This window comes from Nocardia sp. XZ_19_231 (genome assembly GCF_015355705.1).
In the GTDB taxonomy this organism is placed as follows: domain Bacteria; phylum Actinomycetota; class Actinomycetes; order Mycobacteriales; family Mycobacteriaceae; genus Nocardia; species Nocardia salmonicida.
The window spans coordinates 397,640-509,683 of record NZ_JACUZI010000005.1 but is presented as its reverse complement, the minus strand read 5'-3'; the positions used below and the strand labels follow the sequence as shown (position 1 = coordinate 509,683).

The 112,044-nt window shown below is 66.6% G+C and carries 109 protein-coding genes and 1 pseudogene (2 of these 110 only partly in view); 45 read left to right on the top strand and 65 right to left on the bottom strand.

Features of this window, described 5'->3' with window-relative positions; translation table 11 throughout:
• Positions 1 to 1,202, bottom strand: partial view of a non-ribosomal peptide synthetase gene (locus IBJ82_RS24405; protein ID WP_194828289.1) — the 5' end (the start) only. 15,109 nt of this gene lie to the left of the window's left edge; only the first 1,202 of its 16,311 coding nucleotides appear in the window; the start codon lies at positions 1,200 to 1,202; the stop codon falls past the left edge of the window.
• A 251-nt stretch (positions 1,203 to 1,453) separates the two neighbouring features.
• Between IBJ82_RS24405 and IBJ82_RS24400 the strand changes: the two genes are divergently transcribed.
• Positions 1,454 to 2,692, top strand: coding sequence for a CdaR family transcriptional regulator (locus IBJ82_RS24400; RefSeq protein ID WP_194828288.1), 1,239 nt, complete (start codon positions 1,454 to 1,456; stop codon positions 2,690 to 2,692).
• A 127-nt stretch (positions 2,693 to 2,819) separates the two neighbouring features.
• Here IBJ82_RS24400 and IBJ82_RS24395 read toward each other — a convergent pair whose 3' ends face one another.
• Positions 2,820 to 3,401, bottom strand: a complete 582-nt coding sequence (locus IBJ82_RS24395; RefSeq protein WP_194828287.1) for an ABATE domain-containing protein — start codon at positions 3,399 to 3,401, stop codon at positions 2,820 to 2,822.
• A 102-nt stretch (positions 3,402 to 3,503) separates the two neighbouring features.
• On the opposite strand from IBJ82_RS24395, the pseudogene IBJ82_RS24390 reads away from it, so the two are divergent.
• Positions 3,504 to 4,677 (top strand): annotated as a pseudogene (locus IBJ82_RS24390) (epoxide hydrolase family protein).
• A gap of 468 nt (positions 4,678 to 5,145) precedes the next feature.
• Here IBJ82_RS24390 and IBJ82_RS24385 read toward each other — a convergent pair.
• The 3 genes from IBJ82_RS24385 to IBJ82_RS24375 all read right to left on the bottom strand — a co-directional run bounded on the left by IBJ82_RS24385 (position 5,146) and on the right by IBJ82_RS24375 (position 9,566).
• Entirely contained in the window at positions 5,146 to 6,303 is a 1,158-nt protein-coding gene (locus IBJ82_RS24385; protein WP_194828286.1) for an acyl-CoA desaturase, read from the bottom strand.
• Positions 6,304 to 6,446: 143 nt separating this feature from the next.
• A complete protein-coding gene (locus IBJ82_RS24380) occupies positions 6,447 to 8,240 on the bottom strand; it encodes a long-chain fatty acid--CoA ligase (protein ID WP_194828285.1) in 1,794 nt (597 codons plus the stop codon).
• Between the two features lie 30 nt (positions 8,241 to 8,270).
• Positions 8,271 to 9,566, bottom strand: coding sequence for a DUF3533 domain-containing protein (locus IBJ82_RS24375; RefSeq protein WP_228537574.1), 1,296 nt, complete (start codon positions 9,564 to 9,566; stop codon positions 8,271 to 8,273).
• A gap of 78 nt (positions 9,567 to 9,644) precedes the next feature.
• Here IBJ82_RS24375 and IBJ82_RS24370 point away from each other — a divergent pair, with 78 nt between their 5' ends.
• The gene (locus IBJ82_RS24370) at positions 9,645 to 10,244 is read left to right on the top strand and encodes a TetR/AcrR family transcriptional regulator (RefSeq protein ID WP_194828284.1); all 600 of its coding nucleotides are present in this window, start codon (positions 9,645 to 9,647) and stop codon (positions 10,242 to 10,244) included.
• A 24-nt stretch (positions 10,245 to 10,268) separates the two neighbouring features.
• On the opposite strand, the gene IBJ82_RS24365 is transcribed toward IBJ82_RS24370, so the two are convergent.
• Positions 10,269 to 11,069 carry a carbonic anhydrase family protein gene (locus tag IBJ82_RS24365; RefSeq protein WP_194828283.1) on the bottom strand — a complete coding sequence of 267 codons (801 nt, stop codon included), beginning with the start codon at positions 11,067 to 11,069 and terminating at the stop codon, positions 10,269 to 10,271.
• Positions 11,070 to 11,312: 243 nt separating this feature from the next.
• Between IBJ82_RS24365 and IBJ82_RS24360 the strand changes: the two genes are divergently transcribed.
• Positions 11,313 to 11,579: a hypothetical protein gene (locus IBJ82_RS24360; protein WP_194828282.1), complete on the top strand. Its 267-nt coding sequence runs from the start codon at positions 11,313 to 11,315 to the stop codon at positions 11,577 to 11,579.
• A gap of 63 nt (positions 11,580 to 11,642) precedes the next feature.
• On the opposite strand, the gene IBJ82_RS24355 is transcribed toward IBJ82_RS24360, so the two are convergent.
• From IBJ82_RS24355 to IBJ82_RS24320, 8 genes are read right to left on the bottom strand one after another with little or no spacing between them, the layout of a single operon-like run.
• A complete protein-coding gene (locus IBJ82_RS24355) occupies positions 11,643 to 12,059 on the bottom strand; it encodes a GNAT family N-acetyltransferase (protein WP_194828281.1) in 417 nt (138 codons plus the stop codon).
• 50 nt (positions 12,060 to 12,109) lie between these two features.
• Positions 12,110 to 14,491 carry an excinuclease ABC subunit UvrA gene (locus IBJ82_RS24350; protein WP_194828280.1) on the bottom strand — a complete coding sequence of 794 codons (2,382 nt, stop codon included), beginning with the start codon at positions 14,489 to 14,491 and terminating at the stop codon, positions 12,110 to 12,112.
• 55 nt (positions 14,492 to 14,546) lie between these two features.
• Positions 14,547 to 14,957: a VOC family protein gene (locus IBJ82_RS24345; protein ID WP_067447340.1), complete on the bottom strand. Its 411-nt coding sequence runs from the start codon at positions 14,955 to 14,957 to the stop codon at positions 14,547 to 14,549.
• Positions 14,958 to 14,967: 10 nt separating this feature from the next.
• Positions 14,968 to 15,411 carry a helix-turn-helix transcriptional regulator gene (locus IBJ82_RS24340; RefSeq protein ID WP_056819895.1) on the bottom strand — a complete coding sequence of 148 codons (444 nt, stop codon included), beginning with the start codon at positions 15,409 to 15,411 and terminating at the stop codon, positions 14,968 to 14,970.
• Positions 15,412 to 15,440: 29 nt separating this feature from the next.
• Positions 15,441 to 15,860, bottom strand: coding sequence for a MerR family transcriptional regulator (locus IBJ82_RS24335; RefSeq protein ID WP_194828279.1), 420 nt, complete (start codon positions 15,858 to 15,860; stop codon positions 15,441 to 15,443).
• Between the two features lie 9 nt (positions 15,861 to 15,869).
• A complete protein-coding gene (locus IBJ82_RS24330) occupies positions 15,870 to 16,415 on the bottom strand; it encodes a class I SAM-dependent methyltransferase (RefSeq protein WP_194828278.1) in 546 nt (181 codons plus the stop codon).
• Positions 16,416 to 16,432: 17 nt separating this feature from the next.
• Entirely contained in the window at positions 16,433 to 16,990 is a 558-nt protein-coding gene (locus IBJ82_RS24325) for an isochorismatase family protein (RefSeq protein ID WP_194828277.1), read from the bottom strand.
• Between the two features lie 19 nt (positions 16,991 to 17,009).
• Positions 17,010 to 17,798, bottom strand: a complete 789-nt coding sequence (locus IBJ82_RS24320; RefSeq protein ID WP_194828276.1) for a DUF1460 domain-containing protein — start codon at positions 17,796 to 17,798, stop codon at positions 17,010 to 17,012.
• A 246-nt stretch (positions 17,799 to 18,044) separates the two neighbouring features.
• Between IBJ82_RS24320 and IBJ82_RS24315 the strand changes: the two genes are divergently transcribed.
• Complete coding sequence (locus tag IBJ82_RS24315) at positions 18,045 to 19,070, top strand: glucose 1-dehydrogenase (RefSeq protein ID WP_228537573.1); 1,026 nt, start codon at positions 18,045 to 18,047, stop codon at positions 19,068 to 19,070.
• A gap of 18 nt (positions 19,071 to 19,088) precedes the next feature.
• Here IBJ82_RS24315 and IBJ82_RS24310 read toward each other — a convergent pair whose 3' ends face one another.
• Complete coding sequence (locus IBJ82_RS24310) at positions 19,089 to 19,820, bottom strand: DsbA family oxidoreductase (protein WP_194828274.1); 732 nt, start codon at positions 19,818 to 19,820, stop codon at positions 19,089 to 19,091.
• 183 nt (positions 19,821 to 20,003) lie between these two features.
• Between IBJ82_RS24310 and IBJ82_RS24305 the strand changes: the two genes are divergently transcribed.
• Complete coding sequence (locus tag IBJ82_RS24305) at positions 20,004 to 20,753, top strand: histidine phosphatase family protein (RefSeq protein WP_194828273.1); 750 nt, start codon at positions 20,004 to 20,006, stop codon at positions 20,751 to 20,753.
• 46 nt (positions 20,754 to 20,799) lie between these two features.
• Positions 20,800 to 22,662 (top strand): Na+/H+ antiporter, encoded by a 1,863-nt coding sequence (locus IBJ82_RS24300; RefSeq protein WP_194828272.1) that lies wholly within the window; start codon positions 20,800 to 20,802, stop codon positions 22,660 to 22,662.
• A 13-nt stretch (positions 22,663 to 22,675) separates the two neighbouring features.
• Here IBJ82_RS24300 and IBJ82_RS24295 read toward each other — a convergent pair whose 3' ends face one another.
• Positions 22,676 to 23,221: a TetR/AcrR family transcriptional regulator gene (locus IBJ82_RS24295; RefSeq protein WP_056819923.1), complete on the bottom strand. Its 546-nt coding sequence runs from the start codon at positions 23,219 to 23,221 to the stop codon at positions 22,676 to 22,678.
• A gap of 213 nt (positions 23,222 to 23,434) precedes the next feature.
• On the opposite strand from IBJ82_RS24295, the gene IBJ82_RS24290 reads away from it, so the two are divergent.
• Together IBJ82_RS24290 and IBJ82_RS24285 are read left to right on the top strand one after the other, a co-directional pair.
• A complete protein-coding gene (locus tag IBJ82_RS24290) occupies positions 23,435 to 24,043 on the top strand; it encodes a TetR family transcriptional regulator (RefSeq protein ID WP_194828271.1) in 609 nt (202 codons plus the stop codon).
• Between the two features lie 12 nt (positions 24,044 to 24,055).
• Entirely contained in the window at positions 24,056 to 24,712 is a 657-nt protein-coding gene (locus tag IBJ82_RS24285; RefSeq protein ID WP_194828270.1) for an enoyl-CoA hydratase-related protein, read from the top strand.
• Here IBJ82_RS24285 and IBJ82_RS24280 read toward each other — a convergent pair whose 3' ends face one another.
• From IBJ82_RS24280 to mshC, 4 genes are all read right to left on the bottom strand, one after another.
• Positions 24,713 to 25,546: an Abi-alpha family protein gene (locus IBJ82_RS24280; protein WP_194828269.1), complete on the bottom strand. Its 834-nt coding sequence runs from the start codon at positions 25,544 to 25,546 to the stop codon at positions 24,713 to 24,715.
• 2 nt (positions 25,547 to 25,548) lie between these two features.
• Positions 25,549 to 26,967 (bottom strand): hypothetical protein, encoded by a 1,419-nt coding sequence (locus IBJ82_RS24275; protein ID WP_194828268.1) that lies wholly within the window; start codon positions 26,965 to 26,967, stop codon positions 25,549 to 25,551.
• A gap of 174 nt (positions 26,968 to 27,141) precedes the next feature.
• Positions 27,142 to 27,927, bottom strand: a complete 786-nt coding sequence (locus IBJ82_RS24270) for a universal stress protein (RefSeq protein WP_194828267.1) — start codon at positions 27,925 to 27,927, stop codon at positions 27,142 to 27,144.
• A 145-nt stretch (positions 27,928 to 28,072) separates the two neighbouring features.
• Entirely contained in the window at positions 28,073 to 29,311 is a 1,239-nt protein-coding gene (gene mshC / locus IBJ82_RS24265) for a cysteine--1-D-myo-inosityl 2-amino-2-deoxy-alpha-D-glucopyranoside ligase (RefSeq protein ID WP_194828266.1), read from the bottom strand.
• A 295-nt stretch (positions 29,312 to 29,606) separates the two neighbouring features.
• Between mshC and IBJ82_RS24260 the strand changes: the two genes are divergently transcribed.
• Both IBJ82_RS24260 and IBJ82_RS24255 read left to right on the top strand, forming a co-directional pair.
• Complete coding sequence (locus tag IBJ82_RS24260) at positions 29,607 to 30,029, top strand: helix-turn-helix domain-containing protein (RefSeq protein ID WP_194828265.1); 423 nt, start codon at positions 29,607 to 29,609, stop codon at positions 30,027 to 30,029.
• Positions 30,026 to 30,868, top strand: a complete 843-nt coding sequence (locus IBJ82_RS24255) for an alpha/beta fold hydrolase (RefSeq protein ID WP_194828264.1) — start codon at positions 30,026 to 30,028, stop codon at positions 30,866 to 30,868. The genes IBJ82_RS24260 and IBJ82_RS24255 overlap by 4 nt, the downstream gene beginning before the upstream one ends.
• A gap of 49 nt (positions 30,869 to 30,917) precedes the next feature.
• Here the strand turns inward: IBJ82_RS24255 and IBJ82_RS24250 are convergent, their stop codons facing one another.
• From IBJ82_RS24250 to IBJ82_RS24225, 6 genes are all read right to left on the bottom strand, one after another.
• Entirely contained in the window at positions 30,918 to 31,175 is a 258-nt protein-coding gene (locus tag IBJ82_RS24250) for a hypothetical protein (RefSeq protein WP_194828263.1), read from the bottom strand.
• Between the two features lie 114 nt (positions 31,176 to 31,289).
• On the bottom strand, positions 31,290 to 31,841 hold the full coding sequence (locus IBJ82_RS24245; protein WP_194828262.1) for a dihydrofolate reductase family protein: 552 nt from the start codon (positions 31,839 to 31,841) through the stop codon (positions 31,290 to 31,292).
• Positions 31,842 to 31,893: 52 nt separating this feature from the next.
• Positions 31,894 to 32,691: an SCO1664 family protein gene (locus tag IBJ82_RS24240; RefSeq protein ID WP_194828261.1), complete on the bottom strand. Its 798-nt coding sequence runs from the start codon at positions 32,689 to 32,691 to the stop codon at positions 31,894 to 31,896.
• Between the two features lie 7 nt (positions 32,692 to 32,698).
• The gene (locus IBJ82_RS24235; protein ID WP_194828260.1) at positions 32,699 to 33,286 is read right to left on the bottom strand and encodes a DUF3090 domain-containing protein; all 588 of its coding nucleotides are present in this window, start codon (positions 33,284 to 33,286) and stop codon (positions 32,699 to 32,701) included.
• Between the two features lie 49 nt (positions 33,287 to 33,335).
• A complete protein-coding gene (locus tag IBJ82_RS24230; protein ID WP_194828259.1) occupies positions 33,336 to 34,052 on the bottom strand; it encodes a histidine phosphatase family protein in 717 nt (238 codons plus the stop codon).
• Between the two features lie 32 nt (positions 34,053 to 34,084).
• Positions 34,085 to 35,026: an undecaprenyl-diphosphate phosphatase gene (locus tag IBJ82_RS24225; protein ID WP_194828258.1), complete on the bottom strand. Its 942-nt coding sequence runs from the start codon at positions 35,024 to 35,026 to the stop codon at positions 34,085 to 34,087.
• Between the two features lie 229 nt (positions 35,027 to 35,255).
• On the opposite strand from IBJ82_RS24225, the gene IBJ82_RS24220 reads away from it, so the two are divergent.
• From IBJ82_RS24220 to IBJ82_RS24200, 5 genes are all read left to right on the top strand, one after another.
• Complete coding sequence (locus IBJ82_RS24220) at positions 35,256 to 36,233, top strand: aldo/keto reductase (RefSeq protein WP_194828444.1); 978 nt, start codon at positions 35,256 to 35,258, stop codon at positions 36,231 to 36,233.
• Between the two features lie 17 nt (positions 36,234 to 36,250).
• Positions 36,251 to 37,264, top strand: a complete 1,014-nt coding sequence (locus IBJ82_RS24215; protein ID WP_194828257.1) for a hemin ABC transporter substrate-binding protein — start codon at positions 36,251 to 36,253, stop codon at positions 37,262 to 37,264.
• On the top strand, positions 37,261 to 38,382 hold the full coding sequence (locus IBJ82_RS24210) for an iron ABC transporter permease (RefSeq protein ID WP_194828256.1): 1,122 nt from the start codon (positions 37,261 to 37,263) through the stop codon (positions 38,380 to 38,382). Before IBJ82_RS24215 ends, IBJ82_RS24210 begins: the two co-directional genes overlap by 4 nt.
• On the top strand, positions 38,379 to 39,251 hold the full coding sequence (locus IBJ82_RS24205) for a heme ABC transporter ATP-binding protein (protein ID WP_194828255.1): 873 nt from the start codon (positions 38,379 to 38,381) through the stop codon (positions 39,249 to 39,251). The genes IBJ82_RS24210 and IBJ82_RS24205 overlap by 4 nt, the downstream gene beginning before the upstream one ends.
• 198 nt (positions 39,252 to 39,449) lie before the next feature.
• A complete protein-coding gene (locus IBJ82_RS24200; RefSeq protein ID WP_194828254.1) occupies positions 39,450 to 41,237 on the top strand; it encodes an FAD-binding dehydrogenase in 1,788 nt (595 codons plus the stop codon).
• 6 nt (positions 41,238 to 41,243) lie between these two features.
• Here the strand turns inward: IBJ82_RS24200 and IBJ82_RS24195 are convergent, their stop codons facing one another.
• From IBJ82_RS24195 to IBJ82_RS24185, 3 genes are read right to left on the bottom strand one after another with little or no spacing between them, the layout of a single operon-like run.
• Entirely contained in the window at positions 41,244 to 42,254 is a 1,011-nt protein-coding gene (locus IBJ82_RS24195; RefSeq protein WP_194828253.1) for a cytochrome d ubiquinol oxidase subunit II, read from the bottom strand.
• Entirely contained in the window at positions 42,251 to 43,693 is a 1,443-nt protein-coding gene (locus IBJ82_RS24190) for a cytochrome ubiquinol oxidase subunit I (RefSeq protein ID WP_194828252.1), read from the bottom strand. The genes IBJ82_RS24195 and IBJ82_RS24190 overlap by 4 nt, the downstream gene beginning before the upstream one ends.
• Positions 43,694 to 43,715: 22 nt before the next feature.
• Positions 43,716 to 45,275 carry a GMC family oxidoreductase gene (locus IBJ82_RS24185; RefSeq protein WP_194828251.1) on the bottom strand — a complete coding sequence of 520 codons (1,560 nt, stop codon included), beginning with the start codon at positions 45,273 to 45,275 and terminating at the stop codon, positions 43,716 to 43,718.
• A gap of 362 nt (positions 45,276 to 45,637) precedes the next feature.
• Between IBJ82_RS24185 and zwf the strand changes: the two genes are divergently transcribed.
• The 3 genes from zwf (at position 45,638) to IBJ82_RS24170 (ending at position 50,146) form a co-directional block, all read left to right on the top strand.
• On the top strand, positions 45,638 to 47,062 hold the full coding sequence (gene zwf / locus IBJ82_RS24180) for a glucose-6-phosphate dehydrogenase (RefSeq protein WP_194828250.1): 1,425 nt from the start codon (positions 45,638 to 45,640) through the stop codon (positions 47,060 to 47,062).
• The gene (locus tag IBJ82_RS24175) at positions 47,059 to 48,963 is read left to right on the top strand and encodes a glycoside hydrolase family 15 protein (protein ID WP_194828249.1); all 1,905 of its coding nucleotides are present in this window, start codon (positions 47,059 to 47,061) and stop codon (positions 48,961 to 48,963) included. The genes zwf and IBJ82_RS24175 overlap by 4 nt, the downstream gene beginning before the upstream one ends.
• An 88-nt stretch (positions 48,964 to 49,051) precedes the next feature.
• Positions 49,052 to 50,146 carry an asparaginase gene (locus IBJ82_RS24170; protein ID WP_194828248.1) on the top strand — a complete coding sequence of 365 codons (1,095 nt, stop codon included), beginning with the start codon at positions 49,052 to 49,054 and terminating at the stop codon, positions 50,144 to 50,146.
• A 166-nt stretch (positions 50,147 to 50,312) separates the two neighbouring features.
• On the opposite strand, the gene IBJ82_RS24165 is transcribed toward IBJ82_RS24170, so the two are convergent.
• The 3 genes from IBJ82_RS24165 to IBJ82_RS24155 form a co-directional block, all read right to left on the bottom strand.
• A complete protein-coding gene (locus IBJ82_RS24165; RefSeq protein WP_194828247.1) occupies positions 50,313 to 51,242 on the bottom strand; it encodes a sugar phosphate isomerase/epimerase in 930 nt (309 codons plus the stop codon).
• 95 nt (positions 51,243 to 51,337) lie between these two features.
• The gene (locus tag IBJ82_RS24160) at positions 51,338 to 52,597 is read right to left on the bottom strand and encodes a tetratricopeptide repeat protein (protein ID WP_194828246.1); all 1,260 of its coding nucleotides are present in this window, start codon (positions 52,595 to 52,597) and stop codon (positions 51,338 to 51,340) included.
• Complete coding sequence (locus IBJ82_RS24155) at positions 52,594 to 53,439, bottom strand: hypothetical protein (RefSeq protein ID WP_194828245.1); 846 nt, start codon at positions 53,437 to 53,439, stop codon at positions 52,594 to 52,596. The genes IBJ82_RS24160 and IBJ82_RS24155 overlap by 4 nt, the downstream gene beginning before the upstream one ends.
• A gap of 273 nt (positions 53,440 to 53,712) precedes the next feature.
• On the opposite strand from IBJ82_RS24155, the gene IBJ82_RS24150 reads away from it, so the two are divergent.
• From IBJ82_RS24150 to IBJ82_RS24140, 3 genes are all read left to right on the top strand, one after another.
• The gene (locus tag IBJ82_RS24150; RefSeq protein ID WP_194828244.1) at positions 53,713 to 53,985 is read left to right on the top strand and encodes a hypothetical protein; all 273 of its coding nucleotides are present in this window, start codon (positions 53,713 to 53,715) and stop codon (positions 53,983 to 53,985) included.
• Between the two features lie 377 nt (positions 53,986 to 54,362).
• A complete protein-coding gene (locus IBJ82_RS24145) occupies positions 54,363 to 54,596 on the top strand; it encodes a hypothetical protein (RefSeq protein WP_194828243.1) in 234 nt (77 codons plus the stop codon).
• Positions 54,596 to 54,913: a hypothetical protein gene (locus tag IBJ82_RS24140; protein WP_194828242.1), complete on the top strand. Its 318-nt coding sequence runs from the start codon at positions 54,596 to 54,598 to the stop codon at positions 54,911 to 54,913. The genes IBJ82_RS24145 and IBJ82_RS24140 overlap by 1 nt, the downstream gene beginning before the upstream one ends.
• 154 nt (positions 54,914 to 55,067) lie before the next feature.
• On the opposite strand, the gene IBJ82_RS24135 is transcribed toward IBJ82_RS24140, so the two are convergent.
• The 3 genes from IBJ82_RS24135 to IBJ82_RS24125 are packed head-to-tail and all read right to left on the bottom strand — an operon-like array spanning position 55,068 to position 58,062.
• Complete coding sequence (locus tag IBJ82_RS24135) at positions 55,068 to 57,146, bottom strand: MMPL family transporter (protein WP_228537572.1); 2,079 nt, start codon at positions 57,144 to 57,146, stop codon at positions 55,068 to 55,070.
• A gap of 19 nt (positions 57,147 to 57,165) precedes the next feature.
• Positions 57,166 to 57,705: a hypothetical protein gene (locus IBJ82_RS24130; protein ID WP_194828240.1), complete on the bottom strand. Its 540-nt coding sequence runs from the start codon at positions 57,703 to 57,705 to the stop codon at positions 57,166 to 57,168.
• Positions 57,706 to 58,062: a hypothetical protein gene (locus tag IBJ82_RS24125; protein ID WP_194828239.1), complete on the bottom strand. Its 357-nt coding sequence runs from the start codon at positions 58,060 to 58,062 to the stop codon at positions 57,706 to 57,708.
• 168 nt (positions 58,063 to 58,230) lie between these two features.
• On the opposite strand from IBJ82_RS24125, the gene IBJ82_RS24120 reads away from it, so the two are divergent.
• From IBJ82_RS24120 to IBJ82_RS24110, 3 genes are read left to right on the top strand one after another with little or no spacing between them, the layout of a single operon-like run.
• Positions 58,231 to 59,238: a YncE family protein gene (locus IBJ82_RS24120; RefSeq protein WP_194828238.1), complete on the top strand. Its 1,008-nt coding sequence runs from the start codon at positions 58,231 to 58,233 to the stop codon at positions 59,236 to 59,238.
• The gene (locus IBJ82_RS24115) at positions 59,238 to 59,498 is read left to right on the top strand and encodes a DUF5703 family protein (RefSeq protein WP_056820002.1); all 261 of its coding nucleotides are present in this window, start codon (positions 59,238 to 59,240) and stop codon (positions 59,496 to 59,498) included. The genes IBJ82_RS24120 and IBJ82_RS24115 overlap by 1 nt, the downstream gene beginning before the upstream one ends.
• Before the next feature lie 7 nt (positions 59,499 to 59,505).
• Positions 59,506 to 60,585 carry a quinone-dependent dihydroorotate dehydrogenase gene (locus tag IBJ82_RS24110; protein WP_194828237.1) on the top strand — a complete coding sequence of 360 codons (1,080 nt, stop codon included), beginning with the start codon at positions 59,506 to 59,508 and terminating at the stop codon, positions 60,583 to 60,585.
• Positions 60,586 to 60,589: 4 nt separating this feature from the next.
• Here the strand turns inward: IBJ82_RS24110 and IBJ82_RS24105 are convergent, their stop codons facing one another.
• The gene (locus tag IBJ82_RS24105) at positions 60,590 to 60,985 is read right to left on the bottom strand and encodes a hypothetical protein (RefSeq protein ID WP_194828236.1); all 396 of its coding nucleotides are present in this window, start codon (positions 60,983 to 60,985) and stop codon (positions 60,590 to 60,592) included.
• A 226-nt stretch (positions 60,986 to 61,211) separates the two neighbouring features.
• Between IBJ82_RS24105 and IBJ82_RS24100 the strand changes: the two genes are divergently transcribed.
• From IBJ82_RS24100 to IBJ82_RS24090, 3 genes are all read left to right on the top strand, one after another.
• Positions 61,212 to 62,690: a PfkB family carbohydrate kinase gene (locus IBJ82_RS24100; RefSeq protein WP_194828235.1), complete on the top strand. Its 1,479-nt coding sequence runs from the start codon at positions 61,212 to 61,214 to the stop codon at positions 62,688 to 62,690.
• Positions 62,691 to 62,759: 69 nt separating this feature from the next.
• Positions 62,760 to 63,446, top strand: a complete 687-nt coding sequence (gene ribA / locus IBJ82_RS24095; protein ID WP_194828234.1) for a GTP cyclohydrolase II RibA — start codon at positions 62,760 to 62,762, stop codon at positions 63,444 to 63,446.
• A 132-nt stretch (positions 63,447 to 63,578) separates the two neighbouring features.
• A complete protein-coding gene (locus tag IBJ82_RS24090; RefSeq protein WP_194828233.1) occupies positions 63,579 to 65,402 on the top strand; it encodes a long-chain fatty acid--CoA ligase in 1,824 nt (607 codons plus the stop codon).
• 53 nt (positions 65,403 to 65,455) lie between these two features.
• On the opposite strand, the gene IBJ82_RS24085 is transcribed toward IBJ82_RS24090, so the two are convergent.
• Together IBJ82_RS24085 and IBJ82_RS24080 are read right to left on the bottom strand one after the other, a co-directional pair.
• Positions 65,456 to 65,983: a YbhB/YbcL family Raf kinase inhibitor-like protein gene (locus IBJ82_RS24085; RefSeq protein ID WP_194828232.1), complete on the bottom strand. Its 528-nt coding sequence runs from the start codon at positions 65,981 to 65,983 to the stop codon at positions 65,456 to 65,458.
• A 21-nt stretch (positions 65,984 to 66,004) separates the two neighbouring features.
• Positions 66,005 to 67,366: a M20/M25/M40 family metallo-hydrolase gene (locus tag IBJ82_RS24080; RefSeq protein ID WP_194828231.1), complete on the bottom strand. Its 1,362-nt coding sequence runs from the start codon at positions 67,364 to 67,366 to the stop codon at positions 66,005 to 66,007.
• Between the two features lie 179 nt (positions 67,367 to 67,545).
• Here IBJ82_RS24080 and IBJ82_RS24075 point away from each other — a divergent pair, with 179 nt between their 5' ends.
• Positions 67,546 to 68,505 (top strand): endonuclease/exonuclease/phosphatase family protein, encoded by a 960-nt coding sequence (locus IBJ82_RS24075; protein WP_370585449.1) that lies wholly within the window; start codon positions 67,546 to 67,548, stop codon positions 68,503 to 68,505.
• Here the strand turns inward: IBJ82_RS24075 and IBJ82_RS24070 are convergent.
• Positions 68,502 to 69,224, bottom strand: coding sequence for a helix-turn-helix domain-containing protein (locus tag IBJ82_RS24070; RefSeq protein WP_194828229.1), 723 nt, complete (start codon positions 69,222 to 69,224; stop codon positions 68,502 to 68,504). The genes IBJ82_RS24075 and IBJ82_RS24070 overlap by 4 nt on opposite strands.
• Before the next feature lie 363 nt (positions 69,225 to 69,587).
• Here IBJ82_RS24070 and IBJ82_RS24065 point away from each other — a divergent pair, with 363 nt between their 5' ends.
• A complete protein-coding gene (locus IBJ82_RS24065) occupies positions 69,588 to 70,301 on the top strand; it encodes an alpha/beta fold hydrolase (protein WP_228537571.1) in 714 nt (237 codons plus the stop codon).
• Between the two features lie 191 nt (positions 70,302 to 70,492).
• On the opposite strand, the gene IBJ82_RS24060 is transcribed toward IBJ82_RS24065, so the two are convergent.
• The gene (locus IBJ82_RS24060; protein WP_370585448.1) at positions 70,493 to 71,065 is read right to left on the bottom strand and encodes a TetR/AcrR family transcriptional regulator; all 573 of its coding nucleotides are present in this window, start codon (positions 71,063 to 71,065) and stop codon (positions 70,493 to 70,495) included.
• Between the two features lie 209 nt (positions 71,066 to 71,274).
• On the opposite strand from IBJ82_RS24060, the gene IBJ82_RS24055 reads away from it, so the two are divergent.
• Together IBJ82_RS24055 and IBJ82_RS24050 are read left to right on the top strand one after the other, a co-directional pair.
• A complete protein-coding gene (locus tag IBJ82_RS24055; protein WP_194828227.1) occupies positions 71,275 to 72,459 on the top strand; it encodes an NAD(P)/FAD-dependent oxidoreductase in 1,185 nt (394 codons plus the stop codon).
• A gap of 10 nt (positions 72,460 to 72,469) precedes the next feature.
• A complete protein-coding gene (locus IBJ82_RS24050; protein WP_194828226.1) occupies positions 72,470 to 73,408 on the top strand; it encodes a sigma-70 family RNA polymerase sigma factor in 939 nt (312 codons plus the stop codon).
• 9 nt (positions 73,409 to 73,417) lie between these two features.
• Here IBJ82_RS24050 and IBJ82_RS24045 read toward each other — a convergent pair whose 3' ends face one another.
• The 6 genes from IBJ82_RS24045 to IBJ82_RS24020 all read right to left on the bottom strand — a co-directional run bounded on the left by IBJ82_RS24045 (position 73,418) and on the right by IBJ82_RS24020 (position 81,277).
• On the bottom strand, positions 73,418 to 74,035 hold the full coding sequence (locus tag IBJ82_RS24045; protein ID WP_194828225.1) for a class I SAM-dependent methyltransferase: 618 nt from the start codon (positions 74,033 to 74,035) through the stop codon (positions 73,418 to 73,420).
• A gap of 38 nt (positions 74,036 to 74,073) precedes the next feature.
• Positions 74,074 to 75,150: a metallophosphoesterase gene (locus IBJ82_RS24040; protein ID WP_194828224.1), complete on the bottom strand. Its 1,077-nt coding sequence runs from the start codon at positions 75,148 to 75,150 to the stop codon at positions 74,074 to 74,076.
• Positions 75,151 to 75,293: 143 nt separating this feature from the next.
• Entirely contained in the window at positions 75,294 to 76,520 is a 1,227-nt protein-coding gene (locus IBJ82_RS24035; RefSeq protein WP_228537570.1) for a hypothetical protein, read from the bottom strand.
• A 135-nt stretch (positions 76,521 to 76,655) separates the two neighbouring features.
• Positions 76,656 to 77,414, bottom strand: coding sequence for an HAD family phosphatase (locus IBJ82_RS24030; protein ID WP_194828223.1), 759 nt, complete (start codon positions 77,412 to 77,414; stop codon positions 76,656 to 76,658).
• Positions 77,411 to 79,768, bottom strand: a complete 2,358-nt coding sequence (locus tag IBJ82_RS24025) for a glycoside hydrolase family 65 protein (protein WP_194828222.1) — start codon at positions 79,766 to 79,768, stop codon at positions 77,411 to 77,413. Before IBJ82_RS24025 ends, IBJ82_RS24030 begins: the two co-directional genes overlap by 4 nt.
• 30 nt (positions 79,769 to 79,798) lie before the next feature.
• Positions 79,799 to 81,277: a sugar porter family MFS transporter gene (locus IBJ82_RS24020; RefSeq protein ID WP_194828221.1), complete on the bottom strand. Its 1,479-nt coding sequence runs from the start codon at positions 81,275 to 81,277 to the stop codon at positions 79,799 to 79,801.
• Positions 81,278 to 81,478: 201 nt separating this feature from the next.
• Here IBJ82_RS24020 and ppk2 point away from each other — a divergent pair, with 201 nt between their 5' ends.
• Complete coding sequence (gene ppk2, locus IBJ82_RS24015) at positions 81,479 to 82,414, top strand: polyphosphate kinase 2 (protein WP_194828220.1); 936 nt, start codon at positions 81,479 to 81,481, stop codon at positions 82,412 to 82,414.
• Positions 82,415 to 82,419: 5 nt separating this feature from the next.
• On the opposite strand, the gene IBJ82_RS24010 is transcribed toward ppk2, so the two are convergent.
• Positions 82,420 to 83,157 (bottom strand): hypothetical protein, encoded by a 738-nt coding sequence (locus IBJ82_RS24010; protein ID WP_194828219.1) that lies wholly within the window; start codon positions 83,155 to 83,157, stop codon positions 82,420 to 82,422.
• A 134-nt stretch (positions 83,158 to 83,291) separates the two neighbouring features.
• Between IBJ82_RS24010 and IBJ82_RS24005 the strand changes: the two genes are divergently transcribed.
• From IBJ82_RS24005 to IBJ82_RS23995, 3 genes are all read left to right on the top strand, one after another.
• Entirely contained in the window at positions 83,292 to 84,035 is a 744-nt protein-coding gene (locus tag IBJ82_RS24005) for a Sir2 family NAD-dependent protein deacetylase (protein ID WP_194828218.1), read from the top strand.
• Positions 84,036 to 84,089: 54 nt separating this feature from the next.
• Positions 84,090 to 84,746, top strand: coding sequence for a CPBP family intramembrane glutamic endopeptidase (locus tag IBJ82_RS24000; protein WP_194828217.1), 657 nt, complete (start codon positions 84,090 to 84,092; stop codon positions 84,744 to 84,746).
• 79 nt (positions 84,747 to 84,825) lie between these two features.
• The gene (locus IBJ82_RS23995) at positions 84,826 to 85,932 is read left to right on the top strand and encodes a glycosyltransferase (RefSeq protein ID WP_194828216.1); all 1,107 of its coding nucleotides are present in this window, start codon (positions 84,826 to 84,828) and stop codon (positions 85,930 to 85,932) included.
• A 1-nt stretch (position 85,933) separates the two neighbouring features.
• On the opposite strand, the gene IBJ82_RS23990 is transcribed toward IBJ82_RS23995, so the two are convergent.
• Complete coding sequence (locus IBJ82_RS23990; RefSeq protein ID WP_370585447.1) at positions 85,934 to 86,632, bottom strand: GNAT family N-acetyltransferase; 699 nt, start codon at positions 86,630 to 86,632, stop codon at positions 85,934 to 85,936.
• Between the two features lie 94 nt (positions 86,633 to 86,726).
• Positions 86,727 to 87,638, bottom strand: a complete 912-nt coding sequence (locus IBJ82_RS23985) for an NAD(P)/FAD-dependent oxidoreductase (RefSeq protein WP_194828214.1) — start codon at positions 87,636 to 87,638, stop codon at positions 86,727 to 86,729.
• A 100-nt stretch (positions 87,639 to 87,738) separates the two neighbouring features.
• Here IBJ82_RS23985 and IBJ82_RS23980 point away from each other — a divergent pair, with 100 nt between their 5' ends.
• Together IBJ82_RS23980 and IBJ82_RS23975 are read left to right on the top strand one after the other, a co-directional pair.
• Positions 87,739 to 88,236 carry a MarR family winged helix-turn-helix transcriptional regulator gene (locus tag IBJ82_RS23980; RefSeq protein WP_194828213.1) on the top strand — a complete coding sequence of 166 codons (498 nt, stop codon included), beginning with the start codon at positions 87,739 to 87,741 and terminating at the stop codon, positions 88,234 to 88,236.
• Between the two features lie 307 nt (positions 88,237 to 88,543).
• On the top strand, positions 88,544 to 88,903 hold the full coding sequence (locus IBJ82_RS23975) for a hypothetical protein (protein ID WP_194828212.1): 360 nt from the start codon (positions 88,544 to 88,546) through the stop codon (positions 88,901 to 88,903).
• Here the strand turns inward: IBJ82_RS23975 and IBJ82_RS23970 are convergent.
• The 8 genes from IBJ82_RS23970 to IBJ82_RS23935 all read right to left on the bottom strand — a co-directional run bounded on the left by IBJ82_RS23970 (position 88,883) and on the right by IBJ82_RS23935 (position 95,623).
• On the bottom strand, positions 88,883 to 89,110 hold the full coding sequence (locus IBJ82_RS23970; protein WP_194828211.1) for a hypothetical protein: 228 nt from the start codon (positions 89,108 to 89,110) through the stop codon (positions 88,883 to 88,885). The two genes, IBJ82_RS23975 and IBJ82_RS23970, sit on opposite strands and share 21 nt — an antisense overlap.
• Positions 89,111 to 89,147: 37 nt before the next feature.
• Entirely contained in the window at positions 89,148 to 90,392 is a 1,245-nt protein-coding gene (locus IBJ82_RS23965; RefSeq protein WP_194828210.1) for an MFS transporter, read from the bottom strand.
• An 89-nt stretch (positions 90,393 to 90,481) separates the two neighbouring features.
• Positions 90,482 to 90,769 carry a hypothetical protein gene (locus tag IBJ82_RS23960; RefSeq protein ID WP_056820081.1) on the bottom strand — a complete coding sequence of 96 codons (288 nt, stop codon included), beginning with the start codon at positions 90,767 to 90,769 and terminating at the stop codon, positions 90,482 to 90,484.
• 23 nt (positions 90,770 to 90,792) lie between these two features.
• Positions 90,793 to 91,095, bottom strand: coding sequence for a hypothetical protein (locus tag IBJ82_RS23955; protein ID WP_194828209.1), 303 nt, complete (start codon positions 91,093 to 91,095; stop codon positions 90,793 to 90,795).
• A 52-nt stretch (positions 91,096 to 91,147) separates the two neighbouring features.
• Positions 91,148 to 91,708 (bottom strand): DUF4334 domain-containing protein, encoded by a 561-nt coding sequence (locus IBJ82_RS23950; RefSeq protein WP_194828208.1) that lies wholly within the window; start codon positions 91,706 to 91,708, stop codon positions 91,148 to 91,150.
• 14 nt (positions 91,709 to 91,722) lie between these two features.
• Complete coding sequence (locus IBJ82_RS23945) at positions 91,723 to 93,387, bottom strand: GMC family oxidoreductase (protein ID WP_194828207.1); 1,665 nt, start codon at positions 93,385 to 93,387, stop codon at positions 91,723 to 91,725.
• Positions 93,384 to 94,832, bottom strand: coding sequence for an NAD(P)/FAD-dependent oxidoreductase (locus IBJ82_RS23940; protein WP_194828206.1), 1,449 nt, complete (start codon positions 94,830 to 94,832; stop codon positions 93,384 to 93,386). Before IBJ82_RS23940 ends, IBJ82_RS23945 begins: the two co-directional genes overlap by 4 nt.
• A complete protein-coding gene (locus tag IBJ82_RS23935) occupies positions 94,829 to 95,623 on the bottom strand; it encodes an alpha/beta fold hydrolase (RefSeq protein WP_194828205.1) in 795 nt (264 codons plus the stop codon). Before IBJ82_RS23935 ends, IBJ82_RS23940 begins: the two co-directional genes overlap by 4 nt.
• Before the next feature lie 140 nt (positions 95,624 to 95,763).
• On the opposite strand from IBJ82_RS23935, the gene IBJ82_RS23930 reads away from it, so the two are divergent.
• Complete coding sequence (locus tag IBJ82_RS23930; RefSeq protein ID WP_194828204.1) at positions 95,764 to 96,423, top strand: TetR/AcrR family transcriptional regulator; 660 nt, start codon at positions 95,764 to 95,766, stop codon at positions 96,421 to 96,423.
• Positions 96,424 to 96,440: 17 nt separating this feature from the next.
• Here IBJ82_RS23930 and IBJ82_RS23925 read toward each other — a convergent pair whose 3' ends face one another.
• Genes IBJ82_RS23925 through IBJ82_RS23915 form a run of 3 tightly spaced genes read right to left on the bottom strand, consistent with a single transcriptional unit; the run spans position 96,441 to position 98,654 of the window.
• A complete protein-coding gene (locus IBJ82_RS23925) occupies positions 96,441 to 97,070 on the bottom strand; it encodes a TetR/AcrR family transcriptional regulator (protein ID WP_194828203.1) in 630 nt (209 codons plus the stop codon).
• A 25-nt stretch (positions 97,071 to 97,095) separates the two neighbouring features.
• Positions 97,096 to 98,184 (bottom strand): NAD(P)-dependent alcohol dehydrogenase, encoded by a 1,089-nt coding sequence (locus IBJ82_RS23920; RefSeq protein ID WP_194828202.1) that lies wholly within the window; start codon positions 98,182 to 98,184, stop codon positions 97,096 to 97,098.
• Positions 98,184 to 98,654: a DUF4334 domain-containing protein gene (locus IBJ82_RS23915; RefSeq protein ID WP_194828201.1), complete on the bottom strand. Its 471-nt coding sequence runs from the start codon at positions 98,652 to 98,654 to the stop codon at positions 98,184 to 98,186. Before IBJ82_RS23915 ends, IBJ82_RS23920 begins: the two co-directional genes overlap by 1 nt.
• 92 nt (positions 98,655 to 98,746) lie before the next feature.
• Between IBJ82_RS23915 and IBJ82_RS23910 the strand changes: the two genes are divergently transcribed.
• Complete coding sequence (locus tag IBJ82_RS23910) at positions 98,747 to 99,310, top strand: TetR family transcriptional regulator (protein WP_194828200.1); 564 nt, start codon at positions 98,747 to 98,749, stop codon at positions 99,308 to 99,310.
• A 309-nt stretch (positions 99,311 to 99,619) separates the two neighbouring features.
• Positions 99,620 to 100,228, top strand: a complete 609-nt coding sequence (locus IBJ82_RS23905) for a GDSL-type esterase/lipase family protein (RefSeq protein ID WP_194828199.1) — start codon at positions 99,620 to 99,622, stop codon at positions 100,226 to 100,228.
• 3 nt (positions 100,229 to 100,231) lie between these two features.
• On the opposite strand, the gene car is transcribed toward IBJ82_RS23905, so the two are convergent.
• Positions 100,232 to 103,690 (bottom strand): carboxylic acid reductase, encoded by a 3,459-nt coding sequence (car, locus tag IBJ82_RS23900; RefSeq protein WP_194828198.1) that lies wholly within the window; start codon positions 103,688 to 103,690, stop codon positions 100,232 to 100,234.
• Positions 103,687 to 105,186, bottom strand: coding sequence for a carboxylesterase/lipase family protein (locus IBJ82_RS23895; protein WP_194828197.1), 1,500 nt, complete (start codon positions 105,184 to 105,186; stop codon positions 103,687 to 103,689). Before IBJ82_RS23895 ends, car begins: the two co-directional genes overlap by 4 nt.
• Before the next feature lie 95 nt (positions 105,187 to 105,281).
• Here IBJ82_RS23895 and IBJ82_RS23890 point away from each other — a divergent pair, with 95 nt between their 5' ends.
• From IBJ82_RS23890 to cydB, 4 genes are all read left to right on the top strand, one after another.
• Positions 105,282 to 106,025, top strand: coding sequence for a uracil-DNA glycosylase (locus tag IBJ82_RS23890; protein WP_194828196.1), 744 nt, complete (start codon positions 105,282 to 105,284; stop codon positions 106,023 to 106,025).
• Positions 106,026 to 106,060: 35 nt separating this feature from the next.
• Positions 106,061 to 106,591, top strand: coding sequence for a DUF488 domain-containing protein (locus IBJ82_RS23885; RefSeq protein ID WP_194828195.1), 531 nt, complete (start codon positions 106,061 to 106,063; stop codon positions 106,589 to 106,591).
• Between the two features lie 87 nt (positions 106,592 to 106,678).
• Positions 106,679 to 108,172, top strand: a complete 1,494-nt coding sequence (locus IBJ82_RS23880; RefSeq protein WP_194828442.1) for a cytochrome ubiquinol oxidase subunit I — start codon at positions 106,679 to 106,681, stop codon at positions 108,170 to 108,172.
• Between the two features lie 9 nt (positions 108,173 to 108,181).
• Entirely contained in the window at positions 108,182 to 109,204 is a 1,023-nt protein-coding gene (cydB, locus tag IBJ82_RS23875; protein ID WP_194828194.1) for a cytochrome d ubiquinol oxidase subunit II, read from the top strand.
• A 36-nt stretch (positions 109,205 to 109,240) separates the two neighbouring features.
• On the opposite strand, the gene IBJ82_RS23870 is transcribed toward cydB, so the two are convergent.
• The 3 genes in view from IBJ82_RS23870 to IBJ82_RS23860 are tightly spaced (each overlapping or abutting the next) and all read right to left on the bottom strand, a layout consistent with a single transcriptional unit that may run on beyond the window.
• Positions 109,241 to 110,212 (bottom strand): glycine betaine ABC transporter substrate-binding protein, encoded by a 972-nt coding sequence (locus tag IBJ82_RS23870; protein WP_194828193.1) that lies wholly within the window; start codon positions 110,210 to 110,212, stop codon positions 109,241 to 109,243.
• Entirely contained in the window at positions 110,209 to 110,946 is a 738-nt protein-coding gene (locus IBJ82_RS23865; protein ID WP_194828192.1) for an ABC transporter permease, read from the bottom strand. The genes IBJ82_RS23870 and IBJ82_RS23865 overlap by 4 nt, the downstream gene beginning before the upstream one ends.
• Positions 110,943 to 112,044 carry the 3' portion of an ATP-binding cassette domain-containing protein gene (locus IBJ82_RS23860; protein WP_194828191.1) on the bottom strand. It continues 179 nt past the right edge of the window, so the window shows 1,102 of its 1,281 coding nt (coding positions 180-1,281); its start codon lies beyond the right edge, outside the window; it ends in the stop codon at positions 110,943 to 110,945. The genes IBJ82_RS23865 and IBJ82_RS23860 overlap by 4 nt, the downstream gene beginning before the upstream one ends.

The window sequence follows — 112,044 nt, the reverse complement described above, 5'->3', positions numbered from 1 at the left end:
TACATGCGGGAACCGGTGAAGGGCGAAGCGACGAAGCGCTCGGCGGTGAGAGCTGGCCTGCCCTGATAACTCTGTGCGAGCGCGGGGCCGGACAGATACAGCTCACCCGCCACACCCGCGGGGACCGGGCGCAGGCGCGAATCCAGCACGGTCGCACCGAGGCCGGGGAAAGCCGAACCGATGGTGATCGGCTGCCCGGGGGCAAGCTCGGTGGTGCCGGTGGCGAGGATGGTGGCCTCGGTCGGGCCGTAGCCGTTGAAGAAGGCGCGGTCGACAGCCCAGCGGTCGACGAGGGTCGGGCCGAACGCGTCGCCCGCGACGACCACTACCCGCAAGGCCTCGAGGTCGTGCGCGTCGACAGATTCCAATGCCGCCGGGGTGATCAGCATGTGGGTCACCCGTTCACGGCGCAGCAGCTCGGCGAGTTCGGGGCCGCCGAAGACCGACGGCGGTGAAATCACCAACGTGGCACCGGAATTGAACGCCACCAGCAGCTCGAGCACGGAGACATCGAAGTTCGGTGAGCACACGTGCAGGACACGGTCGCCGCCGTCGACCGAATAGCGTTCCCTGGCGGCCGCGACCAGCGCGCCGAGCCCGGTGTGGGTGACGACGACGCCCTTGGGTCGGCCCGTCGAGCCCGAGGTGTAGATGACGTAGGCCGGGTGCTGATCGGTCAGCGGGCGGACTCGATCGAGGTAGGAGATCGGGTGGGCGGGGTGCGCCGCGATGCGGTTGTGGTGAGCCGGGGCGTCGATGTCGAGCCAATCGACGGATTCGCCGAGCTTGTCCCGATGCGCCGTGCAGGTGAGTCCGAGGATCGTGCCGGAGTCCTCGAGGAGGTAGGCGATCCGCTCCGCGGGCAGCGCCGGGTCGACGGGCACATACGCGGCACCGGTCTTGGCCACCGCCCACACCGCCGCCACCGATTCGATCGAACGGGTGAAACCGAGCGCGACCACATCGCCGGGGCCGATCCCGCGCTCGAGCAGATCCCTGGCCAGCCGCGAGGAGTACTCGTCGAGTTGGGTGTAGCTGAGTTCGCGGCGGTCACCGTCGACGGGTGAGTACGACACGGCCACGGCATCACCCGCGGTGTCTACCGCGGCGGTCAGCAGCTGCGAGAAGAGAGGAGTACTCGACTTTCGAATGCCTCGCGGCGCACGGCGAGCTTCACGTCCAGAGGTGCGCACTTCACGCATTCGAGTACAACATCCTTCATCTGTCCGGCCCACAGCTCTGCGATGACCCACGAACCCTGTCGGATTCGGCCTACCGGGGCGGACCAGTGTCGAACAAGCAAGAAGGAGTCGATATCGGGGCGTTCGGCGACCATGACACCACATGTAAGGCTGTCACGACCACATGACCGGTTTGTTTCTCGCCGCCCAGACCGAATCGATCAGAAATTTGTGCTGATGGCACAATGGCGTCGATGTTTTTTGTTCAACGAATGGAAGCGCCCGTGGCGGCCTACGGATCCCTGATATGGGTGGGACAGGCCCTCGGCCCGCGTGTCGACGCCATCACCGAAGACCTCATCCGAGTCACCGAGCAGATGATTCCGCTCAACGACGTAGCCGCCGACCTGGCCGAGATGCGAGCCGCCAGCATCGCGGAGAACATCGCCGCCGTGCAGCACGTCCTGGCGAACGGTATCGATCCCTCCACCGTCGGCCCGCCTGCCGGCGCCGCCGCCTACGCCCAACGCCTGGCCCGGCGAGGTGTACCGCTGACGATCCTGCTGCGCGCCTACGGGTTGGGGCAATACCGCATCCTCGACGCGGCGATCGGGCTGATCCTCGCCGTTCCCGGCCCCGACCAACCCGCCCGGATCGCGGAGGTCCTCAAGTTCGCGGGGACCTACCTGGATCGGCTCAATTCGTCGATGGGGCGAATCTACGAGGCGGAACGGGATCGCTGGCTCAGCAGTCGCCAAGCCGCACGACAGCAGTGGATCGCGCGTCTGCTCGACAACGAGGATGTCGACGTCGCGGCGGCCGAAGAAGTGCTCAACTACCGACTCGACCAGCGACATCTTGCGGCCGAAGTATGGTCGACAGTCACCGGCACAGACGCGGTGCGCGCGCTCGAGCAGGCACGACAGCTACTGTCCGCCGCGATGCGCACCCGTGGCTCCGAATTGGTCGCGGCGTCGGGGGACCGCGCCATGTGTCTCTGGTTCCCGATCGAGGAGCCGTGCGCGCTCCACGAACTCACCGAACAGGTCGAGTCCTCCGGGCTACCGGTGCGAGTCGCTCTCGGCCCGATCGGCGATGGGCTGCCCGGGTTTCGGCGCTCGGCCCGCAGTGCGGCACGGGCGAAGGCACTGGCCATTTCAGCGGGGGAGACCGCACCCACCGTGGTCGACTACGACACGATCGCGCCCTTCGCGCTGCTGACCGACGACCCGGACGAACTGGCCGGCCTCGTCCGCCGCGTCCTCGGCCCACTGGCCGGCGAAGGCACCAAAGTGGAGCTACTGAGGAACACCCTCGAGGTGTTCCTCGCCGAAGGCGCCAGCTACTCCCGCACGGCCCGCGTCCTCGACGTCCACCGCAACACCGTCCAATACCGCATTCAACAGGTCACCGGCCGCTACGGCATCGCGGTCGACACCGACACCTTCGAACTGCGCTTCGCCCTCGGCATCTGCCGCTGGTACCGCCACGTCCTGACTCGGACAATCTGAGTCCAGGTGGTTTGTGCGTCCCGCACAGCTGTTCCGCCACCGGCCTGCGTCGGGCGGAAATCCCACTGACAGTGGCGACCTCGACCGCTGACGTCGACCGTCCCTGAACCAGGGGAGTGGACCAGAGCTAACGATCACTGCGCTGATCTGAGGTTTTACGCTGGTTGGCGTTGAAGCGCGCCTTCTTCTGACGATTCCCGCACGTGTTCATGTCACACCATTTGCGGGTGCGGCTCTGGCTGGTGTCGAAGAAAGCCGCTCGACATGTCGGTGATGCGCACAAGGCCAATCTTCCGTCTCGTTCGCCCGCGATGATGCTGATCGCGTCGGCGGCGATGACGCCCAGGGCATCTTCTACGCAGGAAGCCGAGCTGAGTCGCCATTCGCGATTGCTCTCGGGCGTCAGAATCGCCGCCGCTCGCCCTTGAATGCTGCGGTCGTTGATGATTCGGACAGCAGACACAGGGGGAGTGTCCTGGATCGCGGCCGCTGTCGCGGCGGCGTGAATTGATTCCCGCAGTGTCCGAGCGAGTTCGAGCTGGGCGGTGGTGCAGGAGTCCACAGCTAGGCCGTTCACTGCGAGCCAGTCGACGAGTCGCTGGGGCGTGGGAATGCGTTCCACAGCGTCGCCGTGACGCTCCGTCAGAGTCGCCGTGAAGCTGGTCGCCAGCACACTTCCGAGGCGGAAGTCAGGGAACTCGGCACGCATGGAACCACCTTAGCCGGTTGCGCATCGGAATCAAGGCGTGTTAGAACCGTCTTAGCCGGTTCTCGATTGGTGTAGCCGGCTCCGCGACGGCAAGGAGTTCTCATGCCCCGCCCAACCGGCGATGTGCACGCATTCGAAGCCCACGCACCTGACGCTGACCTCGACGATCTGCGCGCGCGATTGGCCGCAGCGCGCCTACCGGAGGCCGAGACGGTCTACCGAGCCGCGCCCGACCCTCGGAGATGGGAACAGGGAGTCCCTCTCGCCGACCTCGTCGACGTCGTGAACTACTGGCGCACCGAGTACAACTGGCGGTCGTTCGAAGAGCGCCTCAACCGGATCGGCCAGTTCCGCACGACCATTCGATGACCTGGGAATCCACTTCCTGCACCGCCGATCCGCGCGCGCGGATGCCACTCCGCTGATCCTGACGCACGGTTGGCCGGACAGCATTGTTCGGTTCATCGATGTAGTAGACGAGCTGGCAGATCCGAAAGGCGCAGACGCGCCGGCGTTCCACGTCGTCGTCCCGTCGTTGCCAGGCTTCGGCTACAGCGACAAGCCGGTCACCACCGGGTGGGGGACCGAGAAAATCGCGGCCGCCTGGGTCGAACTGATGGGAAGGCTCGGCTACAGCCAGTTCCTAGCCCACGGCGGCGACTGGGGAGGCAACATCACCACGGTTCTCGGCGGCAGGTTCCCGGCGCACGTTCTCGGCATCCACACCACGTTCACGGAAGGACCGCCCGGGTTGACCACGGACGGACTGACGCCGATGGAGCGCGAGTGGGCAGCGGAAACCCGCGACTTCTGGAGCCACCGCGCGGCGTACGCCAAGCAGCAGGCGACGCGACCGCAGACCATCGGCTACTCGCTCGTCGACTCACCGGTCGGGCTGCTCGCCTGGATCCTCGACAAGTTCGCCGAGTGGACCGATACCGAGGACAGCCCGTTCGAAACGATCTCCATCGACAGCGTTCTCGACGATGTCACCCTGTACTGGCTGACGCGGACCGGCGCATCCGCGGCCCGCATCTACTACGAAAGCCACAACTCGCTCGACCCGGAACTTCGCGTAGACGTACCGTCGGCAATCACCATGTATCCACGTGATGTCGAGAAGGCGCCACGCGCGTGGGCGCAGGAGCGGTACCGACAGATCGTCCGTTGGAGGTTGCCCGAGAGCGGGGGACATTTCCCATCGCTCGAGGTTCCCGCGTACTTCGTCAAGGACCTGCAGGAAGGCCTCGCGGCTGTACTGGCTGCGAATCGCTGAACGCAGCTGGGTGTGGTGTGCCGAAAGAGGGTCTAGTTGACATAATGTGCATTATCGGCGTTTGAAGGCGGCCGGTCGGGAGGGGTATTTGCGATTTCTGCGGGATGTTTGCGGCGTATGCCGAGTTGCACCGCGCGCAGACAGGCCCCCTGAGGCGCCTGTCTGCGCTTCCATTTGTGCGCGACCACAATTTACACAGGCCGTCGCACGACATTTCAGAGTTCTGGGACGAAATCTGACAAAATTCGGATAATTCCCGCATTGTTCGATTAATGACCGTCCGTGCTGAATTCGCCAATCGCCAGATCTGGGCCCTGGATTCACAGAAAGTCGAATCGGCCACCTGAGGGGTGGCACTCCCCCTCCCGCTTCCCTGACCCTATTTCGTCACAGTGACGAAACTATCGGAGGTTCCCGGACGGCGCACCGCATCGTCGAACTCGAAGTGATGCGGTGCGCCGATCAGGATCAGACGAGAACAGGGGCGAGGCGGCGGGATTCCGTGGCCTTTTCGGAGCTGGTCTCCGGAGCGTTGTCGGCATCGGCGGTGAGGTACTTATCGGGCAACGACAGTTTCGCGATGGTGCGCAATGTCAGACCGTATTGCCGGACCAGGCTGCCGGTGGTGTAGGGCAGGCGATATTCAGCCGCGAGTTTGCGCACTTCACGTTGAATCTCGGGGAGTCGGTTGCTCGGCAGATCCGGGAACAGATGGTGTTCGATTTGATGGCTGAGCGTGCCCGACAGAATACGCATCAGGGGACCGACTTCGATATTGGCGCTGCCCAGGTATTGGCGCAGGTACCATTCGCCGCGGGTCTCGCCCTCGATATCGCGTTTGGTGAACTTCTCCGCACCGTCGGGGAAATGCCCGCAGAACGTGATGATCTGCTCCCACACGTTCTTGGTGAGGTTGGCGGTGATGTTCGCGCGTATCGTCGATTTCCAGTTCCGCCCGGTCATCGCCGGGAAGATGACGTAGTCCTTGAGCAGCTGCTTTCCTGCCTTCTGGACGATTTCGTCACGAGCTTCCCGGAACTTCTTCTTGTCCTTCTTGCCCGCCAGCACGCGCGGGATCTCCAGGTGGTACACGCACATGCCCAGTTCATAGAGCAGCGAAACCGGGACGAGGTAGACGAAGTTACCGAGGTGGTAAGGACGCCAGCGGCGGTCGCGGGTGATGCGGAGCAGACCGTAGCCTTCGTCGGGGTCCATGCCGAGCACGTTGGTAAAAACGTGGTGGCGGTAATTGTGCGCTTCTTTCCAATGCGCGGCGGGCATGGAATGGTCCCATTCCCAGGTGGTGGAGTGGATTTCCGGGTCGTTCATCCAGTCCCACTGACCGTGCATGACGTTGTGCCCGATCTCCATGTTCTCGAGCACCTTCGACAAGGTGAGTAGGCCTGTCCCCCACCACCAACTGCTTTTTCGACCCGAGTCGATCAGCACGAGTCGAGCGGCTATCTCGCACGCTCGCTGAACGCGAATGACAGTCTTGATATATTTCGCATCGCGCTCGCCCAAGCTGGATTCGATCTGTCCGCGCAACGCGTCCAGGCGTTGCCCGAACTCTTCGATGTCGGTCGGCGAGAGATGCGTGTACGCCTCGACGTCAGATATAGCCATCTGCTGTGTTCAACCCCTGTTCCGGTGCCGCGCGCCGGGCGCGGTCCTGGTGAGGATACGAACTCGAGGGGTCGATGCGGTGCAGTGCGAGTTATTTAGTTAGACGTAACAGCCTGATGTCCCGAATTGGGTGTTACTAGCTACTAGCGGTAGATCTTGTCCACCTCGGTGGCGAACTTCTTCATGACCTCTGCGCGCTTGAGCGACATCTTCGGGGTCAGTTCGCCGGTGGCCTCGGTCCAGTCGACGGGCAGAATGCGGACCTTCTTGATCGCCTCGGCATGGGACACCTTCTTGTTGGTGTCGGCGAGGGCCGCATCGATCTCCGCGACGAGATCCGGGTTGTCGATCAGCGCCTCGTTCGTGGTGTCGGCGGGCAGGTTGTGGCTTTGCTTCCATGCCGGGAGCATTTCGGGGTCGAGGGTGATCAGGGCGGCGACGAACGGGCGGCCGTCACCGACCACCATCGCCTGGCTGATCAGCGGGTGGGCGCGTAGTGAGTCCTCCATCAGTCCCGGGGAGACGTTCTTTCCGCCTGCGGTGACAATGATTTCCTTCTTGCGACCGGTGATGGTGAGGTATCCGTCGCGGTCGATGGTGCCGAGATCGCCGGTCTGGAACCAGCCGTCGGCGAAAGCGTCCTCGGTGGCCTGGGGGTTGCCCCAGTATTCGTGGAAGACGACCGGGCCGCGCAGCAGCAGTTCGCCGTCGGCGGCGATCTTGACGGCGTGGCCTTCGGTCGGGCGACCGACGGTGCCGACTCGGGTATCGGCCGGGGTGTTCACGGTGATCGCCGCGGTGGTCTCGGTGAGTCCGTAGCCCTCGTAGATCGGGATGCCTGCACCGCGGAAGAAGTGACCGAGCCGAGCGCCCAGCGGTCCGCCACCGGAGACCGCGGCCTCGCAGCGTCCGCCGAGCGCCTGGCGCAGTTTGCGGTAGACGAGTGTGTCGAAGACGGTGTGGCGCAGTCTGAGAGCGAGACCGGGTCCCCCGGTGTCCAACGATTCGCTCCAGGCGATGGCGGTCTCGGTGGCCAGGTCGAAGATCTTGCCCTTACCGCCGGCGTGCGCCTTCTGCTTGGCGCCGTTGAAGACCTTTTCGAACACTCGCGGCACCGCGAGGATGAAGTGCGGTCGGTAGCTGCCGAATTGGTCGACGAGTGTCGACCAGTCAGAACTGAACGCGACGACGACCTTGGCGTCGAGCGCGGCCAAGGTCACCGCTCGTGCGAAGACATGGGCGAGCGGCAGGAACATCAGTGTCTTGTTGCCCTGGGTGACGAACTCGCCCAGGGCGATGCGGTCGGATTTCGACTCGGCGTAGAGGTTGCCGTGCGTGAGGATGACGCCTTTGGGGCGGCCGGTGGTGCCCGAGGTGTAGATCAGGGTCGCCGGGGCGCTCGCGCCGACCTCAGCTCGGCGGGTGTGGACGGCGGCGTCGTCGAGATGGGCGCCGCGAGTGGTCAATTCCTCGACGATGCCTTTGTCGATCTGGAGGATTTCTCGTAGTTCGGGCAGTGCGCGATCGTCGATCTCCTCGATGATCGCGCGGTGTTTGTCGCTGTCGACGATGAGCAGCTTCGTCGCGGAGTCCTGCAGGATCCATGTGGCCTGCTCGGCGGCGGAGCTGTCGTAGATGGCGACGGTGCAGGCGCCGGTGGCCCAGATCGCGTGGTCGAGCACGACCCACTCGTAGCGGGTGGGTGCCATGATGGCCACGCGGTCGCCGGGTTCGATGCCTGAGGCGATGAGGCCCTTGGCCACGTCGGTGACCGTTCGTGCGAACTGGGCCGCGGTGATGTCGGTGAGTCCGCCGCTGCCGTCAGAGACGTTGAACAGCACCGTGTGTGGCGAGTGTTCGGCGTGCAGGAACACGCTGTCGGAATTGTTCGCGTGTTCCGGAATCGTGTAGGAAGCCGGGGCTTCGAACTCGTGCATCACAGGGGCCCTTCCACGTGGGTTGATCAGTTATCGCGCGGGCGCGTGCTCGATGCCGAGACGCAGCAGTCCGCGCAGGTCGTAGGCATTGGTGGCAACCGCACCGACGACCAGGCCGATCGCGAGTCCGACTAGGGTCATCGACAGGCCCTGTGCCATGCCCGCTTCGAGGTGTCCGTCGAAGAACAGGATGGCGCGCACGGACAGGTAGATCTGATGCATGGGTTCGAAGGTGGCCATGTCGGCGATCCAGCGCGGTGTCGCCTCGAGCGGGATGGTGCCCGAGGACGACGGGATGCCGAGCACCACGAACACGATGAGATTGATCATCAGGCCTGCCGTGCCGAAGGCGGCCATCACCGACAGGGCGGTGACCGCGATGGCGGCGATCGCCAGTGTGCCATAGAGAAACAGCATCAGTGGTCGCTCGATCGACATGTTCAGCAGGGTGCCGACGCCGAGGAAAACACCGGATGCCAGCGGGGCGCTGATCGTCGCGATTCCCCATTTCACGAGCAGGGTGCGCCATCGACTGATCGGGGCGGGGGTGGTGGTCTTGTGCCATGGGCCGTATTCGGCGGGGATGTAGCCGAGGGAGGCGTCGACCAGCGAGTTGATCATCATCGCGCCGCTGAATCCGACGATCAGCAGCACCAGGGTGTAGAAGAACGCCGCGAGGCCTTGGCCGGTGCCTTCGGGCAGTGGGTGGTAGGCGCTGACCATGACGTCGATCGGCTCGGTGAGTTGCAGCTGTGCCGCGCCGCTGAGTGGGGTGGCGCCGACCGCGGCGCTGACCTGCTCGGCGAGTTGGGCGCCGACGGTGCTGTTCACCTGCGTCATGGCTTGGTCGGCGACGGTGTTCATGATCTGTGCGGCGAGAGTGCCTGCCCGTGGATTGGTGAGCACGGAGATGATCGGCTGTTCGACCTGGCCCGGCACGATCGATGCGGCGCCGAGGATGGCGACGCGCTTGGTGAAGTCGCCGGGGATGACGATGGCGCCGTACACCTCGCCGTTCTGCAGCTGTCGCTGGGCTTCGTTGATGCCGAGCGGGCGCAGGTCGATCTTGTCGGCGGGGATGTTCTCGCTCAGCGCCGTGGTGATCTGTTCGCCGATGTTGGTGGGTTTGCCGCCGACGGTGTCGCCGACGTCCTGGTTGACCAGGGCGATCGGGAAGTCGTGGAGGTGCTTCTCGGGGTCGGCGGTGTAGCCGAGGTACATGGTGCCCAGCAGCGCCGCCAGGATGGTGACCAGGGTGATCGGGGCCAGCCATTCGCGGATCGGCATGGTGCGCTGCTTGCGGGTGGGCGCGGTGTTGTCAGTCATGGCATTCGTCAATGTAGTCACCGACAACAAAGTAGTCAACGCAAACATTCGGTCGACGTCGGATATCCTGCTCGTACCATGTCCCTGCACACCCCGTACCACCACGGAGACCTCCGCGCCGCGCTCCTGACGCGCGCCGAGGCGACACTGCGTGAGGCCGGTGTGGACGGGCTCTCCCTGCGTCAGCTGGCCCGCGACACCGGTGTGAGCCATGCGGCGCCGAGTCGGCACTTCCGCGACAAGCAGGCGCTCCTCGACGCACTCGCCGTGACCGGGCTCGAACGCCTCGGCGTCTGTTTCGAACAAGCCGTGATCGAAGGACCCATCACGGCACGCCTTCAGACCGTCGCCTACGCCTACCTACGATTCGCCGTCGACAACCTCGAGCTGTTGCCGCTGATGTTCGCGCGCCGAAACAACTCCACCTCCGCCGATCTCCAGCAGGCCGCCGACCGGGCGTTCGCGGTGCCGATCACCCTCATCGCCGAAGGTCAGGCCGCCGGCGAGATCGTGGCAGGTGACCCGAAACGGCTCGGTGTCACCGCCATGGCCGCCCTTCAGGGCTTGGCTACCTTCGTCGGCTCCGGCTATACCGCCGACTACGACTCCGAACAGCTGCTCGACGACCTGGTCCGGCACCTCACCCTCGGCCTGCTCCCCCGGTCCTCCCCCAGCTGACGATCACAGCCCCTCGACAACTGCTCAGTTGGATCCGGCGAGGACTACCAGCCGACCATTGCGCGGCTGGGTGGGTCGGTTGCTGTGCGGGAACAGCGCGCGGTAACTGTCGACATCGTGGACTGCGACCGGCGCGGGGTGGCGCAGCACGATCCACTCGACGCCTTCGGTGCACGGGGGCGTGGTCAGGGAGCCCTGGTAGCGGAACTGGGCGAGGTCGGCCGGGAGGAATTCGCGCGGGTCGACAGTGGTGACAGCGCGGGTGAGCCCTGCGCGGTTCGGGGCGGCGGTGAGTATGCGACTCAGCGGGGTGGGGTCGGTGTGCGCGTTCAGGAGCACGGCGAGAACGGCCAGCCGACCCGATCGGGCGGTGTGGACGAAATGCAGTTCCATGGCGGTCTCGGCGCCGTCGACTGTGTGCTCACTGGGGAGATGGAAGTGGAATTGAGTCAGGGTGAACGGGGTTCCGTCGACGACAATGCGGTTGCCGGAGTCCGCTGGGGTGCCCACCTGAACGGTGTGCCCGTTGTTGAGCAGGTCCACCGATGGGATGGGACGGTAGTCGATCTCGATGTGGTCGGACGGGTGTAGTTCGGTGGGGCTGTCCAGGTCGATCGGCGATTGGGCGTGGCCGACTCGGCAGGCCGAGTATCCGCGGTCGAGGTCGGCCCAGTGCTCGGGGCCCTCGGCGTCGTAGTCCCAGTGCGGCTTGCCCGTGTTGGCCGCGACCGAACCGCCGCAACCGGCGGCAGCGAGCAGTGCCAGTGCGGCGAGTGCGCCGCGGCGGGTGATGACGGGGCTGAGGTCATTGTGACGAACCGGCACCGGTGTAGCTCCTTGCCATAATTCTGCCGTCGGCCCGGATGTATGCGTCTCGGGACGGCAGTGTGCGCGCGTCGAAATCAGTGAGTCTTCCACCGAACCGAAGATGTCCGGTTTGCACCGAATATCCTTCTAGTACAGTCGATTTCGCTCCTGCGCGGGGTATCAGGCTATGCCGTTCGTCACCGCGGAGAACAGACTCGAGGGCGGCGAGATACGTCACATCGGCGGTGGCCGCGGCTCGAGGTGCTGGGATATGTCGGCGACCCTGCCTACGACACCATCACCGTCCTTCGCAGCTACCGGTTCGCGCCGCTGCTGTTCGCCGCCGATCCGGGCGCGGGCATTCGTCGCGGACTGGACTTGTATTGCGATGCCGCAGTAATCGACCGTGATCGGGCCAGTCGGTGGGCGCAGGTGCGTGCGGTCAAAGCTGCGCTCTGGGGGCGGCGTCACGACGACCCCGACTGGTTGATCCGAGCGACCGATCAGCTGGCCGAGATTCTGTTGTGAGGGTGATTTCGTGATCGGCGGACTTCGATTCGGCGAAGGCCCCGAGGTCCCCCAACGAATTCTTCAAGCGGGGTTGGTCGGCCAGTTCTTTTCCATCCACTGGTCCGGCTTGGGGTGGGCGGTGAAGCCGTAGGGGCGGTACATGTCGTGGGCATCGCCGGTGGCCAGGGCCATGCGGCGCAGTCCCCAGTCGTCGGCGTCGGCCATGATCCGCTCCAGCAGGAGTTTGCCGACGCCTTTTCCGCGCTGTAGACGGTCTACGTAGACGTCGGAGAGCCAGGCGAAAGTGGTGCGGTCGGTGACCAGGCGGGCGAAGGCGATCTGGAAACCGTCGTGGAACACGCTGTAGGGCACGGAGTTCTCGACGACGCGGCGGACGCGTTCGCGGCTGCGGCCGAGGGCCCAGTAGGCGTCGGTCGACAGGCGGTCGTGGAGCCAGTCGAGGTCGACGGCGGCGGGATCGGTGGAGATCTCGAGCATCGGTCCAGGATAGGTGCGGCCGGGCGCAGGGTGAGCCCGGCCGCAAGACGTCAGGCGCCGACGTAGGTGGCCAGGTGCTCGCCGGTGAGGGTGGAGCGCGCCTCGACGAGCTCGGCGGGAGTGCCTTCGAAGACGATGTGGCCGCCGTCGTGGCCCGCGCCGGGGCCGAGGTCGATGATCCAGTCGGCGTGAGCCATCACGGCCTGGTGGTGTTCGACGACGATGACGGACTTGCCGGATTCGACGAGCCGGTCGAGCAGGCCGAGGAGTTGTTCGACGTCGGCCAGGTGCAGGCCGGTGGTCGGTTCGTCGAGGATGTAGGTGCCGCCCTTGTCGGACATGTGGGTGGCGAGTTTGAGGCGCTGGCGTTCGCCGCCGGACAGGGTGGTCAGTGGTTGGCCGATGGTGAGGTAGCCGAGGCCGACTTCGGTGAGGTGGGTGAGGATCTTGTGGGCGGCGGGGGTGCGGGCTTCGCCTTCGCCGAAGAACTCACGGGCTTCGTCGACAGGCATGGACAGCACTTCGCTGATGTTCTTGCCCGCGAAGGTGTACTCGAGGACTTCGGCCATGAAGCGTTTGCCCTCACACACTTCACACATGGTCGAGACACCGGCCATCATCGCCAGGTCGGTGTAGACCACGCCCGCGCCGTTGCAGTTCGGGCAGGCGCCCTCGGAATTGGCGCTGAACAGGGCTGGTTTGGCGCCGGTGGCCTTGGCGAACGCTTTGCGGATGTGGTCGAGCAGACCGGTATAGGTAGCGGGGTTGCTGCGGCGCGAGCCCTTGATCGGGGTCTGGTCGATGGAGATGACGCCTTCGTCGATCGGGATCGAGCCGTGCACGAGCGAGCTCTTGCCCGAGCCCGCGACGCCGGTGATCGCCACCAGAATGCCGAGGGGGATGTCGACGTCGACTTTGTCGAGGTTGTTGGCGGTGGCGCCACGAATCTGCAAGGCGCTGGTCGACTTTCGCACCGAGTCCTTGACCGAGGCGCGGTCGTCGAAGTGGCGGCCGGTGACGGTGTCGCTGGCGCGCAGCCCGTCGACGGTGCCTTCGAAGCAGATGGTGCCGCCCTTGGAGCCGGCGGCGGGGCCGAGGTCGACGATGTGGTCGGCGATGACGATCGTTTCGGGCTTGTGTTCGACGACGAGCACGGTGTTGCCCTTGTCGCGCAGGCGCAGCAGCAGGTCGTTCATCCGCTGGATGTCGTGCGGGTGCAGGCCCGCGGTGGGCTCGTCGAAGACATAGGTGACGTCGGTGAGCGAGGACCCGAGGTGGCGAATCATCTTGACGCGCTGGGCTTCACCGCCCGACAGGGTGCCCGAGGGGCGCGACAGCGACAGGTAGCCGAGGCCGATCTCGACGAACGAGTCCAGGGTCTGGCGCAGCGACTCGAGCAGCGGCGCCACCGACGGGTCGTCGACTTCCTTGACCCATTCGGCGAGATCGGTGATCTGCATGGCGCAGGCGTCGGCGATGCTGATGCCGTTGATCTTCGACGAGCGGGCCGCGGCGGACAGCCGGGTGCCCGCACAGTCGGGGCAGGTACCGAAGGTGACGGCGCGTTCGACGAAGGCGCGCACATGTGGTTGCAGCGAATCGATGTCCTTGGACAACATCGACTTGCGCAGTTTAGGGATGAGACCTTCGTAGGTGAGGTTGATGCCCTCGACCTTGACCTTGGTCGGTTCCTTGTACAGCAGGTCGGCGAGCTGTTTTTTGGTGTACTTCTTGATCGGCTTGGCCGGGTCGAAGAAGCCGGAACCCTTGAAGATGCGGCCCATCCAGCCGTCCATGCTGTAGCCGGGGATCTTGAACGGGCCGTCGTCGAGGGAGAGGTTCTCGTCGTAGAGCTCGGTGAGGTCGATGTCGTTGATCTGGCCTTTGCCCTCACAGGTGGGACACATGCCGCCGGTGATGGAGAAGCTGCGGCGTTCCTTGACGGTGACGCCGTTCTTCTCGACCTCGACCGCACCCGCACCGCTGATCGAGGCGACGTTGAAGGAGAACGCCTGCGACGACCCGATGTGGGGGTCGCCGAGGCGGCTGAACAGAATGCGCAGCATCGCGTTGGCGTCGGTGACGGTGCCGACGGTGGAGCGCGGGTCGGCGCCGAGGCGGGACTGGTCGACCAGGATGGCGGTCGTCAGGCCCTCGAGCACGTCGACGTCGGGGCGCGCTTGGCTGGGCATGAAGCCCTGCACGAACGCGCTGTAGGTCTCGTTGATCAGGCGCTGTGACTCGGCGGCGATGGTGCCGAAGACCAGGGAGCTCTTGCCGGATCCGGACACGCCGGTGAACACGGTGAGCCTGCGCTTGGGGATCTCGATGCTCACATCGCGCAGGTTGTTGACCCGCGCGCCGTGCACGCGGATCAAATCGTGGCTGTCGGCCGGCTCTATGGTGGTGCCGGTCTTCTTGGCCGTGCTCATGGGTCTCCCTCGATCAGTCGACATCGCCGGATATCGAATCTACCGGCGCGGTGGCCTACTTGGTCTGCTGGATGCGGACCATATTTCCGGCGGGGTCGCGGAAGGCGCAGTCGCGCACACCGTAGGGCTGATCAGTGGGTTCCTGGACGACCTCGATCTCTCCTGCCTGGAGCTTTTCGAACAGGCCGTCGAGGTCGTCGGTGGCGAGGTTGATACCGGCGTAGGTGCCCTTGGCCATCATTTCGCTGATGACGCGACGTTCGTCGTCGGTGAGGCCGGGGTCGGCGGCCGGTGGGTGCAGCACGATGGAGGTATCGGGCTGGCCGGTGGGGCCGACGGTGATCCAGCGCATCCCGTTGTAGCCCACATCGTTGCGCACTTCGAAGCCGAGCGCGTCGCGGTAGAAGGCGAGCGCGGCGTCGGGGTCGTCCTGGGGCAGGTAGCTCTGGTGAATGGTGAGGTTCATGCCGACCACGCTAATTGTCGGCCGGAGCGGAAGCTTCTCGATTCCTGATCGGTCTGGTCACCTTCTTGACCACGCACGACGGCATGCCCGCGGTCTGTTCGTCCTGCTGCTGTTTGTAGACGCTGGGCGGTACGCCGACGAGTTCGGTGAAGCGGGTACTGAAGGTGCCCAGCGAGGACGAGCCGACCGCGAAGCAGACGTCGGTGACGCTCAGGTCGCCCCGGCGCAGCAGCGCCATGGCGCGTTCGATGCGGCGCGTCATCAAGTAGGAGTACGGCGATTCGCCGTAGGCGAGGCGGAATTGTCGACTGAGGTGTCCGGCCGACATGTGGACGCCGCGGGCGAGCGCTTCGACATCGAGTGGTTGGGCGTATTCGCGGTCGATGCGGTCGCGCACGCGACGCAGCAGCGCGAGGTCGCGCAGGTGCTGTGGTTTCGCGGGTGTGCCGGTCACAGGGGCGATCGTCCCACGTCGGGCGGGTTTCAGGACAGCGGCCGCCCACGTCGGGTGTCGAGGACCCCGTCGAGTTCGGCACGGAAGTGCGGGCAGGTGCGAAAGTCCTCGGCGTCGCACTCGAGCACGTGGGTGACGGCGTCGAGGGCGGCGCGTGTGCGGGCGATCTGGTCGGCGAGGCGGTCACGGTGGGCTTCGAGCACCTCGCGGCGGGTGGCGCGGTCGGGAGCGCGGGTGAACAGGATGGCGAGATCGTCGAGAGACAGCCCGGCCTTTTTGCCGAGGACGATCATCGCGACGGTGTCGATATCGGTGCTGCGGTAGTGGCGGCGTCCGGCCGAGTCACGCGGTGGGCAGAGCAACCCGCGGTCTTCCCAGTGCCGAAGCACGTGGGGCGCGAGACCGAACTGTGTAGCCACCGCACCGATCGTGGTGTGTTCCTCGGCCATCCGCCGAGCCTATGCGGTGACGCGGTAGCAGGTGATCACGGCGACGGGATGCCATGGCAGGCGCACTGTTTCGATTTCGACCGTGCCGAAGACGCCGCCGAGTGCGTGCAGGATCTGCCGGGTGCGCGAGAAGCGGAAGTCATAGATCCCGGCGCCGCCGCCGGGGCGCAGCACTCGACGCAGTTCGGAGACCGCGGCAGGCAGGTCGGGCCATTCGTGCATGCTCAGGCTCGATACGGCGAAGTCGATGCTGCCGTCGGGGTGAGGCAGCTCGGCGACGTCGGCCACGGCCAGCTCGACCGGCTGCCCGGCGAGGGTCCGGCGGGCGATGTCGATCATGTGCGGGGACAGGTCTATGCCGTGCAGGTGCAGGTCGGGGCGACGAGTTGCCAGGTGCGACAACAGCTTTCCCGGACCCGTGCCGAGATCGACGACGGTGGCCGAGTCGGTGGTGCGGGTGTCGATGTCGGTGGCGATCCGGCGGTACAGGCCGGTGAGCAGTCGGGTGGCGCGCCGGTCGTAGCAGAGGCTCTGTTCGTATCCGAAGGTGGTCATGAGACCACCGTGCTTGCTCAGGTCGACCTGAAGTCAAGCTCTTCGGTCGGGCGGACCGCCGCGGCACGACCGGGCGCTCGCTGGAACTGCCAGTACAGGTTCGTGTGAGCGATGACGTCTTCGGGTTTCGGTGCACCCCACCGGGTTTTGTCGCCGGTGGTGTGCGCGTCGCCGACGAGGGTGACGTCGTAGCCGCGAACGAAGGCGCCGTGGATGGTCGAGCGGATGCAGGCGTCGGATTCGGCGCCGGTGACGATCAGGTGACCGGCACCCACAGCGGCGAGCAGTCCCTCGAGCTCGGTGTCTTCGAACGAGTCGCCGTAGCGCTTGTGGACCAGCGGTTCGGTGTCGGTGCGGGTGAGCTCGGGGACGTAGCGCCAGGGATCGCTCTCTTCGACGAGGTCCTCGGAGGAGTGCTGGATCCAGATGATCGAGATATCGGCGTCGCGGGCACGCTCGACAAGGGTGGTGATGTTCGCGACGACTTCGTCGCGACGGGGCGCTTCGTCGACGACACCGTTCTGGACGTCGACGACGAGCAATGCGGTGTTCGGACGGTCGGGAAGCGTGGTCATGGCGAATCCTTGAAGTCGGTCAGAGCGGGCGCAGGACGACGATGCCGGGGACGGTCCGAAGGTAGTCGCTCAGGGGTGTGTCGACGACCTGGTTGTTCGCGGCGAGGGAGGAGGCGTTGCGGAAGACGGGGCCGGTGGGGGTTTGAACGATGAAGCCGACGTGGGTGACGTCGAGGCCGGCCTCGGGGGTGTAGGCACCGAGGTAGTCGCCCGTGCGAAGCGCGCCCGACACTGCCCCGTCGACAGCAGCCGAGGGGACATGGGTGACGGCGCGGTCGACCACGGGCACACCGGGCAGGTAGGTGCTGCCGTCGGCTTTGGCGTTGAGGTGTTTGGTGGTGGTGACGGCGGCGGGGCTCAGACTCGCGGTGATGTCGGTAGCCGCCAGGCGCTCCCTGGTGGCCCAGTCGGTGAAGAAGTGCTTGCGCTGGGCGAATTCGACCCGGCCGTCGATATAGCGGGTGGCGATCAGGTTGGTGAGGAACTGGTCGCGGTCGGCGGAGCGGGAGGCGGCGTCGATGTAGTCGAGGTAGGTGAAGCAGTCCACCCGGCGCAGGTCGACGACGAGCTGTTCGGGTTCGGTGGCCGAGCCGATCAGCATGTTCGCGCCGTAGGGGGTGCCGAGCAGCCGCGCGGAGAGGCGTTCGATGAGTTCGCCACGGCCGAGATCGCCCGATTCGGCGCGCACGCTGAGCAGTTCGTCGATCTTGCGTGTGCTGGCCTCGTCGACCGACGGAGCGGCCGAAGCCGGTGCGAGCGCGCACACGAGTGCGGCGAGCACGAGCAGGATCCGGACGATGATGCGCAAGACGCCTCCAACTGGCCACGGTCGATCGGTGCGAGCGCTGTCCACCGTAGCCGAGTCGACCGACACGATTGATGTGCCGGCGTTCCCCTGGTGTTCGCGTAGCGTTGTCGCAGGTAGTCCGTGTTCGCGGCGAGTTCGCGATGGGGTTGCTCCCCTGGGTGTCGTGGATGTGGTTCGTGCAGACGTCGACCGTTGGCCCGTCCGGGTGGAAGGGATGCCGAAATGCGTGCGTTGACAGTGATTCCCATGCAGAAGCAATCACTGCGTGTGGAGGATGTCCCCGATCCGGTCGTCGGTCCCGGCGAACTGCTCGTCGACGGGATCTCGCTGGGCATCTGCGGTACCGACCGTGATATCGCGCAGGGCAACTACGGCTGGCTGCCACCGGGCAAGCCACGGTTGGTCCTGGGGCACGAATCGCTGGGCCGGGTGAAGACCGCGCCCGAGGGCAGCGCGTTCGCCCCCGGCGACCTCGTGGTCGGGATCGTGCGCAGGCCGGATCCGGTGCCGTGTGGGGCGTGCGCGCGCGGGCAGTGGGACATGTGCCGCAACGGGATGTACGTCGAGCGCGGGATCAAGGAGATCGACGGCTACGGGTCGACGGCCTGGGTGGTGCGCGAGGACTTCGCGGTGCGGCTGGATCCGGCGCTGGAGAAGGTCGGGGTGCTGTTGGAGCCGACGACAGTGGTCGCCAAAGCGTGGGATCAGATCGAGAAGATCAACAACCGCGCCTGGTTCGACCCGCGCACGGTCCTGGTCACCGGTGCCGGCCCGATCGGATTGCTGGCGGCATTGCTCGGCCAGCAGCGCGGCCTCGACGTACACGTCCTCGACCGCGCCAGTGGCGGGACGAAACAAGAGCTGGTCGAGGCGTTGGGCGGCACCTTCCACACGGGGACCGCGGCGGCGGTCGCGGAGGCGATCCGGCCCGATGTCGTGATCGAGGCGACCGGTGCGCCCGCGGTGGCGTTGCAGGCGATGGAGATCGACAACCCGGGCGTGATCGTCTGTTTGACCGGGGTGTCGACCCCCGGTGTCGACACCGATGTCGATGTGGGCGGTTTGAACCGCAATATCGTGCTCGACAACGCGCTGGTGTTCGGTTCGGTGAACGCGAACCGCGACCACTACGAACAGGGCGCGGCGGCGCTGGCCGAAGCTGACGAGTCGTGGCTGGAACGGTTGATCACCCGACGACTGCCGCTGGAGCGGGCGATCGAGGCGTTCGATCCGGGTGGGTCCGATATCAAGGTCGTCATCGACCTGGCCTGACTCCGAAAACCTCGGCGGTCAGTCGCTCGACACGGACTCGGTGGCGGGGACCGCGCAGCCGTCGGGGCCACAGGTCTCGCCGTCGGCGATGAGTTGGGGTGCGGGTCGATCGTTCCAGGCTGTGTTCAGCGCCCGGGTGAACGTTTCGGCGGGTTGGGCGCCGGAGACCGCGTACTTGCCGTCGAAGACGAAGAACGGGACACCGGTGGCACCGAGCGCGGCCGCTTCGGCTTCGTCGGCGCGGACCGCGTCGGCGTAGGCGTCGGGATCCGCGAGCACCGCACGCACCGAGTTCTCGTCCAGGCCCGCGCGCACGGCCAAAGCCACTAGACGTTCGGTGTCGCCGAAGACGGGTTCGGTCTCGGCGAAGTTGCCCGCGTAGAGCGCGTCGAGCATGGCTTCCTGTTTGCCCTGGTCGAGGGCAAAGTGCAGGAGCCGGTGCATATCGAAGCTGTTGCCGGAATCGCGGCCCGCGGTCTGGTAGGGCAGACCCATCGCCTCGGCCTGGGCGCCGATGCCGCGTTCGTTGGCGGCGGCCTGGGCGACGGTGATGCCGTATTTTTCGGCGATCGCCGGGATGACCGGGCGCGTGGAACCGGCGGGCAGCGTCGGATCGAGTTCGAAGGACCGGTGCACGACCTCGACGTCGTCGCGGTGCGCGAAGTCGGCCATGGCTTGTTCGAAGCGCGCTTTGCCCAGGTAGCAGAACGGGCAATTGATGTCGGTCCAGATCTCTACTCTGGTGGACAAGCGGGCCTCCTGCGGCGCATCACGGGGTGCGGCGGTGGTCCGCCGGACAGTACTGGACGGGCGTTCGAATTCGGGGTGTGTAACGCAGGCAACGAAGCCGCTATTCCCTGGCGCGTCCGGGCACGACGGGGACGAGCACGAAGGACATCGATGGGGTTCGAGCAGCGGAGGGGGTGGGTGCAGATGCCCGAAGGACTGGTGGCGCCGCGCGCGCTGGGCGGGTTGTGGGCGGTGCGCCACGCACAGAGTGAGGCCAATGTGTGGTTCGCCGACCCGGCGACCGGACAGCGGCCGATGCGGGGGACCGACTCGGCGGTGGAATTGACCGCGCACGGGCACTGGCAGGCGCAACGTCTCGGCGATTGGCTGGCCGAGTTGTCCGGAGTGCAGCGGCCCACGCTGGTCGTCTGCTCCCCCTACCTGCGCACCCGAGTCACCTGGGCGGTGATGGCCGAGGCGGCCGCCACCCGCAACCGCCAGGTGCGCCCGATCCGCACTCTGGTCGACGAACGGTTGCGTGATCGGGAGATGGGGGTGTTCGAACTGCATCCGTACCGGGCGATCCGGCGACGCGCACCCGAGGAGGGTGCGCGCCGTGAACTGGTCGGCAACTGGGTGTATCGCCCGCCGGGCGGGGAATCGCTGGCCGATGTGGCGTTGCGGGTGCGTAGTTTCCTCGACGAGCTGGATGTGGTGGCCGCGGGCGAGCAGGTACTGGTGGTGACCCACGACGCGGTAGTGGTGTCGTTGCGCTACATCCTCGACGGACTCGGTGCGCCGGTGCCGGATTCGCTCGAGCCGGTACCCAACGCGTCGGTGTCACAGTGGCGGCGTGAGGGCCCTCGACTGGCATTGCGTGTGTGGGGCGCGGTCGACCACCTGACGACCGAGGAGCAGATACGACAGCGCTCACGGGGCGAACAGGCTGGTTGAGGCGGCGTCAACGGACCGACCGGTTCGTGGATGACAGAATGCCCGGGTGGATGTCGCGATCGGTCTGGTTGTCCTCATCGGCTCGGCGACCGCGCTGGCGGCGCTGGCGCGGCGATTCGGGGTGTCCGAACCTCTGGTGCTGACGTTGGCCGGAGTGGCCGCGTCGTATCTGCCGATGGTGCCGCAGGTGCATCTCGAGCCGGAGGTGGTGCTGCTCGGTTTGCTGCCGCCGTTGCTCTACACCGCCGCGCTGCGCACGTCGCTGGTCGATTTCAAGGACAACCTGCGCACCATCGCGTCGCTGTCGATGGGGCTGGTGCTGTTCAGCACGTTCGCGGTGGCGTTGGTGGTGTGGTGGTTGCTGCCGGTGCCGTTCGCGGCGGCGGTCGCGTTGGGTGCGGTGGTCGCTCCCCCGGACGCCGTGGCCGCGACCGCGGTGGCGCGGCGCACCGGGATGCCGCGCAGCATCGTGACGGTGCTCGAGGACGAGTCGCTGTTCAACGACGCGACCGCGCTGGTGGCGTTGCGTTCGGCCATCGCGGCGATGGCCGGTGCGGTGACGGTGTGGCAGGTGGGCGGCGATTTCCTGCTCGCCGCTGTCGGTGGCGGTGTCATCGGGGCCGTGGTGGCGGCGGCGTTGGCGATGTTGCGCAGGCGGATCACCGATCCTGTGCTGGATACCTCGGTCTCGCTGCTGGCCCCGTTCGTGGCGTATCTGCCTGCCGAGCATTTTCACGCTTCCGGCGTGATCGCGGTCGTGACGTGCGGGATGATCCTCGGACACGGCGCGCAACGGTGGCAGGGGGCGGCTTCGCGCGTCGCCGAGACCACCAATTGGCGCACCATCCAGTTCATTCTGGAGAGCGCGGTGTTCTTGATCATCGGATTGCAGGTGCGTTGGATCGTCGAAGGTGCCTGGCACAGCGGGTTGGATCACGGCACGCTCGTCGTGGCGGCGGTGGGTGTGCTGGCGGCGGTGATGCTGGCTCGCCCGGTGTGGGTGTTCACGCCGGTGTTGGTGGCCAGGCTGTTCGGGCGCGCGAGCGAGCCGTTGAGTCACGCGGCGGTGGTGTCGTGGGCGGGGATGCGCGGGGTGGTGACCTTGGCGGCGGTGTTGTTGCTGCCCGAATCGACGCCGCAGTTGCCGGTTCTGGAGTTGCTCGCGCTGGTAGTGGTGGGTGGCACGCTGCTCGTTCAGGGCAGTTCGTTGCCGTGGCTGGTGCGGTGGTTGCGGTTGCGCGGGCCCAGTCGCGAAGAGGATGCGCTCGCCAAAGCTGATCTGCTCCAACAGGCTTCGACCGCGGGTCTGGCCGAACTCGACCGCCGGATCGGCCCGAACACCCCCGAGCCGGTGATCGAGTCGCTGCGTCAGCGACTGATCTGGCGTTCCAATGCCGCGTGGGAACGGTTGGGCCGCCCCGAGGCGGAACTGGTGACACCGACCGCGGAATACCGGCGGCTACGGCTGGCGATGCTGGGCGCCGAACGCGATGCGGTGCTGAAGGTCCGCGATGCGGGAGCCGTGGATTACGAAGTGCTGCAACATGTGCTGGCCCGGCTCGATCTCGAGGAGTCGATGATCGACCGCTTCGACGAACGCGATGACGCGCGCGGGGTCGACACGCTGTCGACCGCGGCCGGGGCACTGGGGTGCGCGCATCTCGACGAGGCTCCGCTGTTGCTGGAGCCGCCTGTCGGTGAGCTGGTGTGCCAGACGTGCCTGGACGAGGGTCTGCGCTGGGTACATCTGCGAATGTGCGCCACTTGCGGGAACATCGGCTGCTGCGAATCCTCGATCGGCAACCATGCCGACGCCCACTTCCGCAACAACTCGACGCATCCGGTGATGCGCAGTGTGGAGCCGGGCGAAGCGTGGCGCTGGTGCTACGTGGACCAGCTGCTCGGATAACCCGGCTGCTCGCTCAGCCGCGGTGGGAGTAGATCAGGCGGGCGTACTCGGCGAGCAGGTGGTCGAGTTCGGTGGGTTCGCCCGCGGCGGCGAGCTGTTGGTAGCCGATGATCATGGCCATGCCGAATTCGGTGACGACGGTGGCGGTGGCCGTGTCGTCGACGACGCCGTCGATCACGCGGTGTACGGTGCGCCGACGTGACTCGTCGACGCGCTTGACGGTCACGTGTACCGATTCGTCGTTGGCCGCCCAGGCGCGCAACGCGGCCTCGGCGCCGTGTTCGAGTCCGCTGGCGAGCACCGACATGGCGCGCACGTCGGCGTCGGCGTCACCGTGGCCGACATCGAGCGCGCGTAGCTCGACCATCTGACGGTTCTCCCAGTGTTCGAGCAGGGTGTCGACAAAGCCCTGCCAGGAGCCGAAGTGGTGATAGAACGAGCCACTGGTAACACCGAGGCGACGGCAGAGCACCCCGATGTTGAGACCTTTGAAACCGAACTCGGCGAGCACCGCCACCGCGGTGTCGAAGTACTGCTCCTTGGTGACCACTCGGGACATCGCGATGCCGTTCTGTTCGTGCGGGCAGGGCCGAAGAATGCGAACAGTACCCCATCGTATCGAGCCTTCGCGCATCCGTAACGTTGTCTACGCTGTGCCACAATCGGCCGATTCGGCGACGAAATGCCAAGTGGTGGAACGAAATACGTGGACAACGGCCTGAAAGTCCATCCGAATGGAATAGCGGAGCGCACGCTCTGTAAACTTTTGTTCATGCCGAGACCGCGTACTCACGACCCACAGACGGTTCTGGACGCCGCCGAAAAGCTCGCGGCCCGTTCCGGACCCGCCGCTGTCACGGTGCGCGCGGTCGCCGCCGCTACCGGAGTATCCAATGGCGCGCTCTATCACACATTTCAGTCTCGCCAGGTTGTGTTGGCGCGCACCTGGTTACGCGCCGCGCACCGATTCCTGGCCCTGCAGTCGGCCGACATCGACCGCGCCGTCGCTGCAGCCGACCCCGAGACCCGCATCGATGCCGTCCTCGACGCCGCGCAGGCCCCGGCGCGGTTGGCCGAGCACCACCCCGACTCCGCGCGCCTGCTGCTGCTCGTCGATCGCGCCGAATTGCTCGCCGGTGACATCCCGCCCGCGCTGGCGCAGGAGATCGCCGACACCGAGAAGGCACTCGTCGCCGCGCTCAACCGGCTCGCGCGTGCCCTGTGGGGTCGCGCCGACCGGCGCGGCGTCGCCACCGTCACCACCTGCCTGGTAGATCTGCCCACCGCGCTGCTGCTGCGCCGCGACCGGCTCACCGATCCCCTGGCCCGCGCACAGCTGCGTGCTGCCGTGCGGGCCGTCCTCGACCTCGGTCCCCACTGAAAAGGAAACCCCGTGCCCACACTGCGCCACCATGATTCGATCGCCGTGCTCGACTTCGGCGACGGCGAGAACCGCTTCTCCCCCGACTTCCTCATCGAAGTGCAGACCCACCTCGACACCGTCGTGGCCGAGGGCGCGCACGCGTTGGTGACCACCGCGACCGGCAAGATCTACTCCAACGGCCTCGACCTGGACTGGCTCTCGGCCAACGGCGACCGGGCCGCCGAATACGTCGAAGCCGTGCACACCCTGTTCGCCCGGGTCCTCACCTTGCCGATGCCGACGGTCGCCGCGATCGGCGGACACGCCTTCGGTGCGGGTGCGATGGTGGCGATGGCCCACGACTATCGGGTGATGCGCGCCGACCGCGGCTACTTCTGCTTCCCCGAGGCCGATATCCGCATCCCGTTCACCAACGGCATGGCCGCGCTCATCCAGGCGAAGGTGCCCCCCAAGACCGCCGTCGCCAGCATGACCACCGCCCGCCGCTTCGGTGGCGCCGACGCACTCGCGCTGGATCTGGTCGACGCCACCGCTGCCGAAGGCGAAGTCCTCGATGCCGCACTGGCTTTGGTCGCACCGCTGGGCGGCAAGGATCAGACCACGATGACCGCGATCAAAGCGGTGATGTTCGCCGATGTCCTCGACGCGTTGCGCGGGCGGGACTGATCACGGCAGCCGGGGGCCCTTGCCCAGGTAGATGTCGCCACGGTCATCGCTTGCCCAGCCGCCCCCGGTGTAGTCACCCAGCACGAAACACGCGTGGCAGAACTGCTTTCCGAACACCGTCAGGTAGATGCTGCGGTAGGAGCTGATCGCCCGCATCTTCACCGACTTGTACGCCGCCTGTGCCGGCGGTTGGGCTTCGAGGAATGCGTAGCGACGGAAATCGGCGACCGGTTCGGTGGAGAAGCGGATCAGCCCGAGACGACTGAGGTTGCCCAGGTAGTGGTGGTCACGGTCGGGCAGCGCGCACCCGGCCATCGCCGCGATCATGTTGATGCCGTCGGCCAGCCGTTGTGAGCCGATCCCGAACGGCGCCTTGGTGCGGATGTCGATCGCGGGCTGCGGTCCGGCGACGGCGAGGAACCGCAGGATCCGGGCTTCGTCGGGTGTCAGGTCGTGCAGGATCGGTACGAACGACGGGTGCAGGTCGCGCGGTTGCTGCGCGCAATCCCAGCCCTCGGTGATCATCGCGTCGCCCATCGCCTTGAGATCGTCGGCGTCGACCTTGGTTTCGACCGGGCCGTAGACGCCGGTGGCGGTGCTGGTCAGACCGAGCGCGCTCAACGCGGCGCGACGAAACAGGTCGACGCGTTCGTCGAAGATCTGCGATATCGGTTCGCCGGAGCGGATGTCGTCGACGAGATCGGTGGCGGTGTGCACCGCACCCTTGGTCACCGCGCCGACGATGTGGCGCAACGACTGTCCCGCGATCCGCGCCAAGCCGAGCAGATCGGTGGGGATGCCGGGTTCGCGATCAGGGGTGGGCTCGATGCTCATGCTCATACTCCGAAGATCAGCAGGTGCAGTGCGCCGATGAGGGCGCCGAGCACGCCACCGTGCAGATACAGCAGCCAGGCGTCCTGTTCGATGGCGGTGTAGAGCATTTCGACGAACTCCTCCGGCGGCAGTTCGCGCAGCTTCTCGGTGGCGAGCCGGTCGACGCTGGCTGCGGTGGTCTGGGAGAACTCGATGTCCTCGACCAGCCACGGCTTCATCTCCGTGGCCAGGTTCGCGCCGGCGGTGGCCTGGATGGCGTCGAAGTGGCGCGGCCCGATCGCGAGCCGGGTCACCGAGCGCAACGGGCCGAGGATCCGGTCGATCTCGGCCTCGAGGAAATGGGCGATCACCGCGCGGGTCTTGTCACCACTCGGCCCGTCGAGCAGTTGCTCGGCGACGACGTCGAGGGTGACGATCTGATAGCCGATCGCGTGCCCCAGATCCGCCGCGGCCTGGTACTGCCGTTTCGCGAATTTCGCGACCCGCCACGGATATCGGTAGCGCGGCTGCGGCACAGAGGGTTCGAACACCACCTTGATCGCGATGAAATTGACCAACACACCTACCATCGCGCCACCGACGAGCACCCATGCCCACGCGGGGAGGAAATGCAGGATGTCGTAGAGCCAGCCGGGTAGCGAGATCACCGCGGGGCTGTCGCCGTGGGGCGAGCTGTAGTGCAGCAACGACAACCACAGCGCCACGATGACCCCGAACGGGAACCCCAGCACCCCACTGCGGATCATGAAGCGCAATTCCGGGGCGCCGAGCCCGTAGATCACGTCCTTGAGCAGTTCGGGCCGACGGCGCAGATAGCCCACGACCATCAGCTTCACATCGAGGAGCTGGTCGATGTTCTCGCCGATGAAGTCGAACGCGCGATCGGTGATCGCGGGCAGCTCGGCCTCCACCCGCGTGTAGACGGCTTCGCGTGCGCGCGGCGGCATGTCGGCCCACAGTCGCGGGTGCTCGGCGTCCATGATCGAGTCGACCATCGAGCGCACGTTCGGTAGCGCCACCAGCGCGACCTGCTCGGAGATCTTGCGCGGATCCATCTGGTCGAAGAAGTCCTTGGCGGTGCCGATCTTGGCGACCGCGTTGTCGACCATCAGGCTCGCCATCTTCTCCGAGCGCGCCGGAATGAAACCCTGGAAGCCGAGGATGCCGCCGGGGGCGAAGGTCGGCAGGATCTGCACTTTGCGCGGCAGCAGCGGAAAGATCGTTTTCAAGCCCGGCACGTAGAAGCCGGTGAAGCGCACCGGCGCGAACAGCATGATCACCCCGGTCCAGTTGGTGATCAGACCGGCCATGGCGCTGAAGATCGGAATGGTGATCATGTCGACCCAGAACTTGCTCAGACCGGTCGTTTTCTCCCAGTCCAGCAGGCCGAAGAACCCCGCCGCCTCGATCTCAGCATTCATCCGGCGTCCACTCCGTTGTGTGGCGAACATCGCGCGTACGGACATCATAAGCGACCGAACTCCGCGTTTCGGGCAAGTTCAACCGTTACCCGCTAAACCGGAGCAAACATCGGATCGATACCGGATTCGGCGTTCTCGCGAGCTCGATGCGACCCTCATTCGTCGGCCGAAGAATCAGTGCGTGGTGTTGACCAGCAGCAGGTTGGTGTCGATGTCGTGGGTTACCTTGTTGGCTACCGAGCCCAAAAGGCGTGCGGGCCCGCTCATTCCACGGTTGCCGATCACGACGAGGTCGTATTTCCAGGCCGAGTTGCAGATCGCCTCTGCCGCGGGGACCCCGGTGAGGACGTCGCGCCCGAACAGTTCCGGGTCCTCGACCGCGAGCTGAGCTTCCACGTCGATGAGGGTGTCGACACCGTCCTGGTCGACTTTGGCGGAGGTCACCAGGAACGGGCGCGCGCCGAGTGCGAGGGCCAGGTCGTAGCCGCGATGGACCGCGGTCAGCGAACTCGCCGATCCGTCGGTAGTGAGACCGACCGTGGTCCAGCGTTTGGGAACCTTGCTGGTGAACACCACATCGGTCTGACTGTGGTGGGACACGTGATTGGCTGTCGAGCCGAGCAGGCGCGCCTTGGAACTGCCCAGACTGCCCCCACCGATCACGAGCAAGGTGTCGGGTTCACGTTCGGCGATCTCGAGCAGTAACGCGCCTGCCGCGCCGTCGAGTTCGATGCGGACAACCTCGGCCACACCGGCTTCGAGGAGAGCTTCAGCGGCCGTACGCGTGTTGTCTTCGGCCCATTCGGTATCGGTGCCCGATTTGCGCCCCGCGTCCTTCCACACGCTCACCGCGGTGACCGGGATGCCAAGGCGCACCGCGAACTCCCCCGCCACCGCTACCGCTGTCTGCGCGGACTCCGAGCCGTTGGTTCCCACGATGATGTGCTGGTAGCACCCCATGTGACGCTCTCCGATCGACGGCAGGTCAGCTGCGCTGTGGCCCACAGTATAAGCGCAGCACACTGCGGGCAACCGGCGCCGATGGGCAGGCCTCTCGGTTACCGGTGCGCCGACATCGCTGTCGCCGCGGTGAGCTGCGATGGTGTCAGAGGCTGATACCCAGCAGTGCATCGACGGCGGTGCGGACCAGGGTGGGCGCTTCGGTGTCGGTGCCGCCGTAGGCGATGGCCTGTTCGGCCCAGTTGTCGATCGTGTCGAGGGCTTTCGGGGTGTTGAGGTCGTCGGCCAGGTGCTGACGCAACCGGGCGACGGTGTCGGTGGCCGAGGGGCCTGCGGTCAGCGACACCGCTTCACGCCAGCGGTCGAGGCGGCGCTGTGCGGCGGTGAGCACCTCGTCGGTCCACATGCGGTCGGAGCGGTAGTGCCCGGCGAGCAGGCCGAGGCGGATCGCGGCAGGGTCGACCCCGGAGCGGCGCAGCTTCGACACGAGCACGAGGTTGCCTTTGGACTTCGACATCTTCTCGCCGTCGAGGCCGATCAGCCCGGCGTGGACGTAGTGGCGGGCGAAGCGGCGGGCGCCGGTGATCGCCTCGGCGTGTGCGGCGGAGTATTCGTGGTGCGGGTACATCAGGTCCGAGCCGCCGCCCTGGATGTCGAACTCGGCGCCGATGCGGTTGAGCGCGATCGCCGCACACTCGATGTGCCAGCCGGGGCGGCCCGCCCCGAAGGGCGCCTGCCACGACGGCTCGCCGGGGCGCTCGGCCCGCCACAGCAGGGCGTCGATGATGTCGCGTTTGCCTGCCCGGTCGGGGTCGCCGCCGCGTTCGGCGAACAGCGTCTCCATCGTCGCGCGGTCGTACCCGGATTCGTAGCCGAACTGTTCGGTGGCGTCGGTGCGGAAGTAGATGTCGGGATACTCGGCGTCGTCGACGATATAGGCGGCGCCGGCGGCGAGCAGCTTCTGCACCAACTCCACCACCTCCTCGACCGATTCGATGGCGCCGATGTAGTGCCGTGGCGGCAGTACCTGCAGGGCGGTCATGTCCTCACGGAACAGGTCGATCTCACGGCTGCCGAGGTCGCGCCAGTCGATGCCGTCGCGTTCGGCGCGTTCGAACAGCGGGTCGTCGACGTCGGTGACGTTCTGCACGTAGTGCACGTCGTGGCCCGCGTCGAGCCAGATCCGGTTGACCAGGTCGAACGTCAGATAGGTGGCGGCGTGACCGAGGTGGGTGGCGTCATAGGGGGTGATGCCACAGACGTACATCTTCGCGGTCGCGCCGGGGGTGACCGGGCGGATCTGACGATCGGCGGTGTCGTACAAACGCAACGGCGGCCCTGTTCCGGGGACGGTCGGCAGGGCGATATCGGACCAGGACTGCATGTCTTCGAGGGTAGAGCCCCCTCGGATGTGCTCGGCTCGCGGCCCGGCCCATGGGGTTGCTCGCGGTGTCGCGGCACGGCCCGCTACCTGCACACAAACGTGTCAGAGCGCCCGCGTCAAGGTTTGCGCTCAGGCAGATCCGCTGGTCACAGGGGTAACGGGTCATATCGGGCGTGTCGTGCCCATTGTGCGTTCCGACCTGGGCGAACGGTTGCCATCGCGATCATTGTCACAGTCCGCAACTACCCAAACGTCCGTATTGATACCTATAGGTACATTCGTTTACGGTTGTTTTATGACTGATCGTCTCTATTCGGTGGAGCAGGTTGCCGAACTTCTCGGACTCCATGTCCGCACCGTGCGCAGTTATGTGCGTGACGGCAAACTCCCCGCCGCCCGCATCGGCAAGCAGTACCGCATCACCCACGAAGACCTCGAGGCGTTCACCGGCCTGCCGATCACCACGCCGCAGACAGCGCCGGGTCGGCATGCCGAGTCCTCCTGCATCGTCGAGATCGACGACATCGACCGCGCCACCGTCGACCGGATCACCACCCTGCTCACCGCCACCGCCGGAACCCGAGGCGCGGGCGGTCAGCGCATGCGCGTGGAAACCAGCTACGACCCGGCCCGCAATCGCCTCAAAGTGATCCTGCTCGGCAGCCTCGCCGACAGTTCCCGCCTCCTCGACTACCTGGACGGAATCCTCAGCTCGTGATCTACAAATCCGACGAAGGCCGACAGCTCATCCACCAGCGCTACCGCGAGCACCTCGACGCCTGGCCGGTCCCGCGCGAGGAACGGCGGATCGACACCGCGGTAGGCGAAACGTTCGTCGTGGTCTCCGGACCCGTCGACGCACCGCCACTGGTGGTGCTGCACGGCTCAGGAGCCAATGCGAGCACCTGGCGCGCCGACATCGCCGACTGGTCGAGAAGTTTCCGCGTGTACGCGGTGGATCTGCCCGGCGAACCAGGATTCAGCGTCCCCACCCGGTTGCCATTGGACAGCGACGCGACCGCGAGCTGGCTCGACGAGGTCATCGACGCATTCGGTCTCGACACCGTGGCGCTTCTCGGCATGTCACTGGGCGGGTGGACCGCACTCGATTACGTGCTGCGCAGGCCGGGCCGGGTCACCACGCTGGTCCTGCTGTGCCCGGGTGGACTGGGTAAGCATCGCTACGGCTGGCTGGTGAAGGCGATCGGCCTGCGGATGATCGGCAGGCACAGCGCGCGCGACATGGCCCGCACGGGTCTGGGCCTCGACGGTCCGGAAGCGGACCCGATCATCGACGACATCGAGCTGACCTTCGCCCATTTCGTGCCGCGGTCGGTCGACCTGCCCATTTTCCGCGACGCACAACTACGCAAGGTGGACATCCCGGTCCTGGTAATCGTCGGCGAACGCGATGCCCTGTTCGATTCGGCGCGTACCGCCGAACGCGCTCGCGGTGCCTTCACGCGAGGCGAGGTGCGTGTGCTGCCCGGCGTCGGACACGCACTGCTGAATCAGACTGCGGCGGTGAGCGAATTCGTGCTGTCCCACGCAGGATGAGCTTCGGTGCCACCGCTCCCCGACGTGCGGCGACACCGAACAGATCACATCAGAGTTCGCGGCACTGCATCTGCGCCGCGTCCGGACCGAGCTGCTGCGTCGCGTAGTACGCCGCACCAACCTCGTTGCCCGCCTTCACCGTCACGTCGGGCAGCGGCGCACCGGCCTGGTTGGTGGAGGAGCACACGTAGGTCTTCTCAGCCCACCACCCGGCGGGGAAAGCCTGCGCGGGCGCGGCAACAGCAGCGGCAGCACCGGTGAGCAGCAACGCGGCAGCGGAGGCGGTAACAATAGAACGGGTCGACATAGGTTTCCTCAGATCTCACGGGGATAACGAAAGTGCTTGGAGCACACTAGCACCGGGGCTGACCAGGCAACAGAGCCCCGGCATCCGCGAAAAGACCTCAGCGAGGGCGCCGGCTCAGTCGACGAGGTAGCGCAGCAGCACCGCAGTCTCGAAGCGCCTGGTCTCGGCCAGTCGGAGCCTGATGCGCTTGTCCAGCAACGGAAACATCGGTGTGCCGCCGCCGAGCACCACGGGCGAGACGAACACCTGATACTCGTCGATGAGCCCGTGTGGCATCAGCGAGGCCGCCAGGCTCGCGCCACCGACCTCCATGACGCCGTCACCGCCTGCCTTGAGCCTGCGGACCTCCTCGACCGCGTTCGCGCTGACCAGGGTGCTGTTCCACTCGACCTCGGTGAGTGTCCGGGAGACGACGACCTTGGGCTTAGCCGTCCAGAGCTCGCCGAACTCGCGTTGGATGCGCGGTGCGTCCTCGGGCACGTGCGGCCAGTACTCGGCCATCAGCTCATACAGTCGACGACCGTTCACCGCGACTTCGAGCCCGCCGAACCTGTCGTTGTGGAACTGGTGCAGCTCGTCGTCCGGGTCGGTCCAGTCGATGCGGCCCTCGCGGTCGTTGACGTAGCCGTCCAGGGATACGCCGAATCCGTAGATCAGTTTCCTCATGACCGGGTAGACCTCCTACGCGCTCGAAACTCACCGGTGTGCGGACATGCTGTCAGAAAGCGGGCCAGGGAATCGGTCGCGAGGAGTTGGGCACCGGCATCACCGGGTGTTCGAGGAGGGCTTTCGCGCGTTCGGTGAGCGCGGTGATCTCGGCGTCGGTGATGTGGACGGCCAGCGAATCAGCGACGGCGCCAGGCAGATTCGCGGCGAAGGTGGAGATATCGGTGATCAGCGACTCGTGCACCGGGCGCCCCGCCCAACCCCACAGCACGGTGCGCAGCTTCGGTTCGGTGTGCAGGCAGATGCCGTGGTCGACGCCGTAGACCTGACCGTCGATCCCTTCCAGCGCGTGCCCGCCTTTGCGATCGGCGTTGTTGAGCAACAGATCCAGCACCGCCATCCGTTGCAGGCGCGGATCATCGGCGTGGATGAGTGAGACCTCGTTGCCCTGCTCGTCGAGGGCGCGCAGTACTTCGCAGAATCCCTCGGGCACGGCTCCCGGCGTACACAAATCGACCAGGTCCAGGCGCTGACGGGCGTCGGTGCGGTTGTCGACCGAGGTGACCCAGCGTTGCACCATGCCCGGCCCCAAAGGCCCGTCGCGCAGCACCGTTTCGGGGATCACACCCCAGCCGAGGTGTTCGGAGATCAGATACGACGCGACTTCGCGCCCGGCCAGGGTGCCGTCGGGGAAGTCCCACAGCGGTCGTTCACCGCGTACCGGCTTGTACACCACCCGCAGCGGGGCACCGTCGGGTTCGGGTGCGGCGATCTCACAGACCAGCGTGAGATTGCTGGCTACGCCGATCCGGCCGACGATGTCGAGATCCCCTTCGGTGAGCACCGGCACGCCGAGATCACTCCTCTTCGAGTTCGGCGGCGCCGAAGATCTCGCCGCGCTTGTACCCGTTGGTGCGCACACACATGTGCCCGCGCGAGGACAGCGGTTCCCCGCACAGCGGGCACGGTGGGCGCCCTGCCGCGATCACCCGCGCCGACCGCAACGCGAACTCCCGCGCTTGGATGGGGGTCAGGAACACGCGCACCGCGTCGGGTCCTTCATCGGTGTCGTCGAGCACCACCGATTCGTCGACCTCGGTCTCGGTGATCGCGAGCAACTCGACCACCACGGCGTTGGCGTCGGAATCCCAGCCCAGACCCATGGTGCCGACCCGGAATTCGGTGTCGATGGGGGTGACCAGCGGCGCGACATCGCGCACATCCTCACCTTCGGGTGGCACCTCGGCGCCGAAGCGGCGCGCTACCTCGTCCAGCAGCAGACCCATCCGGTCGGCGAGCACCTTCACCTGCTGCTTCTCGAGCAGCACACTCACCACCAACGGATCCTGCACGGCCTGCAAGTAGAACGAACGATCGCCCGGTTCACCGACGGTCCCGGCGACGAAACGATCGGGGGTGCGAAATACATGGATTGCGCGTGACACATGCACCTCCTGATACGTGACCCTGATCGACACTCACGAACACACTCCTCTAAGGAGAATCGCGGTGCCCCGCATTCCCATTATCCGCGTTCGCGGCCGTCGGCACCTCTCCACCGGGAGTGGGTGTCGTCGGTGCGGCCGCGGCCAGCGCGGAAAGATCGGCGCCGGTGTCGTTGAACTTCCACACCGACGGCCCGTGCGTGCCGTAGCGGACAACGCTGATCGAGGCCGGCTCTACCGCGATCCGCTGAAAGCTGTCCAGATGCAGGCCGAGTGCGTCGGCCAGGATCGACTTGATGACGTCGCCGTGCGCGCACGCCACCCACAGCACATCCCGGCCCGCCTTCTCGGCCAGTGTGCGTTCGATATCGCGGATCGCGGCGACCGCACGCTGCTGGACCTGGGCCAGGCCTTCCCCGCCGGGGAACACCGCTCCCGAGGCGTGACCCTGCACGACCCGCCACAGCGGTTCGGTGACCAGTTCGGCGATCGGGCGCCCGGTCCAGTCGCCGTAGTCGACCTCGATGAGCCGTTCGTCGTGCTCGGCTTCGAGACCGAGTTTCTCGGCCAGCGGCGCCACGGTGCGCTGACAGCGCAGCAGCGGTGAGCTGGCGATGTGTTCGATCGGCAGCATCGCGAGCCGGTCGGCCACCGCGGCGGCCTGTTCGGTGCCGCGCTCGGTGAGTTCGACGCCGGGTGAGCGCCCCGCGAGGGTGCGCGCGGTGTTGGAGGTCGACACACCGTGCCGGAGCAGGATCACCGTCATGGGACCAGCCTAACCATGGGTCGATCTCGGGATCAGGTCGCGGAGACGACGCCGGTGGCCAGCAGGCCCAGCATCGTGACGCCGAGGATGATCCGGTAACCGACGAACCAATAGAACGAATGCTTGCCGACGAACTTCAACAGCCACGCCACCGAGGCATAGCCGACGATGAACGCCAGGATGGTGGCGACCAGCAGCTGCGACCCACTGGCATTGAGGCCCTCACCGGCCGGTTCGAACGCGTCGGGCAGGCTGAACAGGCCCGATGCGGTCACCGCGGGGATGGCCAGCAGGAACGAGAACCGCACGGCCGCTTCACGCTCGAGGCCGAGGAACAGACCCGCGGTCGAGGTGGCGCCGGAGCGGGAGACGCCGGGGACCAACGCCAGACACTGCGCGAGACCCATCACGATGCCGTCTTTGGTCGTGAGCTGGCTCAGCGACCGAGCCTTGCTGCCGAAATGCTCACCCGCGGCGATCACCAGCGCGAACGCGACCAGCATGAACGACACCAGCCACAGATTGCGCGCCCCGGTGCGGATCTCGTCCTTGAACAGGAAACCCAATACCCCGATCGGGATGGTGGCGATGATCACGTACCAGCCGATGCGGTAGTCGAGTTCACGCTGGGTGTCGCGTTCGTGGGCGTCGCGGGCACTGCGGTCCATCACCGGCAGCTTCGTGGTGACCCGGTCTCCCACCGCGACCTCGCGTTGGGACCGTTCGCGCCACCGCATCCCGATCGTGGTGAACCAGGCGACGAGGATGCGCTGGATGTCCTTGGCGAAGTACACCAGCACCGCTGCCTCGGTGCCGAGCTGAGTGACCGCGGTGAACGACGCGCCCGCGTCGTCGCCGAAGAACACGCCCGACACGATGCGCAGGTGCGCCGAGGACGAGATCGGCAGGAACTCGGTGAGTCCCTGCACCAATCCGAGTACCAATGCCTGGAACCAGGTCATCGACTCGCCCAACACGTCCTCCTGCTGACTCGCGCCCGAAAGACCGCGTCCTCCTGGGCTTTTGCTTCATATCCGGCCATAACGGGCCACGATCTCGCAGCGACCCTACCTGTCGGCTCCCACGGTCGCCGCCCGCCGGTCGCCGAGATCGGGTTCTGCCGCGCCGCGGCACGGGTCGCCGAGTGAGGTAGCGGCGGTGCGCACATTAGGCTGTCGCCGTGACGAATGCGCGGGCGCGGTGATGGAACAGCGAACGGTGGGACGCAGCGGACTTCGGGTGTCGCGAATCGGGTTGGCGACCCATACCTGGGGGACACATACCGATGCCGACGAGGCATCGGTGCAGTTGGCGGCGTTCACCGAGGCCGGTGGCACGCTCGTCGACATCTCGCCCGTCTACGGCGAGGGGGCGGCGCAGCGGATCCTGGCGGATCTGCTCGGCGACTTGGTCTCGCGTGACGAATTGGTCCTCAGTGGCAGTGCGGGTGTGGTGATGCACGCACCCGGCGCCGGGGTCGGCGACTCGGTGCCCGCGCCCGCGGCGGTGGGCCCCGTGGTCGACTCGTCGCGGCGCACCCTGCTCAAACAACTCGACCGAACCCTGCTCGAACTGGGCACCGACCATCTCGACATCTGGAGCATCGCCGCCTGGGATCCGTACACGCCGCTCGACGAGGTCGCGGCCACCCTCGACACCGCGGTGCGGACCGGCCGCACCCGGTACGCGGGTGTGCGCGGGTTCGCGGCGTGGCAGGTGGCCAGTCTGGCCGCGATCGCGCCGATCACGGCCGCGCAGACGCCGTACTCGCTGCTCGCGCGCGGTACCGAGAACGATGTGATTCCCGCCGCCCGCCACCACGGGGTCGGCGTCATCGCGTCGGCGCCGTTGGCCGGTGGGATCCTGACCGGCAAGTATCGCGACGGTGTTCCCGCGGATTCGCGGGGTGCTGACGAGGCGACCGCGGCCGAGATCCGGCGCAGGCTCGACGACGATCGCGCGACCCGAGTGGTCGACGCGCTGGTCACCGCCGCCGACGGGCTGGGTACGTCGCCGTTGGCGGTGGCGCTGGCCTGGATCCGTGATCGCCCCGGCATCACGAGCATGATCGTGGGTGCCCGCGACATCGGTCAGCTCACCGGAGTGCTGGCCGCCGAAACCCTGGAGTTGCCGCGCGCGATCGCGGCGGCATTGGACGATGTGAGCGCCCGTTCCGAATGATGGCTAGCCTTACCTACATGAAACTGCGTGGTGTGCTGACGGCGATGCTCGCGGCGACGGTGCTGACCGGCGCCGTCGCTTGCACCGCGAGCAATCCTGCATCGACTGCCAATTCCGGTGGACCGGTGACGGCTCAGCTCGCTGACCTGGACCCCGTCCCGATCGGGCCCGCACCGACGCCGCGGTTGCCGGTGACGGTGAAGTCCTATGACGGCAGCGACGTGACGATCGCCGATACCTCGCGCATCATCGCCGTCGACCGGTACGGCACCCTCGCCCAAACCGTGTGGGCACTGGGTCTCGGCGCGAACCTCGTCGGCCGCAGCACCTCCGCCTCGTTCCCCGCCATCGCGGCCGTGCCCAATGTGGCAGGCGGCAACGGCAGCCTCAGCATCGAAGCGGTCCTGAACCTGCGCCCGTCGGTGTTCCTCACCGATACGACCAGCGCCGCCCCCGCCGTACGTGAGCAGTTGCGGGCCGCCGGGGTGACCGTTGTCTACTTCGATCCCGATCGCAGCATGGCCGGTGTCGTCCCGCAGATCGAGGCGGTGGCCACCGCGCTGGGTGTGCCCGAGGCGGGCAAGCAACTCGGCGCGCGCACCGCCGACGAGATCGCTGTCGCGACAGCTCGCGTGCCGAAGCAGGATCCGCAGCCCACGATCGCCTTCCTCTACCTGCGCAGCTCCGCGATCACCATGATGGCGGGCCGCGGCTCGGGAGCCGATTCGCTGATCACCGCGATCGGTGGCGTCGACGCGGGCACCGCCTCCGGGGTGCACGAGCCGTTCGTGTCCATCACCAGCGAGGCGATGATCGCCGCCGCCCCCGATGTGCTGCTGGTGATGTCGGACGGGCTGAAATCGGTGGGTGGCATCGACGGGCTGGAGAAGGTGCCCGGCATCGCCCAGACCCCGGCGGGCCGCAACCGGCGCGTGGTCGACATGTCCGATGCGGTGATCCTGAGCTTCGGCCCCAACACCGGCCGCGTCGTCTCGGCGCTGTCCGATGCCGTCTACGGCAAATCGGCATGAGCGATGCGCCCGACCTGACCAAGTCCACGGACGCCCCGCGGATCACCGACGCCACCCCCGATCCCCTGCCGCCCACAACACACCGGGGCACGCGCGTGACAGTCGTGTTCGCTGTCGCGCTGCTCGCCCTGATCGTGCTGGCCGTGGTGTCGGCGGTGCTCGGACAGGTCCCCACGACGGCCGCCGAGGTGCTGGGCAGTGTGGCACACCGGATCGGCCTCGATATCGGGCCGATGCCCGCCCACCCGGCCGGTGAGGTGACGCTGTGGGAGGTGCGGTTCCCACGGGTGGCCCTGGCCATCCTGGTCGGAGCTTCGCTGGCGACAGCGGGTGCCCTGCTACAGGGGGTGTTCGCCAATCCGCTCGCCGAACCCGGCGTGATCGGGGTGTCGGCGGGTGCCGCGGTCGGGGCGGGCACCGTCATCGTGGTCGGCGGCGTGTTCGTCGCCTCGTGGTCGATCGCGGCCGCGGCCTTCGTCGCGGGATTGATCACCACCGCGCTGGTCTACGTGCTGTCGAGGTCGGGTGGGCGCACCGAGGTGGTGACCTTGATCCTCACCGGTGTCGCGATCAACGCCTTCGCCGGCGGGTTGATCGCGCTGCTGTTGTTCGTCGCCAGCCCCGCCGCGCGGGATCAGATCGTGTTCTGGCAGCTCGGCAGCCTCAACGGCGCCACCTGGCAGTCGGTGGCGGTCGTGGCGGTGCTGGCGTCGGTCGGCATCCTGGCCGCGATCCTCATCGCACCCCGCCTGGATCTGCTCGCACTCGGCGATTCCGCGGCCCGCCACCTCGGCGTCGACGTGGAACGGCTGCGCAGGCACGTGATCGTGGTAGTCGCCGTGCTCACCGCGGCGGGTGTGGCGTTCAGCGGCATTATCTTGTTCGTGGGGTTGATCGTGCCGCACCTGGTACGCATGATGGTCGGCCCCGGCCACCGGGTGCTCGTGCCGCTCAGCGCGATCGTGGGCGCGGTGATGCTGCTCGGTGCCGACGTCGTGGCCCGCACGCTGGTCCACAACGCCGACCTGCCACTGGGCATGCTCACCTCCCTGATCGGCGGCCCGTTCTTCTTCTGGCTGCTGCGCCGCACCCGCGCCCGAGCAGGAGGCTGGGGATGACCGAGATCGACACCGCCGACAGCGCACTGCACCGCCGGGCATCGTGGCGTTCGCTGTTCGCCCGAACCCCCGACGTGCCCGCGCGCCCCGAACTCGGCACCGTCACCCTGCGTGCCGGCGGGCTCACCGTCCGTCGCGGCACGCGTACCGTCCTCGAGGCTGTCGACTTCCAGGTCGCGGCAGGAGAAATCGTCGCGCTCGTCGGTCCGAACGGTGCGGGCAAGTCCAGCCTGCTCGCCGCACTCGCCGGGGAACTCGAACCCAGTGCGGGGACCGTGAAGCTCGAAGGCCACGCGCTCTCGCATTGGACACCGGCCGACATGGCCCGCCGCCGCGCGGTCCTGCCCCAATCTCACGCCGTAGGATTCCCTTTCACCGCCCGCGAGGTCGTCGCCATGGGCCGTGCCCCGTGGTTGCACACCCCTGCCGCCGACAACGACGACGCACTCGTCGCCGCGGCGCTGGCCGCGACCGATGTCACCCACCTCGCTACGCGCATCTTCCCGTCGCTGTCGGGCGGCGAGCGCGCCCGCGTAGCCCTGGCTCGCGTCCTGGCCCAAGACACCGCCACCCTGTTGCTGGACGAACCGACCGCCGCCCTCGACCTCGGCCACCAGGAAGCCGTCCTTCGCCTGGCCGCCAGTCGGGCCGCCGAAGGCGCCGCCGTGGTCGTCGTCGTCCACGACCTCGGCGTGGCCGCCGCCTACGCCGACCGCGTCACCGTCCTGGACGCGGGCCGCGTCGCCGCCGACGGCCGCCCCCGCGAGATCCTCACCCGCGAACTACTCACCACCGTCTACCAGCACCCCGTCGACGTCTTCGATCACCCGACCACCGGCGCCCAACTCGTCCTGCCCGACCGCAACTGACGCACCCACCGGCGACCCGACCGAGGGCGGTTCGTGCTTGGTCGACAAGCGAACTCGGTAGCGACAGTGACCTTCCACAATCGCGAGCCGTGGGGCGACAAAGGCAGCGGCGTGTCTCCTACAATCGGCCGCGGCGCCATCCCGCTCGACCAATTACTCGGGCTGCTACGAATTCTATTGTCCCGCAGAGGAATTGACATGCCGCCTGCACAGCAGAGCTTGACCGGCCTGAGCCGCCGCCGACTGCTGGCAACTGCCGCCGCGGCCACCACGCTGAGCGCACTGAGCCTGGGCCGCGCGTCCGCCGGACCGGCGGACGACGCCGACGTCATCGTCGTCGGTGCCGGACTCGCCGGGCTGGTGGCGACGTCGGAACTGGTCGCCGCCGGTCGGCGCGTACTGCTCCTGGATCAAGAGCCCGAGACCGGTCTCGGCGGTCAGGCGTTCTGGTCGCTGGGCGGGTTGTTCTTCATCGACTCCCTCGAGCAGCGAATCGCCGGGGTCCGCGATTCGCTCGAATTGGCGCGACGCGACTGGTTCGACACCGCCGGTTTCGACCGCGGGCCCGACGACCCGCTCGGCGAAGACTACTGGGGCACACGCTGGGCCGATGCCTACCTGCAGTTCGCGGCCGGGGAGAAGCAATCGTGGCTGGCCGGGCTAGGGATGCGTTGGGTGCCTTATGTGGGGTGGGCCGAGCGCGGCGATAGGAGTCCGGGCGGACCGGGCAATTCGGTCCCGCGTTTCCATCTGACCCTGGGGACCGGTCCCGGTGTCATGGAACCGTTCGAGAAACTCGTGCGCGACGCGCAGTCGCGCGGCGCGGTCTCGTTCCGGTTCCGCCATCAGGTCGACGGCCTCGTCACCACCGGCAACGCCGTCACCGGCGTCCACGGCAGCGTGCTCGAACCCAGCGACGCGGCCCGCGGCACACCGAGTTCGCGCACCAAGGTCGGCGAGTTCGAGCTGCACGCCCCGATGGTGATCGTCACCTCCGGCGGCATCGGCGCCAACCACGATCTCGTCCGCCGCAACTGGCCGCCCCGCCTGGGCGCACCGCCCGCCCGCATGATCACCGGCGTACCCGCCCACGTCGACGGCCGCATGCTCGCGATCAGCGAAGCGGCCGGCGCCCGGCTGGTCAACCGTGATCGGATGTGGCACTACACCGAAGGGCTCGTCAACCACACGCCCATCTGGCCCGACCACGGCATTCGCGTGCTCGCCTCACCCTCCTCGATGTGGTTCGACGCCACCGGCCGCCGCTTCCCCTCCCCCGGTATCCCGAGCTACGACACACTCGGCACGCTGGAACTGATCATGCGATCGGGCTACGACTACTCCTGGTTCGTGTTGAACAAAAGGATCATCGACAAAGAGTTCGTGCTCTCCGGATCCGAACAGAATCCCGAACTCACCCGCAAAGACATCCCCGGCTACCTCCTCAGCCGCCTGACCAACAGCACACCCCTGCCGACCAAAGCCTTCATCGACCACGGCCCGGACTTCGTGACCGCCGACGCACTACCAGAGCTCGTCGCGGGCATGAACCGGCTCACCGGCTCGAACCTGATCGACTTCGACGATCTGCACGCGCAGATCTCCCTGCGCGACCAGCAGGTCGACAACCCGAACAGCACCGACCCCCAGATCATCGGCATCCGAAATTCGCTGGCCTATATCGGCGATGCCCTGGTCCGCACCACCTCGCTGCATCGAATTCTCGACCCCGCAGCGGGCCCCCTCATCGCGATCCGGATGAACATCCTCACCCGAAAAACCCTCGGCGGCTTGCAAACCGATCTCTCCGGCCGCGTCCTCGACGCCACCGGCAACCCCATCACCGGGCTCTACGCCGCGGGCGAGGTCGCGGGCTTCGGTGGCGGCGGTGTCCACGGCTATCGCGCGCTGGAAGGCACCTTCCTCGGCGGCTGCCTGTTCTCCGGCAGGCAAACCGGCCGTGCGGCCGCCCAGGAAAGCGCTTGATCCGCCTCAACCATCGGCGCCTTCCTCGGGGAGCAGATTCCTCTGGTCGAGGATGTACAGCAAGATCAACGCCGGGATGACGATCACCACCAACGCCACGGTGGCGACCAGCAACGCCGCCAATGTCCCGCTGGGCGCGGCCGCCTCGTCCACGGTGGTGGTCTCGGGCAAGAGATAGGGCCATTGCGCGACGCCCCAGGCAAGAATCAGGGCGATGAGGGTGACGGCCGAGGTCGCGCGCCCGAACCGGTCGTCGCGGCGGTAGACGAGTACCAGTGACGCCGTGCCGGCCACCACGGACACGATCACAAGCGGCAGCGCACGAGAGGTGAGTCCGTCGAACAGGTGATCCGCCGAGTGGGCGAGAACCGGAATGGCTGCCGCGGCGACGATTCCGGCCACCACCGCCGATCCGAGTGCGCGGCGGCGGAAGTATGTCGTCATCTCCTCGTCGCCGAGGCGATGCGCGTCGCAGGTCAGACGCACGGCCGCCAGCCAGGCGAAGACGACGACGGCGAGCACCCCGCCGAGAATCGAGATCGGGTTGATCCAACTCGAGACGGGATCCCCGGCCTTGCCGCCGGGCGGTACCCGTTCGCCGACGATCGCCCCGACCACGGCCCCGAAGCAGAAGGGCACGAGCACCGAGGACAAGGCGAACGCCGCGCCGAACCGGCGCTGGTCTCGCGTGCGCAGCACGGCCTTACGGAAGGCGAAGCTCGATCCGCGCGCCACGATGCCGAGCGCGGCGAGGGTCAGCGGCACGAACAGGGTCAGGGTGATCGACGCGTACACGGTCGGGAACGCGGTCCACAGCACCACGAAACAGAAGATCAGCCACACATGGTTGGCCTCCCACACCGGTCCGATCGCCCGGTCGATCGTGGCCCGTGGCCGCTCGCCGCGGATCGCACCACCGGCGACCAGGTCCCAGAATCCGGCACCGAAGTCCGCGCCCGCGAACAGGGCGTACGCCGTGATCGCGGCGAACAGGACAACCGCCACCGCATCGGTCATTCGATCGGCCCTTTCGCCGGCACGGCGTCCTGCGGGTTGGGCCCGTAGGGCACGTCGTCCTCCGCGAAACCGACGGGTCCGTCGCGCGCCTCGCTGTCGCGGAATCGTCTGCTCATTCCGCGCAGCACCAGGATCGTCGTCACGCCAAGGCCGATATAGAGCACGAACACCGCGATGAAGGTGATCCACACGCCGGTGTTGCCGGTCGCCGCGTCTTCGACCTTCATGTAGTTGTAGACGATCCAGGGTTGCCGCCCGACCTCGGTGACGATCCACCCGGCTTCCATGGTGATCACCGACAGCACACCGCAGCAGGCGGCGACTCGCAGAAACCATCGGCTGCGCGGCATGTCGCGCCGAAACACCCAGGAGGCGGCGTACCAGACGGCGATCAGGAAGAGCAGCGTGCCGAGTCCGACCATGATGTCCCAGGACAGGTGCACGATGTTCGCCTGGGAGACCGTCACGCGATCGGCTTCCGGGAAACTGTCCAGGCCCTGCACGACGGTGGCCTTGCCGGAGGACGGGTCCGACAGCCACGACGCCAGGCCGGGTATCGGTATCCCGCCTTCCACGGTGCCGTCCTCGTTGAGGTGGCCGAGCAGGGTCTCTGGCACGTCGCTGCTGGTGGTGGGGACGAGTTCGATGGCGGCGAACTTCGCGGGCTGATTGTTGTACACCCACCGGGCAAGTGAGTCCCCGACTGCCATCTGCGGGACGATCGCGGCGCACGCGACCGTGAACGCGATCAGGAATCCCATGCGGTGGTAGCGGTCTCGTCGGCCCCGCAGCATGCCCACCGCATAGACCGATGCGACGAGGAAGCCGCCGACGACGTACGCGGCGAGGATCATGTGCGCCGACTGCAGCGGCATCGACTTGTTGAAGATGACACCGAGCGGGTCGACCTCGACGACGGCGCCCGACGAGTCGAGTGTGAATCCCGACGGTGCGTTCATCCACGCGTTCGCGGCGATGACGGACGCGCTGCCGAGGATGCCGGCCAGCACGATCGGAATGCCGGTGAAGAAATGGGTCCACGGTTTCAGACGCCGCCACCCATAGATGTAGATGGTCAGAAAGATCGCTTCGGTGAAGAAGAACAACCCCTCGAAGGCGAACGGCACCCCGAACGCCTCGCCCCACTTGCCCATGAAACGCGGCCAGAGCAAACCGAATTCGAAGCTCAGCACCGTGCCGGTGACCGCGCCGACGGCGAAGGTGACGGCCATGTATTTCGACCAGCGTTGAGCGAGCAGCAACGCGTCGGCGTCGTCGTGCTTCACAGCTCTGTAGTTCGCGATCAATGTCATGAATCCCCACGCCACACCCAACGGAACCAGGATGATGTGGAACGCCAGCGTGAACGCCATCTGCGAACGCGCCCATGGCACCGGATTCACCTCCGGCATCGACAACAACACCAATGCGGTGTTCATGCCACCACCGGGTGCCCGTGGTTCATGCGAGACGCCCGATCAGATGTTCGCCGACACGGATGGCATTGGCCATCGCGGTGAGCGCGGGGTTCACGGCCCCGATACTGGGGAAAAAGCTGGTGTCGACGACGTAGAGGTTGTCGAGTTCATGAGCCTTGCAGTTCACGTCGAGCACGGAGGTGGCCGGGTCGTCGCCGAACCGGCACGTTCCGGCCTGGTGCGCACAACCGGCGACCGGGATGTTCATCTGCATGTAGAAGTTCTTCGCGAGCACATGATGCTGGGACATGCCGACGTGGTTGAGGATTTTCTTCAGTTCGTGGTACAGCCCGGCGGCTTCGGTGTCGTTGTTCGAGGTGTAGCGCAGGTGGACTTTCCCCTGATCGTCGATGGTCACGCGGTTGTCGGCGACGGGGAGGTCTTCGGTGGTGAGCCAGAAGTCGACAGCATGGCGGGCGACCTCGTCGAGGCTCCAGTGCGGGGCGAGCAGGGTCAGTCGGGGTTCTTCGCCCTTCATCGCCCAGCCGTTGGACTTACCGACCATCTGGATGTTTCCCAAGGGGAACTCGCGCTCACCATCGGCGAGGTAGAAGTCGTTGATACCCAAGGTCTTCTGGAACACGGTGTCGTTGGGTTCCTTGGCCAGCGCCACGACTGCCTTGGAATTGTGGAACATGTAGTTGCGACCGACCTGGTCCGAGCCGTTGGCGAGCCCGTTCGGGTGGTGGTCATCGGCCGATTGCAGCAGCAACTTGGCACTGTTGGCCGCGCCGGCCGCGACCACGACGATGTCGGCTTCGTACCGTTCGGTGGTGCCGAGGCGGGACACGACGACCGAGCTGACAGTGCGGCCGGTCGGGTCGGTGTCGAGCTTGACCACCTCGGCCTGTACGAGCAATGTCACGTTCGGTGCGTCCAGCAGGGGTCGCACCGCGATCGTCTCGGCGTCGGATTTCGCATGCACCAGGCACGGGTAACCATCGCACCACGAGCAGCGGATGCACGCGCTGCGGGCCCGGTCGGCTTCGTCGAGCAGGATTCCGCACGGGGCCGGGAACGGATGATAGCCGCCGACTGTGAGGCTGTCGGCGAGCTCCTGGATTCGGGGTTCGTGCGAGACCGCGGGCCACGGGTAGTCCTTGGACCAGTGCCCCTCGGTGGGATCCGCGCCATGGTTACCGTGGACCTGGTAGAGCCACTCGGCCTTGGTGTACCAGGGTTCGAAGTCGTCGTAGCTCAGCGGCCAGGCCGGGGAGATGCCGTCGACGTGTGTGATCGCCCCGAAGTCTTGCGGACGCAGCCGGTACAGCGCCGCGCCGTACATCTTGGTCGCCCCGCCGACGAAGTAATGGACCTGCGGCTGGAACGGTGTCCCGGCCGCGTCGAACCACGTATCGGGCGAGATGTAGCGCCCATCCACGAATACCGGCGCGGGGTCCCAGTTTTCGGTCTCGCGCGGCAGGAAGTCACCCCGTTCGAGGAGCAAGATCCGCTTGCCCGCTGCGGCGAGGGTATGCGCTAACGTCCCCCCACCGGCCCCGGTCCCGATAATGATTACGTCGTAATGATCACTGGCCGGCATCGCGCTCTCCTCGGTGTTGCAAACCGTTCGAACCTGCGGTCAACAATCGATGCGGAAACTCGGACAAAAAGAAGCAATCGCCGGGGGGCGATTGCCAATGCAATTCGAACAGTACCAGCCGGATATGGGCCGAGATAGATGCTTTTGATAGGAAACAGATTTGCTCGAACCGGACATAGTCGGCACTGCATGCCCGAATGTACTGTCCCTGTACGGATTTCGAAATAACACTCTCGCAAGTCGGACATTCGACAAGAATTCACGATTTACCACGAATTCATATCGATTGTCCGGCGCCCCGATCAGAGGGTTGTAGGGTGAGGAAGTCTGGGCGGCCACCGACCTCCGAAGGAGACGTGCCGATGAGCACGAATGCTGTTTCCAGTTCCACCACCGAAGGGGCCGAGCATTCGAAAGCTGATGCGCTGGTGATTTTCGGAATAACCGGCGACCTGGCGAAGGTGATGACCTTCCTGTCGTTGTACCGACTCGAGCGGCGTGGCATGATCGACTGTCCCATAATCGGTGTCGCAGTGGATGATTGGACGGTCGACGATCTGACAAAGCGCGCCCGGACCTCGATCGAAACCGCCGGAAAAGAGCCGGTGGACGAGGCGGTATTCGACCGGCTTGCGGCGCGATTCGATTACGTCAGTGGCGATTTCGGCAAGCCTGAGACATTCGCCGAGCTCGCACGACACCTGAGCGGAGTCCGCAATCCGGTGTTCTACCTCGAGGTCCCGCCATTCCTGTTCGCGACCGTGATCAAAGGACTCTCCGATGCGGGCCTCACGAACTCGGCACGAGTCGTCGTGGAGAAGCCCTTCGGCCACGACCTCCAATCGGCACGCGAACTCGCGGCGGAGATCCACCAGTACATCGATGAGTCGCAGCTGTACCGGATCGACCATTTTCTCGGTAAAAAGGGATTCTCCGAAACGCTGTACCTCCGCTTCGCCAACGCGATCTTCGAGCCCATCTGGAATCGCCAGTTCGTGTCCGAAGTCCAGATCACCATGGCCGAGAGCTTCGATGTCGCCGACCGCGGCCACTTCTACGATCCGGTCGGCGCACTTCGCGACGTCGTGGTCAACCACATGATGCAGCTCGTCGCCGCCGTGGCGATGGACGCGCCGTCGGCATCGCACGCCGCAGCGTTGAAGGACGCGATGGTCAACGTGTACCGGGCCATCCCCGCAGCCGATCCCGCGCACTACATCCGCGGGCAGTACGAGGGCTACCGCGACGTCGACGGGGTGGCACCGGACTCCAGCACCGAAACGTATATGGCGCTGCGGTTGGAGGTGGACAACTGGCGCTGGTCCGGTGTGCCGTTCTACCTACGCACGGGCAAGTGCCTCCCGGTGACACAGACCGAACTGCGACTGGTCTTCCGTAGCCCGCCCCCGGTGTGGTTCTTCGACGCCGCGCATCAACCCGAACCCGCACAACTGGTGATCAAACTCGATCCGATGACCGGCATCCGTATCGAAGTCGAGGCACAACGCGGTGAGGGCAAACAACCCGGACCGATCACGCTGGACATGGAATTCGCCGACGAGGGCGGCGAGGGCGCCACACCCTACGAGGTGTTGCTGCACGCCGCGTTAGTCGGAGACAGCGCGCGCTTCACTCGCCAAGACGGTGTCGAGGAAGCCTGGCGGGTGATGCAACCGCTGCTCGATGGGCCACCACCCGTACAGACCTACCCGAAGGGGTCGTGGGGGCCACCGAATCAACTGTTGCCCGGGCAGGACCGCTGGGTCGAACCCTGGTTGCCCGCATGAGTCCCGCCGAGGCCGACGACACCGCCGCTGCCCGTCAACCACAGAGCGCGGCAGCGCCGTCCGCGTTCCCGCCGATCGCCGACTACGCATTCCTGTCGAACTGCCATACCGGTGCGTTGATCGCCGCGGACGGAGCGATCGACTGGCTCTGTCTACCGGCATTCGACTCACCCAGCGTGTTCGGATCCCTGCTCGACCGCGAGGCCGGTGCCTTCCGGCTCGGTCCGTTCGGCATCAACGTTCCGGCCTCCCGCCACTACGAGCCCGGGACGAATACCATTGTCACCGTGTGGAATACGCCCACCGGGTGGGTGGAGATCCGCACCGCCCTGACGATGGGACCGACTCGCGGGGAGGACACCACCACACCGCACACGCGACCTTCCACCGACGAGGACGCCGATCACCTGCTGGTCCGGACGGTCCGGTGCATGTCGGGAAGTGTGGAGATCGAGTTGGTGTGCGAGCCGGTGTTCGACTACGGACGTACGGAAGCCGAATGGACGCTGGTCGACGAGAGTCGTCAGACCGCGGACGCGACCGGCGCAGGCCAGACGATCCGGCTCCGGACCGACATGGCCCTCGGCATCGAGGGCGGCCGGGTCCGCGCCCGGCACACCCTCTCGAAGGATGAATCGCTGTTCTGCGCGCTCTCGTGGGCCGACGGCCTCGACGGGCCCGAGACTGTCGAGGAGGCACTCGAACGCCTCGATGCGACCACCGAATTCTGGCGGTCCTGGTTCGCGCGCGCACGTTTCCCCGATCACCGCTGGCGCGCCGCGATCCAGCGGTCCGCCCTCACCATCAAAGGCCTGACCTACCTACCCACCGGCGCGACCGTGGCCGCGCTCACTACCTCATTGCCGGAAACTCCTGGCGGGGAACGCAACTGGGACTACCGCTATACCTGGATGCGCGACTCGACGTTCACCCTGCAGGCGCTGCACTACCTGAACCTCGACGGGGAGGCCAACGATTTCATGCAGTACGTTGCCGACCTCGAACCGAATTCGGATGGCGCGCTGCAGATCATGTATGGCATCGACGGCCGCCGCGACCTCACTGAATCGATCCGCGAGGATCTGTCCGGATACGCGGGTGCGTATCCGGTGCGAATCGGCAACGGCGCCTTCGATCAGCGCCAGAACGATGTGTTCGGTTCCGTGCTCGATTCGATTCTGCTGCACACGGTACGGAGCAAGCGGCTCCCGCGTCGGCTGTGGCCCATCGTGGAGACCCAGGCGCAATGCGCCACCGACGTGTGGCGCGAACCCGATCAAGGCATCTGGGAGGCACGCGGTGCGCCGCAGCATTACGTGTCCTCGAAGCTCATGTGCTGGGTGGCCATGGACCGGGCCGCGAAGATCGCCGACATTCGTGGTGACCGCGCTGCCGAGGCCAAATGGCGCGCGACAGCCGAAGAGATTCACGCCGACATCCTTGCCAAAGGTGTCCGCGACGGCGTCCTACGCCAGCATTACGACACCGAGGCACTCGACGCCTCCACCCTGCTCGCGGCGGTCTTCGGTTTCCTGCCGGCCAACGACGAGCGACTGCGTGCTTCGGTCGAGGCGATCGCGAACGACCTCACCGAGGACGGCTTCGTGCTGCGCTACCGCACCGGAGAAACCGACGACGGGTTGTCCGGGAAGGAAGGCAGCTTCTTGATCTGCTCGTTCTGGCTCGTGTCCGCGCTCGCCATCGTCGGCGAGACGCAGCGCGCCCGGGACCTGATGGATCGCCTGATCAGCATCGCCTCACCGCTCGGCCTGTTCGCCGAGGAATACGACACCAGCACCGGCAGGCATCTGGGCAACTTTCCCCAGGCGTTCTCCCACCTCGCCCTCATCGAAGCTGTCGGCCGAATCGTCTTCTCCGACCTGGTGTCGGAACTCTCCTGATCGCAGCGCACGCAGTACCTCGGTATCGGATCGAGGTACTGCGGGAGAGTGATGTGGTTTTGTATCAGCCGTTCGTAGCGTGAGTCGCATGCCCACAGTCTCGAAAGTCGCCGCCACGATCGCTCTCGCCGGAACGGTCGCCAGTGCCGGAATCGGTGTCAGCTCGTCGAATTCCGCACCGGCGGGACCGGCGCCGCGGGTGGCGGTGATCGGTCTCGGTGGCACCATCGCGGGAACCTCCGACCGGCGCACCGATCTGGAAACCTATCGTCCCGGCACGCGACCGATCGCCGAACTCGTCGACTCCCTGCGCCCCGAGATCGGCGAGATCGCCGCCGTGTCGACCGAGGACTTCGGGCAGAAGGGATCCGGCGACTACACCGTCACCGACCTCTACGATCTGGCGCGGCTGGTGGAAAGCCGCCTGCGAGATCATGATTCGGTCGTGGTGAGCACCGGTTCGGCCACCATGGAGGAGCTGAGCTACTTCCTCGACCTCACCGTGCGCAGCACGAAGCCGGTGGTCGTGACCGGTGCGATGCGACCGTGGACCGCGATCGGCAGTGACGGACCGGTCAACCTGTACAACGCGATCCGCCTCGCGGCGAGCAACCGAACCACCTGTTTCGGCACGGTCATCGCCCTCAACGACCAGATCCTGCCCGCCCGCGACGCCACCAAATCCGACTCGACCCGTGTGCATACCTTCACCACCCGCGAATACGGCGACCTCGGCACCATCGACCAGGACGGAATCCGCCTGCAACGCGCCCCCGCCCGCGTCCAACGCTGCGACGACCCCGCCCGTTGGATGACCCCGTTCGACCTGACCACGATCAATCGCGACACCCTCCCGCGCGTCGACATCGCCCACAGCTACCTCGACGCGCCCGCCGAGCCCATCACCGCGGCCGTCGACGCGGGCGCCAAGGGCATCGTGTTCGCGGGCACTCCCTCGCCGAAACAGGCGAGCGCCGCGATGGCGACCAAGGGCGTGGCCATGGTCGCCACCAACACCTACGGCTCCGGCGCGATCATCGTCGACCCGAAGATGGGCGTGGTCAGCGGCGGGGACCTCGCGCCCAAGAAAGCACGCCTGCTGCTCCTGCTGGCGCTGGCCAGAACCACCGAACACGACCAGATCGTGGCCTGGTTCCGCGATTACGGCAATCAGCAGTTCTGAGCCAGACTCGCGGCCCACTCGCCGAGGTCAGCGAAGCGCATCACCCAGGACAGGTTCGTGGATCCGGCATGGGCGACGATGTCGCGGACGCCACCGGCCGCGACAGATTCGATACACCTATCGACAGGAGCGAGTCTGCAGCACGAAACCCGCCCCTACCAGGCAGCTAAACCGGAACGATGAGGGGTCGCAGGGTGTTCGCGGCGATGTGCATGCCTTGGAGGGTTTTGTCGAGGGTGCCGCCCCAGACAGGATCTTCGTGCTCGACGGCGACATCGCCGTCGTATCCGGCCGTGTAGAGGGTATCGATGATCTGGTTCCAGTCGATCTGGCCGCGGCCGGGGACGCGGTAGCGCCACCATCCGACGTCGGTGGAGGAGGTGCGTGCGACTGTTTTGCCGAAGATGCCGTAACGGGTGCGAGCGCGCTGGTCGATCTGGATGTCCTTGGCTTGGACGTGGCCGACGATTCCGGTCTGGAGGGCGTGTTCGAGGGCGTCGATGGGGTCGATGCCGAGCCAGGGCAGGTGGGACGGGTCGTAGGCGAGGCCGAAGCCGAGTTCGGCCATCCAGTCCCACAGCTCGGGTGAGTAGGCGAGGTTGCCCGGATACCCATCGGGGTGCCAGCCCTCCATCGGGCAGTTCTCGGCCAGCAGTTTCACACCACGCTCGGCCGCGTACCGGACCAACGGCGGCAGGTGCTGTTCAGCCAATGCGAGGTTGTCGGCTACCGGCAGCGTGACGTCGCGGCCGATGAAGGTGGTGACATGGCGGACCTCGAGGGTTGCTGCCGCGTCGATGCAGGCGCGTAGGTGCTGGTGGATCCGGTCGCGTACGACGTCGTCGTGGTGCAGGTTGTTGTCGCAGTAGGTCACCGCGGAGATGCTCAGACCGTGGCGGCCCATCAGGTCGGTGACGCGGGCGGCGTCCGCGCCGCCGAATCCGGCGACGTCCAGGTGGGCGGCTTGGTGGATGTGCTCGCTGCCCATCGGCCAGGCCGCTATCTCCAGTGCCTGATATCCCGCCTCGGGGGCCCAGGACGCGATCTGTTCCAGAGACATCTGGCCCAGAGCCGCCGTCAGGATTCCAAGTTTCATTGCTTGCCTCACTGTCATTGCCGAGAGTGGTCGGTGTCGGAAGGAGAGGATCATCTCGAAGTCCGGAATGGCGGATGTCGAAGTGATCGAGGTGGCTACGCCCCAACGGGAGAGACTGGGACTCGGCCTTGTTCGGTTTCGAGCGGGGTCGAGCGCGCTTCATCAGGGGGCGTCTGGACTTCGTGGATTTGCGCGCCGGTATCGAATGTGGCGGGATGACCTGGGCCGTGGCTTTCAGCCTGGGCGCCCCGGATGTAGCGAAGTTCCTCGACTATCTGGTCGAGGGCATGGTCGCTCCGCGGCTCTGCCCGAAAGCGAGCCAGGTAAAGAGACTTCGTGGTCTCCAGCGTGTCGACATGGGTTGGTCCCAGGACACGCTTGCGGTCTTCCAGCAGGCTCTCCGAGATGGAGATGGCCTGCGCGAGTTGGCCGTTGAGTTCGAACATCGCCCCCAACGACTGCCGCGCATCGAGGGTTGCGGGATCGTCAGGGCCCAGAACAGCGGATCGGCCCTCGATCACTCTGCGGTAGCCCTTGGCCGATTCTTCGACCAGTCCCTGTTGGCCCCGCACCCAGTTCCACCTGCATTCCAGATGTCCGAGTGTCGCGATGTCGATGTGGTCTGCTCTGGCAGCAAGTCCGGTGCTCAGTGTCTGGAATCCCTCTGCGGCTTGCGACACATCGCCGCGGCGGACGAACGTCCACTGCAGATGTATCTCTGTCCACGGTTCGGCGAAGTTCATGACCCGCTGTTCGTCATCTCTGAGCCGACGCAGCAGTCGTTCGGCCGTTCGGTACTGGCCGAGTTCCGACCGAGCCGCGGCCCAGGTGCGCCGAACCCGGAATCCGCGCTGATCGTGGCGGCCCAGTACCTGCAGATGCGGGGAAGCGGCCTGCATCAAGAGCAGGGCCGAACGCGCGTCTCGATCCTCGATCAACGCCTCCGACATCGCGGCCACGGCATTCAAGACCAACGCCGAGCCTGACGCGCCGAAACGCCCAACCGGGTATGTGCTCAAAAGTTCCCGCATCCTCGTGACCAGCACCGAGGTCTTCTCGCGGTCGCCGGGAATCAGGATCCGCGGAACTGTCGGCAACTCCAGGACATCTACCGCGCGGCCCAAGGTGCGCGGGGCCGGTGTCGCCGGAGGTGAGGGTGGTGCTTCGGGTGCGCCGCTGCAGTCGGGCAGTCCAGCAGACCGGAGTCGCTGACCGATGCGGTCGACCTGCTCCTTGGAGGCTCGCTGGGCGAGTCTGCGAGCACCTTCTTCTCCCAGAGAGGACCGCTCGATCAGCGCACGCATCTGCGCAACCCGGTCGAGGTCGGGCCCGGAGCTGTCATGTAGGGAATTCATTGGGATCTCCTCGTCGAGAGGTTGGCGATCCACGGGTGGTCCGCCGCTAGCCGGGCCAGCTTCCTTTCGATGGCTTTGGGTGTCTTGTTGGGAAGAAATAGCTCTGCTATTTCGAGGTGTGTGTAGCCGGCTGCCTTGGCCCACACGATTCGACGCGATTCTGCGTCCAACTGCATGAGGTGGTAGCGGATCAGATCCCGATTACTGGCGATGTCCGCCGGGTCGGCACCGAGTCCGGTATCGCAGAGAGAGGGATACCTTTGATCGGCCAGCTCGTCAGGGCCGTCTGATCTGGATTGCTCACGCTTTCCCCCGAGAATCTGCGCGAAGGCGTGTTTGAACGCATAGAGACACCCCCGGAGGAAGTAGGTGGTCAGTTTTGCTCCGCCGTGGGGATTCCACCCCCTGCCCCCACAGATGCCGTTGCGTAGTTGCACCAGCGCGGAGGCGATTGTGGTGGCGAGGACGTCTTTCCTCAGGTCTTCATTGACTGCGAGCCGGAAGCGTTCGGAATAGGTCGCGTCGACAACGATGTGATGGCAGGCGAGCCTGCTGTAGATCGCGCCGGTCCGGATCCAGGGATCCAACACCTCGTTCGCGTATCGCGAGAGGCGCTCGACTACGAGCTCCCAATCGGGCCCTCGAGCCTCGCAGTCGACGAGACGCCGATGTATCTCCTGTTCAGCAGCCGCTTCATCGAGTGCATCGTTGGCTTCACCGATGACCTCCTCGATCTCGGTAGCCGGATCGGCAGATGAAGACACCTCCTCGGTGAGCATCGCCTGGACGCACGACATCGAGAAGACTTCGTCGTCGTGATCGTCGTCGGCCCCAGCTTCCACGTCAGGCGGGTCAGACTGTCTGCCAAGGGGTGACGCATCACTGTGCGGTGGGCACATTCACTTCTCCTCCTCCATACGCACGCCGATCGTCGTCGGGCAAGCCGACTTGCTTGCGCCGGCGCGGGTCGTGCGCACGGTCACCGCAGTTATAGGGCGGCAGGCGGGAACATCCCCCTCGGATCGAAAATTCCTCGAAAGATCTGTGAACCAGGGGGATTCGAGCGCTGCACCCACTAGAAGGGGTCATCGAACACGATCAAGGAGAAGTTGCTCATGCCGAAGAACCAGACCCCCATCCCCGTCCCCGTCGCCAACATGCCAGCCTCCGAAGCGAACAAGTGCGACAAGTGCAGTTCGCCCACCTGCCTGGCGCTGATGCGCGCCGAGACCCCGCCGGTTAACCTGCTCGACTTCCTCGACCGGCAGATCAAGCTGATTACCAGTAACCACTGGACCTGGAGCACCATTGGCTACTGCGCGGCACTGGCATTCGCGGTCGTGCCCTTGATCACCGTCGTCTACTCGGTGCCCGGACCGGTCGTTTAGTGGCGCCATCGCTGTCGGGGTCGTCGCACCGGCCGAGAGTTGGCTCCCTAGCTCCTGCTTCATAATGGCGGGACGGAAAGCGCGCACTGCCGGTTTTCGCCCGCGAGCCCGTCCCGGCATGTACCCACCTGGCAGACGGGTACCGACGACTCGGCAACAACGATGACACCCAACTCCGTTGTCGCACAACAAGTTGGAAGAAACAGCCCTCGCGACCGGGACCACCGCGCATCGCCACAGCTGCACCACGACACCCATGGCGAAACAGACCTGGACTCGGGTCACGGTATCGGTGCCTGAGCGCATTCTGGATCCAGGGCTTCAAGGTTACGCAAATCACCGCCGCTCCTACCGCTAGCGGCGGTACGATCGGCGGTATGGCTGGACGTAAGACATCGGTGAGCTTCGATGACGAGACCCTGGAAATCCTCGCCCGCCGCGCGAACGAGGCGGGCATGGACCGATCGGCGTTCCTGGCATCGCTGGTCCACCGTGACGACATGCGTCGGCGCCTGGCCGCCGACAGCGCGACACTCAACGCCGCGGGCTACACCCCCGACCGGGCGAGCACGCTGACCGCGAGCCTGATCAACCGCTCCCGAGCCAGCTGATGGCCAACCCCCGATTCGGCGAGGTGTGGAACGCCCCGTCGGGATCGGTTCTGCCCGGCGGAATGCTCTGCCTGATCGTCAGCAGCGACGACTTCAACCGCATCCGCCGTCAGTACGTCATCGTCGAAGTCGTCGCCGACCAGCTCGCCGGTGATGCGATCATCTGCGACCTCGGCCCGGTCGGGGTCGCGCTCACCGGTGCACCCTTCACCGTCGGCTCGTCCTGGTTCGCTGAGGCCGAGAGCCCGATCGCGGTACTCGACGAACCCATCGCACGCCGCGCGGCCGACCAGATCCGCGCCATCCTCGGACCCTGACCCCGATGAGCGACATGGACACCGGAGCAACACCAGGACTCGGCTGACGCCGAACAGGAACTGATCGACCAGGACTACCGTCCCGCCCGTTCGACTCGGGTGAGGGCCCTTCTCATCAGACAGCTACTGGGCCCGCTACAGCTCCGCGAATCGGCTATTTCCAGATGATCTTCAGCAGGGCGGGGGTGAGCACCATCCGGATGATCGTGGCGTCGATGATCAGCGCCACGATCATCCCGTAGGCGATGTATTTCATCAGCACCAGATCCGAGAATCCGAACGCCCCGGTCACCACGATCAAAATTGCGGCCGCCGAGGTGATCACTCCACCGGTGTGGGCCACGCCGTAGCGGATCGACTCCTCGGCCTCGGCACCGGCGGCCCGTTTCTCGGCGATTCGCGAGAGCAGGAACACCTCGTAGTCGGTGGACAACCCGAAGATCACGGTCACGATCAATGCCACCACCGCGAACATCAACGGTCCCGGTGTGAACTGGAATGTCCCTGCCCCATGGCCTTCGACGAAGATCCAGGTCAACACGCCCAGGGTCGAGACCAAACTGAGCGCGCTCATCGCGACGGCCTTCACCGCCAGGATCACCGACCGGAACGCCACGATCATCAGCGCCAACGCCGCCGCGATGAGGATCGCCAACAGCAGCGGCAGCCCGTCGATCAACCCGTTGATGCTGTCGCGTTCGAGCGCGGGGATGCCGGCGACCATCACCTGCACGCCCGGTGGCGCGGGCAACGAACGCAGCGCGTCGATCACCTGGTCGGCGTCGCGTTTGTCACCGAGCCCGGCGGAAAGCACATTGACGTTGTCCTTGGTCGCCGCCGCCGGTTCGAACCGTCCGGTCAGCCCGGGAACCTGATTGGCCTCGAACCGGATATCGCTGAGCTGCTGGGGCGAGGCGCCGACCACGATCAGCTTCAACGGTTCGGTGCGGAATCCGGGAAACAGATGGTCGAAGTCTTCCTGGGCCACCCGCGCCGGATTGTCGGCGGCCAGGTATTTCTCGCTGATCCCGCCGAACTCGATGTGGCGCAACGGAATACTCAGGGCCAGCAGGCCGAGCACGATCGGGATGACTACCGCCCACGGCCTGCGCATCGCCCACTGTGCCAGTCGGGAGAAGAACCCGGCATCGATCTGGGCTTCGGTCTTGCTGCGCGAGAAGCGTTTCCAGCCCAGCCAGTCGATCTTGTGTCCGGCGATACTCAAGGCGGCGGGCAGGGCGGTCACCGACAACAGCGCCGCCAACATCACCGCGGAGATGCCGCCGTAGGGCACCGACCGCAGGACCCCGTTCGGGAAGATGAACAGCGCACCGAGGCTCAAAGCGATGATCCCCGCGGAGAACAGCACGGTGCGCCCCGCGGTGGCGACGGTCCGTGCGGTCGCGTCCTCCACGGAGCGACCGGCGGCCAGTTCCTCCCGGAACCGGGTCACCGTGAACAGCCCGTAGTCGATCGCCAAGCCGAGCGCGACCAACGTCATCACCGCACTGGCGAACACGTTGACCTCGATCTGGGCGGTGAGTACCCGCAAGATCCCGGAGGTGCCCAGGATGGTGAGTCCACCGATCAGCACCGGCAGCAGTGCGCCGATCACTCCGCCGAATACGAAGTACAGCAGGATCGCCACGATCGGCAAGGCGATGATCTCGGCACGCTTGATGTCGTGCTGCATCCCGATATTGATGCCCTCGACCACCGGCTGCAGCCCCGCCAGCTGCACCGTCGTCCCACCGGGCCCGCCGCCGGGTTCGCCGGCGTGCAGGTGCGGTTTCAACGCGAGATAGTTGTTGACCGTCGCGGTCCCGCCGCCGCCTGCCAGCCCGATACTGGCGAACGCGTGCTGTTTGGTCGGGTCGGAGGCGTTCGCCGAGAACGGGCTGTCCCAGTAGCTGTCGATCTTGTGGATCCGCTCGCCGTATTGCTTGCGCAGGTCGGCCAGTGCCGCCGTCACCGGTCCGCGCACGGCGGGATCGTCGACGGTGGTGCCGGGTGGGGCGGTGTAGATGACGATCAGATCGCCGTCGGTGTCGCGGCCGAAGGTTTCGTCGGCCAGTTTCGACGCCGCCACCGACTGGCTCGACTCGTCGAACCAGCCCTCCTGGGTGTAGCGGTCGGCCAGGTCGCGACCGAACCACCCCGAGGCGAGCACGGTGAGCACGAAGAAGCCGAGCACGAGGAACCGGTGGCGGTAGACGAACCTGCCCCACCGCATGGATCGAGATTCGCGCATCTCAGCCGCAGGCGGCGGTGCGATAGTCGGCCGAGCGCAGGATGCCGCACAGGTCGGTGCGCGAGATCTTCCACTTACCGTCGAGCAGCACGAAATGCACGATGGTGGTGCGCACGTTGGTTCCCGAACCGTCTTTGTCCAGTCGCATGGTCGCGGTGAGTGTGCCGTCACGGTTGTCGAAGACCGGGTCGACGACGCCGTACACCGCCTGGGGGTTGTCGCGCAGCGCCTTGTACATGTCGGGGATGGCGTCGGAGAACGCCGCGCCGTCCTCGATCAGTTCGGTGCGTTCGACATCGGGCAGGCCCGGGTCGAGCGCGCGTTTGATCTGCGCGTCGAGCTCTTGGGCGTTCGGCAGCGGCACATTGGCCTTGCTGGCCGAGGTCGCGACGGAAGAAGCGAGGGAGGCGTTGGCCGAAGATCGTGCGGCGTCGACCGAGGCCTCGTCGGTGGTTCCCCCGCACGCGGCGAGGGCGACGAGGGCCGTGAGGCAGGCGGTGGCCGCAGCGGCCCTGGCGGAAAGTGTGGAAGGCATCACCATCTACATACCATCAATGACGGCACTGATCCGTCCCAGGATGGCGCGAACTGTGGAGATGTCACTGGAAGCGGGCACCTCGACAGGGGCGGCGTGGGGGAGCAGATCGCGCACGAAGGCGCTGACGCTGCGTTCGTCGCCGAGGTCGATGTCGGTCACCTGGGCTCGGGCCTGGGCCACCACGTCGTCGGATGCGGGTACCGCATCGCCCAGGTCGGCGCGGTAGATCTGCACGGTCAGCGTGGCGCGATGGGTGCGGAAGGCGAAGGGACGGCCGTCGTCGGTGGTGCCGAAGCCGTGAGCGAACGGTCCGACGGAAATGTCATCGATGCCGAAACCCGCGTGTGTCCGGTCGGTCATCGTGGGGATCTCCTGCCGCCTGTGTGGCAATCAATTTGTCGACGCGTCAACAGTAACGCGCGTCACCGACACCTCCGACGCGAGCACCCGGTCGAAGCTACTGGTGAGTCATCATGGTCAGATGGTGATCAAGGGAGTCACCTCGTGCGGATTGAAGGAGTTCGGTGCATGCGCCCTCGTGGCTCGGTCGCCTCTGCGTTGGTCGGCGCGGCGGTTTTGGTGTTGTTGACCGGGTGCAGCGGTGAGGACGGTGGTCCCGATGTCCCGACCAGGGCCGCGGCCACCGCAGCGGTTTCTCCCGCTACCGCGAACCCGGTCGGTCAGGTCTTCCCGGCAGCCGCGACGAAAGCTCTGCTCGCCGAGAGCTCGACCGGCCGCCTCGCCGCCCTGGACACCGCGGGCACCGCACTCTCGCTGATCGACCCCGCCGCACCGACCGCCCCGCGCACGGTCAGCCTCCCCGCCGTCGGCGCGTCGCTGTCGCAAGGCAAGCCGGGCGAAGTGCTCGTCGCCGCCCCCAACCGGGTACTGCGAGTCGACGTGAACACCGGCACGCTCACCGAGACCCCCGTCGACGGCGATGTGCACAGCGTGCGAACTCGCACCGATGGCACGCTCGTGGTCGGCACCGCCGACGGCGCCGTGCGCGAACTGACCGCCGACGGCGCGGTTACCCGCACGATCACCGGCCTCGTCTCCGCCGACGAGATCGCGTTGACCGGTGAGAACATCACCGTCCTCGATCGCAAGCAAACCGCCGTTGTCGCCGTGGGGCAGGAAGCGCTCGGCCTGATGCTGCGGGCGGGCGACGGCGCCACCAACGCCATCACCGACCAGCACGGCCGCATCATCGTGGCCGACACCGTGGGCGGCGAACTGCTCGTCTACTCGGCCGGTCCGCTCGTGCTGCGCCAGCGTTTCCCGGTATCATCATCGCCTTACGCGCTCGCCTACGACCCGCGTTCGGACACGGTCTGGGTGAGTTGCACGCAGAGCAACGAGGTCGTCGGCTACGACCTGTCGACCGGCATCGGTGTCGAGGTGGCCAGGCTCGCGACGCTGCGCCAGCCCGACGCGATCACCGTCGACGAACGCACCGGCGACCTGTTCGTGGCCTCGGCCGTAGGTGATGGCCTGCAGCGGATCGGCGCGGACGAGCGGAAGAGAGGGCAGTGATGGCTACAGCTCCCAGGCCTCGCAGTTCGCGCTCGGCGATACCGCCGAGCTGGGAAACCAGCAACGACGACTACGAATACGTGCCCCTGCGGCTGCCACCGGAGGTCAACCGGGTCACCGCCTCGATGCGACTGGCCATCCAGGCCGAATTCGGTGGCTGGGAGTTGTCCCGGGTGCGCGCCTACACCGACGGCAGTCGCCGGGTGCTGCTGCGCCGCCGCAAAAATGCCGTCCTGCCTGTGCCCGAACCCGGATTGTGAGCCGACCATGTACGCCCTCCTGTTACGCCTGATGTTCCTGATCCCGCCGGAGCGAGTGCATCACCTGGTGTTCGCCGCGTTGCGTATCGCCACCTGGTTCCCGCCCACCCGCTGGCTGGCGCGCAGGCTCACCGTGGTCGAGGACCCGATCCTGGCCACCACCGCGTTCGGTGTCGCCTTCCCCGCACCGCTGGGTCTGGCCGCCGGTTTCGACAAGAACGCCGACGGCGCGAACGCCTGGGGCACACTGGGTTTCGGTTTCGCCGAGATCGGCACCGTCACCGCCCACGCCCAGCCCGGCAACCCCACCCCGCGCCTGTTCCGGCTGCCCGCCGACCACGCCCTGATCAACCGGATGGGGTTCAACAACCACGGTGCCGCCGCCGCGGCCGCCCGCCTGCACGGTGCGCACCCCACCGTCCCGATCGGTGCGAACATCGGCAAGACCAAGATCACCGAACCCGACGCCGCCGCGGGCGATTACGCGACCAGCGCCCGATTACTCGGCCCGCTCGCGGACTTCGTCGTGGTCAACGTGTCCTCGCCCAACACCCCCGGTCTGCGTGACCTGCAAGCCGTCGAATCGTTGCGCCCGATCCTGCAGGCCGTACTCGACAGTGTGTCGGTGCCGGTCCTGGTGAAGATCGCCCCCGACCTGTCCGACGACGACATCGACGCCGTCGCCGACCTCGCGGTCGAACTGGGCCTGGCGGGCATCGTCGCCACCAACACCACCATCCGCCGCGACGGCCTGCACACCCCGACCCCGGAGGTCGAAGCCATGGGTGCGGGCGGGCTGTCCGGCGCCCCCGTGGCCGAACGGTCCTTGGAAGTCCTGCGCCGCCTCTACACCCGCGTCGGCGACCGGCTTGTCCTGATCTCCGTCGGCGGCATCGAAACACCGGAGCAGGCCTGGGCCCGCATCCTCGCCGGCGCCACCCTGCTGCAGGGCTACACCGGTTTCATCTACGGCGGCCCGTTCTGGACCACCCGCATCCACCGCGGCATCGCGGCCAACCTGCGCGCGGGTGGCTACGCCCGCCTGTCCGACGCGGTCGGCGCCGAACACCGCACCCACTCGGTCTGAGATCTCAGCCGTAGTACGCCTGGGGCGACCGATCCTCGTGCATCGGTCGCGCCGGGCGTAGCCGCGACAATGGCGCCGGTGGATCGTGAAACGACTCCCCCGCGGCCGGGTTGTCGCCGCGTTGGCGGGCGTCGATGCGCTTGGCCAGCTTGATCAGAGCCTGCTGCCAGATGATGCCGAGCAGGTCGGCGCGGGCACTGATCTCGGCGTGGGCGAGTCGGTCGTGCACGGCGTCCAGATCGCTGACGAGTTCGTCGAGCTCCATGCCCGCCCAGGCTTGCTCACGACTGAGGGTGTACTCGGGCAACCAGCTCAATCGCCAGCCGCCGGTGTCGGTTCGTTGGGCGAATTCCGGCGTGCGGTCGCTGCGTAACGTGTCGTCGGTGCCATGAATAACCATCGTGGACCTGCCTTCCCCGGTGGGGGCGCTGCGCCCCCCCGAGCGTCTGGCGGGGCATCGCTCCCCCGTAATCCAGTGTGGCATTTGCCATTTGTGTTGGTCAATTGCCATTGTTAGTAGGTAATTGCCAGATTTCGGGCGTGGCAAACCCGGCAATGTGGCGATCGCAGTGCGGCGTCCGCCCCGATGGGTGCACGGTGGCGTCGAGAAGTTGACGGGAGGCAGCATGTCGATGGTTCCCCAGGATGCCCGCGTCGCCGCGATCCGCAGCATCCTGGCCAGGCTGGGCAAGTACGCGGGCCTGAGCGCAGAACGCTTGCGCCACACCGAGATCGACGCTGCGCCGCTGCTAGAGCTGCTGTCGGTGCGCCGACACGCCCGCCGCGCCGGGGTCACCGCCGAGGCGTCGATTCTGCCCGTGGTGCGGGAGGTCGTGCAGTGGCTGCCACCGACGGACCGGCTGATCGTGGACGCCGTGCTCTCACTGGGCTTGTTGCGGGACCGGTCTGGCGTGGGTATCGATATCGAACGCCTGTATGCAGATAACCTCGGGGAACGTCGAGAGGCCTTGACCGAGCAGTGGGTTGCCCTGCACACCCTGCTCGATGTCGACCCCGTCCCCGAGGCTCCCACGGTCAAACGGTTGCGCACGGTCTCCGAACACAACGCTTTCACCGCGCTGGCCGGGCTGCTCGCCACCGATTCCGGCTATCCCATGGCCGCACCGTCGGCCACACAGCCCACCGCCGCGCCCGCACGGCACGGTGTCGTCACAGTCTTCGGCGACGCCGTCATCGATCACCTCTACCGGGTCGACTCCTTCCCCGACGCCGACAACGCCGCCGGGGGCACCTTCACCGGCCACCCCGGCGGCAAAGGGCTCAACCGGGCCGTGGCCGCGGCCCGCCTCGGCATCGGCGTGCACCTGGCCTGTGCGGTCGGCGGTGACGAATACGGCCGCCGCATCCTCGAATTCATCGAAGCCGAGGGGGTGAACCTCGACCTGGTCAAGGTCGTGCCGTTCGCGACGTCGCTGGTTACCGCGGTGGTGATCACCCCCAACGGCGAGACCCGCATCATCGGCTGCCGCGACAGCCGCGTCCAACTCCAGGACGAAGACCTGCACCGCCCGGAACTGCGCGCCGCGCTGGAAGCCTCCGACGCGGTGATCCTGAGCTTCGAACCACCGCCCTCGGTGATCGAACAGGTGCTGTCGGTGGTGTCGCAGATGCGGCCCAAACCGCCTGTCATCGTGTGCCCGACGCCGTCGATGCCGGTGCCACAGAGCCTCTACCAGTACCTGGGGGCGGTCGACTATCTCGTCGGCGCCGCCGCGGATCTGGACGCGCTGCTGCCCGATGTGCCCGCCGAATCCGCCGACGACATCGCCCGGCTGCTGCGCGGGCTCGGCGTCGGCACCGTCTGCACGGTCGAGAACTTCCGGTGCGTCGTCGCCTCCGACACGGTCGAGACCGTGATCGACCATTTCCCGCAGGTACTCAAAGCCTCGGTCGGGGCCGCCGCCGCCTTCACCGGGGCGCTGGCCTATCGACTCGTCAACGCCCGAACCCCGCTCACCGCAACCGATTTCGTGTGGGCGACCGCGGCGATGATTCCCACCCAGAATCTGGGCGCGGTGGCGGTGTCGATGCCCGGTGTCGACGAGATCGACCGCATCGTGCGGCTGTACGCGCCGTCGGCCTGATCCGGGGGTAAAGTCGCGCCGTCGAGGCTCGCCCCTGTCCGGTATCGCCTGTCCACGCACGGAGGATCGTTGACCATTCTGTCGTTCGGCAGTGCCAGGACCGGGCGTGCCGGTGCCGACACCGCACACCGGCTGGGTCGCCACGGCGCACAACTGCCGATCCGGGTCATCGAGATCCCCGACCCCCGCGACGGTGGGCACCTGCTCGTCTTCGGTGACCCCCGCGACGGCTGCCTGGTTCGAGTGCATTCACGCTGCCTCTACGGCGAGGGCCTGGGTTCCGACGACTGCGACTGCGGCGGGGAACTCACCGAGTCGATGGACCGCATCCAGGCCGAGGGCGCCGGTGTGCTCGTCTACCTCGAACAGGAGGGACGCGGCGCCGGCTTGATCTGGAAAGCTCGCGGCTACCGCGAAAGCGAGCAGTCCGGCACCGACACCTTCGACAGTTACCGAAGCCTCGGCCTCGACGCCGACACCCGCCGTTACGAACCCGCCGCGCTCGCACTGCGCGAGCTCGATCTCACCCGGGTCCGGTTGCTCACCAACAACCCCGACAAGTGCCGGGCACTGACCGAGGCCGGGATCACCGTCGAGCCCATCGCCCTCACCATCGCCTTGCAGTCCTCGCGCGGCAGGCAATACCTGCAGGCCAAACGACGCCAACGTCAGCACACCATCCCCGCCGATCCGCTCGCCGACGACGAGCAATCGGCGCGGGTGCGGTCGTGGTGGCGGCCACGGGCTCGTCGGTAACCCGTCTCACAATCCCGTATGTCCGGTTACGATAAGTGAGCCACGCCACTGCTGACGCCTCCGTCTCGAGATAACGAGATGGTTTCACTCGCATCGGCTCGGTATCCAGCTCGGCCTATGGGAACAAGGGATATGACTGACATCGGTTTCGCGCACGCATCCGGGGTCACGGTGCACACCGTGCCCGCCGCCTTCCAGCAAACCGCCGCGTTGCGGCCCGACCAGATCGCCTTGCGCACGGTCGGTGGCACCCAGGAGATCACCTGGGCCGAGTATGCGACGAGGGTGCGTGCACTGGCCGCGGGGTTGGCCAAGCTCGGTGTGCGCCACGGCGACGCGGTCGGCATCATGCTCACCAACCGTCCCGAGTTCAATTTGATCGACACCGCGGCCCTGCACCTGGGCGCCGTCCCGTTCTCGGTGTACAACACCAGCTCCACCGACCAGATCGCACACGTGTTCGCCAATGCGGGCAACAAGGTGGTCATCACCGAGCAGGCGTTCCTCGACACGCTGCGCGCGTCGGGGACCTCGGTCGAGCACACGGTCGTGGTCGATGGCACCGCTGAAGGCACCGTCACCCTGGCTCAGCTCGAATCCGATCCCGAACCGGACTTCGATTTCGACGCGGCCTGGCAGGCGGTGCAGTCCGGCGATCTGGCCACCCTGATCTACACCTCCGGCACCACCGGCCCGTCCAAGGGTGTCGAGCTCACCCAGAGCAATGTGATCGCCCAGGTCGTCGGCCTGGTCTCGGGTCCGCTGCCGGTCGGCTTCGACGACCGGGCCGTGTCGTATCTGCCCGCCGCGCACGTCGCCGACCGCATCTCCGCGCACGCGATGAGCCTGCTCACCGGCATCCAGATCACCACCGTCACCGATCCGCGCGAGATCGCCGCCGCCCTGCCCGATGCCCGCCCGACGGTGTTCTTCGGCGTGCCGCGGGTGTGGCAGAAGATCAAGACCGGTATCGAGAACAAACTCGCCGTCGAGCCGAGCCCGGTCAAGAAGGCGCTCGCGAACTGGGCGATCGGTGTCGGTGTCGCACAGGCCAAGGCGAAGCTGGCCGGTGAGAGCTCACTGCTGCTCGGCGTACAGCACAAGATCGCGGACGCGCTGGTGCTGTCCAAGCTGCGCGCGGCGCTCGGGTTCGCCGAGCTGAAGGTCGCCGCATCCGGTGCCGCGCCGGTTCCGCCGGAGACCCTCGAATACTTCCTCGGCCTCGGCTTCGCCGTGAGCGAGGTGTGGGGCATGTCGGAAACCGCGGGCGTCGGCACCTACACCGAGATCGACAAGCCGCGCCCCGGCTCGGTCGGACGCGTCATGGACGGTGTGGAGCTGCGTCTGGACGCCGACGGCGAGGTCCTCATCCGTGGCCCGATCATCACCCCCGGCTACCGCAACATGCCCGACAAGACCGCCGAGGCGATCGACGACGCGGGCTGGCTGCACACCGGCGACATCGGCACCCTCGACGCCGACGGCTATCTGCGCATCGTGGATCGCAAGAAGGAACTCATCATCAGCGAAGCGGGCAAGAACATCGCCCCCTCCAATATCGAGAACGCCATGAAGGCAGCCTCGTCGATGATCGGCCAGGCCGTCGCGATCGGCGAGGCCCGCGCCTACATCACCGCCCTGATCATGCTCGATCCCGATGTCGCGGCGTTGCGCGCCAAGGACTTCGGCGCCACCGATGCCACCCACGCGGAGCTGGCTCGGCGCAAGGAGATCGTCGACGAGGTCAGGGAAGCGGTGCTCGCGGGCAACCGCAAGCTTTCCCGGGTGGAGCAGATCAAGCGTTTCGTGATCGTGGAGAACCTGTGGGAGCCCGGCGGTGACGAGCTGACCCCGAAGATGTCGCTCAAGCGCACCCCGATCTCGAACAAGTACGCCGAGACCATCACCCAGCTCTACGCCGCGACCCCGCCCGAGCATGTCGTCAACGTGAAGTAGTTGCGAAAACAGCGGTGGCCCTGGAAGTTTCAGGGCCACCGCTGTTGTTTGTCTCAGTGCTGTTCGTAGGTGCCGATCAGGGTGGCCCTGGCCAGGGTGTGGGAGAACAGGTTGAACCCGAGATAGGCGGGCGCCGCGTCGGATCCGACCTCGAGTGCGGGGACGTCGACGGCGTGCACGACCACGAAATACCGATGTGGGCCATGACCTTTCGGCGGTCCCGCACCGACGAAGCCGGGGAAGCCGCCGTCGTTTCGCAAGGTCACCGCACCGGCGGGCAAGCTCCCGCCTTCGCTGCCCGCGCCGGCATCGAGCGAGGTCACCGAGGCCGGAATATTGGCCACGGCCCAGTGCCAGAACCCGGACGCGGTCGGTGCGTCGGGGTCATACACCGTCACCGCGAAACTCTGGGTGCCCTCGGGGAATCCCGACCAGCTCAGCTGCGGCGAGATGTCCTTGCCGCCGGCGCCGAACACTCCCGACACCTGATCGTTGGCCAACGGCTGACCATCGGTGATGTCGGTGGAGGTGACGGTGAACGAGGGCACCTGCGGCAACGCGTCATAGGGGTTGTCAGTCATCGAGGACCTTTCCGGTAGCGGTCAGCTGTGCAGAAGGAAATGTTCCAGTACCCGGGTGCCGAATTCCAGTGATTGCACCGGAACCCGCTCGTCCACTCCGTGGAACAGGGCAGTGAAGTCCAGCTCGGGCGGCAGCTGCAGCGGAGCGAAGCCGAAGCAGCGAATCCCCAAGCGCGCGAATGCTTTCGCGTCGGTGCCGCCCGAGAGCATGTAGGGCACGGTGCGCCCGTTGGCGTCGTGGGCCAGCACCGCGTCGTTCATGGCGTCGACGAGGTGGCCGTCGAAGGTGGTCTCGTAGGAGTCGAGCTTGGTGATCCATTCCCGCTCCACGTCGGGTCCGATCAGCTCGTCGACCTCGCGTTCGAACGCGGCCTGCCGTCCCGGGACCACCCGGCAGTCGATCACGGCTTCCGCGGTCTGCGGGATGACATTGGCCTTGTATCCGGCCTGCAGCATCGTCGGGTTCGCGGTGTCGCGCAGGGTGGCGCCGATGATGCGCGAGATGGTGCCCAGCTTGGCGAGCTGGCCTTCGATATCGGGTCCGTGCGGGTCGAATGCCAGCCCGCTCTCCTCGCTCACCGCGGCGAGGAATTCGGCCACCGAATCCGAGAGCACCACCGGGAAGGTGTGGCGGCCAAGGCGCGCGACCGCTTCGGCGAGAATGGTGACGGCGTTGTCCTCGTGCAGGAACGATCCGTGTCCGGCGCGGGCCTTGGCGCGCAACCGCATCCAGCCGAGGCCCTTCTCCGCGGTCTCGACCAGGTAGAGCCTGCGTTCGGTGCCGTCGGGGCGTGGCACGGTCAGGGAGAACCCGCCGACCTCACCGACCGCCTCGGTGACGCCGTCGAACAGGTCGGGCCGGTGCTCCACCAGCCATTGCGAGCCCCATTTGCCGCCGTTCTCCTCGTCGGCCAGGAACGCGAACACCAGATCCCGTGGCGGGACCGTGCCTTCGGCCTTGAACTGGCGGGCCAGGGCGAGCGTCATCCCGACCATGTCCTTCATGTCGATCGCGCCGCGCCCCCACACGTAATCGTCGCGCACCGCACCCGAGAACGGGTGCACGCTCCAGTCGGCGGCCTCGGCGGGCACCACGTCGAGGTGCCCGTGGATCATCAGCGCACCGCGACTCGAATCGGCGCCCTTCAACCGCGCGAACACGTTTCCGCGTCCGGGCGCACCCGACTCGACGTATTCGGTCTCGTAGCCGACCTCGTGCAATTGTCGCGCCACCCACTCGGCGCACTCCTTCTCACCTTTGGTGGTGGCCAGCTCGCCGGTATTGGAGGTGTCGAACTGGATCAGCTTGCTGACCAGCTCCACCACCTCGTCCTCCGCGCGGGACCGCCCGTTCGAACCAGAATTCTCGCCAGATGCCGACACGCCCCCTTTCCTACCACCATTGGCGCACCCCTCGCGCCACCTGCCCTGCTCGCAACGCTTGCGCCGCTGCTCGCTGCCACAGACTCGGGGTGAGCAGAACTCCGCCGGATGAGCCTTCGCGGCCGCCGTCAGGCGAGGACGAATTCGCCTGCGTTCCCGGCGCGTGCTTGGCTGGCGCGGTGAGAGCGCAGATTGTTCGGGGCGGTGTCCGCCTGGTGGCCGCGGCGGCGACGCTGGCCGGGGCCGCGGGGGTGGCGTTGCATTTCACCCGGTGGCCACTGGAACCATTGGTCCTGGCAGCTTCGGGGGCGCCCTATCTGATGGGCGCTGCGGTGCTCGGCGTCGTCGGTTTCGCGGCGACCAAGCAGTGGATCGCGACCGGTGTGGCGGTGGTGGTGGTCGGTGCGGGGATCGCGACCCAGGCGCCGCTGTATGTCGCCCAGACCGGTGGTGACGGGCATCCGATCATGGCGATGCAGGCCAATCTGCTCTTCGACGGTGCCGATCCGAGCGCGCTCGTCGACCAGGTGCGCGCCCGTGACATCGCGATTCTCACCGTCAACGAGCTCACCCGCCCGGCCGTCGAGAGCCTGTCGGGCGCAGGTTTGGACCAGCTGCTGCCTCACCGCTACCTCGCTCCGGGCCAAACGGCCAGCGGCACCGGCATCTGGAGCCGATTCCCGTTGTCGGACACCGTCGAATACGACGGCTACGTCCTCAACCAGATCTCGGCCACCGCCACCGTCCCCGAGATCGGCCCGGTCGCGGTCTACGCGTTCCATCCCGTCCCGCCCGTCTACGACACCGGCGTCTGGGCCGACGAACTCGCCCGCCTCCACGAAATCCTGCGCCGCTCCCCCACCGACCGCCCCGCGATCGTCGGCGGCGATTTCAACGCCACCTATGACCATGCCCGTTTCCGCGCCCTGGCATCCGGGCGTTTCGCCGACGCCGCGGTCCAAGCCGGCGCGGGTCACCTGGTCACCTACCCGACCGACAAGGCCATCCCTCCACTGGTGGGCATCGACCATTTCCTGCTCGCGAACGCGAGTGCCACCAGTGTCGAAACGGTCGCTCTTCCCGGCGCCGATCATCGAGCGCTGGTTGCCCGGATCGTCCTCCCAGCTGACCACTACTAGCGTTCGGCGCTGCGTTCGGCCAAGCGCACTCGCCACTGTTCCATCGCCTGCCGCAGTGCCGCGCCGACGATGGCGACGAACTCGGCGGATTGTTCGAAGCGGGCACCGGCCGGCGTGTCGGGGCCGAGGATCTCGACTCCGCGCCGGGTCATGGCGGACAGCGAGTTCTGCATCTGGACCGAGGCGACGAGGTTGCGCAGCCAGATGTCGTCGTCGACGAGGTACCGTTCGCGCCGTTCGCCGGGGACCAGTTCTCGTCGCAGCATGCCCTGCTGTTCGAGGAAGGCGACCGCGTTCGAGATCGACGCGGCGCTCACGCGTAGTCGCGCGACCAACTCCGCGGCCGTGAGCGCCCCGGAGTCGGTGATCTGCAGGCAGGCGAGCACTCTGGCTTCCATCCGGGGCAGACCCTGTTCGATGAGCAGAGCGGTGAACGATTCGGTGAAGTCGGCGACCGCGCGGGGGTCGCGTCCGTAGCCGGCGTCGGGAATCGGTGGCGTAGCGGGCTGGGCCTGCTTGTGGCGGCGGGCGCGCTGCTGGGTGGCTGCCTGCGCGCGTTCGGCCCGGTAGTCGTCGGGGCCGCCGTTGCGGGTGACCTCGCGCATGATCGTCGAGGCGGGCCGTTCCAGCGTCCGCCCGATCTCGGCGTAGCCGAGTCCTTGCGCGAGTCCCGCGGCGATGTGCTGACGGTCCGCGTCGGTGAGTCTGCCTCCGGGCATCGCTACTGGTCACCTCTCTGTCGACCGGTACGAGGCGGGTGTCCCGCACCACGCCCAGTATGCATTCACTCTCAGTTCATTGCAAAGAACAATGCAGATCCTTATTGCATTCACGCCCAGTGTCATTGCAAACTCGATGCGATAATTAGCGTTAACAGGCACTTTCATCACTATCTGCCGTTGACAGATTAGTGAACGCAATCTACCGTTTAGTCATCAGTAAAGCCCGAACACCGCAACGCAAGGACATGGCAATGACTTCCTCGAACCCCACCAGTGCCGGCACCGCCCCCTGGACCGGGATGGTGCCGATCGACGACACCGAACTGGCCGTCACCGACACCGGTGGCACCGGAACCCCGGTTGTCTACCTCAATCGGCCAGTTCGCCACCCAGGGCTACTGGCGCCGGGTCATTGCCGACCTGGGCTCCGACTACCGTCACATCACCTTCGACGAGCGAGCCCGCGGCAAGTCGAAGAAGTCGGCCGACTACTCCTTCGACACCTGCGTGCGTGACATCGACGCCGTCCTCGCGGCCAGGGGGATCACCGAGAAGCCGATCCTGATCGGCTGGTCCTACGGCGCCTACCTCGGGGTGCACTGGACCAGCCGTCATCCCGACGGCGCACTCGGTGCGGTCCTCGTCGACGGAGCGTTCCCCTACGACTGGCTCGACGAGGCCATGGAGCTGCGGATTCGCAAGCTGTTCAAGCGTTTGAGCTGGGTACTACCGCTGGCTCGCCCGACCGGCCTCGCACCCCGGTTGACCGCGCAGCAGCAGGCCGACAGCAATATCGAACTCGGCAAGCTCTCCAGCGTCAGCGAGCTGGGCCCGGTACTCGATGCCACCACCGCCCCGGTGCGCTACGTGGTCGCCTCGGGAACCTCGTTCGGCAGCCGTGGCGACGAGCAGGAGAAGATCCGCGCCGGCCTCGACGCGGTGCTCGACCGCAACCCCAACATCCGCATCAGCGCCAAGGTCGCCAGCAACCACGGTGCGATCCTGCGCAAGGATTTCCGCGCCATCGCCGACGCGGTCCGCGAGATCGAGACCATCGCCTCGACAATCAGCTGACTCAGAACCCAAGGAACGAACCACCATGTCTGCCACCCTCAATTGACCCGCAAGGTCAGCGGAACGCTCGCCACCGCGTGATGAGATATCCACTCCCGCAACCACAGCCGTGTCACAGGGCCCGTGACACGGCCACCGCGGCGGGGCCGGTGATCAACGATCGATGACAGCGCCCGCGCGCTCGGCGAGCATCACCCCACCCGCGTCGCCATCGCCTGACCGGCCGCTCGCAACGGTTCGGCCGAACGCAGTGTGCGACCCAGGATGAACGCCCCTTCCAGTGCGGACAGCATCACCACGATCAGCTCGCGTGCCGCGCCTTCCTCGACCCCGCGTTCGACGAAATATCGTGTGCCCTGGTCGATCCAGTCCCGCATCACCTCGGCGGCGACTTCCCGCAAGACTGGTTCACTGTCGGCGATCTCCCCCGCGACGGTGCCGACGGGACACATGTTCATCCACCCGGACTTCTCGAGCGTGGCCGCGGCATCCTCGAACGCGGCGGGCACGGCCACCCGCAGATCCGCGTGGGGGTCCATCAGCAAGGGCAGTAGCTGGATGTAGGCCGCACCGGTGCTGCGCAACGCCTCGGCCGCGATCTGCACTTTGCCCTGCGGGAAGTGGTGGTAGAGCGACCCCATCGGCGCCTCGGCGGCGGCGGTGATCTGTTTGACGGTGATCGCGCTGTAGCCGTGTGCGCGCATCAGTTCGGCGACCGCGGTCACCAGGCGCTCGCGGGTACTCGTTGACATCTGCTCGCTCACACCCGCCAGATTAGAGCGCTGCGCCATTTGTCCGGCGAAGCGCTGATCCTGTGGTCTCGGCGCGGGCAAAGCAATGCCCCCTACCGCGATCACCGATTTCCTCGCCACCTCCCGCACTATCCGAGCGTGACCCACATCACAGATTGATGCTGTCAGGATTTCGGCGGCTGTCTCGTTCAGAAACCACGCGAACCAGACAGGAGCCAATCATGAAGCACCGCATCGTCGTCCTCGGGGCCGGTTACGCCGGAGCCTTCTCCGCCGGACTACTGTCCCGCCGACTCCATTCCGACGACTTCGAGATCACCGTCGTCAACGCCGAACCCGATTTCGCCGAGCGGTTGCGCAATCATCAACTCGCCGCCGGGCAGGATCTGCCCCAGCGGCCCCTGTCAGAAGTGTTCGCGGGCACCGGCATCCGGCTTCACATTGCGCAGGTGACCGGCGTCGACGTCGAGAACCGGGCTGTCACTCTCGCCGACGGCGAGGGCATCGACAAGCTCGAATACGACACTCTGCTCTACTCGCTCGGCAGTACCGCCGACATCCACAGCGCCGCCGGCGTCGCCGAGCATGCCTTCCACGTGGCATCGCGACCGGCCGCGTTGCGATTGCGCGCACGCCTGGACGAGCTGGTCGCGCCGACGAAAGTCCTGGTGGTCGGCGGCAACCTGACCGCGATCGAGGCCGCCACCGAGATCGCCGAATCCCATCCAGAGCTGCAGGTGGGTCTGGTTACCCGCGGTGAGCTCGGCGGTTGGCTGGGCGGCAAGGCTCGCGGTCACCTGCTCGCTGCCTTCGACCGGCTCGGCATCACGGTCGACGAGAACACCACCATCGAGCAGGTCGAGGCCGTGGGTGCCGTGGCCGCCGACGGCACCGTTTTCGCCGCCGATGCGACAGTGTGGGCGGCCGGGTTCGCCGTGCAGCGGATCGCCACGGCCAGCGGTCTCGTGGTGGAGCCCAACGGTCAGATCACGGTCGACCGGCAGATGCGCTCGGTCTCGCACCCCGATGTTTATGTCGCCGGTGACAGCGCCTTCGTCATCGGCGACAACGGTTTACCGTTGCCCATGTCGTGCGCTTCCGCGGGATTCACCAGCATGCAGGCCACCGCCACCATCGTGGGGGACCTGACCGGACGCAAGATCTCGACGACCTCGCTGTCGTATGTGGGCAACCACATCAGCCTCGGCCGCAAGGACGCGATCTTCCAGGTGGTCGACGATGACGCGCGATCGAAGTCGTGGGCCCTGCGTGGCCGCACGGCCGCCCGCGTCAAAGCGGCGATCCTCGGGGTCAACCCGTGGAGCCTGAGCCACCCGACCTTCGGTATGCCGAGTCGCCGGTACCACGCGCAGACCAATCGAACCCACGACGTGGTTCCGACCTAGAGTCGTGCTCATGGACACTGCCACCGTGGCGCGTTTCGAGGCCAGCCGTAACCGGCTGGCCTCGATCGCCTACCGTCTGCTCGGCTCGGCCGCCGACGCCGAGGACACGGTCCAGGACGCGTTCCTACGGTGGCAGGCCGCCGATCGCGACTACGTCGAGGTGCCGGAGGCGTGGCTGACCAAGATCGTCACCAACCTGGCGCTGGACCGGCTCCGTTCGGCGAAGGCGCGCCGCGAGCGCGCGGTCGGCACCTGGATGCCCGAACCGCTGCTCGACGGTGACCCGATGCTCGGCCCCGCCGACACCGTCGAGCAGCGCGAATCGGTGACTTTGGCGGTGCTGACCCTCATGGAACGGCTCTCACCGACCGAGCGCGCGGTATACGTGCTGCACGAGGCCTTCGCGTACCGGCATGCCGAGATCGCCGAGATCCTCGACCTCACCGTCTCCGCGAGTCAGCAACACCTCCACCGTGCCCGTGGGCGAATCACCGTCGCGCGCACCGGCACCGAACTCGATCGCAGCGCCGCGCGTCGCGTCGTCGAAGCGTTCGTCGACGCCGCCACCTCGGGTCGCACCGATCGGCTCATCGCGCTACTGACCGACGATGCGACCGGGATCTCCGACGGTGTCGGGGGGCTGGCCACCAAGCTGATCCGGTACGCGAGCGCGCAGCGCCTCGCCGTCGCGGTGCGAGCCGGGTTCGCACCGACTGAGGCCAAGCGCCGACTCGCCGGTGGCTCACCCTCGATTCATGCCGTCGTGGTCAACGGCTGCCCGGCCGTGCTCGTCACCCTCGGCGATCGAGTCCTCGGCGTCGCGATCCTGGAGATGCGTGCGGACAAGATCGCGAACATGCGCAGCATCGCCGCACCGCACCGGCTCGGCCGTATCACCGACGCGTGGGCGCGGCGCGAACATGACGCTCCGCTGGTCGAATCGTGGTGACCGTCGAACTCAGCGACGTCCCGCGACGCCGAGGGACAACGCCGCCAGGGCTTTCGGGGCGCCGGGCTGATAGAACCGGTCGAGTTCGGTGATCTCGAAGCCCGCGTCGGTGATCAGGCCGACGATGTCGCGGTTGAGGTGACAGCCGCCGGCGAGCTTCTGCTGGATCGGGTCGAGTCGGTGCTGCCAGATCTGCACCGACTCCTCCGGCGCGAGTCCGTGTTCGACGAAGTGCAGGGTGCCGCCGGGTCGCAGTACCCGCCGGATCTCGGCGAGTGCGGTCGCGACATCGGGGATGGTGCACAGGGTGAAAGTGGACAGCGCGGTGTCGAAGCCTGCGTCGGGAAACGGCAGCGACTGACCATCCAGCCCGGCGCGCTCGATCGGAATCGAGCTCGCCGCAACACGTTTGGCCGCGATGTTCCACGCCGTCTGCGCGGGCTCGACCCCGGCGACCCGCTCGACCGCGGCGGGATAGAACCCGATGTTGTTGCCCGACCCGAAGCCGACTTCGAGCACCGTGCCGTGTAACCCGGCGCAGGTTCGCTCGCGCAGGGGCCCGTTCTGGGCGACGCCGCAGACTTTGTCGGTGATGTGCGGGAGGATCCGGTCGGTATAGAAGCCCATCCGTCGATCATCCTCCCGCCATCACCGGCGGTCGAGTTTCAGCCGATCCGTCGGTCGAAGACCTCGGTGCTCGCACCCGAGGCGGGGTCGACGGTGAGCACTGTCAGGTTCACCGAGTCCGCGGTCAGTTCCATGACCATGAATCCCAGTTCGTGCTGGGTCTCGAACAGCGCGCTGTGCCCACCGGTCGTCAGGTGCGGCTGACCACCCGAGGTCTTGCCCGCCGCGCCCGACACGATCTGGCGGGTGCCCTTGGTCGCGGGCGTCGGTTCGAGCACCTGCAGGGTGTGGTCGTGGCCCGAGAGCAGAAACGACACCTTGCCCAGCACGTGGTCTTCGAAGAAGCGTTTGGCGTGGACGCCGTTGATCGGCTCCACCGGCAGACCCTCGTAATTGCCCGCGTCACCGTGCGGGCCGTTGCTGATGTAGGCCTGGTGGGTGCAGGCGATCTTCCATTGCGCGGTGGACTCGGCGAGCGCGGTGTCGAGCCAGGCGCGCTGCTCGTTCATGTACGGCCCGTCGACGGCCCAGTACGGGTCGAGGAACGGCGGGATGTAGGCCGCGAGGGGATTGATATCGAGCACGAAGAACTCCACGACCGGGTTCTGTTCGGGCACGCGCACCGAGTAGTAGCGGCTCGGCATCCACCAGCGCGGCGACTTCGCGTGATAGGCCACCTCGAAGTTGCCGCGCGCCAACCAGCCGCCATCGCCCGGGAACACCGAGCTGGTGTCGTGGTTGCCGAGCACCATGGCCCACGGAAAGTCCAGTCCCGCATTGGGATTCTCGAATTTCGTGGCGAACTGTTCGTCGTCGGGGCCGTTGGGTCCGGTGTCGTAGATGTTGTCGCCCAGACCCACCGCGAGCGAGAACGGACGGCGTGCGTGGAATTCTCGTGCCGCGTCGGCCACCGCCCACTGGGTGCGGGTGCCGGTGCCCGCGTCACCGGTGACCAGCACGCGGACGCTGCCCCCGGCCTTCGGAGCGAACTTGGGCACCTCGGCCGGCACCGCCGCCGCGGGCGTGAGCCCGACCAGCGACAATCCCGCGACGACACCGGCGGCGCCTGCCAGAACTTCACGACGGCCGATTCCGGACGAGAACTGATCGTGCATGGTCACCTTCTGGGTTATGGCTCTATTGGACAACTGACCTGATCGAAGCACAGTGACATGATCGCGACGCCGCCGCAGCCTAACGGCCGCACCAGCGAAGCGTTCGTCAGCCTCGTGCGCATGTCGGGGAAGCGAAGCTAGGCCTAGACCGCGCACATCGATTGGATGACACCGCGCACGATCGGCGCGCCGTAGTCGGTCGGCGCGAACACCAGTTTCTGCACGATCGACAGCGGCGTGGTGACCGTTTCGGCGACTCCGGCGAACCCGGCGACGGTGGTGCCCGCCGAGAACAGCAGGCTGGTGATGTCGAGGGTCAGCGTCGCGAGGTCGAAGGCGTTCTCGACCTGGACCTGCGCCAGCGGCACCGTGTCGAGCGCCTTGCCTTCGGCGAGGTCGGCACCCAAGTTGGCCAGGAAGGTCAGCGGACCCAGATCCAGGGCCTCGACCAGCGGGCCCAGGTCGTCGGCGCGACGCATCAGCATCACTTTGGCCACCCGGTTGCTCGCCAGGAACTCCTGCAGCGTGTCGGCGGCCTCGTGCATCGCGACGCGGTCCAGAGCCACGGCCCCACTGTCGAGGAAGGCGCGTGCGCGCTCCACGACCGCGGCCAGGGTCAGTTCGGCGACGGGCGTGCAGGTGCCGTCGGCGTTCATGACCAGCGCGGCCAGGTCCTCGATCGGCTGGGGTACGTGCACGGGCTCGATGACGGGTTCGCCGAGTTCGAGTGGCGGGTACACATTCGGCGCCACACAGCCCGCGTCGATCGAGTCCTGCACCGCGCGGGCCAGCGCCTTGGTCCCGGTGAACATCGCACCGACCACCGGTTTGAGGAATATTCCGACGGTGGGCACCATGCCCGCGACGAGTTTGGCCGGGATCTTGACGATGCCGGTCGCCAGGATGAACACCTCGATGGCGTCGTTGACGCTCAGCTGCGAGACCGACATCGTCTCGTCGATGCGCCCGGTGCGCACCGCGTCCAGGCCGTTCACGAGGTAGGTGACGATCGGATCGTCGAGTTCGGCCGGCCGCGTGCCGACTTGCTCGGGGCGCATGGGCAGCCCGTCGCGATGCACCCGCAGCGCGGCGATCCCGGCTCGGAAATCGGCGACCTGCTGGTCGTAGGCGAGCAATTGCGCGGGCCCGACCGTGCCGCGCAGCACCGATGCCGCGGCGGTCACCACATCGTCGAAAGTCGGTGCGCCGCTGGTGCACAGGGTCGCGCCGTCACTGATCGGCGTGGCCGCCAGCGTCTGGGCAACGTCTGCCTGTGCGGTGCTGGGTGCGAGCATCATGCCCGTCACGAGGGTCAGTGCGGTGAGTGAACCGACGCAGGGCGTGGTGCGGCGGGGCAGGGGTATTCGCATGCGCGGTGATCTCCGACCAGGGGGCGACAGGGTGAATCGTGCGATCCGAACCTATTGCCGCCTGGTTTCCGAAACAGCCCCGTTCACATGAACACTTGCCCAACTTGGACACTCGTTCAGTTTACGTCGGATAACTCAGCTGTTCCCTGATACGGCTGACCTGCGTCGCTCGTTCCGATCCCCGAGCAGATCCGCCAAGTCGCTGACGACGATGTCGGCGCCGACAGCCCGCAACGCCGCCGCTCCGATCCCCCGGTCGACCCCGATCACCCGAAATCCGCCCCGACGACCCGCCTCGACCCCCGCCACCGCGTCCTCGATCACCACCGTGCGCACCGGGTCCACCCCCAAAACCCGTGCGGCCGTGAGGAACATGTCCGGCGCCGGTTTGCCCGCCAGCTGTTCGTCCTGGGCGACGACACCGTCGACCACTACCGCGAACCTGTCCAGCAGACCCGCGGTGCCCAACACCAGCACCGCGTTGCGCGAGCTCGACACCACCGCCATCGGGATACCGGCCTCAGCGAGCGCGTCGAGCAGACGCAACGACCCGTCGAACACCTCGACGCCGTCGCTGCCGATGATCTCGGTGAAGCAGATGTTCTTGCGGTTGCCCAGCCCGTACACAGTCTGCGCGTCGGGCGGATCCTCCGCCGTCCCGTCAGGCACTGTCACACCACGGGAACCGAGCACCGACCGCACCCCGGCCGCGCGAGCCTTGCCGTCCACCAGTGCGAAATAGTCGGCGTCAGTGTAGGGCGCCGCTTCGGGAGCGACCCTCGGCAAGAACTCGGTGAACAGCACCGACCACGCCCGCCGGTGCACCGCCGCGGTGTCGGTGAGCACGCCATCGAGGTCGAACAGCACTGCCTGCGCGTCGAAGACGCCCGTCATGAGGCCACGACCTCGACCACGACACCGGGTTGCAGTGTCACCGGCTTGCCCCACACAGTGATCTGCGCGGTGGGCCCGTCGCCGACCAACTCGAATCGCGCGTCCCGATTCCCGAGGTCGGCCCGCACCGTGCGCCCCCGCCACTGCACCGAGAACCGCAACCGTCGCCACGATGTGGGGAGCGCGGGCGCGAAACGCAGCCCGTCGGCGGTGGCCCGAAAGCCCCCGAAACCGTGCGTGGCGACCTGCCAGGTACCGGCCGCGGACGCGATGTGAATTCCTTCTTCGGTATTGCCCTGGTTGTCGTCGAGGTCGACGAACGCCGAGCGCCCGAAATACCGTTCCGCCGTGCGGGAATCGCCCACCTGCAAACCCACGATGGCATGGATCGACGGGCTCAGCGAGGACTTGTGCAGCGTGCGCTGCTCGTAGAATTCGTAGTTCAGCCGCCGGGTGGCCAGCGAATATTCGTCGGGCAGCATATGCAGCAGCATCACCACATCGGGCTGTTTGAGCAGTGAAGTGGTCTCGCAGTCGAAAGGGGCGTAGCCGAGCGGGTATCGCGGCATATCGTTGTCGTCCCATTCGACGATGGGCACCACCGTGCGCTCGAAATAGCCGTCGAATTGTTCGATGACACCGCAGTCGGGATCGGTCGGTGCCCGCAGCCGGGCCGCGGTGGCGAGCCACTGCGCCGGTTCACCCTCATCGAGGCCGATCGCGGCCATGAGCTCGCCCAGCTGTTCGGGCCGTTCTCGCGACATCCGTTCGTACACCGCCGCCGCCTGCTGCAGATGCCAGTGCACCAACTTGTTGGTGAACGCGTTGTTGTCGACGTGGGAGTGGAACTCGTCCGGTCCCATCACCATCCGGATCACGAGCCGATCCCCCTCCTCGGCGCACCGCTGCACCCAGAAGCGGGCCGTCTCGAACAGGATCTCGGCGCCCTCACCGAACAGATAGTCGTCGTCGCCGGTGACGGTGGCGTAGCGCATGATCGCGTAGGCCACATCGGCGGTGATGTGGAGTTCCTCTTCGCGGGTGTAGAAACGGTCCTTGCCGTCGGGGGTGTACTGCGGACATTCCTCGCGCCCGGTGTCGGCCGATTCCCACGCGAAGCGAGCGCCCCCGGTTCCGTTGTCGGCGGCCACTTCCCGCGCACCGGGCAGGGTGTGGTGGCGGTAGCCCAGCAGCGCGCGGGCGGCGCGCGGCTGGGTGAACAGGAAAAACGGCAGCAACATCACCTCGGTGTCCCAGAAGACATGGCCCCGATAGCCTTCGCCGGACAGCGCTTTCGCGCCGATGCTCACGGTCGGATCGTCGGGGTCGGCGGCGATGAGCAGGTGATAGATCGCGAATCGCAGCGCCTGGGTGACCCGATCGTTGCCGAGCACTTCACAATCGGCGACGGACCATACCTGATCCCACGCCGCCTGGTTCGCCGCCGCGGCGGCATCGAAGGAGCCTGTCCGCGCGAGGGTGTCGATTGCGCGCTCCCGCGGCGGGTTCAGCGCCCGATAGTCGCGGCTGGTGGCGATCCCGACCAGCTTGTCGACCCGCACGGATTCGCCCGCGCCTGCGTCGAATTCCCATTCCATCTCGATGGCGTCGTGTCGGCACCGCTGCCGACGCCGCCGCCCGGTTGCCGAGCAGGTGAAGGCATAGGTCAGATCGACCCCGCTGTCGATGGTGCGGCACTCGACGACCCCGACCTCACCGTCGAATCCCGCACCGACCGAAACCAGGTGGGTGGACTTGGCCCATTTGTCCCACTTGCGTTCATGGCCGAACGTGGCCTGCTCGCGATAGGTCGGTAATCGTTCGAGGTTGCGCCGGTTGGCATCGATACCGGTTCGCACCGTCACCGTCCCCGCCCGATCCAGACAGCTCACCTCGATCCGCAGACAGCACAGGTCACGATCGGCGGTACTGGCGAACCGTTGGGTCCGCAGCCGGACCCGCGCACCGTCGGACAGCGCGAACACGGTGTCGCGGTGCAGAACCCCGTGGCGCAGATCCAGTTCACGACGGTGCTCGACGACCCGCGCCGACTCGGTGTCCAGGCGCACACCGTCGACGAAGACCTCGCTGTCGAGCCAATCCGGCGCGTTCACCAGATCGACGACCGGCGAGTCGTAGGCGTCGTAGACACCGGCGAGGAAGGTGCCGGGCAACGCCCCGGTGTGGCGTTCCTCGAGCGAGCCGCGGGTGCCGAGGCGCCCGTTGCCGACGGTGAAGATCGACTCGAAGTAGTTGGCACGCGCGGGGTTCCAGCCGTCCTCGACCACCGACCAGGTCGCCGGGGTGGGTAGGACCTGCGCTCGCCGCGCGCCGTCGGGACCGAGAAGATACATCGCGCTGCCTTCCTCGTCGGGCGGGTGGGTTCAGGCGCCGGCGGTGGGGCGTTCGAAGCCGGCGGCTTCGTCCATGTCCTCGAGGGTCATCCCCTTGGTCTCGGGCACGAACTTGGCGACGAAACCCAGCGAGAGCAACGCGAACACCGCGTACATCCCGTAGGCGAACCCGAGCGAGAAGGTCTTCAGGCTGGGGAAGGAGACGGTGATAGCCCAGTTCGCCGCCCACTGACCCGCCGCGGCCAGCGACAGCGCGGCGCCACGGATCCGGTTCGGGAACATCTCACCGAGCAGCACCCACACGACCGGGCCCCAGCTCATGCCGAAGAAAACGACGAACAGGTTGGCCGCGACCAGTGCGATCGGGCCCAGCGCTCCGTTGAGGTGCGGTTCCATGACGCCCTCGGCGTCGGGCACCTGATCGGCGCCGCTGAAGCAGACCGCCATCGTGGCCAGCGTGACGGTCATGCCGATCGAGCCGGTCAGCAGCAGTGGTCTGCGCCCGACCTTGTCGATGAGCATGATCGCGACGATGGTGGTGGCGATGTTGACCACCGAGGTGAACACGCTGATCTGGAACGACGCGGATTCCTCGAAGCCGACGGCCTCCCACAGCACGTTCGAGTAGTAGAAGATCACGTTGATGCCCACCGCCTGCTGGAACACCGACAGCATCAAACCCACCCAGACGACCGGGTAGAGCCCGCCCGTGGGACGGCGTAGGTCCTTCCAGGACGGTTTGGTGTCGCTGCGCAGACTCTCCTCGATGCGGCCGATGGTGATCTCGAGGTTCTTCTCGCCGAACAGCATCGACAGCACGCGCCGTGCCTCGGGGATCTTGTGGGTGGCCACCAGGTAGCGCGGCGATTCCGGAATCGTGGAGGCCAGCACCCCGTAGACCACGGCGGGCACCACCATGGACAAGAACATCCACCGCCACGCTTCCAGCCCCAACCACAGCGTCTCGCTCGCGCCACCCGCGAGGTGGGCGAGCACGTAGTCCACCAGCAGTGCCAAGAAGATGCCGAGCACGATGGCGAGCTGTTGCAGGGACCCGAGCCTGCCGCGGATGCGCGCGGGCGAGGTCTCGGCGATGTAGGCCGGGGCGATCACCGACGCCACGCCGACACCGACACCACCGATCACGCGGCCGATGACCAGGATCCAAACGTTGGGCGCGAAGGCGGTGACCACCGCGCTGATGAAGAACAGGACCGCGGCGATCTTCATCACCTTGAGCCTGCCGATGCGATCGGCGATCCGGCCCGCGGTCATCGCACCGGCGGCGGCACCGAGCAGCGCCGAGGCCACGGCGAAGCCGAGAACGGCGTCGGCGACATCGAATTCGGATTGGATCGCCGAGACCGCGCCGTTGATCACGGCACTGTCGAAGCCGAACAGCAAGCCGCCCAGCGCCGCCACCGACGCGATCCGGATCACGCGGCTGCTCGACGATCCGTCGCCGTCGGGGCGAGCGGGCTGGTCGGTGAAGGCGCCTCCATCGTGCATCGGCTTCATCCTCTCCACGGCAGGCATCATTGCCTCGCGAGTAGCAGCGTGAATCAGCTCACAGTGTCCCCCGAATAGGGTGCCAACTGCAGGAATGCGCGATATCGAGCCCACATCGCCGTGTTGCCGTCGTGGGGGCTTCGCTCCGGCGGGCACCGCGTGTTCATCTGGTCGACACGCACCTCATTTAGCGTCGGAGGGATGACCGATGTCGAGATTCGCCCGATCCCCCGTGATGTCAGCGAGATCGCCGATCTCGCGACCGTCGTGAACTTGGCCGACACCACCGGATTCACCGTCGACGACAGCGACGACGACGATCCGATCCTGCTCACCGAACCCGGCGGGCTGCTCGTCGACACCTGGCGTGAGAGCTACCCCTACGACGAGCGTCTCTCCCGCCTGGAATACGACCTCGACAAACGGTTGCTGCAGATCGAATTGTTGAAGTTGCAGAACTGGGTCAAGGCGACCGGTCGCCGCGTGGTCATCGTGTTCGAGGGTCGTGACGCCGCAGGTAAGGGCGGCACCATCAAACGGTTCATGGAGCACCTCAATCCGCGCGGGGCCAGGGTGGTGGCACTGGAAAAGCCCTCCGTGCGCGAATCCACCCAGTGGTATTTCCAGCGCTATGTCGAACACCTGCCCGCCGCGGGCGAGATCGTGCTGTTCGACCGATCCTGGTACAACCGTGCCGGTGTCGAACGGGTGATGGGTTTCTGCACGCCGGAGCAGCATCGACGGTTCCTGGCGCAGGTGCCGTTGTTCGAGCGGATGCTCGTCGACGACGGCATCGACCTGGTCAAGTTCTGGTTCTCGGTGTCCCCGCTCGAGCAGCGCACCCGCTTCGCCATCCGCCAGGTCGACCCGGTGCGGCACTGGAAGCTCTCGCCGATGGACCTGGCCTCACTCGACAAGTGGGATTCCTACACCGCGGCCAAGGAAGAGAACTTCGAGCACACCGATACCGACCACGCGCCGTGGATCGTGGTCAAGAGCAACGACAAGAAGCGCGCCAGGCTCAACGCGATGCGGCATGTGCTGAGCGGGTTCGACTACGACAACAAGGATCTCGACATCGTCGGCACCGCCGACCCACTGATCGTGGGCCGCGGGCGCGACGTCATCGGTTCCTGAACGGTTTAGCGGCTCAAGGCCACTCGGTGCGCTTGCAGCATCAGCGCGCTGAGTTCGTCGCGTTCGGACTCGTCGAGGACCTCGAAGCAGGGTGCGATCAGTTCGTCGGTCAACTTCTCCGCCGCGTCCCAGCGCACCCGCACATCGTCGGTGACCGTCTCGAACGGTTCGGCCCAGCCGAGAAATTTCGCGTGGCCGGGTCCGTCGTAGATCGGTGATCCCGCGACCAGGATCGCCTGCAGCGGGGTGAGCCCGTTGGCCATCACCGCGACCAGGTGCAGGCCACCGCGCAGTTCGCGCAGCACGTGCGTGAGCTGCAAGACCGCGGCCCGTCCGTCCGCTGGCACCGGCATCGCCCGCCACCCGGCGAACAACGGCACCCCGGTGGAGGGCGCGGCGTCGACTACGCGTCGCAGCAGTTCGGCGAGCCGGTCGGAGTGTTCGAACGCGGCGAGTTTGCGCTGTCCGAAATCGCGACACGCGAGCATGTAGCCCTCCGCAGCGTCGGCGGCAGGCATTTGCACCGCTTCCCACGCCGCCCGCACGCCTGCGGGTTCGAAGAAACCGAACGCCGCGGTCACGACATCGGCGTCGACATCACCGAGTACCCCGCCACGTCCGCGCGTGTAGGCGCCCTGGAACCCGGCCACCCCGGTCGTCTCCCCGAACACCCTGGCCTCGCGCGAGATCATGAATGCCCCACCGAGTTCGAGTACCTGCTGTTTGACCGCTGCCGACGTCATTCGTCTGTCACCTTCCGCTGTAGTCCACTCCAGGCAGACTTTAGCGTGCAATAGTCAGATGCGACAGGCCTTCGCCGACACAACGACCCGAATCCCGTCGACCGCAGCGTCAGACCGGCTCTACGCTGGAACTCATGACCAACCAGCTCGTCGCGATCCTGTCCGGCGCCGGCGTCTCCACCGACAGCGGAATCCCGGACTACCGCGGCCCGGCGGGCCTGTGGCAGCGCGACCCCGACGCCCAGAAGCTGGTCACCTACGACTACTACATGGCCGATCCCGACATCCGCCGCCGATCCTGGCTGATGCGCGGCGAACACCCCGCCTGGCGCGCACAGCCCAATCCCGCGCACGAGTCCGTCACCACACTGGCCGCGACCGGCACGGCGGTGCGCGTGATCACCCAGAACGTCGACGGGCTGCACCAGCTCGCCGGCCTGCCCGACCGCGAAGTCCTCGAATTGCACGGCAACGCCCGCGCCGTGCTGTGTACGTCCTGCGATGACCGCACCAGCACCGAGCAGGCCCTCGACCGCGTCGCCGCGGGCGAACCCGACCCGGCCTGTCTGCGCTGCGGCGGCATCCTCAAAACCGCGACGGTGATGTTCGGCCAGGCACTCGACCCCGAGGTGCTCGAGCACGCCATGTCGATCGCCCAGGCCTGCACCGTTTTCATCGCCGTGGGCACCAGCCTGCAGGTCCAGCCCGCCGCGTCGCTGGCCGGTGTCGCCGCCGAACACGGCGCCCGACTGATCATCGTCAACGCCGAACCCACCCCCTACGACGACCTCGCCGACGACATCATCCGCGAACCCATCGGCACCGCCCTGCCCGCCCTGCTGGCAACGCTGGCCGCGACCGGTGGCGAGCACCGCTAGGCTCACCTGCGCCGCGCCCAACGCTGTGCGTCGGCACCCATTAGGCTCGGGTGCATGACCGTCGACACCGGCATCAACAGCCGGAAGGTTTGGCTCACAGTCGAATTCGTCGCCCTCTTCTTCGGCCTGACCGGGTTGTACGTGGTGTTGCTGCGCGGCGTCGGCCCGTTGCCGTTCCTGCTGGTGATCACCGTCGGCATCGTGATCTATTTGCGCCGCACCGGCTTCGACCGCCAAAGCTTCTGGCGAGCCGACGCGCTGCGGCCCGCCCTGCCCGGCATCCTCGCGCTCTGGGCGGTCTCGGCACTTGCCCTCGCTGCCGCGGTAGCCCTCCTGCGCCCCGATTTCCTGTTCGATCTGCCCCGAGAACGTCCGCTGATCTGGGTGCTGGTCCTGGTGTTCTACCCACTGGTCAGCGTCTATCCGCAGGAACTGCTCTTTCGCGCCTTCCTCTTCCACCGCTACGCCCCGGTCTTCGGCGAAGGTCCACGCATGATCGCCGCCAGCGCCACCGCGTTCGGCGTCGCCCATTTCATCGTCGGCAACTGGATCTCGGTGCTGTTGAGCGTCGCGGCGGGTGTTCTGTTCGCGATCCGGTACGAGCGCACCCGCTCGCTGCTCACCACCTCGGTAGAACACGCCCTCTACGGCATCCTGGTGTTCACGGTCGGCCTTGGCGACTTCTTCTATCACGGCGCTGCGGCCTCGTAGTCGTTGAACCATCGGGGCGGCGGCCTCGTATCACTGGGACAGGCCGAGCACGCGGCCGCCAGGCGATGACGGAGACCGGATGCGAGTGCTGTTCGTGGCCATGCCATTGATCGGGCATCTTTTCCCGATGATGCCGTTGGCGCGGCAATTGCACGAGCGTGGGCACGAGGTCATGGTGGCTACCGGCGGCGATGCCGCCGCGGTGGTGCGCGCGCAACTGCCGGTGGCCGATGTCGCCCCGCCGATCGACTATCTGCGTGCCGCGGTGCGCGGGCTGGGCAGGCGCCCGGTGCTGGCGTGGCGCTCGGGGAAGGGGATGGCGGATGCGCGCGGCGGTGCCCACGTTTTCGCTGTCACCAATCGGCCGATGATCGAACCGCTGCTGCGTGCGGCCACCGAGTTCGGGCCGGAGGTGATCGTGCACGAGCCGTTCGCCTCGGCGGCGGCGATCGTCGCCGATCGACTCGGGGTCCCCACGGTCCTGCACAACATCGCTCTCGACAACGGCACCGTCATCCGCCGTGAACTGCTGCGCCTGCTCACCGACACCGCCCCGCCCGCACCCGTGACAACCTTGTCCATCGCCCCGCCCAGCATCGTCCGCGTCGACGGCCGTCCGCTGCGCTACACCCCGTACTCGACCCCCGGTGCGGCCACACCCGCGTTCCTGCGCGAACCGTCGACTCGTCGGCGCATCCTCATCACCCGTTCGACCATGCTCGGGGACGGTCCGGACACGATGCTGCGTGCGATCGTGCGTGCGGCCCCCTATGTCGATGCCGACATCGTCATCGTGCGGCCCGATCGAAAGACAGTGCGTACCACCACGCTTCCCGCGAACATCCACACGACCGGCTGGATCGCCCTGCACGAAGCACTGCCCCACTGCGCGGCCATGGTCAACCACGCGGGCGCCGGTTCGGTCTATGCCGCCCTGCACGCCGGCGTGCCCCAGATCGCCACGCCCGCTCCCGGGGATCGCGCCTGGAACGCCCTCGCGGTGCAGCGACGCGGCGCCGGACTGTCGGTGCCTGCCCGCGCGATCACCGCCGACGATCTCAATGCCCTGATCGATGATCCCGACCTGGCGTGCAACGCTCGTGCGGTCGCCGCCGAGATCGCCGCGATGCCCGATGTCACCGAGATCGCCGACGAGCTGACGCAATTGGCCACACCGACCCATTGAGTTACGGGGCTTGGACCAGCGTCAGCTTCGACTTCTTCCGTACGGTGAAACCCAATGTCTCGTACAAGCTGATCGCCGAGGTGTTGTGCGCGACCGCATGCAGAAACGGTGTCTCACCCCGCGCCCGAATTCCCGCCCCGACCGCCCGAATCAACCGCGACGCGAACCCACGCCCCCGGAATTCGGCGTCGGTGCACACAGCGCTGATCTCAGTCCATCCCGGCGGATGCAACCGCTCCCCCGCCATCGCCACCAACCGACCCTCAACCCGCAACCCCAGATACGTGCCCATCTCGATGGTGCGCGGCGCGTACGGACCCGGTTCGGTCCGCGCGATCAGCTCCAGGATCTCGGGAACATCAGCGGCAGTAAGTGTTTCGAGCTCAGGATCGTCGGCGACCCGCAACCCCGTACCTTCCATCTGTACCGTGTCGAACTCGGCGAGCACCGTCCACCCCGTCGGCAGAACATGTCCCAACCCGCGTATCCCAGCACTCCCACCCGACCCGAGCGCAGTCCCCAGATCAGCCCAGTCCTGAGCGTCCAGGACAGCCGGATGCCCGACGAACCGCGCCACCTCCGGCTCATACCGCCCGATCCGCCCCGTCCAGTGCGCGAACCGACTGTGCTCCCCACGCAACGAGGCCCGCACCGGATCCTCCAGCGGATGCACCGCGATCTCGACGTCGACCGTCACCACACCCTCCTACCCACCGAACCCGACCGCCGAAACGTTAGCCGCACACACAATCACCGGTCACCGGTTGCACTCAGCACGATTCCGACCTCTCGGTCTACGACAGTGAACTTTGGATGTCTTGTTCGAGCAGATAGTGATTCACGGCCACCGCGGCTCTGGATCCCGCGGCCGCGGCGTGGATCAGTTGCGCAGGCGAATCGACGACATTGCCCGCCGCCCAGACGCCCGGAACGCTGGTGCAGCCGGTGGCATCGACGGCCACCCAGCCGTCCTCGCCTACCGCGCACCGCAGCTGGGTCAGCAACTCGTCACGAGGGCTGAAACACGGCCCGACGAAGACCGCTGTGCGTGTAATGACTTGCCCCGAAGCGATTTCCACGCCGCGCAGTTCACCGTCACGCACGACAACTTGCGCAATGTCTCCCTCGACGACTCGAATGCCACGCGCGGACAGGCGGCGGCGCTCGTCACCAGATAGGTCGATCTCTCGCGGGAAGAAGGTGACATCGTCGGACCATTGACGAACCAGCGAGGCTTGGTGCACGGAGAACGCCCTGTTGGCGCCACCCAGTACGGCAAGCGGTTGGTCTCGCACCTCGTATCCGTGGCAGTACGGGCAGTGCAGGACCCCCTTGCCCCATTGCTCACGAACGCCCGGGATCGCAGGCAGTTCATCGCGTAAGCCGGTCGCCACGACAACGGACCGCGCCGTAATGACCTGTCCGGCCTCGGTTTCGACCGCGAAGCCGGTGTCTGCTGCGGCTATGTCGACGACTCGACCACTCAGCAACTGTGCGCCGTCTCGGAGCACTTCGGTTGTGCCGACCGCCAGCAACTCCGCCGGTGTCGCGCCGTCGCGGGTCAAGAACCCATGTGTGGTCTCAGCAGCCATGTTTCGAGGTGCACCGGAGTCGATGACCACTACCTGGCGACGAGATCTGGCCAGAACCAGCGCTGCGCCGAGTCCCGCTGTGCCCCCGCCGATCACCACTACGTCGTGAAGCATGGATCCCCCTCGTACAGCTCGCCCCACAGGGCAGTGTCGCCGTCCGGGGGTACGCTCCTGAACGTACCGAATTGTTAACTAGTTTACAAAAGGAGCGCCGATGGCCGAGCGATCACTGCGAGACCGAACCTGCGATCTCTGGCGCGACCGAAATCCCGAGCTCGACACCTCCGCCATGGTGGTGGTGGCCCAGGTCAAGCGCATCTCCGCTCTTCTCGACCGGGCCGTAGAAGACATCTACGCCGAGGCCGACATCACCGCCGCCGAGGTCGGGCTCCTGGTTCCCTTGCGCTATGCCGACCCACCGCTCACCGCGATCCGACTCGCAGAACATCTCGGAATGTCGCGAGCCGGCGTAGGCAAAACACTCACCAAACTCGAGCGCCGCGCCCTGATCACCCGCGCCCAGAATCCAACCGATCGACGATCAACCTTGATCCACCTCACCACGGCCGGAATCAACCTGATCGACGAGGTCTTTCCCCGCGAAATCCAGGCCCACACACAACTACTGGCCGACCTGAATCACGAACGCCCAACAGTGCTGCAGGGCCTGGACCGCCTCGCCCGAAGCCTCGAATCTCGAAGCGACCGCTGAGCCCGAGCCCGGGTACGACTTGGGCTGAAGTCAGTGCGTGACACCTGACCTTGCCTCGAAGGCTGGACGACTTGGTTCGGCAGCATGGTAACGACGCACAGCGGTGTTGTTCCGCCGGTTTTGAGCGGACGCGCGACTTGTTGCCCGCCTGGTCGACCATGGCCGTCCACGAGACGAATCCCTACCTCCCCCAGCAATTTCCGACCGCCGACCACTGTTTGACACTGCGCGAGGCGGGCATTCGCACTGAGCTAGGACAAACCTCTACCGGAGGGACCGGGTCGTGTTCACACATCTACGAGGGGCCATGTTGATCGGGCTGCTGGTTGTTGCCGGCTGCGCTACCAGCACCGAGGCACCTGATCCCGGGTTACCGCCGTCGCCCGCGGGCACACCTGAGATCTCCGATGCGGCCGGCGTACATCTGTGCGAAATGCTGGCCCCTGATCTCGATAATTGGCGTCAGCAGGGGTTCAATGTCGCGCGGGTGTCGTTCAACGCCACGGTGCAGAACTGGGCGGTGCGTAGCGGTGGTATCAATGTCGCGGTGGTTCGCAATCGCGAGGTGATCGATACCGTCACGCTGAAGCACTGCGTTGATGTGCGCCAGCAGGCTTTGCAGGCTCTGGATGTGCCGAATCTGGCCTCAGCGCTCGCCGGAGCCTGAGGCGGCATCGGATGCCGTGGCGGCCGAGGTCTCATCGATGCCCTCGGTCCCACGGCGCCGGTCACGCACGACCAGCACACCGGCCGCGACCGCCCAGATCACCGCGAAAGCGACCGCGCGCATCAGACTCCAGTTGACCATCAACATCACGAGGGCGACGCCGCCGAACAGTGTCAACAGCCGCCCGGTACTCGTCTGACCTTTCATCGCCAGATCATCCCACGATCTCACCGACCTGCCGCGCTCAGCTTTCGACATGCACGGGCGAACTCTCGTCGCGGATGCGTGGACGGCGAGTGGTCCAGGCCAGCGCGGGCACGATCAGCAGTGCGATCCCGGCGCCGAGCAGCGCCAGACCCGGGTAGTCGGCGAATGCCACGATGACACCGGATCCGAGCCCACCCCCGGCACCGGCGAGAGCGATTCCCACATCGACGGTGCCCTGCGTGCGAGCACGGGTGGCGACCGGCGTCGCATCCGCGATCATCGTCGTCCCCGCGACCAACCCCAGATTCCAGCCGATCCCGAGCAGCCCGAGCGCCACCGCCAGCGCCGCCACCGAACTCGGCGGGGCGAGTGCCGCGGCCGAACCGGCGGCGACCAGCGTGCCCGCGGCCGCCACGGCTACCAGCCCCGACCCGAACCGATCGACGAGCACTCCCGACAGCAACGACGGCAGATACATCCCCGCGACGTGCACCGCGATCACGAAGCCTGCCGCGCCGACACCGTGCCCGTGATGCTGCATATGGATCGGGGTCATCGTCATGACCGCGACCATGACCAACTGCGTCACGATCATCACCGTCGTCCCGGCCACGATCGGCGCCGACCACCGCGCCGGAGCATCCGACCTGACAGCCTCGCCGGGCGGCTCGACGAGGGTGCGGGCGAGCACGAGCGGATCCGGGCGCAACATCACCCACAGCACCAGCGCCGCGAGCACATAGGCCACTCCGGACAGCACGAACGGACCCGACAACGCTGGAATGCCCCACCCCACAGCCATATTCGACATCGGCGTCGTGAGATTGGGCCCGACCACCGCACCCACCGTCGTCGCCACCAATACCGTGCTGATGGCGCGCGCCCGATGTGCGGGCTGCGCCAGATCGGCACCGGCGTATCGCGCTTGCAGACTGGTCGCGGTGCCCGCCCCGTAGACGATCAGCGAGAAGAACAGCAACGGCAGGCTCTCGGTCACCGCGGCCGCGACCACCCCGAAACTTCCCAGGCCACCGGTCAGGTACCCGAGCGTGAGCCCCGCCCGACGCCCGGCCCGCTGTGAGATCCGGCCCACCCCGACCGCAGCGGCAGCCGACCCAACGGTGAACATCGCGCTGGGCAACCCGGCCAACCCGGTGGACCCGAGCATGTCTTGCGCCAGCAGCGCACCGACGGTGATTCCCGCGGCAAGCCCCGCGCCACTGAAGATCTGCGCCGCGACCAACACCGCCAGCGTGCGCCGTTGCGCGGGATGCTCGCTCATGAGCATCACACTGCGGCATAAATGGACGCAGGTCCAGTCGTTAGGACGCCGAAGTACCGAGCACGTCCCGCATCACCGAGACCCCGAGATCAACGCAAGTAGGGTCCCAGCGCGATGTTCACCTCGGACCCGACATCCTCGATCGAAATGATCGGCCAGATCCGACCGGGCAACATCGTCCCCGCGGCCGTGGCATAGCCGACCACATCCAGCGCCGCGCTCCCGTCGTCGTCATGCAGAATCCCGGCCTCGGTGCGCACACCATCGGAGAACACCACATCGAACTCGTCGGCTATCCGATCGGCGCGCACCACCACACCGGGGAACAGATGCGAATAGTCGACCGTGATCCGTCCGGGCTCGACACATTCGTCCATCGGCATCCTCTCGTTGTCCGATGTCAGTGCCCACACGGATCTGTGAGATGCAGTCCCTCACTCACCTTGATCCGGCGATGCTCGGCGAGCACGATCCCCACCCCGAGCAGCAAACACACACCAGTGAGGATTCCGGCGATCACCGCCCATCCGACAAATCCGGAACCCGCTGCCGTCAGGGTGGCCGCGAGCATCACGATGCCGATCCCGACAAGCAACAGCCCCGGCCAATTGAGCGAGTCCTGGATGGACTCCCCCGCGTGCGAGCGCGTCGTGCGTTCGGTATCGGGAAACTTGTGTTGATGAGGATCGATGTAGTCAGTCATGGCACGGCCTCCTTCCGATGAGGGTTTTCCCCATCCGGCGCGTACCCCCGAATCAATCGGGCAAACGGGCACCATCGTGCGTGTTCTCGCGAGCGAGTACGAAAAAGTACGGCTCGGGGAAATCGCGGTAGTCCATCAGGCCCAGGACCGTGTTGTCGTCGACCCGGCGGAACACATCGATGATCGCCCGGTGGTCGTACACCATCGCCGTGGTGACAACCCCACGATGCTCGATCGAGCGCAACCGCGCCCGATAGTCGCGAGCGCGCAGTGCAGGCTTCAACACTCCGAGCAGTCCGCGACCCCGGTCGACAATCGTGGTCGGCACCTTGCCGACCAGGCCCAACGGCACCTTCTGCGGATCGACAGCGAAGATGTCGCCCGTCCGGTCACGAAACAGCAGTGGATGCACACTGTCGAGGCCGTCGAACTGCTTGCCGTACCACCCCGACGCCACGAGCAGGCCGTCCATCGGATGCCCGGTGGCCAGCTCGCGACCGTGCCATCGGCCACTGAGCTGGGATGCGGGTACCGGCGCGAGACTGTCGAACAGCGCCAGCGCCGCCTCCCGGGAACAGGCAGGTTCGAGCGCGGTGAGTTGGTCGATCGTCATGAAGTTTCTCTCTCTCAGGCAGGCAGTCGGAGCGCGCCGGGCGCGGACGCGGGCACCGCGGGACGGTCCGGGGCGACCGGACTGATCCGCTGGTAGGCGGTACCGAGGTCAGGACGCGGATCCGGCTCACCCTTGTTGGGCCAGAACGCCATCGCACGCTCGGCCTGTGCGGTGATGGTGAGCGACGGGTTCACGCCGAGATTGGCGGTGATCGCGCTGCCGTCGGCGATGTGCAGGCCCGGATGGCCGTAGACGCGCTGGTAAGGGTCGATCACGCCGGTATCGCGGGAGTCGCCGATGGTGCAACCGCCGATGTAATGCGCGGTCGCGGGGATATTGAAGATATCGGTGGCGATGTTGCCGGTGATGCCGTCGGACTCGGCGGCGAAGCGACGGGCGATATCGTGCGCCATGGGAATCCACTCGGGATTCGGCTCACCACTGCCCTGTTTGGTCACCAACCGCTTGCCCTTCATATACGAAGTCAGCGAATTGTCCAGCGATTGCATGACCAGCAAGATCACCGACCGCTCCGACGCACCGTGCGCGTTCTGCGAACGCACGAATTGCACCGGATGCAAAAGAATCGTCAGCAACAGCCGCAGGAACCGGAACGCCCCGCCGTCGACCATCGGCACCGTCTGCACGAACAGCGCGTTCTGCCCCTTGCCGTAGGTGCACACCTCCACGTGCGTCTGCGGTTCCGGGTGAATGGAGGACGTGATCGCCACACCCTGGGCGAAATCGTGACGGGACTTGCTGGTGACCCCGATGATCGCCTCGGAATTACTGCGCGTCAGTTCACCGACCCGCGAGGACAACTCCGGCAGCGTGCCGTCACCGCGCAACTTGTGCAGCAACTTCTGGGTGCCGAGCGCCGCCGCCGCGAAGACCACCTGCTGGGCGGTGAACGTGCGACGCTGCTTGCGCACCAAGCCGTTGGACTGCACCGTCTCCACGCGATAACCGCCGCTACCGTCGGGCGCTACCGCCGTCACCGTGGTCAACGGATGCACCTGTGCGCCGTTGCTCTCGGCCAGGTGCAGGTAGTTGAGCGTGGTGGTGTTCTTGGCATTGTGCTTGCAGCCGGTGAAGCACTCCGAGCAGTGGATACACCCCGCGCGGCGCGGACCGGCGCCGCCGAAGTACGGGTCATCGACCTCCACGCCCTCGGAACCCTCGTTGAAGAAGACTCCGACATGGGTGCGATGGAAGGTGTCGGCGACCTTCAGATCCCGCGCGATCTGCAACAGCACGTCGTCCTTCGGCCCGATCCGCGGGTTCTCCACCACGCCCAGCATCCGCGCGGCCTGGTCGTAATACGGCGCGAGCTCGGACTTCCAATCGGTGATGTGGGCCCACGCGCGATCGCTATAGAACTCCGGCAGCGGTTCGTAGAGCGTATTGCCATAGATCAGCGACCCGCCGCCCACGCCCGAACCGCTGAAGACCAGGCACTTACCGAGCGCGCTGATCCGCTGCGGCCCGGTCAGACCGAGGCGCGGCGCCCAGATGGCCTTGGGAATGTTCCAGTTGGTCTTCGGATAGTCCTCGGCGTTCCAGCGCCTGCCGGATTCGAGCACACCTACCCGATAGCCCTTTTCGGTCAGCCGCAGCGCGGTCACGCTGCCACCGAAACCGGAACCGACGACGATCACGTCGTAGTCGTAGTCGTTCATCGTGACACCACCTCATAGTCGGCCGGATCGAACCGCGCCTGCTTCTTGTATTGGATTCCGAGCAACGGCCAGTTAGTCGTGATGCGGCCGTCGGCCTGGCGATACCACGACGAGCACCGACTCCACACACTTCCGGTGAGCTGCGCCTGGATCCGCTCGTCGTAGGCCTGTTCCACGTCCGGACGAACCGTCAGCGCGCGACCGGACGCCGCGAGATGGGCGACATAGTCGCCGAGGTACTTCGCCTGCGCTTCCAGGAAGTAGATGATCGAACCGCCACCGGTATTGGTGTTGGGGCCGTACATGATGAACAGGTTCGGAAACCGCGGCACGCTCATCCCGTAATAGGCGTGTGCGCCGCTGTCCCACTCCTGCCTCAGTTCCCTGCCCTGCGCGCCCGTGATGGTCATCGGGGCCAAGAACTCGGTGCTGGTGAAACCGGTGCCCCAGATGATGACGTCGACCTCGTGGTCACGCCCGTCCGCGGTGCGCACACCCGAGGCGGTGATCTCGGCGATCCGCTCGGTGGTCACCTCCACGTTCGCTTCTGCCAGCGCCGGAAGATAATTGTCGGAGAACAGGATTCGCTTGCACCCGACCGGATAGTCCGGCCACACCTTCTCGAAAAGACCCGGCTTGGCCTTGGTCTGCCTGCGCATATGCCACTTCGACACCGCCTTGATCGCGGCGGCGAGAGGTTTGGAATACACCCAGGCGACGCTGAGCCCTTCGACCACGCTGTACCAGGTTGCGCGTTCGGCGAGCTCGGTCACCGGCACCTTCTCGAACACCCGGTGATGGCGCTCGGAGAACTCCCGATCAGGGCGCGGGATGATGTAGGGCGCGGTCCGCTGGAACAGCGTCAGCTTCTCGACCTGCTGTTGCACCTCGGGAACGAACTGGATCGCACTCGCCCCGGTGCCGATGACAGCCACCCGCTTGCCGGTCAGGTCGATGTCGTGATCCCACTCGGCGGAGTGGAAACTGCTGCCGCCGAAGCTGTCTCGACCTTCGATCGCCGGCACGGAGGGCCGCGACAGCTGCCCGACCGCCGACACCAGCACATCGACCACCACGGTGTCCCCGCCGCTGAGCCGGACCGTCCACTTGCCGGTCGCGTCGTCGAACGCGGCGCCGAGTACCTCGACACCGAAGCGGATATGGCGACGGACATCGTATTTATCGGCGACGTGCCTGATGTAGTCGAGAATCGCCGGCTGCCGTGAGAATCGGTGCGGCCAGCGCGGATTCGGTTCGAAAGAGTACGAGTAGAACGGGGACGGCACATCACAGGCAGCACCGGGATAGGTGTTCTCCCGCCAGACGCCACCGACATCGTCAGCCTTCTCGAACACGACAACGTCGTCGAAGCCGCGCTTCTTCAGTTCGATGACGGCCGCCAAGCCGCCGAACCCGCTGCCGATGACTGCAATGGACGGGGTCATGAGGTCCCTTCGAGAACGATGCGAGCACAGGTATCGGGGTCGTCGCTGAACGGGAGGTGCCCGCAGCCGGGAAGGTCGAGATGACGCGCGAACGGCAGCACCACGCGTGCTCGCGCGCTCTGGGTGCGGTGCACGAGCACGACGTCGCGGGTGCCCCACGCGATCGTCACCGGAATATCACCCAACGAGCCACGGTCGTCGCCGGGATCGAGGACGTAATTGTCGAAATCGTCGCGCGCGGCCGCGAAGGAGGTCGCCCCGGCCAGCCCCGCCAAGTCGCTACGAGCGGCATCGGGGTCGACGCGGACCGGGTGACCGAACATGCTCGAGAGCAGGATTCTGCGGCCTGCGGGATATTCGACGAGCCGGTCCAATGTCGGCCCGGCGGTACGGGCGGCACCACGCATGCTGGTGAGCAGGACCTGAGTCCACCGCCGTCCGACGGGCCCGTAGAAGCCGACCGGTGAGAACGCGGTGACCCCGGACGCGACTCCGGTGCGACCCAGTTCGATGGCGATGCCACCACCCATGGAGCTGCCTACCACGTGCGGGCGTGCAATTCCGTTGTCCGCCAGCCAGCGCGTGAGCCAGGCGGCGTACCCGCGTGGACCCGGCCGGACATCGTCAAGCGCGGGCGAGTCACCGAAACCGGGCAGGTCGATCGCGATGACCTCGTGCTGATCGGCCAGTAGGTCGATGATCGGCGCGAAGACCTGCCAGCGACTGCCGAGGCCGTGCACCAGCACGATCGGCGCACCACTACCACGGCGGAGGTGAGAGATCTGCGTCATCGCAGCCTTTCATCCAGAGAAACAGTTACTGCGTACGGTATGTTGATTGCATCAGCTCGATCCACCGTCGTCAAGTGGTGACTGCCGACACATTTCCCCTAATCTACCGAGTCTTGTCGGCAGGACGTACGATTTCTCAGGTGACCGTGCAACCACCGCGCCGCACCCAGGCCGAACGTCGGGCATCGACCCGCGCCAGAATCTTGGCCTGTACTGCCGAATGCCTGCTCGAACGCGGCTACGCGGCAACCACCGTCAGCGCGGTGCAGGAACGTGCCGGGCTCGCCCGCGGCACCGTGCAGCACCACTTCCCCACCAGAGCCGAACTGCTCATCGCCGCCACCACCGAGGTGGTCGACATCCGGCTCGAGAAGTTCCGGCGCGAAGCCGAACTCCTCCCGCCCGGCCGCGACCGACTGCAATCCGTCGTCGACCTCGCCTGGCGCGACCTCAACAGTCCCGCCTTCTTCATCGCACTCGACCTCTGGGTCGCCGCGCGCACCGACACCGAACTCCGCGACCAGCTCGTCACCGAGGAGCGTCGCGTGTTCACCGAAATGCGCAGGCTCTACCTGCAAGTACTCGGCGAGCCCTATACCTCGGACCCGCGCGCCGAGGTCCTCGTCGAATTCACCATCGACATGCTCACCGGGCTCTCGATGACCGCCATGCTCACCGGAACCCTCGGCGAACGCGAGGCGGTGCTGCGCCGATGGAAGCGCGCACTGGCTGTACTCGCCGGACAGCTCCCCAGCGAGGAACTCCTCGACGGAAGCCCACTGCCCATCGGGGCGAGCTGACCACTCGCGACTTCGCCCTAGTCGCCCGAAGTCTCCACGCCGGACAATCCGTTCCAGCACAGCGCCACGACAGTGTCGACAGCCTCGGCCATCGGAATCGGACGACCCGTGTCGAGCCACTGCCGAGCCGCGAGGTGGCTGGCGCCCACCACCCCGAACGCGCACGCGTAGGCACGGACGTCATCCATCCCCGCGGCGCGCAGCTCCGCGCTGACCAGCACCGCGCATTCGCCCATGGCATTGCGCACCCGCCACCGCACACACGGCTCACTCGGCACCGGCGACTCGAAGACCAGGGTGTGCCCACCGGCGTCCTCGGCGACGAAATCGAAATAGGCCCGCACCGCGCGGCGCACCTTGTCCTCTTGACCGTCGGCGTCGGCCAGCGCGTCCCGGATACCGTCGACCATCCGGTCCAGATAACCCTGCAACACAGCGAGATAGAGATCTAGCTTGCTCGCGTAGTGCGTGTACAGCACCGGCTTGCTCATCCCGGCCCGGATGCCGATGTCGTCCATGCTCGCCCCGTGGTAGCCGTGGGCGACAAAGACCGAACGCGCGGCGTTCAACACCGTGAGTCGTCGCTGGGTGCGGGCAGCCGTCTCGGCGCCCTCGACAGCCGCAGCGTCGTCGAAGAGAAGTGTCATGGGGTGTCCGGGGATTCGAGGGTGCTCACCATGTGAGCACCGGTTTGACGACAGCGCCCGCGCGCTGGTCGGCCAGCGCGGTACCGACCTCGGTGTGTGGGTACCGGGCGATGAGGCGCTCGACCGGGAAGCGACCGGCCGCGTACAGATCGAGCAGCTGGGGAATGAAGGTGGCAGGCACGCTGTCACCTTCGAGGCAGCCACGAATCACCTTACCGTGCAGCACGAGATCGCCGATATCGACCGGTGGCGCGCCACGGCCGAGACCGACGGCCACCACCGTGGCACCGACACCGAGCGCGGCGACAGCATCACCGAGAACAGCGGCGACACCGGTCGTATCGAGCGCGTGGGTCGCACCGCCCTCGGTGAGTTCGCGGATGCGTGGCGCGGTGGGCCCGTCGGCGGGATCCAGCGCCGCGTCAGCGCCGAGCTCCACAGCCAGTTCCCGCCGCGCGGCAGATGTTTCGACGACGACCACGCAGACATCGGGAATCGACCGAGCAGCGAGCAAACCCGCCATCCCGACCGCACCCGCCCCGTACACAGCGACCCACGCACCCGACTCCGGGCGCAACGCGTTCAGCACAGCGCCCGCACCGGTCTGGAAACCGCAACCGAACGGCGCCGCCACCGCGAGGTCGATCGTGGGGTCGATCACGATCGTGTTGTCCTCGGTGGTCAACGCGTAGCCGGCGAAACTCGACTGGCCGAAGAATCCGTCCAGTACCGGGGAACCGTCGACAAGCGCCCGGGGTGTGTCGTGCGCGCGCCGTCCGAATTGGTTGAGCGCGGTCGCGCGGTGGCAGTAGGCGGGGCGATCGGCCGCGCAGTTGCGACAGGCGCCGCAGTGCCGGAAGGTCAGCACGACATGATCGCCGGGCCGGATCGTACGCACGTCGGCCCCGACCGCCGCGACGACACCCGCGCCCTCGTGTCCGAGCAGAATCGGACGATCCGCGGCACCCGCGCGGCGACTGACCAGATCGGTGTGGCAGATCCCGGCGGCGGCGATCCGCACCAGGATCTCCCCGGCGCGGGGCTCGTCGACTTCGATCGGCTCGATCGAGAACTCCGCCGACGGATCGCGCGACAACACCGCCGTTGTGCGCATCAGGAGACTCCTTCCAGCAGGAAGTAGAAGTATTCGCCGCGGGAGAGAACCAGTTCGGGGCGCCCGTTCATGATGCCCATCAAGGTGGTGTCATCGAGCCACTTGAAGTGGTCGAACACCGCGCGGCCGTCGTAGACCATGGTCGCGGTGACCTCGCCGCGGAACTCGACATTCCACAGGGTCGCTTCGCCCTGCCCCAGCTCGACATTCGAGAACAGGGTGCCGTCCTCGGCCCGGCACATCAGCGGCTTCGCGTCGTCGAGAGCGAGGAAATTCTTGCCGTACCAGCGGCTGGCAGGCAGCGCGCGGCACAGCGGGTGACCGGTCTGGAACGCGTCGCCGCGCCATTCACCGAGGATCTCCTCGGCGCGAGCCGGGCGTAGCCGGGTCCACAGCTGGTCCAGATCGGCGGTATCGACACCGTCGGTCTGCTCCCTGAGTTGCTGCCACCGTGGTTTGTCCGCGCTCATCAAGCCCTCGTCTCACAGAGTTCAGAACCGTCCGGTTCACATGGGACCATAGTTCCGAACCAGATGGTTCGGCAAGGGGTACGCTTCGGCACATGCGGGCGGCAGGTCAGGCAACACGGGAGCGAATACTCACCGCGGCGAAAGCGGAGTTCGCCGAATTCGGCATCGCCGGTGCTCGGATCAACCGCATCGCGGCCGCCGCGCACGCCAGCAAGGACCGCCTCTACGCGTACTTTCCCGGCAAGAACGAGCTCTACGCCGCTGTCACCGAACGCTGGACCACCGAGACCAGTAGCGAAGCCGCCATGTCCGCCGACGACCTTCCCGCCTATGCCGGCCGCCTGTTCGACCACTTCATCGCCCACCCCGATAACGCCCGGCTACAAGCCTGGTCCGAACTCGAGCCGTCCGGCGATATTCCCCAGGTCCTGCGGCGCACCATCGACGCGAAACTCGTAGAACTCCGCCGCGGCCAGCACGAAGGACTCGTCACCACCGATATCCCGGCCACGATCCTGCTCCACATGCTCACCGACCTCGCTCGCACGTCAGCCGCTCACGCGAGGGCCGGATCCGTCGTGGCCGGCCGCGACCGACTGGCGGAGCAACGCTCAGCGATGGTGTCGGCCGTCGCGCGCATTGTGACTCCTCGATAACACCGGCTCCCACCGCGACCAAGCAGCTGGGAGCCCCCCTGGCTTCCTTGTGTTCTTTTAGAGCTGGCTTGCGTGAGCATGTTGCGATGACAACTAATCGGAACACATGTTTAGATGCATATATGTACGTATCGACATTAAATAAAACTGGAGTACGGGAACCAAGATCGTCGACGTAGCCCTCGAACACTCGAACCCGACATGTCCAGAACGATTCAAACCTGTACCGCCCCTTGGTTAGCGCGCTCCCCCACCACCGGCCGGGCCGGACAGCGCGGCCCCACTCCCCCACCCCATACAGTTGCCGGAATGAACGAGGATCTACGCATCTGCTTCATCGGGGACTCCTTCGTCCAGGGCATCGGTGACCCGGAGTACCGCGGCTGGGTCGGCCGCGTACTCACCGCGACCGGCCCCGGCATCACCGCGTTCAACCTCGGCATCCGACGCAACACCTCCGACGATGTCCTGCGTCGCTGCTGGCGCGAAGTCGACCCGCGCGTGCTGCCCGGCGCCGACAATCGCCTGGTGATCTCCTTCGGCAGCAACGATGCGGTCGTGGAGGACGGCAACGTGCGGGTCGGCAAGGCGCGCTGCCTCGACAATCTCGCGACCCTCCTGGCTGAAAGCCGCGAGCGTGCGATCCGTCCACTGGTGATCGGCCCACCACCTGTCATCGACGGCGGCGAGGAGCACCTGCGCCGAACGGTGGAACTCGCCGACGCCATGGCGGAGCTGTGCAGCTCGCGTGAGGTGCCCTTCGTCGCCACCACCGAGCAATTGGCCGAAGACCCGATCTGGGCCGGCGAAGCCACGGCGGGCGACGGCGCCCACCCTGGCAGTGACGGTTACCAGCGCTTGGCCGAGCTGATCCTCGATGGCGGGTGGCACTCGTGGATCGCCCGGCCTCGGCCGTGAGGGTCAGTCCAGAATGCCGAGATGCGTCAGGTCACGGACATATTTGGCGATGAGATCTGCCGGCAGGTGCGGGATGTCGTGGTCGGGACCGATCTGAGCGGCGCGGACGGCGGCCCGGAAGCCGTCGGCGGGCAGGGCCGAGCCGCGCAGTGGACGGCCGGGCTTGCGGTAGGCGTCGAGTAGCGGGAGCAGGGTGTGCTTGCGCTGGGGTTCGGGCAGGGCACGCAAGGCGGTTTCGAAGCGGGCGAACCAGTCGTCGTAGCTGTCGATGCGATCGATGCGGTGGCCCGCTTCGATCAGCCAGCCGACGAACACGTCGAGGGAAATCCCGTCGTCGTGCGGGTTCAGGACGTCATAGGTGCGGTACCCACTCGAGGCAGCGGCACCGAGTTCGGTGATGGCCGTGGCGACGAAATCGGCAGGCAGGCCGTCGTAGTGGGCGCGCTGTGGTTGCCCGTGGGAATCGGTGCGGTAGAACGATGTCGGCGCGAGCCCGGTGACGAGCACACTCAGCAGCAGACGGGTGAAGACGTCGGGCACGTTGAGCTGTCCGCGGAAGTGACTGTGCGCCAGGATCATGTCCGAGCGGAATACCGCGACGGGCAGGCCGAATCGCTCGGCGGCCTCGCGTAACAGAACCTCGCCCGCCCACTTGCTGTTGCCGTAGCCGTTGGCATAGGAATCGTCCAGTCGGCGAACCGGACTCATGACGCGCACGTCGCCGTCCTCGGCGAAGGACTCCCCCTGCGCCGCGACGGCCACCGTCGACAGATAGCTCACCGGCTTGCGGGTAGTTGTCAGCGCCAGCCGGATGATCTCGGCCGGGCCGACCACATTCGGGCCGAACAGCTGCGCATACGGGAGCACATGGTTCACCAGTGCCGCGGAGTGCACGATCAGATCGACCTCGCCGGCCAACCGGTCCCAGGTCGGCTGCGGCAGGCCGAGATTCGGTTCACCGATATCACCGGGCAGCACTTCCAAGGTGTCCTTCGCGAGAACCTGGAAGTGCATGGCCAGCTCACTGTCGCCGGTGTCGAACGCCGCGTCGAGGCGTTCTCGGGCGGCGACCGCGTCACCGCCACGGACCACGCAGATCACCTTGCCTCCCGCCGGGGCGAGCCGTTCGAGCCAACTCAGCAAGAGGAACCGCCCGAGATAGCCGTTCGCGCCGGTGATCAACACCGTCTTCGCGGGCGTAGCGGCAGGCACGCGCGCGACGGTGCCGACATCAACGAACTTCTCGAGCGTCAGATCCGCGGCGCGAATCTCGGTAGCGTCCCTGCCGTGCACCGCATCGGAATCGGTTCTGTGCGTGCCGGGTTCACGCTCACGGCGTATGTAGTCGGCGATACGCGCCAAGTCGCTGTCCGGTCCGAGCAGCACGTTCACGGGCACGTCCACCGCGAGCAGTTCCCGGAGCAGCGTCGAATACGACAGCGCAGCCAGCGAATCACCGCCGAGATCACCGAATCGTGCGTCCGGACGCAGATCCGCCGGATCGCCACCGAGCACGGCCCGAGCGGCACGGGCGACGGTGTCGTACACCGGCAGCCCTGGTGCGTCGCGACGCAGCCGCTGCAGTTCGTCTTCCTGACCCCGCGCGAGGTCGGCATAGAGCTGCTCGAGACGCTGCCCGTACCGCTGTTTCAGCTTGGGCCGCAACAGTTTCCCCACTCCGGACAGCATCCCGTCGGCTGTCGAGAACGGTTCGGACTCGATGATGAAGTCACGCGGAATCTCGTAGGGCTCGAGTTCGGCCGAAGCGGCGGCGCGGTGTAACGACGCACTCACCGCGGCACGCATGTCGTCGGCGGGCCCTACGAGCGCGGCCTCGGTGGGCACCACGACCGCCAGCAGATAGGCGCGTTCGCTGCTGCCGTACACGTAGATCTGGCGCACCAGGTCCGCGCCCGCGAACACCGCTTCCAACCGCGACACCGTGACGAACTCGCCCTGGGAGAGCTTGAGGACATTGTTGCGGCGGTCGACATAGGCCAACCGGTCGGGCGCCAACTCCACGACCACGTCACCGGTGCGGCAGAACCCGTCGGCATCGAAGACCTCGGCGGTCACCTCGGGGCGGCGGTAGTACCCGGCGATCATGGTGGTGGTCTTGAGCAGTAACTCGCCGCGTGGATACGGCTTGTCCGTGCCGAAATAGCCGAGCTCCGGCACGTCGACGAGTTTGTAATCCAGTACCGGCGGGCGCATCACCTTCGTATCGAAGATCACCCCGCCGCCGGTCTCGGTGGAGCCGTAGCCGTCGTGTAGACGCAGGTGCAGTACCGACTCGACGAAGGCACGCAGGTCGGGTGCGATCGGCGCGCTGCCGCACAGCACAGACAGCAGCCGACCGCCCAGGAACTGTTCGCGCAGTTCGGTTTTCACCGTGTCGATCGCCGCGTCGCCGCGCTCGGCGACCGTGCGCTGGAAGCGCTGCAGGATCATGTCGCACACCCGGGGCACCAGGAAGATCTCGGTGGGCCGCACCAGCGTGATGTCGGTGAACAACGTCGACAGGTCCGGCGCCGCCGCGAAATACGCCGTGCCGCCACGGGCGAGCACGCTGTTGAGGGTGAGCCGAGCGGCGATATGGCACATCGGCAGGAAGTTGACATTGATCGCGGTCAGCGGCCGCGCGGGCTGCCAGCCGACCGCGACCAGGCGCTGGGTGTACATCGCACCCTTGGGTGTACCGGTGCTGCCCGAGGTGTAGATCAGCAGGGCGAGTGGGTCCTCGCCCTCCGCGGGCACGCTCAGGGGAGCCTCGTCGGCGAGGCGGCCCTGCTCGATGGTGTCGTCGAGGGTGCTGAGCACGAGGCCCGATCCCCCGGCCCGAAGACGGGCGCGGGCGGCGTCGAGGGCATCCCGGTGATCATCGTCGTCGGCGTGATGGTCGAACACGATCAGCGAACGTGGTGTGACGCCGGCCAGCACCGCGTCCACGGCGGTGCCCAGATGCGCGGTATCGACCGCGAACACCGTCGGCTCGGTCTCGTCCAGAATCGACCGCAACTGCTCCAGACCCGCGCCCGCCTGCAACGGCACCGCGACCCCACCGAGGTGGATCGTGGCGAGATCGAGCACGGTGTAGTCGGCACTGGTGAACCCGAGCACCGCGACGAAATCCCCCGCGACGACACCGTCGCGATGCCAGGCCGCGGCGAGCGCGCGAGTGCGCTCCCACACCTGCCCATAGGTCAGCAACTCGAACTCCGGCAACAGCTTTCGCGTAGACCGTCCGCCGGTCTCGACCAGTTCGGTACGGCGGGTGCCCAGCGCCGGGCGATCGGCGTAGGCGGTCATGACGGTCTCGACGATGCGCGCCGTCGCGAGTCCTGGGGTCGTCACGATGGCGTGAACATCCTCGACGGGCCGCGCCGCGCGGATCTGCTCGTCTTCGGCGTAGAGCGCCTTGATGCGGTCGGCCAGCTGCCCCGCGGCGAGCTCTACCGTCATGCTTCACACTTCCGAATGCCTTGCCACGCTTCACGTTGCGCGGACTCGGGGTCGACCAGGACGCGCGGCGGATGGTCGATGATGGAGGTGGTCCGGCGTTCGGCGGTGTAGGGCGACCACGGCGACAGCGGTTTGCCGGTACGGGCGAAGCTGAGCCAGTTGTCCTGGATGTGGTCCTGGACCGCGAGGAAGGCCCGCCTGCCGCCTGCTGCGGTCATCGCGCGCCCGACCGGTCCGTCGACCCAGCCGAAGACCGGGACCAGGTCGAGCGCGTGGGTGGCGCCGAAGCCCGCCAGGTGCAGCGCGCGCGGGGCGTAGTCGTAGCGGTAGGCGTAGGTGGGGGCGTAGCGGCTGTGGCCTTCGAGCACGGCCAGCGTCGGGCGTAGGAACAGGTGGTCGCCGCCGACGCGCACTGCGGTCCGCGCCGCCGGGTAGCCGGGGTAGCTGCTGGTCACCCGCTGTTCGGTGCCGGGCTCATAGCGGCCGAAGATGGTGCTGAGCTGCTGAGGGGTGTGTGGCACCGACTTGGCGAAGCGCTGGAACAGCGTCGCCTCGTCGCGATTGGTGCCGATGATCAACGGCACCGGATGCGCACGGCCCGCCGCGATCGCGTCCAGGGGCGTCTCCGGGAGGAAGTCGCCGTCCGCGACAGGGGCGTAGGGAAAGCTGCCCGGCTCCTCGCGCAGCGAACGACCGAGTGCGCGGTCGCCGGCCCGGCACAGCTCCTTCGCGGACACGGTACTCAGCACGGTCGCGGCGTCGGCGGGGGTGGCGCCGAGCCGGTCCAGGCAGAGACGGGCGAAGCGGCGCGCCTCCTCCGGTGTCGAGGTCCAGTCAGCGGGGGCGCTCTGCGCGATCGCCCGATGGAACAGGCCGCGCGCGGCGGGCGTCGCCAACAGGCTGACCACCGCGTGCGCACCGGCCGATTCGCCGAAGATGGTGACGTTGTCCGGGTCACCGCCGAACGCGGCGATATTGCGACGCACCCATTCCAGCGCCGCGACCTGATCGCGAAGTCCGAGATTCGAGTCGAAAGGCCTGTCAGCCGTGGAGAATTCGCTGAAGTCGACATACCCGAGCGCGCCGAGGCGGTAGTTCACCGACACCACGATCACGTCGCCGCGTGCGGCCAACCGTGCGCCGGAATACATGCTCGACGTGCCGATCAGGTATCCGCCACCATGGAAGAACACCATGACCGGGCGCGGGGTCGCCGACGGCGTCGCCGGTGCGGTGACATTGAGCGTCAGGCAATCCTCGCCGGTGGGTTGCCAGGTTCGCGGGCCGATGCGGGCACCGTTCGGATTCTGCACGGCGGCGTAGCCGAACTCGGTCGCCGACCGCACCCCCGTCCACGGTCGAACGGGCTGGGGCGCACGCAACCGCAACGCTCCGATGGGTGGGGCCGCGTAGGGCAGGGCACGCCAGCGGGCGATTCGACGACCCGCACGACCGCGCACGACTCCGTCGGCGCTCACGATCTCGGTGGACAACATCCCTCGAATGTACGTGGTACCGACGGTACCGCGCAGCTGGTTCGGTCGGCGAACTTTTCCGAAGCCGCCTCCACGCCGCGGACTAGACTGAGCCGATGACCGGCGAGGATCCGGAAAAGGCCCCGTGGGCGGCGGAAACCACCCCCGACATCGCCACCCTCGATCGCTTGATTTCCACCTGCCGCGCCTGCCCCCGACTCGTCGCCTGGCGCGAAGAAGTGGCCGTCGTCAAACGGGCAGCCTTCCGCGACGAAGAGTACTGGGGTCGGCCGGTACCCGGCTTCGGGCCCGCCGACGCACGAATTCTCGTGGTCGGCCTCGCCCCCGCCGCCAACGGCGGTAATCGCACCGGGCGGATGTTCACCGGCGACCCGAGCGGCAACGTCCTGTTCGGTGCGCTGCACGCGGTCGGATCGGCGACCGGCGCGCATCCGGTGAGCCTCGACGACGGTATCGAACTGCTGGACACCCGGCTCACCGCACCGGTGCACTGCGCCCCGCCGGAGAACAAGCCGACACCCGAGGAGCGGCGCCGGTGCGCGCCTTTTCTCAGCCGGGAATTGGAACTGCTCGGCCCCACGCTTCGCGTGATCGTCGTCCTCGGCGGCTTCGGCTGGCAGGCCCTGTTCACCGTTCTTTCAGCAGGCGACTGGAATGTGCCACGTCCCCGGCCACGTTTCACCCACGGTGCGCAAGTCGTCATCACCCATCCCGACGGCCGATCAATCACCGTGCTCGGTAGTTACCACGTGAGCCAGCGCAATACCGCCACGGGAAAGGTGAGTCCCGCGATGATCGAAGACATACTGCTCCGGGCGAAGACGATCGCCGAGTCCTGACCGGAATTCGCGACCTCGTCACCTAGGATCGAGCAGTGCTGACTGTGTACACGATCGGCCATTCCACGCGGACCACGGACGAATTCGTCGGTCTGCTCAACGATTACGGCGTCACCCGACTCGTGGATATCAGGACCGTTCCCCGGTCGCGCCACAATCCACAGTTCGACCGCGAAGCACTCCAGGAAGTCCTGCAGGCGGCGAGTATTCGCTATCTGTATCTCGCGGCGCTCGGCGGGCTGCGCCACGGTGAGAGCAGCGATGCCAATGCGGGGTGGCGCAACGCGTCGTTCCGCGCGTACGCGAATTACATGCAGACACCGGAATTCGCCGCGGGCATCGACGAACTCGTCGAACTGGCAGGCGAAGCGACAACCGCCGTCATGTGCGCCGAAGCGGTGCCGTGGCGGTGCCACCGCTCGCTGGTGGGCGACGCGTTGCTGGTCCGGGGCGCGCAGGTGCGCGACATCATGTCCGCCACCCGGGCACCGGATCATCAGCTGACGAACTTCGCCCACGTCGACGGAACGACGATCACCTATCCCCCACCGCGGGAAGAACGATAGGCATCCATTTCCTCTCGACACAGACCGCAGGCGGTTCGGCAACAGTTCACTGCGATGGCAGGAGATCCGACGATGAGTTCGCTGGCGATGAGCACACTGGATGTCTCCAGATGGCAGTTCGGTATCACCACGGTCTACCATTTCATCTTCGTCCCGCTCACCATCGGACTGGCGCCGCTCGTAGCGGGAATGCAGACAGCGTGGGTGATCACCGGAAAAGAACACTGGTATCGGCTCACCAAGTTCTTCGGAAAACTGTTCCTGATCAACTTCGCCATCGGCGTCGCCACCGGCATCGTGCAGGAATTCCAATTCGGGATGAACTGGAGTGAGTACTCCCGATTCGTCGGTGACGTCTTCGGTGCGCCACTGGCATTCGAAGCACTGGTCGCCTTCTTCCTGGAGTCGACATTCCTCGGATTGTGGATCTTCGGCTGGACCCGATTGCCCAAACTCGTTCACCTGGCCACGATCTGGATCGTCGCCTTCGGTGTCAACGCCTCGGCGTACTTCATCATCGCGGCCAACTCGTTCATGCAGCACCCGGTCGGCGCGAAATACAACCCCGAGACCGGACGCGCCGAACTGGACAGCATCTGGGCACTGCTCACCAACAACACCACCCTCGCGGCATTTCCGCACGTGGTCGCCGGCTCGTTCCTCACCGCGGCGACCTTCGTCGTCGGCATCGCGGGGTGGTTCATGGTGCGCAACGCGCGCAGCGGTGATGCGGCGAAACTCGACGAAGCCAGGATCATGTGGCGACCGGCGGCCCGGGCGGGGATGTGGGTCATCGCCGCATCGATCGTCGTGGTGGGGGTGACCGGCGACATCCAGGGCAAGATCATGTTCGATCAGCAGCCGATGAAGATGGCGTCGGCGGAATCGCTGTGCCACACCCAGACCGATCCGAAGTTCTCGATCCTCACCGTCGGCACGCACAACAACTGCGACAGTGTCACGCATCTACTGGAAGTTCCGTACGTGCTGCCGTTCCTGGCCGAGGGCAAGTTCACCGGCGTCACGTTGCAGGGCGTGGAGGATCTGCAGGAGTCCTACGTGCAGGACTACGGGCCCGGCAATTATCGGCCCAATCTCTTCGTCACCTATTGGGGCTTCCGCGGCATGATCGGCTTGCTGGCCGGACCGGCGCTGTTGCTGCTCGCCGGTCTCTGGATGACCCGCGGTGGCCGAGTTCCCGACAAGCGCTGGTTCTCCTGGCTGTGTCTGATCGCCATCCCCACTCCCTTCCTGGCCAACAGCGCAGGCTGGGTCTTCACCGAGATGGGGCGTCAGCCGTGGGTGGTGGTGCCGAATCTGACCGGCGACACGACCATTCGGATGACCGTGGCGCAAGGTGTCTCCGATCATGCGCCGGGCACGGTGATCTTCTCCCTCGCTGTCTTCACGTTGCTCTACGGCGCGCTGGCCGTGGTCTGGTACTACCTGATGCACCGCTACACCGTGGTCGGGCCCGAGCCGGGGCCTACGGCGTCCGATGATCAGTCCGGTCCCGATGACGACGGCCCTGGTGGTAGGCACCGCGCCGAACCCGTCGAGCCGCTGTCCTTCGCGTACTAGGAGACGACGATGAGTCTGCAGCAATTCTGGTTCGTGTTGGTCGGCGTGCTGTTCACCGGCTACTTCATTCTCGAAGGCTTCGACTTCGGTGTCGGCATGTTGATGCCGATCCTGGGCAAGGGTTCCGATGTGCGCAGGCGCGTCGTGCTCAACACCATCGGCCCGGTCTGGGACGGCAACGAGGTGTGGCTGATCACTGCGGGCGGTGCGATGTTCGCGGCGTTTCCGGAGTGGTACGCGAGCTTGTTCTCCGGGTTCTACCTGGCTCTGCTGCTGTTGTTGGTCGCGTTGATCCTGCGGATCTGCGCCATCGAGTGGCGATCGAAGATCAATTCGCCGAAGTGGCGGGCCTGGTGCGACGTCGGTATCGGCATCGGCTCGTGGATTCCGGCGCTGGCGTGGGGCTGGGTGTTCGCCAACCTCGTGCGCGGTGTGCCGCTGAACGAGAAGCGCCAGGTCGTCGGCTCGGTGTGGGATCTGCTGAGCCCCTACGCGCTGCTCGGCGCGGCGACCACGGCCATCCTGTTCGCCCTGCACGGCGCGATCTTCCTGGCGCTCAAGACCGGTGGTGAGGTCCGCGACGATGCCCGCACGTGCGTTCGGATCCTGTTCGTGCCCACGGTGGTGATCGTCGGCGGGTTCGGGCTGTGGACCCAGCTCGCCTACGGCTCCGCCTGGACCTGGGGCGCTCTCGGCGCTGCGGTACTCGGCTTGGTCGTCGCCGGTGGCGCCACCGTCGCGGGTCGTGACGGGTGGGCCTTCATCGGCACCACAGTCACGATCGCCTCGGCCACCGTCCTGCTGGTCGGCTCCCTGTACCCGAACGTCATGCCGTCGACCATCAGCCCCGCGTTCGACCTGACCATCGACAACGCCTCCTCCAGCCGCTACACCCTCCAGGTGATGAGCTGGGCGGCAGTCCTCTGCGTCCCGGTGGTCCTGGTCTACCAGGCCTGGACCTACTGGGTCTTCCGCAAACGTCTGACCGTGGAACAGATTCCCGAACCGACCGGGCTACCACTCACGAAATAGGCTTTCCGACCAGACTATTCGCCGCGCGCGTCATGGCTATTCGACGAGGTTCGCGCTTTTCAGCCAGTCGTAGGCGACGTCAGCGGGGTCTTCTCCGTCTATGTCGACGCGGCCGTTGAGTTCTCGCATCAGGTCGTCGGCGAGGAGTTCGGAAATGGTGCCGAGGAGCTCGCGCAGTTCGGGGTTGGCATCGAGGACGGCGCCGCGGACGACCGCGGTGCCGCTGTAGGGGAGGAAGAATTTCTTGTCGTCGTCCAGGACGACCAGATTCAGGTTCTTGACGCGGCCGTCGGTGGTGTAGACCATGCCGAAATGGCAGGGCTCGCCTTTGGCGGTCGCGGTGTAGACGACGCCGGCGTCCATCCTGGTGACGTTGCCCGCGGGGACACCATTGGGATCGTTGTAGGGAATGCCGTATTTCTGCAGCATCGGAATGAAACCGTCCGAGCGACTGAAGAATTCGTCGTCGACGCAGAAGGTCCGCTCGGCGACCGGTAGTGCGGCCACGTCCGAGAGCGACTTCACGCCGAGTCGCTGCGCGGTCGGTGTCGACGCGCCGAAGGCGTAGGTGTCGTTGAAATTGGACGGGGGGAGCCATTCGAGGTTGTAGTCACGCTTTTCGACATCGTGGACGCGCTGCCAGAGCTCCTGCGGGTCCACGATCGTCTCGGTCTCGTTGTGGTAGTTGACCCAGCCGGTGCCGGTGTATTCCCACAGCACGTCGGCGTCGCCGTTGAGCTGGGCCTGCCGCGACGACGCCGATCCCGGAGCGCCGGTCAGATCGGTGATCGAGGCACCCGCCGCGGCCAGATAGGTCGCGGTGATCTTGCCGAGCACCACACCCTCGGTGAAGCTCTTCGAGGTGACGGTCAGCTCGGCGCCGTCCAGCGGACGTTGTCCGCCGGGCAGGCTCGCCTCGTGGAAGGTGCCCGACGAACTCACCAGCCCACACCCGACGAGCAACGACATCGTCGCGACCAGCGCGGAAATCAACGGGACTCGCCTCATGAGACACCTCGTGGGGTCGCGGCCAGTTCGACGAGTCGGCCGAGCCAATCGATGATCAAGGCCAGCAGACCGACGAGCACGGCGCCGGAGATGAGCAGCTTGGGCAGGAACAGCGTGACGCCGGTCGTGATCAGCGTGCCGAGGCTGGTCGCACCGATGAAGGTACTCAGCGTCGCGGTGCCGACCAGGATGACCAGCGCGGTGCGCACACCGTTGAGGATCACCGGCACCGCGAGCGGCAATTCCACCTGCACGAGGGTCCGTGCGGCCGAGAAGCCGATACCGCGCGCGGCCTCGATGGTGCGATGGTCCACCTGGCGGAGGCCGACGATCGTGTTCTGCAGGATCGGCAGGATCGCGTAGACGACGAGACCGACGACCGCCGTGCGGAATCCGGTGCCGAGCCAGAAGGTGAACAGCACGAGCAACCCGACGGCGGGCGCGGCCTGGCCGACATTGGCGATGTTCACGGCGATCGGCTCGAACCGCTGCAACGCCGGCCTGGTCAACGCGATACCGAGCGGAATCGCGACGACCACCACGATCACCGTGGCGACCACGGTGAGCCGGATGTGATCGAGGATCGTGGTCTGCAGATTGGCCCAGCCGAGCGAGGCCTGCTCGGTCGGAGTGAATGTCGAGGCCCGATACCAGAACAGGTACCCGATGCCGATCACCACGATGATGAGCGGTTCGAACCACACGTCGATCGGGACCCGGCGCAGACGGTTCATGCCGGTTCGACCGATCCGGGTTCGTCGTCGGCGGCGACGACCGGCGTGGGCGTGGGATCGGAACCGTCGACATAGGTTTCGTAGGACGAGTCCTCGACCGCGGCGTGCCCCTCGGCGAGCTTGGTCTGGATCACATCGGTCACCGAGCCGATGTTCAGCGAGCCGACGACGGCGCCGCGACCATCGGTGACCAGGGTGGCGCCCTGACTCGCCGCGAGCATGGCATCGAGCGCGTCGTTGAGCGTCGAGGACTTGGCCACTACGGGCAGACGGCGATCCAGATAGTCCGAGACCTCCGGCTTGCTCGCCACTTCCGTCAGCGAGGGCCACGACCGCGGCCGACCCGACTCGTCCACGACCACCACCCAGGTGTGTCCCGCGGCTTTCGCCCGCCCGATCACGACCTGCGAGGATTCCCCGATCCTGGCGGTGGTCACCGGGTCGACCTCCACATCGCGCACCCGAGACACCGTGAGATAGGCCAGCTTCGCGCCGGATCCGACGAATTCCTCCACGAACGGCGTCGCCGGGTCGGTGAGGATCTCCTCCGGCGTCGCGTACTGCTCGACATGCCCACCCTCGGACAGGATGAGCACCTTGTCGCCGAGTTTGGTGGCCTCCTCGAAATCGTGGGTGACGATCACGATGGTCTTGCCGAGTTCGTGCTGGATCGCGATCAGGCTGTCCTGCAGGCGAACCCGGGTGATCGGGTCGACCGCGCCGAACGGTTCGTCCATCAGCAGCACCGGCGGGTCGGCCGCGAGTGCGCGGGCGACGCCGACGCGCTGCTGCTGGCCGCCGGACATGTCCTTGGGCAGCCGGTCGGCGAAGGTCGCCGGGTCGAGACCGACGAGGTCGAGAAGGTATTCGGTGCGCTCGGCGATCCGCTTCTTGTCCCAGCCGAGCACCCGGGGGATCGCGCCGATGTTCTTGGCGACCGACCAGTGCGGGAACAGGCCACCGGACTGGATGACATAGCCGATCGACTGGCGCAGCTTGTCGGGATCCTCCCGGGTGACATCGCGGCCGCCGATGAAGATCCGCCCCTCGGTCGGCTCGATCAGCCGGTTGATCATCTTGAGTGTGGTCGTCTTGCCA

Excerpts from the sequence above, each read along its gene's own strand:
- IBJ82_RS24400 (WP_194828288.1), top strand. The coding sequence starts at position 1,454 with ATGGAAGCGCCCGTGGCGGCCTACGGATCCCTGATATGGGTGGGACAG.
- IBJ82_RS24395 (WP_194828287.1), bottom strand. The coding sequence starts at position 3,401 with ATGCGTGCCGAGTTCCCTGACTTCCGCCTCGGAAGTGTGCTGGCGACC.
- IBJ82_RS24385 (WP_194828286.1), bottom strand. The coding sequence starts at position 6,303 with ATGGCTATATCTGACGTCGAGGCGTACACGCATCTCTCGCCGACCGAC.
- IBJ82_RS24380 (WP_194828285.1), bottom strand. The coding sequence starts at position 8,240 with ATGCACGAGTTCGAAGCCCCGGCTTCCTACACGATTCCGGAACACGCG.
- IBJ82_RS24375 (WP_228537574.1), bottom strand. The coding sequence starts at position 9,566 with ATGACTGACAACACCGCGCCCACCCGCAAGCAGCGCACCATGCCGATC.
- IBJ82_RS24370 (WP_194828284.1), top strand. The coding sequence starts at position 9,645 with ATGTCCCTGCACACCCCGTACCACCACGGAGACCTCCGCGCCGCGCTC.
- IBJ82_RS24355 (WP_194828281.1), bottom strand. The coding sequence starts at position 12,059 with ATGCTCGAGATCTCCACCGATCCCGCCGCCGTCGACCTCGACTGGCTC.
- IBJ82_RS24350 (WP_194828280.1), bottom strand. The coding sequence starts at position 14,491 with ATGAGCACGGCCAAGAAGACCGGCACCACCATAGAGCCGGCCGACAGC.
- IBJ82_RS24345 (WP_067447340.1), bottom strand. The coding sequence starts at position 14,957 with ATGAACCTCACCATTCACCAGAGCTACCTGCCCCAGGACGACCCCGAC.
- IBJ82_RS24335 (WP_194828279.1), bottom strand. The coding sequence starts at position 15,860 with ATGGCCGAGGAACACACCACGATCGGTGCGGTGGCTACACAGTTCGGT.
- IBJ82_RS24330 (WP_194828278.1), bottom strand. The coding sequence starts at position 16,415 with ATGACCACCTTCGGATACGAACAGAGCCTCTGCTACGACCGGCGCGCC.
- IBJ82_RS24325 (WP_194828277.1), bottom strand. The coding sequence starts at position 16,990 with ATGACCACGCTTCCCGACCGTCCGAACACCGCATTGCTCGTCGTCGAC.
- IBJ82_RS24315 (WP_228537573.1), top strand. The coding sequence starts at position 18,045 with ATGCAGAAGCAATCACTGCGTGTGGAGGATGTCCCCGATCCGGTCGTC.
- IBJ82_RS24305 (WP_194828273.1), top strand. The coding sequence starts at position 20,004 with ATGCCCGAAGGACTGGTGGCGCCGCGCGCGCTGGGCGGGTTGTGGGCG.
- IBJ82_RS24295 (WP_056819923.1), bottom strand. The coding sequence starts at position 23,221 with ATGTCCCGAGTGGTCACCAAGGAGCAGTACTTCGACACCGCGGTGGCG.
- IBJ82_RS24290 (WP_194828271.1), top strand. The coding sequence starts at position 23,435 with ATGCCGAGACCGCGTACTCACGACCCACAGACGGTTCTGGACGCCGCC.
- IBJ82_RS24280 (WP_194828269.1), bottom strand. The coding sequence starts at position 25,546 with ATGAGCATCGAGCCCACCCCTGATCGCGAACCCGGCATCCCCACCGAT.
- IBJ82_RS24275 (WP_194828268.1), bottom strand. The coding sequence starts at position 26,967 with ATGAATGCTGAGATCGAGGCGGCGGGGTTCTTCGGCCTGCTGGACTGG.
- IBJ82_RS24270 (WP_194828267.1), bottom strand. The coding sequence starts at position 27,927 with ATGGGGTGCTACCAGCACATCATCGTGGGAACCAACGGCTCGGAGTCC.
- mshC (WP_194828266.1), bottom strand. The coding sequence starts at position 29,311 with ATGCAGTCCTGGTCCGATATCGCCCTGCCGACCGTCCCCGGAACAGGG.
- IBJ82_RS24260 (WP_194828265.1), top strand. The coding sequence starts at position 29,607 with ATGACTGATCGTCTCTATTCGGTGGAGCAGGTTGCCGAACTTCTCGGA.
- IBJ82_RS24250 (WP_194828263.1), bottom strand. The coding sequence starts at position 31,175 with ATGTCGACCCGTTCTATTGTTACCGCCTCCGCTGCCGCGTTGCTGCTC.
- IBJ82_RS24245 (WP_194828262.1), bottom strand. The coding sequence starts at position 31,841 with ATGAGGAAACTGATCTACGGATTCGGCGTATCCCTGGACGGCTACGTC.
- IBJ82_RS24230 (WP_194828259.1), bottom strand. The coding sequence starts at position 34,052 with ATGACGGTGATCCTGCTCCGGCACGGTGTGTCGACCTCCAACACCGCG.
- IBJ82_RS24220 (WP_194828444.1), top strand. The coding sequence starts at position 35,256 with ATGGAACAGCGAACGGTGGGACGCAGCGGACTTCGGGTGTCGCGAATC.
- IBJ82_RS24215 (WP_194828257.1), top strand. The coding sequence starts at position 36,251 with ATGAAACTGCGTGGTGTGCTGACGGCGATGCTCGCGGCGACGGTGCTG.
- IBJ82_RS24210 (WP_194828256.1), top strand. The coding sequence starts at position 37,261 with ATGAGCGATGCGCCCGACCTGACCAAGTCCACGGACGCCCCGCGGATC.
- IBJ82_RS24205 (WP_194828255.1), top strand. The coding sequence starts at position 38,379 with ATGACCGAGATCGACACCGCCGACAGCGCACTGCACCGCCGGGCATCG.
- IBJ82_RS24200 (WP_194828254.1), top strand. The coding sequence starts at position 39,450 with ATGCCGCCTGCACAGCAGAGCTTGACCGGCCTGAGCCGCCGCCGACTG.
- IBJ82_RS24195 (WP_194828253.1), bottom strand. The coding sequence starts at position 42,254 with ATGACCGATGCGGTGGCGGTTGTCCTGTTCGCCGCGATCACGGCGTAC.
- IBJ82_RS24190 (WP_194828252.1), bottom strand. The coding sequence starts at position 43,693 with ATGAACACCGCATTGGTGTTGTTGTCGATGCCGGAGGTGAATCCGGTG.
- IBJ82_RS24185 (WP_194828251.1), bottom strand. The coding sequence starts at position 45,275 with ATGCCGGCCAGTGATCATTACGACGTAATCATTATCGGGACCGGGGCC.
- zwf (WP_194828250.1), top strand. The coding sequence starts at position 45,638 with ATGAGCACGAATGCTGTTTCCAGTTCCACCACCGAAGGGGCCGAGCAT.
- IBJ82_RS24175 (WP_194828249.1), top strand. The coding sequence starts at position 47,059 with ATGAGTCCCGCCGAGGCCGACGACACCGCCGCTGCCCGTCAACCACAG.
- IBJ82_RS24170 (WP_194828248.1), top strand. The coding sequence starts at position 49,052 with ATGCCCACAGTCTCGAAAGTCGCCGCCACGATCGCTCTCGCCGGAACG.
- IBJ82_RS24165 (WP_194828247.1), bottom strand. The coding sequence starts at position 51,242 with ATGAAACTTGGAATCCTGACGGCGGCTCTGGGCCAGATGTCTCTGGAA.
- IBJ82_RS24160 (WP_194828246.1), bottom strand. The coding sequence starts at position 52,597 with ATGAATTCCCTACATGACAGCTCCGGGCCCGACCTCGACCGGGTTGCG.
- IBJ82_RS24150 (WP_194828244.1), top strand. The coding sequence starts at position 53,713 with ATGCCGAAGAACCAGACCCCCATCCCCGTCCCCGTCGCCAACATGCCA.
- IBJ82_RS24145 (WP_194828243.1), top strand. The coding sequence starts at position 54,363 with ATGGCTGGACGTAAGACATCGGTGAGCTTCGATGACGAGACCCTGGAA.
- IBJ82_RS24140 (WP_194828242.1), top strand. The coding sequence starts at position 54,596 with ATGGCCAACCCCCGATTCGGCGAGGTGTGGAACGCCCCGTCGGGATCG.
- IBJ82_RS24135 (WP_228537572.1), bottom strand. The coding sequence starts at position 57,146 with ATGCGGTGGGGCAGGTTCGTCTACCGCCACCGGTTCCTCGTGCTCGGC.
- IBJ82_RS24130 (WP_194828240.1), bottom strand. The coding sequence starts at position 57,705 with ATGGTGATGCCTTCCACACTTTCCGCCAGGGCCGCTGCGGCCACCGCC.
- IBJ82_RS24125 (WP_194828239.1), bottom strand. The coding sequence starts at position 58,062 with ATGACCGACCGGACACACGCGGGTTTCGGCATCGATGACATTTCCGTC.
- IBJ82_RS24120 (WP_194828238.1), top strand. The coding sequence starts at position 58,231 with ATGCGCCCTCGTGGCTCGGTCGCCTCTGCGTTGGTCGGCGCGGCGGTT.
- IBJ82_RS24115 (WP_056820002.1), top strand. The coding sequence starts at position 59,238 with ATGGCTACAGCTCCCAGGCCTCGCAGTTCGCGCTCGGCGATACCGCCG.
- IBJ82_RS24110 (WP_194828237.1), top strand. The coding sequence starts at position 59,506 with ATGTACGCCCTCCTGTTACGCCTGATGTTCCTGATCCCGCCGGAGCGA.
- IBJ82_RS24105 (WP_194828236.1), bottom strand. The coding sequence starts at position 60,985 with ATGGTTATTCATGGCACCGACGACACGTTACGCAGCGACCGCACGCCG.
- IBJ82_RS24100 (WP_194828235.1), top strand. The coding sequence starts at position 61,212 with ATGTCGATGGTTCCCCAGGATGCCCGCGTCGCCGCGATCCGCAGCATC.
- IBJ82_RS24090 (WP_194828233.1), top strand. The coding sequence starts at position 63,579 with ATGACTGACATCGGTTTCGCGCACGCATCCGGGGTCACGGTGCACACC.
- IBJ82_RS24085 (WP_194828232.1), bottom strand. The coding sequence starts at position 65,983 with ATGACTGACAACCCCTATGACGCGTTGCCGCAGGTGCCCTCGTTCACC.
- IBJ82_RS24070 (WP_194828229.1), bottom strand. The coding sequence starts at position 69,224 with ATGCCCGGAGGCAGACTCACCGACGCGGACCGTCAGCACATCGCCGCG.
- IBJ82_RS24055 (WP_194828227.1), top strand. The coding sequence starts at position 71,275 with ATGAAGCACCGCATCGTCGTCCTCGGGGCCGGTTACGCCGGAGCCTTC.
- IBJ82_RS24050 (WP_194828226.1), top strand. The coding sequence starts at position 72,470 with ATGGACACTGCCACCGTGGCGCGTTTCGAGGCCAGCCGTAACCGGCTG.
- IBJ82_RS24045 (WP_194828225.1), bottom strand. The coding sequence starts at position 74,035 with ATGGGCTTCTATACCGACCGGATCCTCCCGCACATCACCGACAAAGTC.
- IBJ82_RS24040 (WP_194828224.1), bottom strand. The coding sequence starts at position 75,150 with ATGCACGATCAGTTCTCGTCCGGAATCGGCCGTCGTGAAGTTCTGGCA.
- IBJ82_RS24035 (WP_228537570.1), bottom strand. The coding sequence starts at position 76,520 with ATGCGAATACCCCTGCCCCGCCGCACCACGCCCTGCGTCGGTTCACTC.
- IBJ82_RS24030 (WP_194828223.1), bottom strand. The coding sequence starts at position 77,414 with ATGACGGGCGTCTTCGACGCGCAGGCAGTGCTGTTCGACCTCGATGGC.
- IBJ82_RS24025 (WP_194828222.1), bottom strand. The coding sequence starts at position 79,768 with ATGTATCTTCTCGGTCCCGACGGCGCGCGGCGAGCGCAGGTCCTACCC.
- IBJ82_RS24020 (WP_194828221.1), bottom strand. The coding sequence starts at position 81,277 with ATGCACGATGGAGGCGCCTTCACCGACCAGCCCGCTCGCCCCGACGGC.
- ppk2 (WP_194828220.1), top strand. The coding sequence starts at position 81,479 with ATGACCGATGTCGAGATTCGCCCGATCCCCCGTGATGTCAGCGAGATC.
- IBJ82_RS24010 (WP_194828219.1), bottom strand. The coding sequence starts at position 83,157 with ATGACGTCGGCAGCGGTCAAACAGCAGGTACTCGAACTCGGTGGGGCA.
- IBJ82_RS24005 (WP_194828218.1), top strand. The coding sequence starts at position 83,292 with ATGACCAACCAGCTCGTCGCGATCCTGTCCGGCGCCGGCGTCTCCACC.
- IBJ82_RS24000 (WP_194828217.1), top strand. The coding sequence starts at position 84,090 with ATGACCGTCGACACCGGCATCAACAGCCGGAAGGTTTGGCTCACAGTC.
- IBJ82_RS23995 (WP_194828216.1), top strand. The coding sequence starts at position 84,826 with ATGCGAGTGCTGTTCGTGGCCATGCCATTGATCGGGCATCTTTTCCCG.
- IBJ82_RS23985 (WP_194828214.1), bottom strand. The coding sequence starts at position 87,638 with ATGCTTCACGACGTAGTGGTGATCGGCGGGGGCACAGCGGGACTCGGC.
- IBJ82_RS23980 (WP_194828213.1), top strand. The coding sequence starts at position 87,739 with ATGGCCGAGCGATCACTGCGAGACCGAACCTGCGATCTCTGGCGCGAC.
- IBJ82_RS23975 (WP_194828212.1), top strand. The coding sequence starts at position 88,544 with ATGTTGATCGGGCTGCTGGTTGTTGCCGGCTGCGCTACCAGCACCGAG.
- IBJ82_RS23970 (WP_194828211.1), bottom strand. The coding sequence starts at position 89,110 with ATGAAAGGTCAGACGAGTACCGGGCGGCTGTTGACACTGTTCGGCGGC.
- IBJ82_RS23965 (WP_194828210.1), bottom strand. The coding sequence starts at position 90,392 with ATGAGCGAGCATCCCGCGCAACGGCGCACGCTGGCGGTGTTGGTCGCG.
- IBJ82_RS23960 (WP_056820081.1), bottom strand. The coding sequence starts at position 90,769 with ATGGACGAATGTGTCGAGCCCGGACGGATCACGGTCGACTATTCGCAT.
- IBJ82_RS23955 (WP_194828209.1), bottom strand. The coding sequence starts at position 91,095 with ATGACTGACTACATCGATCCTCATCAACACAAGTTTCCCGATACCGAA.
- IBJ82_RS23950 (WP_194828208.1), bottom strand. The coding sequence starts at position 91,708 with ATGACGATCGACCAACTCACCGCGCTCGAACCTGCCTGTTCCCGGGAG.
- IBJ82_RS23945 (WP_194828207.1), bottom strand. The coding sequence starts at position 93,387 with ATGAACGACTACGACTACGACGTGATCGTCGTCGGTTCCGGTTTCGGT.
- IBJ82_RS23940 (WP_194828206.1), bottom strand. The coding sequence starts at position 94,832 with ATGACCCCGTCCATTGCAGTCATCGGCAGCGGGTTCGGCGGCTTGGCG.
- IBJ82_RS23935 (WP_194828205.1), bottom strand. The coding sequence starts at position 95,623 with ATGACGCAGATCTCTCACCTCCGCCGTGGTAGTGGTGCGCCGATCGTG.
- IBJ82_RS23925 (WP_194828203.1), bottom strand. The coding sequence starts at position 97,070 with ATGACACTTCTCTTCGACGACGCTGCGGCTGTCGAGGGCGCCGAGACG.
- IBJ82_RS23920 (WP_194828202.1), bottom strand. The coding sequence starts at position 98,184 with ATGCGCACAACGGCGGTGTTGTCGCGCGATCCGTCGGCGGAGTTCTCG.
- IBJ82_RS23915 (WP_194828201.1), bottom strand. The coding sequence starts at position 98,654 with ATGAGCGCGGACAAACCACGGTGGCAGCAACTCAGGGAGCAGACCGAC.
- IBJ82_RS23910 (WP_194828200.1), top strand. The coding sequence starts at position 98,747 with ATGCGGGCGGCAGGTCAGGCAACACGGGAGCGAATACTCACCGCGGCG.
- IBJ82_RS23905 (WP_194828199.1), top strand. The coding sequence starts at position 99,620 with ATGAACGAGGATCTACGCATCTGCTTCATCGGGGACTCCTTCGTCCAG.
- car (WP_194828198.1), bottom strand. The coding sequence starts at position 103,690 with ATGACGGTAGAGCTCGCCGCGGGGCAGCTGGCCGACCGCATCAAGGCG.
- IBJ82_RS23895 (WP_194828197.1), bottom strand. The coding sequence starts at position 105,186 with ATGTTGTCCACCGAGATCGTGAGCGCCGACGGAGTCGTGCGCGGTCGT.
- IBJ82_RS23890 (WP_194828196.1), top strand. The coding sequence starts at position 105,282 with ATGACCGGCGAGGATCCGGAAAAGGCCCCGTGGGCGGCGGAAACCACC.
- IBJ82_RS23880 (WP_194828442.1), top strand. The coding sequence starts at position 106,679 with ATGAGCACACTGGATGTCTCCAGATGGCAGTTCGGTATCACCACGGTC.
- cydB (WP_194828194.1), top strand. The coding sequence starts at position 108,182 with ATGAGTCTGCAGCAATTCTGGTTCGTGTTGGTCGGCGTGCTGTTCACC.
- IBJ82_RS23870 (WP_194828193.1), bottom strand. The coding sequence starts at position 110,212 with ATGAGGCGAGTCCCGTTGATTTCCGCGCTGGTCGCGACGATGTCGTTG.
- IBJ82_RS23865 (WP_194828192.1), bottom strand. The coding sequence starts at position 110,946 with ATGAACCGTCTGCGCCGGGTCCCGATCGACGTGTGGTTCGAACCGCTC.